This is a genomic window from Nocardioides palaemonis, from assembly GCF_018275325.1.
GTDB classification, from domain to species: domain Bacteria; phylum Actinomycetota; class Actinomycetes; order Propionibacteriales; family Nocardioidaceae; genus Nocardioides; species Nocardioides palaemonis.
Genome location: NZ_JAGVQR010000001.1, coordinates 447253 through 562595 on the forward strand (window position 1 = coordinate 447253; position 115343 = coordinate 562595).

Consider the following 115343-nt stretch of genomic DNA (forward strand, 5'->3'; position numbering starts at 1 on the left):
CGAGGCGAAGGAGCAGACGGTCGTGGCGACCCGCCGCTTCGCCCGGCGCCAGGACTCCTGGTTCCGCAAGGACCCCCGGGTCGTGTGGGTCGCCCACGACGACCCCGACCGGGTCGACGTCGCGCTGGCGGCGGTCGCGGCCCTGGATGCGGAGAGCGATCAAGCCGACTGTCGGTGAGCGGTGCTTGGGTGGGGCGATGGCGACGATCTACTACACCGGCTGCTCCCTCGACGGCTTCATCGCGACCGAGGACCACTCCCTCGACTGGCTGACCTCGCGCGACATCGACCAGGACGGGCCGATGGCCTATCCCGCGTTCAGCGAGCGCGTGGGCGCGTGCGCGATGGGTGCCAACACCTGGCAGTGGATCCTCGACCACGACGAGGACCCGTGGGGTCCCAAGCCCACGTGGGTCATCACCCACCGCACGTTCGAGCCGGTCCAGCAGGTCCGCTACACCGCCGCCGACGTGCGCGAGGTGCACGCGGAGATGACGGAGGTCGCGGACGGCAAGGACGTCTGGATCGTGGGTGGCGGCGAGCTGGTCGGTCAGTTCCACGACGCGGGGCTGCTCGACGAGGTGTGGGTCCAGTACGCCCCGTGCACGCTCGGCGGCGGCGCGCCCGTCCTCCCGCGGGCGATGGAGCTGCGCCTGGAGGAGGTCGCCCGCAACCGCGACTTCGCCTGCGTACGTCACTCGGTCGTGCGCTGACGCCCACCCCGCGGGTCGTGGACACCGACCCGCGGCAGGGGCAGGGTGGAGGTCCACCACTCGGGAGGACCCCCATGCGCATCCCCACGTCCCTCGCCGCGGCGACCTCGGCGGGCCTGCTCGCCGCCCTCGCCGTCACCACCCCCACCTCCGCGGCCCCCGGCGCGGGCGCGTCGTCCGACCGCCCGGACCAGGCCCGGCCGACGGCCAAGAAGGCGACCGCGATCGGTCGCGGCGGTGCCGTGGCGACCGTCGACCCCGAGGCGACGGCCGCCGGGCTGAAGGTGCTGAAGGCGGGCGGCAACGCGGTCGACGCAGCCGTGGCGGCGGCCGCCACGCTCGGCGTCACCGAGCCCTACAGCGCCGGCATCGGCGGTGGCGGCTACTTCGTCCACTACGACGCGAGCTCGGGCCGGGTCCGCACCCTCGACGGCCGCGAGACCGCGCCGCGCAAGATGCCGCAGGACGCCTTCATCGACCCGGCGACGGGCAAGCCGTACCCGTTCACCCCCGACCTGGTCACCAGCGGCGTCAGCGTCGGCACCCCCGGCACCCTCGCCACCTGGGACGCCGCGCTCGCGAAGTGGGGGACGCTGTCCCTGGCCGACGCGCTCGCCCCGGCGACCAAGGTCGCGCGGCGCGGCTTCCGGGTCGACGAGACGTTCCGCCAGCAGACCCTCGACAACGAGGTGCGCTTCCGCGCCTTCAAGGACACCAAGAAGCTGTTCCTGCCGAACGGCGACGCACCGCGGGTCGGCTCGATCTTCCGCAACCCCGACCTGGCCGACACCTACGACCTGATCGCCGAGCGGGGCACCGCCGCGTTCTACCGCGGCCCGCTCGCGCGACTGATGTCCGACGTCGTGCGCAAGCCCCGCACGACGAGGAACACCACGCTCCCGACGCCGAAGGGCTACCTCCGCCCGCGCGACCTGCGCGACTACGACGTCCGCGCGCAGAGGGCGACCCGGACGACCTACCGCGGTCACGACGTCTACGGGATGGCGCCGAGCTCGTCGGGCGGCACGACGGTCGGGGAGGCGCTCAACATCCTCGAGCGCTACGACCTCTCGGCGATGACCACCGAGCAGGCGCTCCACCACTACCTCGAGGCCAGCGCGCTCGCGTTCGCCGACCGCGGGAAGTACGTCGGCGACCCGGCCTTCGTCGACGTGCCGGTCGGTCGGCTGCTCGACGACCGGTTCGCGGCCGAGCGGGCCTGCGGCATCGACCCGGCCAAGGCCGCCACCAAGCCGGTCGCGGCCGGCGACGTGACGTCGTACGACGGCGTGTGCACGCCCGCGTCGACCCAGGGCTCGGTCGACGCCGACACCGAGAACATCTCGACCACCAACCTCACGATCGTCGACAGGTGGGGCGACGTCGTGGAGTACACCCTGACCATCGAGCAGACCGGCGGCTCCGGGATCACGGTCCCCGGCCACGGCTTCCTGCTCAACAACGAGCTCACCGACTTCTCCACCGTCTACGACGCCGCCGACCCCAACCGGATCCAGCCCGGCAAGCGGCCGCGCAGCTCGATGTCGCCGACGATCATCCTCGAGGACGGCGAGCCGGTCCTGGCGCTCGGCTCCCCGGGCGGCTCGACGATCATCACGACCGTCCTGCAGATGATCGTGAACCGGATCGACCTCGGCATGACCATCCAGGAGGCGATCGCCGCCCCGCGTGCGGCGCAGCGCAACACCGCCACGGTGACCGCCGAACCCGACTTCATCACCGCCTACGGCCCGGCGCTCACCGCGCTCGGCCACACCCTCGCGCCCGCCGGCGACGCCTTCACCAGCGCCGCCGAGATCGGCGCCGCCACGGCGATCGAGATCGGCCCCCGCAAACGGCTGACCGCGGTCGCCGAGCCCGTACGCCGCGGGCGCGGGTCCGCGGCCGTGGTCAGGCCCCGCTGACCGGCGAGGGTCCACTCGCTGCGCTCGCACGTCGACCACCGGTGGACGGGGGCTGCCACACTGGAGACGTGAGCTACCCCTTCCTCAAGGGCCACGGCACCGAGAACGACTTCGTGGTCCTGCCCGACCCCGACGAGTCGGTGCACGGCGACCTCGACCCCGACCGGGTCCGGGCGCTGTGCGACCGGCGCTCCGGGATCGGCGCCGACGGGGTGCTGCGGGCCGTACGCCGCGACGACGGCTGGTTCATGGACTACCGCAACGCCGACGGCTCGATCAGCGAGATGTGCGGCAACGGCATCCGGGTCTTCGCCCGCTACCTGCACGAGCGCCAGGGTGAAGACTTCCCGATGCGGATCCAGACCCGCGACGGCGTCAAGGTCCTGACCAACGACGGCGACCAGCTCACCGCCGACATGGGCGCGCCGGTCGTGCTCGGGGCGACCGAGGTGTCGGTCGGCCACCTGTCGTGGGCGGCGCGGCACGTCTCGATGGGCAACCCGCACGCGGTCGCGTTCGTCGACGACCTCGCGGACGCCGGCTCGCTGCTCGAGGCGCCCGGGCACGACCCGGCGGTCTACCCCGAGGGCGTCAACGTCGAGTTCGTCGTGCGGCGCGGCACCCACCACGTCGCGATGCGGGTCCACGAGCGCGGCGCGGGGGAGACCCGGTCCTGCGGCACCGGCGCCTGCGCCGTCGCCGTCGCGACCGCGCTGGCCGACGACGCGCCGCGCGGGACGACGTACCGCGTCGACGTGCCGGGCGGCACGCTCCACGTGGTGTGGACCGACGACGACCGGGTGCTGATGACCGGTCCCGCCGAGCTCGTCGCCGAGGGCACCACCGACCTCTGACGCGGTGCTGGGACTGGTCTCGTCACAACCGTGCGCGGCTTCGTCCCTCAGCCGCTCGGCCGCTCGACCTGGCCGGCCCCACTCGCCGACCTCGTTCCTCGGTCGTCGTTGGCCGTCTCATAGCATCCCGGGCATGGACATCACCGGATCCACCGCCATCGTCACCGGCGGCGCGAGCGGCATCGGCGCCGCCGTCGCCCGAGCCCTCGCCGCGCGGGGCGCGACCGTCCTGGTCGCCGACCTCAACGCGGAGAAGGGCGAGGCGCTCGCGGCCGAGATCGGCGGCGTGTTCGCCTCGGTCGACGTGACGCGGACCGAGCAGGTCGCCGCCGCCGTCGAGGCGGCCGCGGAGATCGCGCCGCTGCGCGCGTGCGTCAACTCCGCCGGCATCGGCTGGGCGCAGCGCACCATCGGCCGCGACGGTCTGCTCGAGCAGGCCCACGACCTCGACGCCTTCCGCAAGGTGGTCGAGATCAACCTGATCGGCACCTTCGACATGACCCGCCAGGCCGCGACGGTGATGAGCCGCAACGAGCCCGACGCCGACGGCCAGCGCGGTGCGATCGTCAACCTCGCCTCGGTCGCCGCGTTCGACGGCCAGATCGGCCAGGCGTCCTACTCCGCGTCGAAGGGCGGCGTCGTCGGGATGACCCTCCCGGTCGCGCGCGACCTGTCGGCGGCGGGCATCCGGCTCAACACGGTCGCGCCCGGCCTGATCGACACCCCGATCTACGACGCGTTCCCGAACCCCGACGAGTTCAAGGCCAACCTCGGCCAGAACGTGCTGTTCCCCAAGCGCCTCGGCCGCGCCGACGAGCTGGCGAGCATGGTCGTGGAGTGCCTCACCAACTCCTACATGAACGGCGAGACGATCCGCGTCGACGGCGGCATCCGGATGCCTCCCAAGTGAGCCCCACGTGAGCCCGGCTCACAGCCACGCGTCGGCCCCGAGGTCGTAGCGGTCGCTGTCGCCCTCCTCCCGCAGCCAGGTCGGTACGCCGACCTCCCGGCCGCCTGCGGCGTCCCAGACCTCGGCCACCCAGTCACCGATCGCGTCCCTGACGTCCCCGTCGGAGCGGAACCGCTCCGGCAGGAAGTCGGGGTGGTCGGCGCCGATCCGGTCCGCCCACCCCGGCAGCAGGACGACGCCCTCACCCACCTCGTCGCCCACCACCGGCCGCACCAGGACGGCGTGGTCGAGCCCGTGCAGGTGCGCGAGCTCGAACGCCGTCGCGCCCGGGTGGTCGGCGTACGTCCGGCGCAGCGCCTCGACCGCCGGCGCGCGGTGGCGCTCGAGCTCGGGGCGGACGCGCGCGACGAGGTCCAGGCGCTCGGTGGCCTGCTGACGTTCCACGGCGCGCACACTAGTCGTCGCGCCAGGGACTGGTCTGGACCGAACGTCCTCAATTCGGATACAACGCCGCGTGCCGCACGCCCGGGCGGGAGGGTTCCGAGTACGGGACGCACGGGGCCGAGCACGAGGTGGGGTGGACGCAGTGACGCAGGTGACCAACGCGGTGGCCGCGATGACGCGTCCGGATCAGGGACCGGACACGGACGGATCTCTCGGGGACGGTGACCTGGCGACGCTCGTACGTCGCTGGATGGCCGCCGGCACGCGCGTCCAGGAGCGCGTGCGCCGCGAAAGCTCCTTGCGCGTCGCGCCCACACCCGTCGAGACCGAGGAGCCGGCGGACGAGCCGGCGGTCGCGGTCGACGACGTGCTCGACGTGGCCCAGGGGGACGAGCGGGACGGGGACCCGGCAGGGGAACAGGGTGGGGGGGACGTCGCCCCGGCACAGCCGGTGGCGGCGACCCACCCCCGCCTCCCGCAGCGCCCGACCGGCGACGAGGCCGACCAGCCGCGTCGCGTGGCAGTGCTGATCGACGCGCGGCGGGTCTCCGCCGACGTGGCGAGCGGGCTGCTCGGCCGGCTGGCGCAGCGCGGCTCGGTCAACGTGTGCCGTGCCTACGCCGACTGGAGCCGCGCCGAGCTCGGCGACTGGGCCGGCCGGATGCGGCGCGAGGGCCTGCACTCCTTCCACCACTTCACCGACGAGGACGACCAGGCGCTCGTGGCGATGGCGATCGACGCCGTCGACATCGCCCGCGACGCCTCCGTCGACGAGGTCGTCCTCGCCGGCGACCTCACGTCGGCGCTGCCGCTGGTGCACCGCCTGCACGCCGCCGGGGTGCGCGTGGTGGTGGTCGGCGCGGGGCACACGCCCCACGACGTACGCGCGGCGTGCGACGAGTTCATCGACCACGCGAGCGTCGACGGCACCTGGGTCGCGCCGGTCGGTCGCCACCGGGCCTGAGCGGCGCCCGTCGTCCCACGCGTCACTCTGGTCAAAGTCGTTCGCGCAGGTCAGGCGCGGCGACCTAGGCTGGTCGGCATATGACGAACGCACCTGACTTCAACCTCCGCGACGCCCTGGACGCCACCCGGGGCTGGGACGCCGACTCGATCGAGCTCGACGACGACCTCCTCGAGGACGACGACGACTTCGAGTCGGGCTACGCCGAGGACACCGACTACGACGACGCCGACCCCGAGGAGCTCACGGTCGGCGCGCAGGAGCTGGCCGAGCGGCACGCCCTGCGCCGTGTGGCGAGCCTGCGCACCGAGCTCGAGGACATCACCGAGGTCGAGTACCGCCAGCTGCGCCTGGAGAAGGTCGTGCTCGTCGGCGTGTGGACCGACGGGTCGGTGACCGACGCGGAGAACTCGATGGCCGAGCTCGCCGCGCTCGCCGAGACCGCCGGCTCCGAGGTCCTCGAGGCGGTCTTCCAGCGCCGGCAGAAGCCCGACCCCGCCACCTACATCGGCCGCGGCAAGGTCGAGGCGATCCGCGAGATCGTCCAGGCCACCGGCGCCGACACCGTCATCTGCGACGGCGAGCTCGCGCCCAGCCAGCTGCGCAACCTCGAGGACAAGATCAAGGTGAAGGTCGTCGACCGCACCGCGCTGATCCTCGACATCTTCGCCCAGCACGCGAAGTCCAAGGAGGGCCAGGCGCAGGTCGAGCTGGCGCAGCTGCAGTACATGAAGCAGCGCCTGCGCGGCTGGGGCGGCAACCTGTCGCGCCAGGCCGGTGGTCGCGCGGCCGGCGGTGACGGCATCGGTGGCCGCGGCCCCGGTGAGACCAAGATCGAGACCGACCGGCGCCGGATCAACACCAAGATCGCCAAGCTGCGCCGCGAGCTCAAGGAGATGCGCGGCACCCGCGAGGTCAAGCGCCAGTCGCGCCGCCGCAACCACATCCCCAGCGTCGCCATCGCCGGCTACACCAACGCCGGCAAGTCGTCGCTGCTCAACCGGCTGACCGACGCCGGCGTGCTGGTCGAGGACGCGCTGTTCGCGACCCTCGACCCCACCACGCGGCGTACGACGACCTCCGACGGCCGCGTCTACACGATGTCCGACACTGTCGGCTTCGTGCGCCACCTGCCGCACGGGCTGATCGAGGCGTTCCGCTCGACGCTGGAGGAGGTCGCCGACTCCGACCTGCTGCTCCACGTCGTCGACGGCTCCCACCCCGACCCCGAGGGCCAGATCGCCGCGGTGCGCGGCGTGCTCGCCGAGATCGGCGCCGACAAGGTGCCCGAGATCGTCGTGGTCAACAAGGTCGACGCCGCCGACCCGCTGGTCATCAGCCGGCTCCGGGCCCGCGAGCCGCACCTCGTCGTGGTCAGCGCGAAGACCGGCGAGGGCATCGACGAAGCCCTGAAGGTGGTCGAGTCCGAGCTGCCGCGCCCGCAGGTCGAGTTCGACGTGCTGCTGCCCTACGAGCGCGGCGACCTGGTCAACCGGATCCACCAGGAGGCCGAGATCGGCTCGATGGAGCACACCGGCGACGGCACCCTCGTCGTCGGCCGCGCCAACGCCGACCTCGCCGGCGAGCTGGCGGCGTACGCCCGCTGAGGGCTGATCCAGCCTATTTCAGCGATCCCCGGCTGACCGGGGATCACTGAACATGTCAGGCGTTGCACGGGCCGACAAGTTCAGCGATCCCCGGCTGACCGGGGATCGCTGAACATGTCAGGCTCTCGCTGAAATGCCGCCGCCGGGCGGAATCAGCGCTTGTAGCTCGCCCGCCTGCAGAGGTCACCGACGCCCGTGACCTGGCCGCGGTCGACGACCACCTCGCGGGTGCCGAAGACCTTGCCGCGGTTGTTGGTGCACGAGACCAGCCAGGCCTCCTTCACGCCGGTGTCGATCGGCGGGTCGGGGCTCTCGAAGGTCACCTGGCCCGACCAGTCGTGCGCCGCGTCGCCGCCGGCGTAGTTGTCGGCGACGAGGGTGTACGTCCCGGGCGCGGGGTCGGGCACCCGGATCACCTCCGGGTTCGACAGGGTCGCGCCCGAGCCGACCGGCGAGCCGTCGGGACCGAGCAGCGTGAAGTCCCAGTCGTAGGCCTCCGCGTCGTCCGAGGGCCACGACACCGACACGTCGAGGGACCCGTTGTCGGCCTCGGGCAGCCCCGACACCTCGAAGGTCGTCGACTCGCTCGACCCGACGGCCGGGACGCCCTCCGGGTTGGTCAGCGTGACCGCGGCCTGCGGCGGCGCCTCCGGGTAGCGGCCGTACCGGCCGGCGACCAGCGGCCGCGTCGACGGGTTGACGTCGAGGGTGAAGCGGCCGCCGCGGTCGGTGGCGTAGGTGTTGACGAGCGTGTCCTCGTAGAGGATCGGGTCACCCACGGTGCCGTCGGCCTGGATCACCGGCGACGTCGGCGACACGGTGCGCCGCGACACGGTGATCGTGCGCCCGGCGGGAGCCGTACCGCGGATCCGCGCGTGCTGCGTGTCGTCGGCCGCCGTCTCCGCGGCGATCCAGTACGCCTCGCGGTTGCCGCCGAGCCCGGCGCTGTTCGCCGGCGCCTCGCCGAGGTACTCACCGACAACGGCCTCCTCGTAGGCCGGGTGGAAGCCCTCGTCGCCGATCTCGATGGTGTAGCCGTAGCCGCCGGTGATCCAGTAGCTCCAGTCCTCGGTGGAGCCCGAGGTGTCGTAGAGCTGGTAGGACGCCTGGCTGGTGTAGGCGTTCTGCGCCGCCATCGCGTCGCCGAGCGCCTTGAGCTGCGGCTCGTCGGGCGCCTTGCCGGTGGCCGCGATGGCCGGCGGGCGCAGCACCAGGTTGGCGTAGGTGTGGTTGGAAATCATCACGGTCACCGCGCGCTGGGAGATGAGCTTGCGGACCGCGTCCGACTCCGGCTCGCTGCCGGGCCCGTCGCCGCGGTAGGTGTCGCTCGACCAGGTCGGGCTGGCGCCGCCGCCGCCCCAGAAGCCGGGGTAGTTGCGGTTGAGGTCGGTGCCGCGCAGCCGGCCGGCCGGGTTGTCGTCGCAGGTGCCGCCGAGGTACGCCGCCGGGGTCGCGGCCGAGATCGAGCAGTTCTTGCGCTTCATCTCGTAGTCGAAGGTGCTGAAGTCGCCCAGCGGCGCGGCCTCGCGCGAGATCCGGAAGCCGTCGACGTTGACCACCGGCACCACGATCACGCGCGACGTCGACAGCACCCGCCGTGCCCGCTGCCGCTCGGCGCGGTCGCCGGAGTAGTAGGACTGGAGCAGGTCGAAGGCGAACTCCATGGTGTGCTCGGCGCTCGGCCACTCGCGGGCGTGGTGGGCACCCATCAGCAGGAAGACCGGCTTGCCGTCGCGCACGTCGCGGGCGTCGACGCTGATCTCGAGGCCGCGGATCGGCTCGCCGAGGACGGTCCGGTTCTCCAGCGTGAGCGGCTTGGTGAGCGTGGGGTAGAGCCGCGCCAGCCGGTTCATGTCGCGGAGGTAGTCGTCGTAGGTGCGGTAGGACGTACGGCCGCTGGGCAGCGCCGAACGGGTCGTCGAGGCGGCGTACGCCCGGTCCTTGCGCCGGTTGGCCTCGGTCAGCGCCTCGAGGTCGGGGACCGTCACCTTCCAGGTGAAGCCGGCGTCGCGGAGCGTCTGGGCGTCCTGCGCGTCGTGCAGGACCACCTCGATGCCGCGCTGGTCGGCGTGCTCGGTGACATCGAGGCCGAGGTCGATGACCTCGTTGCGGTCGGCGACCTCCGGCGCCTTCACCATCACCACCTGGGTGGGGTCGTCGGACGAGGCCCGCGCGACCTCGCGCGCGCCGTCGTCGGGCGCGGCGCTGCCCGTGCTGCCCACCGCCACCCCCGCGCCGGCGGTGAGCCCGGCGGCGACCAGCGCCGTGACGGCGGCCAGCCGGGTCGATCTGGACGTGCTCCTGCGTGTGCTCATGTGCCCTCCCGAGAGCGCGACCGCGGGTCGGCCGCAGATCCGTCCACACAACACCCGCCCGCGCGCGATGTCGAGGGTCCGGAACCAACTGGCCCGGTCGGCCGTTGAACGCTTCCGTGCCCTGATTCGGGGCAACGGAGTCTCGTGGTGGAGGATGTCGCGCATGTCACGTGGTGTGTGGATCCGCTTCGTCCTCGTGCTCGGCCTGCTGGCCGGGTGCGTGGCGCTGGCGATCAACGTCAAGCCCAATCTCGGTCTCGACCTGAAGGGCGGCGCGCAGTTCGTCTTCCAGGCGGAGGGCACCGACCAGACCCCGGCGACCTCGGAGAACGTCGACAAGACGCTCAGCGTGCTCCGCGGCCGCGTCGACGCGCTCGGCGTCGCGGAGTCGACGCTGGTGCGCCAGGGCGAGAACCGGATCCTCGTCGAGCTGCCCGGTGTCACCTCCGACAAGGAGGCGCAGGACGCCGAGGACAAGATCGGCCAGACCGCCAAGCTGACCATCCACGAGGTCCTCAAGACCACCGAGCCGGACGCCAAGCCCGACAAGAAGGGCGACCAGGTCCTGCCGTCCGACCAGGGCGACACCCTCGAGATCGGTCCCACGGTCATCCCCGGCGACGAGATCACCTCCGCCGCGGCCGAGCAGCCGCAGCAGAGCGTCGAGTGGGTCGTCTCCATCGACTTCAACGGCAAGGGCGGCAACACCTGGGCCGACATCACCGGCAAGGCCGCCTGCAACCCGTCCGGCGACCCGAAGCGCCGCATCGCGATCGTGCTCGACGGTGAGATCATCTCCTCGCCCGAGGTGCAGACCTCCGTCGGCTGCGACGTTGGCATCCGCGGCGGCGGCACCCAGATCACCGGCAACTACACGGTGAGCCAGGCCAAGGACCTCGCCGCGCTGATCGAGGGCGGATCGCTGCCGCTGGAGCTCAAGGCGATCTCCGACCGCCTCGTCGGCCCGTCGCTCGGCGCCGCGGCGATCGACGCCTCGGTCGAGGCCGGCATCATCGGCATCATCCTGACCGGCCTGTTCATCATCGTCGTCTACCGGCTCGTGGGCTTCGCCGCGACCATCGCGCTCGCGTCCTACGCCCTGCTCGCCTACGCGATGCTCGTCGGGCTCGGGTCCACGCTGACCCTGCCCGGCCTCGCCGGCTTCGTGCTCGCGATCGGCATGGCGATCGACGCCAACGTGCTGGTCTTCGAGAGAGCGAGGGAGGAGTACGCCGCGTACCCCTCCGCCGGTCTGCGGCGGGCGCTCGCGGTCGGCTTCAACAAGGCGTGGAGCGCGATCATCGACTCCAACGTCACCACCCTGCTGGCCGCGGGCCTGCTCTTCTTCCTCGGCTCCGGCCCGATCAAGGGCTTCGGCGTCACGCTGACCATCGGTGTCGTCGCCTCGATGGTCTCGGCGCTGATCATCGCCCGGGTGCTCTGCGACCTCGCCGTCGCCAACCGCCCGGTGTCGCGCCGCCCGGCCGTCAGCGGTCTCGGCAACATCGGCCGCGTCCGGACCTGGCTCGACCGCAAGAACCCCGACCTGATGAAGCGGCGCAGGACCTGGGTCAGCATCTCGGCAGCGGCGCTCGTCCTGTCGGTCGTCGGCATCGCGACCCAGGGCCTGCAGCTCGGTGTCGAGTTCACCGGTGGCCGCCAGCTCGACTACTCGCTGAGCAAGGACGTCACCATCGACCAGGCCCGCGCCGCCGTCTCCGACGCAGGGTTCCCCGAGGCGGTCGTGCAGACCGCCGACACCGGCGACACCGCCTTCACTGTGCGGACGGGCAGCATCACCAACGACGAGGAGCAGCAGATCGAGGCGGAGCTCGCCAAGGTCGGCGGCGACGTCACCAAGGTCGACGACCAGACGATCGGGTCCTCGCTCGGCAAGGAGCTGCGCAACAACGCGCTCATCGCCTTCGGGCTCGCGTTCCTCGCCCAGCTGCTCTACCTCGCGATCCGGTTCAAGTGGACCTTCGGCGTCTCGGCGGTGGTCTCGATGGCCCACGACGTGATCCTCGTCGTCGGCCTCTTCGCCTGGCTCCACAAGCCGATCGACGGCATCTTCCTCGCCGCGGCGATGACCATCGTCGGCCTCTCGGTCAACGACACCGTCGTCGTCTTCGACCGCATCCGCGAGCGCTGGTGGGGCTCCAAGCCCGAGGAGAAGTTCGACGACATCGCCAACAAGGCCTGCGTCGAGACCGTGCCCCGCACGGTCAACACCGGCCTCGGCGCGATGTTCATCCTCGCCGCGCTCGCCGTCCTCGGCGGCGACTCGCTGCAGGACTTCGCGATCGCGCTGCTCGTCGGCCTGATCGTCGGCACGTACTCGTCGGTCTTCCTCGCCACCCCGCTGCTCACCTACTTCCACGAGAGGTTCCCGATGAGCCGGGTCAAGAAGGAGAAGGTCGTCCGCGCACCGGAGGACTCCGGCGCGGTCGTCTGACCTCGCCCCGCCCCACCCGACGAAGCCCCCGCCCCGGCGGGCGCCTCGTCGCGTCCAGACCCCGCTCTTGCCGTGACGGCGTACGCTCGCCGCATGCTGTGGTTCCTCGTCATCGTCGTCCTGGGCGTCGTCGCGTGGCGCTACCGGGTCAAGCTCCTCGCCCGGATCCTCGGCCAGCCCGAGCGCCGCATCGAGCGCCAGATCGGCCGCAAGAAGCCCTGACCCGCACCCGTCCGCGGCGCGTTGTGGATGGCGTACGCCGCGGTGTCGGGGGCGCCCCGTAGGGTTCTCTGGTGCCCGAGACCGCCACCGCCGCCAGCCCCGTCACCGAGGTCCTGGCGAAGGCGGTCACCGCGCTCGGCGGGCAGCAGCGCGACGGCCAGGTGCAGATGGCCAGCGAGGTCGCCGAGGCGATGGAGGAGGGTCGCCACCTCCTCGTCCAGGCCGGCACCGGCACCGGCAAGTCGCTGGGCTACCTCGTGCCGGCGATGCTCCACGACAAGCGCGTCGTCGTCGCCACCGCGACCCTCGCCCTCCAGCACCAGCTCGTCGAGCGCGACCTCCCGCGCCTGGTCGAGGCGGTCAAGGACGTGCCCGGGATCGACACGTCGTACGCCGTGCTCAAGGGCCGCTCCAACTACGCCTGCCTCCACCGCATCCGCGCCGGCGTGCCCGACGACCAGGGCACCCTCGTCGACGTGCCGCTCGGCGCGATGGCCGAGAAGGTCCTCGAGCTGCGGTCGTGGGCGGAGGAGGAGGCCGAGGGCGGCGGCAGCGGCGAGCGCGACAACGCCCCGCGCCACACCGACCGCGAGTGGCGCCAGGTCTCGGTCAACCACCGCGAGTGCCTCGGCGCGACCAAGTGCCCGTTCGGCCAGGAGTGCTTCGCCGAGCTGGCCAAGGAGAAGGCCCAGCGCAGCCACCTCGTCGTCACCAACCACTCCCTCCTCGCGATCGACGCGATCGAGGACGTCCCGATGATCCCCGACTACGACACGGTGGTCATCGACGAGGCCCACGAGCTCGTCGCGCGCGTCACCCAGGCCGCCACCGACGAGCTCGGCGCGGGCGACGTCGAGCGCGCGGCCCGCCGCGCCAGCCGCTGGGCCGACGACGCCGGCGGCGACCCGGCCGGCGACCTCGAGGACGCGGGCGCCCAGCTCGCCGAGGCGTTCGCCGCGCTGCCCGCCGGGCGGATCGACACGGTCCCGCCCCAGCTCTCCGACGCGCTGGTCGCGGTGCGCGACGCCGCCCGCGCGACGCTGTCGGCGTTCCCGCGCGAGTCCGGCGGTGAGGGGGAGGGTGACGCCGGCCGCACCCAGGCCAAGGGCATGGTGCAGGAGGTGTTCGTCAACGCCGAGCGGATGGCGGCCGGCTCCGACCGCGACGTGCTGTGGCTCGGCGAGGCGCGCGACCGGTTCCCGGCCCGCCTCCACGTCGCGCCCCTCCAGGTGTGGGGCCCGATGCGCGACAAGCTGCTCACCGACAAGACCGTCGTCTTCGCCAGCGCCACCCTCATGCTCGGCGGCGAGTTCGGCGCGGTCGCGACGTCGCTCGGCCTCAAGCCCACCGAGCGGGTCGGCCACCAGATCGCCACGACCGACGCCGACGACGCGCTGCCGTGGAAGGGCATCGACGTCGGCTCGCCGTTCGACTACGGCCAGCAGTCCATCCTCTACGTCGCCCGCCACCTGCCCCAGCCCGGCCGCGACGGCCTCGGGCCGGCCCAGCTCGACGAGATCTGCGACCTCGTCGACGCGCTCGACGGGCGCACCCTCGGACTGTTCTCGTCGCGCCGCGCCGCGGAGGCGGCCGCCGAGGTGGTCCGCCAGCGGCTCCCGCACCTCACCACGCTCGCGCAGGGCGACGCCCAGCTCCCCGAGCTCGCCAAGCAGTTCGTCGAGGACCCGCACACCTGTCTGTTCGGCACCCTCTCGCTGTGGCAGGGGCTCGACGTCCCGGGCGACACCTGCCAGCTGGTGATCATCGACCGGATCCCGTTCCCGCGGCCCGACGACCCGCTGATGTCGGCGCGCGCGAAGGCCGCCGACGACCGCGGCGGCAACGGCTTCATGGAGGTCTCGGCCACCCACGCCGCGCTGCTGATGGCGCAGGGCGCCGGTCGGCTGATCCGCACCACCACCGACCGCGGCATCGTCGCGGTCCTCGACCCGCGCCTCGAGACCGCCCGCTACGGCCGCTTCCTCAAGGCGTCGCTGCCGCCGATGTGGTCGACCACCGACCCGGCGCTCGTGCGCCAGGCGCTCAAGCGGCTCGGTCAGCCGAAGAGCGAGTAGGCCGCCAGCGCGAGCACGACCAGCACGGCCAGCACCAGGAGAGTCCTGCCGGAGCTGCCCGACCGGACCTCGGTGATCGCGGTCGAGGTCGTCGGGGCGTACGCCGGCTGCGGCGCGGCCGGCTGCTCCGCCGGGCCGGGCGCTCCTCCTGCGCCGCGCGCCCGGAGCTCGGCGACGACCTCGTCGAGCCAGTCGTCGACGGCCGCCATGTCGTAGCCGCCGCGCCCCGGGGTGAAGCGCATCGCGGTGATGTCGCCGGCGTCGATGCGGGGGCGGGGGAGCGCGAGGTTCTCGAGGATGTGGTCGACGGCGAGGTCGACCTGCTCGACGTCGTAGGCCTGGCGCAGCCGCGCCACCGGGAACGTCGGCCGGGAGACGCCCATCAGGCCGGCACCTCGTAGCCGAACACCTGGTAGTCGCGGCGGTACATCTGGCTCACCAGCTCCCTGAGCTCGTCGGACGCCCGGCGGTCCTGCCCGCCGGGCGCGGTCTGGTTCTGCGGCGCGCTCGGCACCGCCGGCGCCCCGATCCGCTCGCACACCTCGGCGAAGTCGCGGTCGAAGGTCTCGAGGCGCCCGACGAAGTCGACCCGGTTGAGGTCGATCATCCGGCTCTGCAGGGTGAGGTGCTGGTCGGTGCCGGGCACGGCGGAGAGGTCGTGGGTGGCGGTCCACCGGGCGAACTCCTCGATCGCCTGCATCCGCGCGTGGGTCTGCTCGTCGAAGCGGTAGTAGTTGTTGGCCACGACCTTGTCGCGCCACGCGGAGACGAACCGGTCGAGCGGGTCGCGGACGAACGCGAAGGCGAAGTAGTCGGCGAACGACGCCAGCGGGTAGCGCACCCGCATCGCGTGGTCGACGTCCATCGTCACGCCGTGGCTCTCGCAGTGGTGGCGGATGGTGCGCGTCGCGACCTTCGCCACCCGGAACCACACGAACCGGTGGCTGTGGCTCACCGTGAGGTTGTACGCCAGCGGGCTGAGCCAGGCAGATGTCTCGCCAGCCGCCGCGAGCCGCTCGACCTCCGCCTCGGCCGCCTGCGTCAGGCGGCGCCGGTTGCCCGCTCGGGTGTGGAAGACCTCGGGGGACGGCGCGGCGCCGGGGTGCTCGGACATCGCCGCGAGGCTACACGTGCCCGGACTGCCGTCCGTGGTTTCGAGGCTCGCTCCGCTCGCACCTCAACCACCGAAGCCTCGTTGGTTGAGGTGCGAGGAGCGCCAGCGACGAGCCTCGAAACCTGCGTCACCCGTCACCCGTCCGTGGTCTCGAGGCTCGCTCCGCTCGCACCTCAACCACCGAGACCTCGCTGGTCGAGGAACGACGAAGTCGTGTCACGAGACCCCGTCGCGTGACCGGGTCTCGTGACAGGCGCCAGGGCGCCTTCCTCGACCAGCGACGAGCGGCGCCTCAGCCGAAGGAGATCCGTCCCCGCAGGCTCTCCGGGTCTTCCAGCGGCGCGTCCTTGGTCTCCGCGATCACCTCGCGGGCCTTGTCGGTGCTGTCCCAGACGTTCCAGAGCAGCACGCCGCGCACGGAGCCGGACTTGAGGTAGTAGACGACGCCGGTGCCGAGCTCGCCGTCCTTCCAGTCCTCGACCATGTCGAGGTCCGACTTCGTCTCGCCGACGGCCTCGTAGCCGGCGTCGAAGAGGTCGGACCAGAAGATCGGCGTGTAGTCGTAGGCCTCGTCGGCGCCGGCCATCACCTTGCCGGCGTGCGCGCCGGACTTCTCGGCCTGGTCGACGTGCTCGACGCGGCGGCGGCCGAGCAGGGCGTCGGGGTAGGACGCGACGTCGCCCGCGGCGTACACGTCCTCGACGCTGGTGCGCAGGCGGTCGTCGACCACGACGCCGTTGTCGACCTCGAGGCCGGCGGCCTCGGCGAGCCCGGTGCGCGGCTGGACGCCGACCCCGATCACGGCCGCGTCGGCGACCACGTCGGTGCCGTCGTCGAGGCGGATCCGGACGCCGTCGCCGGTCTCCTCGCCGGTGCTGACCGACCCGTGGACGATCGTCACGCCGTGCTCGGCGAAGTCCTTGGTGAGGCTCGCGGCGAGCGCGCGGGGGAACATCTGCTCCTGCACGTCCTCGAGGTCGAGCACCAGCGTGACCGCGACGTCGTTCTGCACGAGGGCAGCGGCGATCTCGGAGCCGATGTAGCCGCCGCCGACGACCACGACGTGGCTGCCGGAGGTGGCGAGCGCGCGGAGCCGCTCGTAGTCGGCGGACGTGCGGTAGTAGACGACCCGCGGACCGGCCCCGAGCCCGAGGGTGCGGGGCTCGGCACCCGTGGCCAGCAGCAGCTTTCCGTAGCCGACCGACGTGCCGTCGGCGAGGCGTACGGCGTGGCCGGCCGGGTCGATCTCGGTGACGGTGGTGTCGAGGACGAGGTCGACGCCGTCGTCGTCGTTGAGGTCACCGGCGAGCGACTGGCCCTCGAGCGACTCGTCGTCCTTGAGCCAGAGGTCCTTCGACAGCGCCGGGCGGTAGACCGGGTCGTGGGGTTCGGAGCCGAGCACCGCGACCGTGCCCGAGGAGTCCTGCGAGCGGATCCCCTTCACGGCGCTGGCGGCGGCGACGCCTCCGCCGACGATGACGTAGTCGTAGGACTCCTGGACGTTGCTCATGCGCGCTCCCGACGGTTGGCTGTCCCGCCATCGTGTCCCGTCGGTGGTGGACATTCAACGGCCCTCCGCCCCGTGGGGTGGAGGGCCGTCGGAGGCCGTGCGCAGGGGAGGGTCAGACCCGGCGGAGCACCGCGGTGACGACGCCGAGGATGGTGGCGTTGTCGCCCGGGATCGGGTCGTACGCCGTGTTGTGGGGGAGCAGCCACACGTGGCCGTCCTTGCGCTGGAACGTCTTGACGGTCGCCTCGCCCTCGATCATCGCGGCGACGATCTGGCCGTTGCTGGCGGTCTGCTCCTGGCGGATCACGACGTAGTCGCCGTTGCAGATGGCCGCGTCGACCATCGAGTCGCCGGAGACCTCGAGCAGGAAGAGGGTGCCGTCGCCGACGAGCTGCTTGGGCAGCGGGAAGACGTCGGTGACCTGCTCCTCGGCGAGGATCGGGCCACCGGCGGCGATCCGGCCGACGACGGGGATGTTGACCGCGGACGGCGAGACGTCGCCGATGCCGGTCTCGTCGACGCCCGAGTCGTCGGCGCTGGAGATCGAGCGGCGCGCCGCCATCACCTCGGGCAGGAACACCTCGAGGGCGCGGGGCCGGTTGGGGTCGCGCTTGAGGAAGCCCTTGCCCTCGAGCACGCGCAGCTGGTGGGCGACGCTGGAGGACGAGGTGAGGCCGACCGCCTGGCCGATCTCGCGCATCGAGGGCGGGTATCCCTTGGTCTCGATCGAGTCCTTGATGGTGGCGAGCACGCGCTGCTGGCGCGGGGTCAGGCCGGTGGCGTCCGGCGGGCCGTCGGGCATCTCGATGACGTTCTTGTCGTCCTGCTTGGCCATCTGGCTCAGTCCTCCCGCATGGTGCCCCGCTCCGTCCGCCCGGACCGGGTGAGGCCACCGTAGACCTCCCGGCACCCGTGGATCAAACACCTGTTCGAAGCAGCGTGTCGCTAGCGTCGCGTCCATGACGGGTGCTGGGGCGACGAGCTGTGTGGTGACGGGTGGGGCGCGTGGGATCGGGCGCGGCATCGCGGAGCTGCTGGTCGCGCGTGGTCACCGGGTGGTCGTGAGCGATGTCGACGCCGAGGCGGTCGCCGCGACCGCCGCGGAGATCGGCGCGGTCGCCGGCCTCGCCCACGACGTACGCGACCCGGACGCGCACCGCGCGGTCGCGGCCGAGGCGGTGCGCCACGCGCCGCTCGCGGCGTGGTTCAACAACGCCGGCGTCGGCGACGACGGGACCCTCGCGGCGCTGACGGACGAGCAGGTGCGCCGGCTGGTCGAGGTCAACCTGCTCGGCACGATGTGGGGGACCCGTGCGGCGCTGGACGCGTTCGGGCCGCGCGGCGGCGACGTGGTCAACGTCGCGTCGCTCGCCGGCCTCACGCCCACGCCGGGCTACGCCGTCTACGGCGCCACCAAGGCGGGAGTGGTGGCGCTCAGCGGGTCGGTCAACGCCGAGTCGCCGCGGGGCGTACGCGTCCACGCGCTGTGCCCGGACGGCGCCGACACCGCGATGCTCGCCGCGCAGGACCCGGCCGGGATGGGTGCCCAGCTGGTGCACTCCGGTGGCGCGATCCTGAGCGTGTCGCAGGTCGCCGAGGCGGCGGTCGCGCTGCTCGGCTCGCGGCGGGTGGTGCGTACGGTGCCGGGCTGGCGCGGGGGAGTCGCGCGCAGCGCCGCGCTCGCCCCGGGCGTCTCGCAGCACCTCGTCGGGCTGTTCGCCGCGCAGGGTCGCCGCGCGATGAGGCGGCGCTGACTCTTCGCCGGGCAACCTACGGACGGCCCCCGGCTCCTCTGGGCCGGACGGCCGTCCCCTCGGTGCCCGGTGCGCGACCGGGCGTGGTCGCTCGGGTCAGGGCAGGCGCACCTGCCCGTGCTGCATCTTCCAGAGGAAGTACTTCTCGAAGCCGAGCTTCATCAGGTGTGCCTGCGGGCCCGGGATCAGCACCCCGTGCTTGCGCGGCGGCAGCATCTTGTCGGCCAGGATCACGACGCCGTTGTTGCCGGCGTCCATGACGCAGACGGCCGGGATGTCGCCGAACGCCTTGTGCTCCTTCGGCTCCTCGCCGCGGACCTGGGCGGCGATGTTGAGCGCCGCGACGTGGGCCTGCTGCTCGGTCGGGAAGCCGGTCTTCGGGATGCCGACCGGGGTCGGGGTCTGCCACGGGACGTCGACCGCGGCGGCGACGCCGACCGCGTACACGTCGTCGAACGCCTCGCTCTGGTAGGTGTCCCGGACCGTCACGAACCCGTTGGCGTCGCTCAGCTCACCGGCCTTCTGGACGACGTCCTGGCCGGAGAACGGCGGCACGATCATCGCGTAGCCGAAGTCGATCGTCCGTCCGTCGGCGAGCACGAGGCGGCCGTCGTCGACGTGGTCCATCGCGGTGTTGAGGACCGGTTCGATGCCCTCCTTCTTGAGGAACATCCCGAGCAGCGACTCGCCGTGGGGGAGCCCGCCGATGCCGAAGTGGCCGAGGAACGGCTCGGCGCTGACGTAGGTGAGCTTGACCTTGTCCTTCAGGCCGGCCTTCTTCAGCTGGTAGGAGGTGTTGAAGAGGAACTCGTAGGCCGCGCCGAAGCAGCCGGCGCCCTGGGTGGCGCCGATGACGACGTCGCCGGGGTTGTCCTTGAACCGGGTCCAGCCCTCACCGGCGTGGATCGCGTCCTCCATCGTGGTGATGGTGTGGGCGTTGCCGTCGGGGCCGAGGCCGGGGATCACCTCGAAGCGGTTGCGGTAGCCGGTGGCGATGACGAGGTAGTCGTAGTCCTGCGGGCCGGCGGTGGTCTGCACCCGCTTGGCGACCGGGTCGATCTCGGTGGCCTCGGCGTGCACGAAGTCGACGCCGTGCTCCTCGAACGTGGGGCCGACCTTGAAGGTGATGTCGGCGCGCGAGCGCTTGCCGAACGGCACCCAGATCAGGGAGGGCGTGAAGAGGAACTCGTCGGACGACGACACGACGGTGACGTCGACGTCTCCCTCGAGCTCGTGCTTGACCGTGAGCGCGGCGCTGAGACCTCCGAAGTTGCCTCCGAGGACCAGGACCTTCTTGCGGGACATGGGCGTGTCTCCTTCTCGTGTCGTCCTGCCTCGATGCTTCTCTCCCTCGTCCCTCCCCGGCAGGTGCGTTGGTCCCTCGATGTCGGGACGAATGGCGTCGAACATCTGTTCGTCCAGGTGCTTGACGCGTTCGAACAGGTGCTCTACCGTCGTACACGTGTTCGATCGAACGTCTGCTCGACACCGATCCACTGTCGGTGGTCATCACTAGACATTCCCTCGTCCGCACCGACCCGGCTGATCTTCCCCAGGAGGCCACCATGAGCACCCTCAGCCTTTCCCCCGCCTTCACCCCGGCTCCCGCCCGCGCCCGCTCCACGGTGCGCCTCACGCGGCGCGGCCGGCTCGTGGTCTTCCTGACCGCGCTCCTCGTGACCCTCGTCGTCGCGATCGCCCTCGCCGGTGGTGCCGTCGGCACCGACTCGGCGGGCGAGCAGGTCCCGACCGAGACCGTCACCGTCGCCCCCGGCGACACCCTCTGGGACATCGCCTCCGGCATCGCCGTCGACGGCGACGTGCGCGCCGCGATGACCCAGATCGAGCGGCTCAACGCCCTCGAGTCCGCCAGCCTCGCCGCTGGCCAGAAGCTCCGCGTCCCGGTCGTCTCCGACTGACGCGTGAGGCCTCCACCAGTCGCTTCGACCCCGGCTGGTGGAACCAAGGGGAAGACCGAGGGGCGGGCCTGGCGGCCCGCCCCTCGGCGCATTTCTGGCTCTGTTGGTCGAGGAAGGACGAAGTCCTGTCACGAGACCTCGACGCGACCGCCATATCCGACGCCGTCGGATACCCGAGCGGCGTGGGCCCGGGAAGAGTCAGTGGGGAACATCGCTCGGCATATGTCACGAAGACCTTCCCCGCTACCGCGAATCGCGGCGGCGGCGAGTTATCCACAGATTGCAGCTCGAGGCTGGTTCAAGCCGCAGCGAGATGGGTAACTTCACCGTGCTGACGTTGTCTCGGGAAGGCATTCCATGCACGTACGCCGCGCGCTCGCGCTGACTGTCATCGCCCCGCTGGTCCTGGCCGGGTGCTCCGACGGCGACCCTGAGGCCGAGCCGACGCCGAAGATGCCGGAGACGAGCAGCTCGTCGCCGACTCCGACCGAGTCCGAGACGGTGGAGGCGGAGAGTGCAGAGGACTTCATTCGGCGTTGGGCCGCGACTGAAGCGAAGATGGAGAACACGGGCGAGACGGCCGAGTATCGGCAGTTGTCCGCCGATTGTGAGGCATGCGTAGACCTCGCCGACCTGGTGGAGAAGTGGTACGCCGCCGGCGGCTTCATCGAGTGGGATGGGTGGCGGGTTCTCGAAATCAAGGAGAGCTCGAGCCGGAGTTCTGACTTTATGGTGCGCGTGCGATCCAGTCCCACTAGGTACAAAGAATCTGCTCGGGGGCCGGTCAAGACGTTCGATGGCGGGCCGGGGGCGCACAGGCTGGTCCTGAGGCGTGAGGGCGCCTCGTGGGTCGTCACCCACAAGTCCGAGGTCTCACAGTGAGCCGCGCGCTCCGTGTTCTCTTGCTTGCAGTGGTCGCTGGCTTCTTGGTCACGATTTCCTCGGCGGCGCTCGCTGACTGCGGCGTGCAGGCCGAAGTCGGCGAAGTCACCGAAACTTGCGACTTCTCATCCGGCGACATTGAGGGGCAGAAACTGGACTACCCGATGGCGCAATGGTCGGTGGTGCAGATCTGCAAGGACGGAGGACGTCGTCCAGACGGACTGTGCTACAACCCAGATGACTGCACGACTGCCGCCGGTGTGCCTGGAACCCGCTACACGCTGTTTCGTGATGGCGAGAATGTTGGGACGGCCTGTCTAGCTGCTGGCGAGGTCGAGAAGGTTGACGACCCGCCCCCGGTCAGGGATCTCGTGATTGAGGCGTTCCAGGCCCTCGACTGGAAGCCGTCGGAACTAACTGTCCAGCCCAAGAACGGCAAGACACTGGTCAATCTGAAGACGAACTTCTTTACCACCAACACGGACGTCTCCAGCATTCCCGTCCAACTAATCCGCGCGCGCGTGGTCGTCAGCGCCCGTCCGATCGCATATCGCTGGAACTTCGGCGACGGGTCGTCCATCACGACCTCGAGTCCCGGCGCGCCGTACCCGAGCCTCGACGTCTCCCATGCCTACGACCGAACGGATGAGGTCGTCGTCAGCGTGGACACGCAGTACGGCGACGCCAGCTTCACTGTCAATGGGGGACCGCCGGAGGCCATCCCATCGACCATATGGGTCGATGGCGCCACCCAGGACCTCGCCATCGTCGAGGCACTGCCGCAGCTCGTCATTCGCTGATCGACAACTCTCACTCACTCTCGGGGGACACATGCTGGGTTCTGCACGCCTTCATCACGTCACCGCAGCACTCGCCATCGCCGTGGTGCTGCTCGCGTCCGGCTGCACATCAGGGGCTGGCAAGACCGAGAAGGACAACGTCGGAGCCGGAGCAGTAGCGAAGCCCTCCGCCGCCCAGGCCGACCCGGCTGCCATCGCCTGGACGACCAAGGTCAAGGCGATCGGCCAGCCCGTCGAAGCAGGACCAGCGCTGCTGGTCCTGTCGAAGACCGGGGGAGGGGGTGTCGAGCTCGTCAGCCTCGACAAAGAGACGGGGCGTACTAACTTCCGGGTGCCGTTCCACCCCGGTGGCTCACCGACGGGCGTGACGATGCAGCCGCGGGCCACGGAGACGGACGCCGGCCGGCACCTCGCCGTCCTGCGGCGCTACGACCTCGACGCCGAAGGTCCGGCGCTCGTTGCAGTCGACGTGCGTACCGGCAAGGTCGTCTCCAGCGCGGCGTTTGCGATTGACGACTACGAGGCGTGCTCGGACGGGCACGACGTGTGCTGGTCCGGCTATGACAGCCGGCCCGGCGGGATCGTGGACAGCCCGTTCGGCCCGATGCGCGACATCATTCCCGGCAGTGCGCCGAGGCGCTGGGATCTCGAGTCCGGGCGCGTGACCGAGCAGACCCTCCAGGAGGGCGCGTTGCGGGTCGGTGAGCCCGACCTCTTCGCGCGTGGTGAGGGCCGGATGGCGACGCTCGCCCGCCTGCCGGGCACGCGGAAGACCGGCTGGTCCCAGTCCGTCTCGCTCGCGGTCGACTACGGCGTGGCGTCCAAGCACGGGTGGAGCTTCGCCCACGACGAGGAGTCGAACGTATACGTCGGATCGATGGGCAAGCCGGTACCGCGCACGCTCGTCCGACGCTACGAGCGGGGCAAGAAGGTGAGCCTGAAGTACAAGTCCCGCTTCAGCGCCTCTGGCATCGACGGGCGGACGGGCGAGCAGCTCTGGCGGCGCAAGGGCGCCGACCCGTGGTGCTCCCTCGTCCGGTCGTACAACGAGACGAACGCCCGGACGCTGTGCGTGGTCGGTGGATCTCGCATCGACGTCAAGGGCAAGAAGATGACCACCGAGGACCTCGTCGTCGAGCTCCAGGGAGTGGCGCCTCGAACCGGTGAGGTCACGTGGTCCCACACGCTCGACGGCGAGGACGCCGAGCGGGCGTACGTCGACCACCGCGCCCCGCTTGCGCCCTATGGCGTGGTGCTGCCGTCCGACGACGGCCCGGTCGCGCTCGACCAGCGCGACGGGGCGCTGGAGCAGGTGGCGGACGACACGGTGCTGCTCTGCTCCAGCGGCCCCGACCAGGTCACGGCGTACGGCATCAAGCGTGCGGCCGGGACGCTCTACGAGACCTGTGACCCGGACGGCAGGCGGTCGTCAGGCGAGCTGTCGGTGTTCGGCGCCTCAGCTGTGGAAGGCGAGGGGCACGTGCGCTACGTCGCCATGCCCGGCCGGGTCGTTGCGTACGAGGTTGGCTGAGCTGAAGATCATGGAGCCCTGGAGCCACCCGGCGACTCAGTAGCTCCACGATCCGCGCTGAGCCGAGGAGTGCGGCTCCTGCGGTCCACCAGACGAACCGCCCAGGCCGCACAAGCACAGATCAGCGCGCCGCGCGCTTCCCGCCCACCGGCCGCGGGGGAGCGTCGGGGGCAGGGGGCTCGCGGGTGATCCCTAGCGTCCGCGACAGCCGCGCGACCAGCATCAGGCCCACGAAGAGGCAGGCGATCGCGCCGAGGCAGGCGAGGGCCATGAACATCCAGGCCGACGAGCCGGAGCCCCCACGCCCGGCCGTACCGAAGTCGATGGCGGCGTAGACCAGGTATCCCCAGGCCACGACGCAGACGGTGATGCCGACGCAAATCGCCAGCGTCGCCGGCGAGAGGCCACGGGACGCGGGGGCTGCACGCCTCGACCCTGCCCGCTTCCCCGTCACGGAGGACATTGTGCCCGGTCGACGAAGAGACGAGCGGTCGAATAGCCCGTTCGGGCCATGTCGAGATGGCCCGAAGGGCCGCGACACGCCGGGGCGAAAACCGGCGCAGAGGCACTGACCTGCGGTTTTGCCGACGAGACGCCCAAGCCCCGATTTGGTCCCCTCGAGCGGCTTGCCAACCGTTGTGGCGGCGACGTACGGTAACCACTACATCTAGTACTTACACCGCTGTAGTTATCCACATCTGGTGCACATGCCACGGGCAGCTACGCACAGGGAAAGCCTAGATGTCCACAGGAAGATCCACAGGCGCAGACCCGTTATACGGGTGTATGAAGCGCGCCCAGACGCCCGGGAGGAGGGCCGCCATGCACTGTCCCTACTGCAAGAACGAGGACACCAAGGTCCTCGACTCCCGCGTCGCCGATGACGGCGGCTCGATCCGCCGCCGCCGCAGCTGCTCGGCGTGCGACCGCCGGTTCTCCACGGTCGAGAAGATGCAGCTCACGGTGCTCAAGCGCTCCGGCGCCACCGAGCCGTTCAACCGCGACAAGGCCATCGCCGGCGTCCGCAAGGCCTGCAAGGGCCGCCCGGTCACCGACGCCCAGCTCGCCTGCCTGGGCCAGGACGTCGAGGACGCCCTGCGCCTGAGCGGGCAGGCCGAGTTCGACGCCAACGACGTCGGCCTCGCGATCCTCGCCCCGCTGCGAGCGCTTGACGAGGTCGCCTACCTCCGTTTCGCCTCCGTCTACCGCGCCTTCGACTCCGTCGAGGCCTTCGAGGACGAGATCGCCATGCTGCGTCTCGAGCGCGCGACCGACGGCACGAGCGAGACCCCAGCCCAGTCGGGCTGACCCCAGACGGCCCGGCAGGTGGTGGGGAAGCTGCCTGCCGGGCTCACCAATTGATGCGAGACGACTCGCAGACGCTCACCACCACACAGGAGATGGCATGACCGAGACGGTTTCCACCGGCGCCAAGGGATCGGCGAAGGGCAAGGGCCTCAAGCTGGAGCGCGTCTTCAGCACCAAGGGCACCCACCCCTACGACGCCATCACCTGGGAGCGTCGCGACGTCGTCCAGACCAACTGGAAGACCGGCGAGACCGTCTTCGAGCAGCGCGGCGTGGAGTACCCCGACTTCTGGTCGGTCAACGCCTCCACCATCGTGACCACGAAGTACTTCCGCGGCGCGGTCGGCACCGACGCCCGCGAGTGGAGCCTCAAGCAGCTCATCGACCGGATCGTGAAGACGTACACCAAGGCCGGCCTCGACCACGGCTACTTCGCCTCCGACGCCGACGCCGAGATCTTCGAGCACGAGCTGACCTGGCTGCTGGTCAACCAGTACTTCTCCTTCAACTCGCCGGTGTGGTTCAACGTCGGCACCGCGTCGCCGCAGCAGGTCTCCGCCTGCTTCATCCTCTCCGTCGACGACTCGATGGACTCGATCCTCAACTGGTACAAGGAGGAGGGCTTCATCTTCAAGGGCGGCTCCGGCGCCGGCCTCAACCTCTCCCGCATCCGCTCCTCCAAGGAGCTCCTCTCCTCCGGCGGTACGGCCTCGGGCCCCGTCTCCTTCATGCGCGGCGCCGACGCGTCCGCCGGCACCATCAAGTCGGGCGGCGCCACGCGTCGCGCGGCCAAGATGGTCGTCCTCGACGTCGACCACCCCGACATCGAGGAGTTCGTGATGACGAAGGCGAAGGAGGAGGACAAGATCCGCGCCCTCCGCGACGCCGGGTTCGACATGGACCTCGGCGGCGCCGACATCACGTCCGTGCAGTACCAGAACGCCAACAACTCGGTCCGCGTCAACGACGAGTTCATGCGCGCCGTCGAGGACGGCACCGAGTTCGGCCTGCGCTCGCGCGGCACCGGCGAGGTCATCGAGACCGTCGACGCCCGCAGCCTGTTCCGCAAGATCAGCGAGGCCGCCTGGGCCTGCGCCGACCCGGGCCTGCAGTACGACGACACGATCAACGACTGGCACACCAACCCCGAGACCGGCCGCATCACCGCGTCCAACCCGTGCTCGGAGTACATGTCGCTCGACAACTCGTCCTGCAACCTGGCGTCGCTGAACCTGCTGAAGTTCCTCAAGGACGACGACACCTTCGACGCCGCGCTGTTCGCCAAGGCCGTCGAGTTCATCATCACCGCGATGGACATCTCGATCTGCTTCGCCGACTTCCCGACCGAGCCGATCGGCCAGACCACCCGCGACTACCGCCAGCTCGGCATCGGCTACGCCAACCTCGGCGCGCTGCTGATGGCGATGGGCCTCGGGTACGACTCCGAGGGCGGCCGCTCGATGGCTGCCGCGATCACCAGCCTCATGACCGGTACGTCGTACAAGCGCTCGGCCGAGCTCGCCGGCATCGTCGGCCCGTACGCCGGCTACGCCCGCAACGCCGACGCCCACAAGCGCGTGATGCGCAAGCACCAGGCGGCCAACGACGTCGTCCGCGTGCTGCACACCGAGGACGGCCGCGTGCACAAGCTGGCCACCAAGGCGTGGGCCGACGTGATCAAGATCGGCGAGAAGAACGGCTTCCGCAACGCGCAGGCCTCCGTGCTCGCGCCGACCGGCACCATCGGCTTCATGATGGACTGCGACACCACCGGCATCGAGCCCGACTTCTCCCTGGTGAAGTTCAAGAAGCTCGTCGGCGGCGGCTCGATGCAGATCGTCAACCAGACGATCCCGCGGGCGCTGAAGAAGCTCGGCTACCAGCCCGAGCAGATCGAGGCGATCGTCGCCTACATCGGCGAGCACGGCCACGTCATCGACGCCCCCGGCCTGAAGACCGAGCACTACGAGGTCTTCGACACCGCCATGGGCGCCCGCTCGCTCAAGCCGATGGGCCACGTCCGGATGATGGCCGCGGCGCAGCCGTTCCTCTCCGGCGCGATCTCCAAGACGGTCAACCTGCCCGAGACGGCCACGGTCGAGGAGATCGAGGACGTCTACATGCAGTCCTGGAAGCTCGGCCTCAAGGCCACCGCGGTCTACCGCGACAACTGCAAGGTCGGCCAGCCGCTCGCCGACGCCAAGGCGAAGAAGGCCGACGCCGGCGCCTCCTCGTCGGTTGAGCCTGTCGAAACCACCAAGGTCGTCGAGAAGGTCGTCTACGCCCCGACCCGCAAGCGCCTGCCGAAGTCGCGCGTCTCGCGCACCACGTCGTTCACCGTCGGCGGTGCCGAGGGCTACATGACCTCCGGCGCCCACGAGGACGGCCAGCTCGGCGAGGTCTTCCTCAAGCTCGGCAAGCAGGGCTCGACCCTGGCCGGCGTGATGGACGCCTTCTCGATCGCGGTGTCGATCGGCCTGCAGTACGGCGTCCCGCTGGAGACCTACGTCTCGAAGTTCACCAACCTGCGCTTCGAGCCCGCCGGCCTCACCGACGACCCCGACGTGCGGATGTCGCAGTCGATCATGGACTACATCTTCCGCCGCCTGGCTCTCGACTACCTCACCTTCGAGGAGCGGTCGATGCTCGGCATCTACTCCGCGGAGGAGCGCCAGCGCCACCTCGAGACCGGCTCCTACGAGCCGCTCGTGGAGGAGACCGGCAACGCGTCCGAGCTCGTCGAGGCCGTCTCGGTGGTTGAGGCGCGGAGCGAAGCGAGCCTCGAAACCACTCCCGTGGAGGCCGACGTGAAGGAGGCCCCGCAGGGCGTCCACACCTCCGCCGAGCTCCTGGAGAAGATCACCGGCACCGCCGTCGACTCCCCGCTCTGCATGACCTGCGGCACGAAGATGCGCCCGGCCGGCTCGTGCTACGTCTGCGAGGGCTGCGGGAGCACCAGCGGCTGCAGCTGATCTGTTGATACCACGAAGGGCCGGGGCGAAAGCCTCGGCCTTTCGTGGTTTCGGTGAAAGAAGCTGCCGCAGTCGAGAGAACATATATGTTCTCGTGGTGAAGGTGTGGCTCAATAAGGGTTGAGCTGTGCCCAACGCCAAGACCGGTACTCACCGGCCACTTCCTGAGCCCGCTGCCAGATCACTAGCCACCGCCCTGCGCTCTCGACGCGAAGCAGCTGGTCTTACTCAAGAAGACCTGGCGAGCACTGCCCAGATATCAGTCCAGGCAGTTCGTCGGATCGAAGCTGCAACCGCCAACCCAACGCTTGGCACGCTCTACGCCGTCGCCACTGCACTGGACGTCTCTTGGACCGAGCTCATCCTTGAGGTCGGTGACTGATGGCTACGCAGTACCACTTCGGCGAACTGCCGGGGGAGCCTGTCGGCTCGAAGTACGTCAACCGGGCGGCGGCCGCGGCGGCAGGCGTTCACCAAGTGCGCATGCAGGGTATCGCCGGGAACCGCAAGGTCGGCTGCGCCTCAATCGTCATGTCTGGCGGGTATGACACGGACGAGGACCACGGTCACGAGATCTTCTACACGGGTCGTGGTGGTCAGAATCCGGTGAATCCGCGCGGCCCGCATATCGCTGACCAAGACCTCAGCCTTAACGACAACGCCGCACTAGTGACGAGCGAGTCGACCGGCAAGCCGCTTCGCATCGTCAGGGGAGCGGGGCACAAGAGTCCGTTCGCGCCGGCAGACGGGTACCGATACGATGGTCTGTACCGGGTCGCTGCGCACTATCCAATCAAGCATGCGCAAGACGGATTCGTGCGATGGATGTTTCATCTCGTGCAGCTGACTGCTGAGGAGGCGTCTCCGTTTACACCAGCGGAGAATCGGGCGTCGAACGCCGAGGCCTTCGTGATGCAGGGCCTGGGTTCGGGCACGTTGGGAGACGGTGAGGCCACAGCGAACGGTGATCCTTTCTTCAGTGCGCCGACGCTGCTCGTCATGCCCGATGGCGCGGCAAGTCCCGGCACCAAGACGGTCGTCACACAGCGAGTCATTCGCGACACAAAGGTCACCGCAGCCGTGAAGGCGATGTACGACAACGCCTGCCAGTTCTGCGGTACCCGCCTGGCCACACGTGACGGACACTATTCCGAGGGCGCCCATGTGCGACCCTTAGGCAAGCCGCATCACGGGCCCGATGTGATGGGGAACATTCTGTGTCTGTGCCCCAACCATCACGCTGCGTTCGATAAAGGCGGAATCTATGTCGATGACGACCTGAACGTGCGACACCAGGACGGCACGAAGATCGGGTCTCTCGAGCTACACGACCAGCATGAACTCGACACCAACAGTTTCAGCTATCACCGCGCTCACCACGGACTCGAGGTCACTGCGGTTCCACCGCTATGAGCCGTCAGCCGTTTGGAGTTACCGTCGCGGATCACCAGCAAGGCGGTTGATTACGATCTCAACCGCTGGGAGATCAGCGGGTGCCCAGGCCAAGCTTGCAAGCTGATCAGGTCCTGCCCAGAGCCCATCTACGTGCTCGGTAAGGACGGGTTCGTCGTCGACCAGATCGCAAAAAAACGTCGTGAGGCGGACAATCCCGAAGTCGTACTCGTGGACTGTAGCTGTAACCATTTCGCCTACGGCTACTCCGCACTGCAGCTCTTCGTCGATCTCTCGCGCAAGAGCGGTCGCTGCATCTTCTCCAGCTTCGACCTTGCCGCCGGGGAACTCCCACAGTCCAGCAAGGCGTCCGCACGGGCCACGCTTCGCGCAGAGGGCCAAGCCATTGCGAACGATCACCGCGCCGACGACCTCGATGTATCGAGCCATACCGACATTTATACGGGCAGAATGGGTCTGCTGCATGATCAGGCGAGAGTGCCGTGGGGCACGTCAAGACGTCACCTATCCGTCCAGGAGGCCCAGGCGCGCAACACCGGGAGTGCCTGACGCCGTATGGACGGTAGTTGTTTGCTCGGATCTGCGTGCTGAGACCTAGTCCGCGCGGCGGAACAGGTACGTACCGTGCCGTACGGATGTGTAGATCTCCCTCGTCGTGCCATCCGTGTCTGTCGTGGTCGTAATCAAATGATCGCTGCGGTAGTCGACGTCGTCGAGCATCCACCCGACTGCCTTGATCGCGCTCAGGACGCGAGAGGTGTCGTCGTCGACCTGCAAGTCGATCTGGAAGAAGGCGTCTCCTCGTGAATAGGCAGACTCAGCCTTTCCGACCGGCGTTGAGGCATGGAGCGCGTCGAGAAGGAACCCGCTTACTCCCACTGTGACCCTCTTGGCGACCTTCGCTGCAGTCACAGTGCTCTCGCGTAGGTGAAGCCGTCTCCTAAACCGCCTCACCACGACTGCTCCAGAGCGTCGGGTGTCGCGCTTGGGTTGCGCGTCAGCGAGTCTGAGCTCCGCTGTAGCTCGTCGACTGCGTCCAACATCTGGTGCGCCTCGGAGGCGGTCGGCGACAATTCGTATGCGTGGTGATGGCACGCTTCAGACAGCCTCGCCCAAACGTACTGGGCGCGAGCAGTCAGGTTGCGGTCGTCCTCGTAGGCCACTTCGAGGCACGTGAGCTTCGCCCTCGCGCTCGCACTGGGCCCCGCGTCAACCCCTCGGGCAAGCAGGAGTGCGCCGATCGCCTCCTCCAAAGCGGAACGAGCCATCCAGCACGCCCGGCGATTCGCGCCAGAGTCTCCTGCGTCGAGCTGAATCCGAGCCAGCTCGAGAAGCGCATTCACACGAGGCTCCGCAGGTCAGCGACCAGCTTCTCGACAGCACGGACGGCGTCCCTCGCATTGAGCTCGGGCTTCAAGCCTGAGTGCATCGAGCTACCGACGCTGCGAAGGGCGAACCTCCGGTAGGGCGCAGCTGCCCATGCGTCGAGGTCGTGGTTGGGGCGCTGCTCGCCGAACACTGCGATACCGACCCTGGCTCGGGTGGTACGGGCGGAGGTCCACCCATCTTCGACCTCGGCGAGCGGGACGCCGCTCCTCAGCCGCACAGCAAAGTAGGCGTCGCGCGCCGCCGACTCAGCGGCGAAGCGCAGGAGACCAGGGAGCGTTCGCCGCATCACCGGCTCCGGCAGTCGCTCCTCCTCGGCCTCGCGGATCAGGGCGAATGCATCGCCGAGGTAACGCGACGCCGGGTCTGTAACCACGGCGACACTGACGCGCGAGTGTGTGCCGCGCGAGACCTCCAGCACCGTGGCGCCTACGTCCGCGCGCCGAACGGCAGCAGGTAGGCGATCGTCGTGGCTGAGCACGATCACCTGTCGGGTCTGGGCTAGTTCAGACAGCAGTTCGACGAGCCCATCGACCTTGGCAGGATCCATGGCCTGCACCGGGTCGTCGAGCACGAGGAACCTGAATGGTGACTCTGCCATCGTCGCACGCGGCAGGAATAGCGCCAGAGCAAGCGCGTGAAGCTCACCTTGGCTGAGGACGGTGAAGCCTGGTACGTCCGTGCCGTCGACTGAAGCGTCGATCATCACCCGACGTTGATTGCCTGTCCCGCTGAGGGAGAGGTTGCCGATGTCGACGTTGCTCTCCTGACGAAGCTTGGCCCACGCCTTCTTCGCGCGCTCCTCAATGGGTTCCAGGCGCTGATTCTTGAGCAGCTTGTCATTGTCCTTCAACCAGGCGGATGCATCCGCGAGCTGGTCTGCTCGTGGTTTGTCGGCGAGCCAGGTGCGCCACGCGTCGCACCAGGTCGCGAGCTGTGTTGCGAAGGGTTGCCATGTGTCGTCGAGCTGGGTGAGCTGCCCCTGGGCAGCGAGTCGAAGCTCGTCAAGCGTCCTGGTCAGTGTGGTGGTGTTGCCGAGGTGATCAGCGAGGGCGAGCGCGGCAGCGGCATCGTCCCCCGCAGGCGCGTCAGACCACGTTTCCCATAGCTTCCTAGTGACCGTCACGAGCTCGCCGAGCTCGGCAACCGGAGGGGACGAGAGCGAGCTCGGCGGCGGGGAGACGAGGCGACGCGCCGCACGCAGGGCGACCGAGAGGTCCTGCCTCGCGCGGCGCACACCCTCGTGCTCGGCGCGACGCTGGGCGACCAGATCGACGCTCAACGAGCGCCAGTTCTCATCGAGCTCGCCTTGCCTGCACACAGGGCAAGGCATGTCACCGTGTTGTTCGTGAGTGCTGAGTGCCGCTTCGAGCAGTTCGAGACGAGCCATAGAGCGCGTCGACACGTCGCCCTTTGCATCGGCCAACGCCGCCACGGCAGCTCGCAGCACGCCTGCGGCACGCTCAGCCTCATCAACGGGCGCGACTCCGGGCAGCGCGATGAGCGCGCGCAGCCCGGAGACCGGACCGGAGTCGGGCGCGGCGGTGCCTGTGGACAGGGCGCGCAGTCGATCTACGTCGGGCGCGGTCTTTCCGAGCAACTTCTTGGCCTCCACTGCGCGCTCGTCATCGATCGCCGCTGCCTCGACGGCCAGTTTCCGCCGTTGAGCCCCAAGGTCGGTCCCGGGCCTCTTGCGCTCCTGGAGCTGGCGGTTGATGTGCCGAAGCGCGTCAGTGAGCTGCTCCACCCCCAGGATGCTGGCCATCGCGTCGTAGAGCTGGGCACGACCACCCTCGAGCAGTCCGCCAAGCTCGTCGTAGGACAAGATGGGCCGGTACTGCTCCAACGCTGTCGCCCAGCCAAGGTCGTTCGTCCCGTCACCCTGTTTCTGACCGGCGCGCTGCGACTTGACGGTCGCCATGTCGACATCGGTCTCGGTGTCGCCCCATGTCGCCGTGACCGTTACAGGCCCGGACTCTTCCTCAACTAAGCCGACGGAAACGCTCGCTTGGCCGTGGTGAAGGTTTCGCCACGCTTTGCGCCACTCGACCGACGACTTGTTCCACCGGTAGGTGTCACCGGTCAGAACAAACTCGAGAGCCTCCGACAGGCTCGACTTACCCGAGCCGTTGCGGCCGGCGATGATGGTGAGCCCGGGACGGGCGTCGAGCGAGACGTCGACCATCTCCCCGATCCCTCGGAAGCCTTGGACGCGTAGCGAGCTCAGGAACGTGCCGCCCGGCTCCTTGACCTCCTCCGCGGTCTGAGGCTCCGGTCGATCTGGCACGTCGCCGTCGTCCAGGTACGACAGGAGCTCTGCCTCACCGTCCAACGCGGCCAGCACTAGAAGCTGCGCCTCCTCGGTCAGCGTCGACTGCTCCAGCCGGTCGTTTACCCAGCTCACAAGATCCCCCGTCATGGGACGGAAGGTACGCGACGCGACCGACACCCGGGCCAGATTCAGAAAGGGGGGACTCCCACGGCAATGTCGCCGCGGTTTCGGGTGAACGTGCACGTAGGGAATCGGGTGCACCCGACAAAGACGCCGTGCCGGCCCGTGCGCTCACGCAGCAACCCCTGCCCGCATTTGGGGCACGGAGTTGGAGGAAGCCCGGAACCAGCCTCGCCCGAGGCAATCTCCCCGACCAGGGTCACCAGGCCGCCGGCCATCAGCTCGACAACGAACGGCGACTCCCTGCCCACCACCGTCAGGATCGCAACCTCTCGGCGGGCACGGGTGAGTGCGACATAGAACAGTCGGCGCTCCTCACCGAACGGGAACGGGTCGGGATTGGGCATCACGAGGTCGAGCAGGGGGTCGCTGTCGATCAGGCTCGGGAAGCCCACGGTCCCGCCGACGAGCCGGGGGATCAACACGTAGTCGGCTTCCAGGCCTTTGGCTGCGTGGACAGTCCTGAACTGAACGTCGATTCCAGGCGGCGGACGCCGAGGTAGGAGGTCCGACTCGAAGCCGTAGCGACCGAGGACGTCGATAGTGAGTCCGCCGTTGGGACCGGGCGCGATCTGTCCTGCAGCCAGCCTGGTGGACACACTGGTGAGGTATGTAGCGACAGCCTCGGCGAGCTCTGGCTCAGGCCGATTCAGGTCGCTTGCGGCAATTCTCGCGAGGCGTACTGGTGTGCCGCTGGGGCCTTGGGCGGCTGTGACGGACTTGGGTATCTGCCGCGGGTTCTTGCTCACAAAAGCACTGGCTACGTCGGTGATCTCCTGGGACGAGCGGAAAGTGGTCTCGAGCTTCAGCGTCTCGCCCTTCCCGAACCAACGCTCGAAGTCAGTCATCACCCCCATGTCGGATCCGGCGAACCGGTAGATCGACTGCCAGTCGTCGCCAACTGTCATCAGGTACTTGTGCTCTCCATGGACGAGGCTCCCCACGAGTCGCGCACGAGCGGAGCTCGAGTCCTGGAATTCGTCCACCAGCACCATGTCGTAAGTCGAGATTGCCGCACCTCGATCAAGCGCTCGTGATGCCTCGATGAGCATGTCCTCGAAGTCCACGTAGCCGTGTGCCGCCAGCTCGCCCTGCCATCGGTCGTGCACCTGCCAGTAGAGGTCGGCGAACATCTGGGCTCGATATCGGGCCGGTCCCATGGGTAAAGAAGCAATCGCAGACCTGAGCTTCGTCCGGTCGAGTGAGTTCGACTTCACGTGGCTCATGAAGGTGCGGATGAGCATAGAGAGGTCGGCGTTCTTGACGGGTTGCGCCCCTGGCATGTGGCGGTCGGGGTCGTCGATGACGGTGTCAAGACTGAGGCCATGTCTGCGGAGCTGTGCGGCGAAGTCCTCGAGCCCGTGCTCATCGAGGATCTCGCCCCAGGTCGTCTCGAGTAATGCCGTGCCGAACGTCTGGTGGATCTCCCGCTTCCACTCCATACCGGCCTCATAGCCGACGAACTCTGCTGGCACTCGTCCGTCGGCACCGACGGCCCAGTGCTCGTGCCAGAGGTCGACGTCCGGGTAGTAGAAGTCTGGGCGGTACTGGGAGTGGTCGGGACTCGCTACGTCATGGGCGTACGGGCGCTCGTACTCGTAGTTGACGTTGCACAGGAAGAGGAAGTCGGCGATCGCCTTCTCGCCGGCGCTCCTGACCGTTTCGCCCCTGAAGGTCCGGTGCCCGACGACTTTGGTGGCTGGGTCCCACCAGTCAGCGTCCCGTTCGCCGACCTTGGCGAACAGCAATCGGAAGAGATCCCACTTGAGGCGGAAGGCGGGGGCCTCGTCGCGGAGCTGGTCGACGATGCGTTCGACCTTCTCCAAGTCCCGGCCGCTCTCCAGCCACGGGGCAAGGCGCGGTTTCCGACCCGTCGCCTGACCGATGACCGAGAGCCCGAAAGCGTGGAAGGTGGACGCGTGTAGTCCTGTGCTGTCGATGCCTGCCGCTTTGAAGCGAGCCGCGATCCGTTCCTGCAGCTCCTTCGCTGCGCTGGCGTTGAAAGCGAGGACAAGGATCCGCTCCGCTGGCACGAACCCGCGCATCACCGCGTAGGCAGCACGCGCCACCATGACGGACGTCTTCCCCGATCCAGCGGCAGCAACGACCTGAACGCGGTTGTCGAGCCGGATGACTGCTCGTGCTTGTTCTGTCGTCAGCGGGCTTTTCTCGATCCGGTCGAGGAAGTCCTTGCGCGCAGCAAGCTCGTTTGCCTCGATGAGCTTGTTGACACGGGCTCGCCGAGTCCAGATCGGTGCTCGCACGGATCTGAGCGCCTCGACCTCAGTCTCGCTAAGTGCATCCTCAAGATCGGCTGAGGGGTGATGCAGCAGGGTGGACAAGTCGGGCCGCTCGCTTAGGAGCTCCTTCAGCTGGTCTCTAGCGATCCATCGCGACGTGCTCTGAGCCTTCAAAAAGAAGTCCTCGACCCTGTCCCGCCAGGTCAGCAGCTCTTCAAGCTCCCGAGACAGACCGTCGCGCAGCATCTCGAGCGCCATCTGCCGTGCACGCCGTGCTGATTCTTCCTCATGCACGTCGACGAGGCGGGCAAGCTCTCGTGCAAGCTCGCGGGCTTCGGGCTTGGAGAGCCCCTTGTATCGCGACGTGCGATCGACGGCGAGCTGCCATCGTAGCCATCGCCGCTCGACCTTCAGTCGGGAGAGCCCGGGTCCGCTGAAGTCCTGGAGCGCCTTGCCGCGAAGCAGCACACGATTGTTCTGGATCTCCAACGTCCAGCGGCGAGCGACCCAGGTCCGGCGATAGGGCTCATGCACGGGTGTCCCACACCCCGCGACTGAACGCCCGCAGGATCCGCTGGTGCGTCTGGCGAGGCAACGACCTGGTCCCCGGCTCGCCGAACGGCGTGCCGGGCCGCGCAGGGGCGCCATCGAGCAGGTCGTCGAGACCGGCTCTGGCCACCATCAGGAGGCCGTGTGTCGCGCGGGTGCAGGTGACAGCCAGCCGCCCGAATGCCGAGTTGAACTCGTCGAGCTCGGCCGCCCCAGAGAGGGGGTGGAGCGCGACGGTGATCCGGTTTGTCTGGCCTTGCCACTTGTCGACGGTCGACACGTGGAGGAGCCCTTCCGGCAGGTCGAGCTCCTCGGTCAGCCGCTCGACCATCTCCGTAGCGTCGTCCACCGCCTGGTTGCGGGTCGCCAGGATCACGACCAGGGGATCGCCGTCAGGTGCGTCGGACGACACTGAGACGACGGGCCCGGGGGCGCCGACGTCGTCGTACTTCCGCTCCGTGCACGAGAAGCCGCCGGCCAGCAGCTCGCGCAGCAGCTCTTCGACCACGGCGAGCAGGGGCTGGTCGATGTCGGCCGCCTCCGCGGGCGGGAGGCCGCTGACCTCGAGCAGCGAGGGGACGCCGGTGGCGACCGATTGCCAGACGGACATCGCCGGCTCGGACATCGAGGGGAGGGAGATGGACCGGTCGCCCGGAGCCGCGACGCAGTCGAGCCGGTCCCACGAGCCGTAGAACGCGCGCCAGAGGAGGAGCTGCTCGCCGGTCGGGCGCCAGACGGCCGGTAGGTCGACCGAGAAGGTGGTCGATGCGCGCTCGTAGGCGGTGGGCCACGCCCGGTAGGGGTTGTAGCCGGCGTCGCCCCGCCACGGGTTCTGGCTCGCGTCGATAGGAGGAAGCTGGCCGACGTCACCCACGCCGACGGTAATCGGCGCCAGCCGCTGCACCTTGTCGTAGAGGTGGAGTGCCATCTCCCAGGCCTCGTCAACGAAGAGGACGTCGAACACCGTCTTGCCGTTGGCTCCGGCACCCAGGTGGTCGCTGAGTCGGCGGGGTTCGCTCGGCGCCCCGAGCTTGTGGGAGACGCCGAGGACGATGGAGACGTTCTCCGGGATGGCGCTCGTGGTCGTCGCGACGGTGACAGCAGAGGCGACAGCGTCCGGCACCTCAGCGAGGCGCTTCGCCGAGACGAAGAGGCACACCTTGTCCTTGCCGACCTCCTCACCGAGCCGAGCAGCGAGCGGGTAGATCTGCCTGTTCTTGAAAGCGGTCACTGCGATTCGGGCGCAGTTCGGGTTGGCCAGCGCCTCCTTGACCATCGTCACCAGGGCGTACGACTTGCCCGCGCCGGCAGCCGCGCGTAGCAACACCTTGTCGTGGTCCGACACTCCGTTGAGCGCGTCCATCAGTGCGCGGGTGGCCTCGCTCGCAGCGGTGATGTTGCCCGCGGCCGCCTCCGAGTGGTGGGCGGCGTCACCGATCTCCGAGAGGGACGGCGAGAAGTGCACGGTCATGCGTCACCCAGGTCATCTGTGGTCAGGCCATCCGGGATGGGCACGTCCTCGACCCCGGCCAGTGGATCGTCGTCGAGCGGGATGTCGAAGCGCTCCTGGTCGACCACGGGAGGCCACACCTGGGGGTTGAGCTCACCGCGCTCCCGGCGAGCGGCAAGCTCGTCCGACCACTCGGCCTCTGCGTCCTCGTGGGAGCGGCAGCACCACTTGTGCGTCTCGGGATCCTGGGCGTACGACGACGGCGTGCACGACGCCTTGGGTGCGGCGAGACCGTCCAGAGAGGGACGCTTCACGGCGAGCTCGTGCCCGGACCTGAAGCCGCCACCGAACCACTCCATGTCCGCCAGCACGACCGCGTCGCCCACGCTCAGGTTGGGGTCGACGAGCGGCGCCCAGACGAGCCCGTCCCCGTCGTCCGTGGAGAGAGGCCCGATCGACGCGTTGCCGAGCTTGAAGCTCCCGGCCTGCACCTTGAGCGTGGTGCTCGAGCCCTCGACGTACGGCGAGGCGTTGCGGTGGAGCATCGCGACCAGGCTGCCGTCAGCGATGCTTCGCGACGCCACGTCGAGGCGGACCGGCGCCACGGCGACGACGCGGGCGACGGCAAGGTGGCGCGTGCCTGCGTCGCGCGCTCGGTCGGTGGCGTACTCGTGGTCGGCCAGGACGGCGAGCTGCTCCCGGCACTTCTCGTCGGCGTCGAGCACGTCGACGAGGGCATTGCGCCAGTAGCGGTAGGTCCGCGAGAACCGGACCAGGTCGGAGGCCTCGAGCGACAGGCGGCGGCCCCACACCTGCTGGGCGTCGCCCTCCAGGACGCGGTGGACGTCGCGCAGCCGCGAGTCGGGCACCTCGTCGAGGAGTCGGAGTGCCCGGCAGAGGACGTCGATGCGGTAGTCCAGCGCGGCAGCGACGAGGTCTTCGTAGACCTTCGGGTTGCCCTTGCCCGGTCGACCCGCGCGGTGGATCTCGTCCGACGACAGGTTCCCGAGTCGGGCGCCCGGGGTGTGACGGCGCCCAGCGATGTCGTCCGACACCGCGCGGTGGTCGACCGGCGACGACGCCTCACCCCACTCGACCAGGTAGTCGAGACGACCGGAGTCGACCGAGGGTCCACCGGCGACCATGTGGGAGGCAAGCACGTCGCGCAGGACGACGATGGGCTGTCGCAGCGTGAACGCGCGCGCGCGGTCTTCCTCGAGCAGGAAGCTGACTGCGAGACGAGCGTCGTCCGACAGGGGCTCCGGGACCGTCGCCTCCTCGCCGTCGAAGGTGAGTGCGGGTCGTCCCTCGGCGAGGTCGCGCTCCCACCGGATCCGGCTCAGCTCGACGCCGGCCAGCGAGTCGGCCATGGTCGCCAGCAGGTCGGCGGACGGCTTGTCCGGGACGACGAGGTGGACCGGATGCTGACCCGCCGCATGCACGTCCCGGATGCTGCGGCCCAGCATCTCCATGACCTCGTGCCGTGTCTCGGTGGCGTTGGTGCGCTCGAAGTGACGCCACGTCCACTCCTCGTCACCGGTGCCGTCGACTCGCTGGACCGCGATGCCGTGGATGCCGAGTGCGGCGGAGTCCGACTTGGCGAGGACGACGTTGATCGAGCCGAGCACGCCGGCCATGTCGACGCGGCGACGTCCCGTCCAGTGCGGCAGTCCGCTCAGCGTGGCGGTCACGTTCGCGACGACGCTCGTCGGCGCGATGCCGACCTCGCCGGTGCCGTCGACCAGTCCGAGGACACTCGTCCGGGTCGGCTCGGCGATCCCGAGCTCGAGCAGGAGGGCCGCGGGGTCCGACGAGGACCTGAGCTCGTCGCGGCAGTAGGCGAAGAGGCTGCACGACGCACAGCTGCGAGGGTCGTACGTCGCCACTAGGTGCTCGAGGTGGGACTCGAGCTGGTCGGCGGCGATGGTCTCGCCCTCGAGCTCTCGCAAGAGCTCGAGGCGTTCCTCGGCCCGCCCTCGGACCTCGCGGCGGTGGTCCGACAGGTCCTCCACGATCGCCTCGGGGCGCAGGTAGACGTTGCGGGGCACGGCGAGAGCGCCGAACTGGTGCACCTCCATCCCGGACGGCAACCTGCTCCAGGTGGCGGCAGACTCGGCGCCGAGCGCGACCTGCAGGAAGCCCTTGAGGATGCGCTGGTCGTCGATCCGTGAGCGGACGCGCTCGTAGTCCTTGGCGTCGCCCATGATCAGCCACGAGCCGACCGCGCGGCCATTGGTGGTGCGCGGCGCGACGATCGCGAAGTCTGGCTTGATGGCCGTCGCGCTGTCCTCCCGCTCCAGGCTGAGGAAGGGCACGGCCAGGCGGTGTAGCATGGTGGCCTCGCCCGCGTACTCCGCGGCGAGGTGGGCCTGTGCCAGCTCCTTGGCAGTTGCGTCAGGGCTGTCCGAGCACGACCGGACCCGGACGGCGCTCGGGCGGTCCAGCTCGAGCAGCCCCACCGCGCGGGTGAGCAGCTCGGACACGAACGACACGTTGTTGACCGCGGCCTCGAACGCCATCGCCCTGACCCAGCGCGCCTCCGGGATCTTGCCCGCGGAGTCGGGCTTGCCGACGTGGCGCGCCAGTGCCCTCCGGGTCATCCCGGTCATCAGCGGGTCGGTGTGCCGGAAGCGCTCGCACGCCGCGTGGGACGACGCCGCAACGGCGCCGCTCCCGCCACCAGCGATCAACGGCATGATTTCCCCCTGTCCTGCGGCGACGAGGGTACGTGTGACAAGACTCGCCTGACAGATGAATCGCCAAAGCAGTGTCTACTTCACCCGCTCTTGATAGGAACAGCCCCATGGGGTCGACGATCTACGAAGTCCTGGACGAGCTGCGCGCGTCCGCCATCTCGGAGTCCGACAAGGGCAGCAAGTTCGAGCGGCTGGTGAAGGCGTACCTGCGGGTCGACCCCGTCTTCGCGGACCAGTTCTCCGACGTCTGGCTCTGGAGCGAGTACCCCGGACGCGCCGGCAAGCCGGACACCGGCATCGACCTCGTCGCCCAGGACCGCATCACCGGTGACAAGGTCGCCATCCAGTGCAAGTTCTTCGCCCCGACGACGGTCGTCTCGAAGCAGATGATCGACTCGTTCCTCTCGGCGTCCGGCAAGCAGAGCCCCGGGACGGCGCAGCCGGAGTTCAAGGAGCGCATCGTCGTCTCCACCACGGAGAAGTGGGGCAGCAACGCCGAGGACGCGATCCGCAACCAGCTCGTCCCGGTGCGCCGTATCGGGATGAGCGAGCTCGAGTCGTCACGCGTCGACTGGTCGTTGTTCTCGCTCGAGACCCCCGAGGTCCTCCCGCTCCAGGGCAAGAAGACCCCGCGGCCCCACCAGCGCACCGCGATCGACAAGGTCGTCGCCGGCTTCGGCGAGACCGATCGCGGCAAGCTCATCATGGCCTGCGGAACGGGCAAGACCTTCACGTCGCTGCGCCTGGCGGAGGAGAACGTCGGCGCGGGCGGTCGCGTGCTGTTCCTCGTGCCGTCGATCAGCCTGTTGTCGCAGACCGTGCGCGAGTGGGTCGGGGAGGCCGACCTGCCGATCCGGCCGCTCGCGGTCTGCTCCGACGCGAAGTCGACGAAGCGCTCGGCCAACGCCGACGAGGACATCTCGACCACCGACCTCGCCCTGCCAGCGACCACGGACGTCGCTGTCCTCCGAAAGCGTCTGGCGGATGCAAAGGCGGACACGTCCGCGTTGACCGTCGTCTTCGCGACCTATCAGTCGATCGACGTCGTCGCCCAGGCGATCGACGGCGAGAGGTTCGACCTGATCGTCTCCGACGAGGCCCATCGCACCACCGGCGCGACGCTCGCCGGCGAGTCCGAGTCGGCCTTCGTCCGGGTCCACGACGATGACTACCTCCGAGCGAAGAAGCGGCTCTACATGACCGCCACGCCTCGGATCTACGACGACACCTCGCGCGCCAAGGCGGGCCAGTCGAACGTCGTCCTGGCGTCCATGGACGACGAGGAGACCTACGGTCCCGAGTTCCATCGGCTCGGGTTCGGCGAGGCGGTCGAGGCCGACCTGCTCACCGACTACAAGGTCCTTGTCCTCACAGTGGATGAGGAGTCCGTCGCCCGCACCTTCCAGTCCCAGCTCTCCGACGGCGACCACGAGCTCGACCTCGACGACGCTGCGAAGATCGTCGGCTGCTGGAACGGGCTGGCCAAGCGCGGCAAGGCCGAGCACGACTTCGCCGACGACCCCGAGCCGATGCGGCGAGCCGTCGCGTTCGCCGGCAACATTCAGGCGTCGAAGCGGATCGAGGAGCTCTTCACCGACGTCACCCGCTACTACGTCGACCAGGTCAACCTCGAGGACGAGTCGGGCGCGTCGCCGCTGACCTGCCAGGTCCGCCACGTCGACGGCACCTTCAACGCCTTGGAGCGCAACACGCGGATCGACTGGCTGCAGGCGGAGTCCAAGCCCAACCACGCCAGGATCCTCACCAATGCTCGCTGCCTCTCCGAGGGCGTCGACGTGCCCGCGCTCGACGCGGTGATGTTCCTGTCGCCGCGCAAGTCCGTCGTCGACATCATCCAGTCGGTCGGTCGCGTGATGCGCAAGGCGCCGGGCAAGAAGTTCGGCTACATCATCCTGCCTGTCGGCGTCCCGTCCGGGATGTCGCCGGAGGAGGCGCTGCGCGACAACAAGCGGTATGCAGCCGTGTGGGAGGTCCTGCAGGCGCTTCGGGCCCACGACGAGCGCTTCGACGCAATGGTCAACCGCATCGACCTGACGTCCGACCGAGACCGCAAGATCAACGTGATCGGCGTCGGCGGTGATGACCGCAAGGACGGCGGTCAGGGTGAGCTGCAGCTCGCCTTCGGCGACCTGGACGCCTGGCGCGACGCGATCTACTCCAGGATCGTCGACAAGGTCGGCACCCGACGCTACTGGCAGGACTGGGCGAAGTCGGTTGCCGACATCGCCACCCGCCAGACGACCCGGATCAACGCACTGCTGGCCGACGAGACCTCGGACGTCTCGAAGGAGTTCGACGTCTTCCTCAGCGGCCTGCGCGGCAACCTGAATGAGGGGATCAGCCGCAGCGACGCGATCGACATGCTCGCTCAGCACCTGATCACACGCCCGGTGTTCAACGCGCTCTTCGAGGGCTCGCAGTTCCTCGACCACAACCCCGTGGCCAAGGCGATGGAGCGGATGCTCGCCGCGCTCGACGAGCACAACGTCGACGACGAGAACCACACGCTCGAGAAGTTCTACGAGTCGGTCCGGATGCGCGTCCAGGGCATCAACACCGCCGAGGGTCGCCAGAAGATCATCATCGAGCTCTACGACACCTTCTTCGCCACGGCCTTCAAGAAGACCGTGGACAAGCTCGGCATCGTCTACACCCCGGTCGAGATCGTCGACTTCATCCTCAAGTCGGCAGACGACGTGCTCAAGCAGGAGTTCGGCCAGAGCCTCAGCGACGAGGGCGTGCACATCCTCGACGGCTTCACCGGCACCGGTACCTTCATGGTCCGCCTTCTCCAATCAGGGCTGATCAAGCCGGAGGACCTCGCCCGCAAGTACGCCAACGAGCTGCACGCCAACGAGATCCTGCTGTTGGCCTACTACATCGCCGCGGTCAACATTGAGACGACGTACTACGACGTGATGACGCAGGTCGCTGCGCCGGGCCGTGGCAAGCATGCCGCCGATCCGGGCCACGAGTACGTCGAGTTCCCCGGCCTGATCCTGACCGACACCTTCCAGTCCTGGGAGGACGACGACCGCCAGGACCTCGACGTCTTCCCGGAGAACAACGAGCGCCTCGAGCGGCTCAAGCAGCTACCGATCACGGTGATCGTCGGCAATCCGCCCTACTCCTCACGGCAGGAATCTGCGAACGACGACAACGCCAACCGATCGTATGCCGGGCTCGACCGTGCCATCCGAGAGTCATTTGCTGACCGGTCGCGCGCTACCAACAAAAACTCTCTCTATGACTCATATATACGCGCGATCAAGTGGGCGTCCCTCAGAATCCGTGGAAATGGATTGGTGGCATTCGTAACAAATAGCGGATTTATCAACTCAAATACGGCGGATGGCATGCGCCTTGCTCTTGCGGAAGAATTTTCGACACTTTACATTCTGAATCTTCGGGGAAGTGCGCTCGGCGCTGGTGACGCTCGCCAGAAGGAAGGTGGCGGAGTTTTTGGTGCCGGTAGCCGAGCAGGTGTCGCAGTGACCCTCTTGATCAAGCGCAGTGACAACCTCCGCGGTCCCGCGGAGATTCGCTACTCGGAGGTGGGCGACCGGCTCACGAGAGAACAGAAGTTGACATGGGTTTCATCCCTACCACCCATTACGCAACTCGACGCTCGTGTGATCGCCCCGAACGCTGACGGTGACTGGCTCGATCAACGGGACCACAGATTTGGATCTTTCTTGCCAATCGGTGATCGATCTGGAGCATCTATATTCGTTGACTACGCCATGGGCGTTGCCACTAATCGCGACACGTGGGTGTACAACTATGGCGAGAAGCGGCTAGGTGCAGCCATGGCGCTCGCTAATCAAACCTACGCAGCCGCGCTCGATGGACGGCGAACCAACGATTCGAAGAAGATCAAGTGGTCCTCCTCTCTGGAAGGGTCTTTGGAGCGTGGTCGCGTGCTTGAGCTTTCGACGGATCCCCCTTTTAGAGCGGTTTATAGGCCCTTCCAAGCGTCGCTACTCTACGCCGACTTCGCGTGGATTCATCGTCCTAGGACCGTGCGCGACTACTTCCCCGTCACCGGCGCAGATAATCTGGGCTTCTATGTCACGGCCCCGGGTGCCACTAAACCGTTTTCGTGCCTTATGACAGACGCCGTTCCCGACCTCAATTTCTGGGGTTCAGAGGGGGGGCAATTCTTCGGTCGGTGGCGCTACGAGGAACAACAAGATGACATGCTCTCGCTTTCCGAAGGTGACGACCTGTCGGCGAACGGCGATCGTAGGATCGACAACATCTCGGAAGTTGTCGAGGGTCAATTTCGAGCAGCATATGGCGAGTTCTCAAAGGACGAGATCTTCTTCTACGTCTACGGCCTCCTGCACTCACCGGAGTATCGCGAGACCTACGCCGCCGACCTCAAGAAGATGCTGCCCCGCATCCCCCTGGTAGAGGAACCGTGGCCATTCGTCGAGGCGGGCCAGAAGCTGTCGGAGCTTCACTTGGGCTACGAGACCGTGACGCCGTACCCGCTCCAGGGCCTCGACGGTGAGCCGGTTTCGACAAGCTCAACCAGCGATGCGAGGTACGACTTCTTCCGGGTCCAGAAGATGGCTTTCGCCAAGGTCCGTGACCCCGAGACCAAGAAGCTCGTCGCCGACAAGACCAGGGTCGTCTACAACTCCCACATCGAGCTCGGCGGGATCCCTGAGGCGGCGTACCGCTACATGCTCGGCTCCCGCTCGGCCGTGGAGTGGATCATCGATCGCTACCAAGTGAAGACCGACAAGGCGTCGGGAATTGTCAACGACCCCAACGACTGGTCGAGGGAAGTGTCGGACCCTCGCTACATCATCGACCTGCTCGCCCGCATCGTCACGGTGAGCCTCGAGACGATGAAGATCGTCGACAACCTGCCCGCACTCGCCATTCGCGAGGACCAGGGCAACTAACACCACATCACGACGGGGGACAACATGGCCGATGTGGCCTATCAGCCGCGCGGGCGCGACGGCTTTGAGTGCACGGTTGAAAAAGGTGGGCTCTCAATCACCGTCTCGGGGACCCTCGAGGACGTCACGCCAGCCGTGCACGGTGATTCGGAGCTGACGAGCAACGCTGCGCTGGTGACCAACGCGTGGGCGTATGCGAAGCACGAGGCGTTCCGCCGGCGCCTTCGGTCGGAGGAGAGGCGCAAAAGCCACCAGGAGCAGGCCGGAGCGCACCAGTGGGCAGCTGCGGTCATCGCGGACATGGTGACTGAGCTCGGCGGCGAGACCCGCCTGGGCTGGTGCTCGGCGTGCTTCACGCAGGCAGAGCACCGCGCGGTGAAGGCCTTCCGCGGGCCGGCGAGGACCTACCTGTGCGGATCATGCGGTGCGCCCACGATCGCGTGCGCTACGCCGTCCTGCAAGCACATGTCCAACCGCGGGACATCGGCGCTCACCAAGCCCCGCTACTGCGCTGAACACCGTCACGAGGTGGCTGGTTTCGACAAGATGGCATCTGCCGTCGGGTCCGTCGACGACTGGGCTGACTGGCTGACGTACGAGTCCATGAACCTCTCGCGCACCTCGAAGGTGGTAGGGGCGATGGTGGTCTCTGCGGCTGTCGTCGGACCTGCTGCTTGGCTGGCCGCACCGGCGATCGGAGGCGCACTGGGTGGCATGACGGGCCTTTACGGCGCCGCTGCGACAAGTCATGGGCTGGCCATGCTGGGTGGCGGCTCGGTGGCCGCCGGTGGACTTGGAATGGCGGGCGGAACAGCCGTGGTCTCAGCCGTAGGCGCCGGGCTGGGAGGCACGATCGGTGCGACGGCGACGTCCGCCTACGTTGGCGCTGACTCGTCCTTCCGAGTGGAGAAGCTGCGTGACGGCGTCGGAGCGCCAGTCTTGCTGGCGAGCGGATTTCTGACCGACAAGGACGACGGGTGGGGTACGTGGAGACGGTTGATCGACGACCGGTACCCCGACCGTCCTGTGTACCGCATCCACTGGGGCGCGAAGGAGCTCAAGGTCTTCGGTTCGCTCGCCGCGGCCGGTGCCGGCAAGGCGGCGGGGATGGCCTTTGCCAAGAAAGCGGCCAGCGTTGCCACGAAGAAGGCTGCAGGCCGTGCCTCCTGGTTCGGATGGCTCCTCCTCGCCAAGGACGTTGCGGCCAACCCATGGTCGGTGGCGAAAGCGCGCGCGGGCATGACAGGAGCCGTCCTGGCTGACCTCATCTCGCGGACGGACGAGCCGGCTTTCGTGCTGGTCGGCCATAGCCTGGGGGCGCGCGTGATGACGACGGCAGCCCAATTGTTGGGCACCCGATCTGGCACCCCAAAGCTCGAGGACGTCCATCTCCTCGGGGCTGCTGTCGGTGCGAAGGGTGACTGGCGCACGCTCAACGACTCCGTGAGCGGCACGGTCTGGAACTACTGGTCGGCCAACGACATGGTCCTGAAGTACCTCTACGCCGCAGGTTCCGCGGGCGAGCAAGCTGCGGGACAGGCCGGTTTCCAGACCAAGTTCCCCAGGATCAAGAACCGAAGCGTGACCCGCAGCGTGCCGGGCCATTCGGCGTACTTCACTAAGACTCAACTCGGTGCGTGAGGGACGACAGATGAGCGACCAGAGCCACCTGCCCGCACTTACGGCGCAGGCGACCACCAGCACCGATGAGCCATACGACCGCCACCGCGCCGTCGAGCAGCTTCTCCTCCAGGACGAGTCCCTCACGGGGCGGATCTACCAGTACGAGCTCGACGGCAAGACGCCCGCGGAGATCGCCGAGGCCGAGGGCAACAAGGGCGCGGCCTTCGTCTACAACTATCGGCTCCAGATTGAGGCCCTGCTCAAGTGGGAGGTACCGACCAGTCCATGGGCCGCGCGGAGTCTTGCTGCCAAGATGCGGCGCTGGCTCAAGACATTGGACCTGGACGCCCGCTTTCGCGACGACCTCTTGGCGTTCGAGGCCACAGTCCAGAGTCGTGCCGAGGACTCCGAGGCGCAGGCCGTCGAGGTGGACCAGGCGGTAGCGAAGTCGAAGCAGGCCGAAGACGATGGCACGCCTGGCGTCTACGTCTACACGCTCCCGCACTACCTCAAGCACCGAGTGGACGAAGAGACCGGGAAGACGCTGCTCAAGGTGGGACATTCTGCGAAGGACGTGTATTACCGAACTGGCTCGGCGGGACGCCTGACAGCGCTCCCGGAGGAACCGATCCTTCTTCGGGTCTACCCGTCGGTGGAGTCGGCGGCGACGGAGAAGCAGTTCCATGCGTGGTTGAGTGCAGCTGACCACGCAGGCACTCGCACGAGGCGAGCGGGGGCCGAGTGGTTCGTCACGTCCACCAAGTTCCTGGACCGCATTGCTGAATCGCTTGAGCTCGAGGTCCGCGTGATCAACGAGTTCGATTCGGGCGACGCGTGAGCAACAAGGAGGTCTGGGCGGATACCGCCTTCGACATCCTTATGGAGGTCGCGGGTCGGTACCACGCGGTGATCGAGTACAGCGAGCTCGGCGAGGAGATCCAGCAGCGAAGGCACAGGGATGGTGGGCGAGGGGTACAACGCCGTGCTGGCAGTCGAAGGGATCCCGCTGCTCGAGGACGTCATGCAGCGCGAGAACCACGCCGCGCGGGCCCGACTGGAGTGCTACCGGTGGGCCAGCGCCTCTGGCCTTCCGGAGGATGGTGGGTCCGCCGCGCTCGCACCCACCCTCGCGGCAGCGGTCGACCGACGCCGCAGAGTTGCGACGCCGCCAAGGCCTGCGGCCGTGTGTCCGACGTGCAACATGGCGGTCCCAGCCACCGGGCTGTGCGACAACTGCGACTGACGCGGGTCAGCTGCGCGGCGCGGGGCTCAGGTCGATGAACAGGTCCGACAGCTTCTCGGCGTCGTCGCCGAGGTAGCGAAGCAGGTCCTCCTGGCGGGGTTGTCCGATGACCAACCTGTAGGCACCCACCGTCCGCATCAGTCGCTTGTAGGCGTGCATCTCCCGGCTGAGCGGGAGCGCGGGCACGTAGCGTTCGATGTGGTGGCCATCTGGGAGTGGGAACACCCAGTAGGGGTGCACCATCGTCTCGCCTTCAGGCCGATCGGCCGCGGCGAGGTCGAACGCCGTGGCCCACGGGTCGTCCGCCTTGGTCACCTCCGGACGATCGCCGTAGACCTTCGCGATGTTGCGACGGACGGCGTGGCCTTTGTAGCGGTGCACACGGCCTTCGCGCTGCTCGAGGTCGACGGGGTTCGACGGGAGGTTCCAGTGGACGATCGCGTGGCTGTACTGGTGGAAGTCGAGACCCTCCTGCCCGACTGAGGTGGAGGACAGCACGAACGGCCAGAACGGCGAGTTGAACGCTTGTCGGACCTGCCCCTCGCGGGTCAGCGCCTGGTCCTCGGCCACGCCGCGTCCGAAGCGGACAGCAAAGTGGTTGCGGAGCCGGAACGTCTCGAGCTTGAGCCGCCCTCCTCGCGTGGAGAGGTCGGTGGCCGTGTTGACGCTGGCGCGCACACCGAGCGCCTCGCTCATCTCGCGAGCGATGGCGTCCGCCTTCTCGGTGGCTGGTCGCTGGGCGACTCCGAGGCTCTCGTTGAGGATGTGGGCGTACTCGTCGAGGACAGCCGTGAGGCCGCCGTCGACGCAGTGGGCGAGGACGTCCTTCCAGTACGCCGTCTCGTCGGACTCGGCGCGGATGAGGCTGATCATTTCTGGCTGGTTGAAGAGGTTGCGCAGGGCCCACGAGATGGAGGATGCCTGATTGCGCACCCCCGGGTCGGTGACGTTGTCCAGCCCTCCGGTCACCCGACTCAGCGCCCGCAGGGCACTCGCGCCGAGACCACCCATCGCCATCAGGGTGAGGACGTCCACCAAGTCTCCGGGGCGACGACCAAGCATCGTCGCATCGACCGCTGCCGCCCGTTGGAGGTGCTCGTCGAAGCGGGTGCTCGAGTCGTGCTCACCCCACTCGGTGCCGTAGTCGAACTGCGTCGCCTGACGTGTCGGGAGGTCCAGGGCCATCTGGTCGAACAGCACCGGCGCCGCCCAGTACCACGCATCGTCAGCGGCACCAGACTCATCACCCGGGGGCAGGGTCGCGAGCAGCATCTCGACCTGCTTGCGGACCTCGTTGGTCATCGTCGCTCGGCTCAGAGGAAGTGGTTCGTCGACGACACGAGCGACGTAGAGGGGATCGCCCGCCATGGCCAGCGCAGCTGAGGGGTAGAGCAGTGCGAGCACGGGCATTCCGGTCAACCGGTCGCCATTGCGGGCGAAGTTGAGCAGACCGGTTTGGCGAGTCGCGTCGTACCGGCGCTCGGTGCCGCTCGCATCGAGCAGCCTTCGCTCGGCCTCATAGCTGAGGACGGTCGAGATCGCCTTGGGAACGACGTTCCAGGCCGAGAACACGAGCCGTTTGGTGAAGTGTCGCAGCTGCTCCTCGGCATAGGCACCGGACAGCTCGTAGTAGGGGAGCGACGGGGGGATCCACGCCAATCGATGCGCACCGCGATCGAGGACGTCGGCGGCGAGGCCACGCATCTTGGGGTTTCCGGGGTCGAGCTGTTGGTAGGCGTTGACGTGCTCGCGGCGCAGCAGTCGTGGGGCCGCAACGATCGCGGAAGTGACCTCGGCGCTGTCGGCTCCGACTCGCTCGAGCTCCTTCTTGACGACGTAGCCGTCCATGAGCTCGAGCACGTAGGGGGAGCTTCTCCAGTACTCGAGCATGTCCTGCTGATCGAGCGCCCTGGCGACTCGATCGAGGAAGGCGAAGTCGGCGACGTCGCCCGGCTCCAGAGCCAGACCTGGTAGCGCGCCGGCCGCCACCATCCCGTCCCGGTCAGGGGTGGACGCGAGGCGTTCGGTGCGTACCATCACACGGCGCAGCTCGGACTGCACGGCATCGCGTGCGGTGGTCGCCAGGGCGCGATCGCCAGTCATCAGGCCTTGCCGGAGCTTGACCAGGTTGTGGCGCACGATCTCGGTGCGTTCCGGTCCCTCTGGCCAGGTGAGGAAGTCGACGGTCTGGAGGAAGTTGTCGTAGTGGTCCTCACCCTCCGTCTCGTCCGGCAGCGTGTACATCTTGAACGGTGTGGCGGAGAGGAGCAGCAGCTTCGCGTCCCCGTGGTCGAACAGCGCGCGCGCCAGCTCGGCGCCCGGGTTGTCCTCGTGAAGCAACGAGGTGAACCGCTGGAACTCGTCCAGGACGATGATGTCGGGCTCCAGCGCGGCAACCGCGGCGCGGGCCAGCTGCTGCCGCATCCTGCCGATGAGTCGGTAACGCCAGCTGCTGAGTCGACTGTCGGGCTTCCAGCCTTCACGCTTGTACTTGAACTGTTCGGAGCACGCGCGCACCTCGTCGAGCAGGGACGCGTGGTCGCCGTCCCCGGCGAGCGAGGCAAGCTCAGCGGTGAGCTCTTCGCACATTCGCGCCGAGAGCGTCGAGCGATCGAACCAGTCCATCCTGTTGCGGAAGCTCTCGAGACCTGCGCCGCCCTGGAAGAACTTGTGCCAGTGGTTGCCGGTCAGCTCTGGCAGCTGTGTGCGGAGCATCCAGTAGAGCAAGACCCGTTCGTCCGCTGTTCCCCCACTTCCCGAGACGTTGAACGACGTGCCGGGGCTGAACGAGACGAAGTTGAGCTTGCGATCCTGCAACCCGTCGATCTTCTTCGCGAGCAGGGTGAGGCGGTCGGCGAAGTTGTCCTCCTCGTCCACGCCGACGCGGAGGCGAGCGAGGTTCTGCCGAGCGATCTGGGCGTTGGAGCAGATGTAGACGACATCGATACGGTCCACGTCCTCCCACATGCGGTCGATCGCCTTTGCGATCACACCGCGCGCGACGAGCGTCTTCCCCAGCCCGACCTCGTCCGCCACGAGGAACCGCCGTGTCGGGTCGGCGCCGAACAGCCGTTCGTCGACCTGGTCGACGGTCGCACGCTGAAAGTCCTTGAGCCCTGCCAGCTCCTTCTCGACATCGGGCCGAGGGGTCGCAGTCATCGTGCCTCCTTGGCCAGCGCGAGCACGTTCCACAGGGCGTCGAACTCCTCGCCGAGCTCAGGCAATCGGCCCTCTTCGTCGCGAAGGTCGTCGAGGAGACGTTCGACCCGGTCCAGCGAGTCGTCGCCTCGCGCGTACGCCCGAACCAGCGGCTCGAGCAGCACGAGGTCGTCGAACGTGGTCCATGTCGTCGCCGCCCCAGCGGAGGCATCATCGTTGCTCGCGTCGAGCAGCTGACCTGCGAGGTCGTCCATGCTCGGGTCCTGGAGAAGCAACGCGAGGTAGCGGAGGATGTCCTCGACACGTGTGAGCAGCTCGCGCAGCACACGTCGCGCGCGATCCGCCGGGGCTCCGAGCAGGTCGGCACGGATCACGCTTGCCCGTTCCACCGTGGTGCCGTCACGCTCAAGTTGCGTGCGTACGGCAACGAACGGGGTGAGGTCGTTGTGGCCGAGTCCGACCCATGCGACCTCGTCAGACAGAGGCCGGTCGGCGAGGTCGCGCAGGGTGATCGGGCGCACCCACGACTCGCCGACGAGCTCTACGTGGTCCAACCAGCCGAGTCTGACCTCGAAGCCCGAGCCTTCCTCAGAGACACGCAGTTGTGGCCGCGCGCCGGCGAGCGCTACGTGCAGCTCCTCGATAGCCCTCTCCAGGTCGTACTCCCGATCAGCCTGGGCTTGCGCCGGGGGCGCGTAGGGCTGAACGATGCGAAGCAACCCCGTCTCCTTCTCGGAGTCCTTGAGGAGCGCGGCAGCGCCCATCGCGTGCGGGCGGCCTTCGAGGAGCACCCCGAACTCGACGTTGCCCCCGAAGGCTGCGGAGGTCGCGTTGGCCGATCCGGTCAGCAGGTGTCCGATGCCTTCTCTGTCCCACGCGAGCACCTTCGCGTGCAGACCGGTCTTGATCTCCAACGAGAGGCCCGGCGGCCCGGATGTGGTCTCCCCGTCCGACACCCCGTCGACGTCTTCGGGCGCCGCATCCGCGTGCGGTTGGAGGACGAAGAGCTGGTGTCCGTCCAGCGTCTCGCCTCCGATCCTGTCGAACGCGTCGCTCCGAGAGATGATCGTCGTTCCCTTCGGCAGGCGACGGATCGTGCCGACATCGAGGAACGGTGAGATCACGACTGCCTTGTCTGCCTCCCGCGCCATGGGCCAGCCGTCCTCGTCGCCCACACCGAGGGGCAGGAGACGGCCGCTCGTGAATCCATTGGGCAGGGCAAAGGACCTGTCTCGGACCGTGAAGGACATGTCCTCCACCAGCGCCCGACGCGTCGAGCTCATCGGCCTGGTGTTCATCGACGTGAGCGCGTCGATGAAGCGCGACAGCGGGCGGGCAGACAGGTGCGCCTCATGGATCGGGGCCTCGTCGGTGGCGAAGACGGTGTCCCACGAGCGGTCGCCGGTGAGATTTCGGCTGAGCACCATGAGGCGATGAGTCAGCTCGCCAGCCGGGTTGGCGAAGCGGAGGAGCCAGACCTTGGGATGGAACACGCGTCCCGGTGGAGGTGTCACCTCCACCACTGAGTCCTCGGCGAACACCGTGAGCGAGCGATAACGCCCGGGCACGTGGATGCCGCCTGCTTGACAGAAGACCGTGGTGCGTTCGGCGTAGCGTCGGATTGCTTCAAGAAGCTCGTGCTGGGCCGCTCCTTCGATGCCGTCGCCCTGGTCGTACGCGGCCATCGACAGCGGCGCGAGCAACAGCGAGGCAAGGTCGAGGGTGTAGGTCGTGGCGAGGGCTGCGTCGATGCGCCAGCCCGGTGGGGGGCGGAGGGCGTCGGTCAACAGGTGTCGCGTGTCCGGGTTCAGCACGTCAGGCCTCCAGGCCGGCTGCGATGTCGTTGAGGTGGCCCCGAGCGATGCTCCAACGGAAGTCGAGCGCTCCCGTGCCCGCTCCGACACCCCACGTGGACCGGGCCTCGGGGTAGGTGAGCCGCGCGCGCCCGCGCTTCAGGTTGAGCTCCCTGACGGTGACCAAGGACCTCGCTTCCTCCGAGGCGTGCTGGCCCTTCCCCGCTAGCCTCCACCACTCCTCGAGGAAGCGCTGGGTGCTTGGACGGATGCGGGGGTTGTGCTGTCGGATGACCTGCCAGAAACGCGAGCGGTCCCAATCGCGCAGCACGGCCTCGTCGTCAAGCCGCTGCGCCCACTGGTCGAGGAGTTCTGCGTAGGTCTCGCGGTGCTCGTCGTGCCCGATCAGCTCGGCCATCATGACGTTGTAGAGGATCGCAGGGCCGGTAGCCGTGAGGTGCACGCGACGGGCGTGGTCGACAAGGTCGCGAAGCTGGGCTGGGAAGTCCCCCAGGGCCTCGTGCTCCCAGAGCCAGGTTGCCTCGGACTGTGGGTGGTTGACCGCGAGCCATGCAAGGGCCGTGCCTCGGGTCGATTCGGCGATGCGGATCCTGAGGTATTCCGCCTCTGTCCGGTCAAGGTCGAAGGACGTCGCATCCAAGAGGGCCGCCGGCGCAGGCGGGAGCGCCGTCATGCCGAGCGAGTCAGGGCCTTCCAAGTCGGCGTCAGGGTCGTCCGTGATCCGCCGGTGCTGGACGGCATTGCGGAAATAGCCACCCATGGACGTACGCCAGTGCCGGACGCCGAGATGCTCCAGGCTCGCCCAGTACAGGCCGCTGGGCATGGTCTTCAGCGTCCCCTTGGCGTCGCGCCCGATGACGCCCTGGTCCTCACCGCCGGCCAAGAGAGCGTGGATGAGCTTGGTCTCTCGTGAACGCAGCTCGGCCTGCGCGCGCTCGGTCGGCCACCGGTGCCGGGCGACGTCGTTGACCAGCCACGCGACGAACAGGAGGTACCTCGCGCGGGTGTGCAGCGTCGAGGTACCTGGGAAGAAGGCGTTGGAGAACGTGTCACGAACGCTGCCGATGCCGAGCTCGTCGACCGTCGAGCTGTCCTCGAACAGCTTGATCACCTCGAGCATGGCATCGCGCTGCGAGTCGTCCCCGTCGAGCCATCCGAAGTAGGCCACGACGTGATGAAAGGTGACGAAGCAGGTCGGCGTCAAGGCTCACATGACGTTCCCGGACCGATCGGGACCATGTCGTCATAGGGCTCGTCTAGTGTGCCGACGTGGACAGTTCGGGGGACGGGCTCTTGTCGCAGCAGCCCTTCAGGATCAGGTTTCCAGGTTTGGTGGATGCTGCGCACCTCTCGGTCGACTCGCTCGCACTGGCAGCTGCGCGCGATTCCAGCGGTGGTGACTTGCTCGTCCAGTGGTTCAGCAACAACGCGGGCCCGACGATTGCTGATCTCCTCGACGTCACCGAGGAGGACGTCCTGGGTTGGCGCAACATCGGGGTAGGCAAGCGAGACCAGATCCTCGACTTCCTCGCGGCGGTCGACTACGCACGCGAGGACTTCGTCGGATCCGGGCCGCTAGCCACGGTGCACCACGCCGTTCAATCCATGCAGGCGGACCCGGACCTGCTCCTGGTCATCGAGTGGACCCGCTTCGCGGGGCCGCTGCGCACTTGGGCCGACGTGGAGGGCTCGGTCGTCGGCCATGCCCTGCCAGCTGATGTCGCCGCCGCCGTCGACCGTCTGCGCGCACGTAGGCTCAACGAGCCCGCACCTGTGGCAGATGCCGAAACCGTTCTCGCAGGCTGGTTCGACGAGATGAAGCCCCGGGATCGCGACATCCTTCAGCATCGTCTCGTAGAAGCTCCGCTTCGGACGCTCGACGACATCGGAACTCAGCACGGAGTGACGCGCGAGCGCATCCGTCAGGTACAGCGGAGACTGTCTGACAGGGTGCCGGACCTCATGGCCAGCGACGCGTGGCGAGTGGTGCGGTGGGAGGTCTTTGCGCAGGAGCTCCGCCTCGGCGCGTGTGCACCATTGACCCCCGGCGAGGCCGCCTTCCTCGCGTCCACCGAGGGATTTCCGCGCGCCTTGATCCTCTGGCTCGCAGGCTACGAACGAGTCGAGCAGACTGTCCGTCGCCGTGACTTCACCATCCCTACGGCCAGCACCGTCCCGCTCCTGCCGGAGAGCCCGATCGTCGACCGCGTCGCCCTCTGTGACGTTCTGGAAGCGGGCGGGGTCCATGCCGAGCTCGTGGATTGGCTCATCGACAGCATTCCTGGCATCGCACGGGTGGACGACGAGGTCGTGCTCTGGCCGGGCAACATCGTCGAGAAGTCCTATGCCGTCCTCTCGGTGCGGGGTGTGCCGATGACGCCAGATGCACTGGCGGAGGCGATCGGTGGCGGTGTAAGTGTCCGCGGCCTTCGTGCGCGACTCTACGAGGATGACCGCATTGCCCGAGTGAGTGCACGCGAAGTCGGGCTGGCGGCCTGGGGCGGCGAGGAGTACACCTCGGTTCCCGGACTCATGACGACTTACCTGGAGGAGTACGGCGCCTCTTCGATCACCGACCTGCAGGACAACCTCGAGGAGCGTTTCGGTGCGAGCCGCGCTTCTGTGTCGATGGTGCGAGCCGCTCCGGTCTTCGCCAACGAGGGCCCGCAGATCTGGCTGCGTGGCCCGGACGAGCCGTTCGTACCCCGCAACACACCGCACGTCATCCCAGGGCATTACCGCAGCGCCGACCAGCTGTTCTGGAGGTTGAAAGCAGACCGCGAGCTCATGCGGGGGAGTGGTCGATCGGCGCCGCCCGAGATCGCGACGTTCGTCGGCCTGCAGCCTGGCGCGCACACGAAGCTTCGCGCCGATCCGCGGGATGTCCACTTCGCCTGGCTCATGACGAGCCATGTGGGACCACAACTGGGTTCCCTCAAGCAGCTGGCCGACTCGCTTGGCGTGATCGAAGGCGACGAGGTCTTCCTCGTGCTCGATCGTTCGACTCACTCGGCCTCTTTGCGACCAGTCTTCTCATCCCCGCTCAGCAACGATGCGTCAGAGGCTGTCGCTCAGCTGACGGGCCTCCCGGCGCACGCCTGTTCGACGCGGGACGCTTTGGCGGCCTCGGTGGGTGTCGCGATCGACGAGCTGGTGGCGACCCTGCGCGCTCGCGGAGATGAAACCGTCGCCGATCTGGTCGCTCGGTTGCCCGACTGAGGCGGAGGTTCAGAAGGCGAGGTAGCGCTCGCGGAATGCGGCGCGCCAGGCCTCATGACCGGACACCGAGTCGAGCAGGTCCTCTAGCGCGCAGAAGCGCAGCTCGGTGGGATCTATGAGCTGCGCAGCGACCTCGGCCGTGACGGTGCGGGCCGGCTCATCCGCAGCGGCCGCGACCACGACGCCGTACCCCTCGGCGTACTGACCGGTGGCGCAGACGCGCTGTGTGAGCAGCTGGTTGTACCAGAACTGCCGGAGCCTCGGCTTGTCGAGCGCGGGCGCAGCTCTCTGCAGCCAGGCTCCCGTGACGGTGGCGTCGTGGAACTTCGGTGCAGCCGGTTTGGGTTGCGCCTTCGAAAGGTCTTCCGCGTACTTGCACTCCACCCCGACGAAGCCTGCTGCGCCTCCGGGTAGCGAATAAGTGACGAAGGCATCGAAGGCCGATCTGGAGAATGAGTCGGCGGGCGCCCATTCGAGGCGCACCTCTCGCACATCCGTGGCCCGCGCCGAGATGGACTGGACCCATTGCAGGAGCGCGTCTGGAGTGGCTGACAAGTGGCCGAGGAGGTTGAAGCACAGCGGCTGTGATGACAGGAGGTTGCGTTTGAGCCGGTCGAGCTGAATCAGACCGGGGCGCTTCTCTGACTCAAGGGACGTGATCGCCGTGGTGGCCGCGGCCACAGCCTCAGGCGTCATCAGGTTGGGCTCGAAGCCAACGTCGACCGGGAGCATCGATGCGACCAGGCGTCCGTCCGGCCGAATCGGGCCTGCGCCGAGCCCAAGACGTTCATGCCGCCACCACGCCTGGTGACGTCTGAGCCGCGCCTGCCAGCTGCCGTCGCTCTTCTCGGCCCACGCAGGGTCGTCCCAAGCCAGGTTCGGGTCTTCGACGCCCATCTGATCTCCTGTCAATCGACTCCTGACAGTCAAGCACGATCGCGGCGTACTCCGACTGCACGACGGGGACGAGGGGCGCCTGTTCGTGATGCAGGGCGGATCGAGTCCGTGACTCACGGCGCGGCTCTGATCCCGATGAGCACGAGCATCTTCACCACGAGTGTGGGAGCCGATGGCAGGTATCAAGTCCGCCCATCGCCTCACTGGTGGAAGGGCGCGGCTGGGGCATGTGACCGGCCCTACGTCGGATCTGGGCATTCAGACTCAAAGGTGCCCGAGACGGCCGGACGTGATCGTTGCCCCCCTTGGTCAGGGATGGATCGCATCCATCACGATCGACGACTGGTGGCACGACAGATATACGGGACATCAACGAGCGAAGCCTACCGGCTCGACCGCCCGCACATCCCATGGCGGCGGACACTCGTCCTCCGTTTCGGTGAGCCGCTGTCGGTGGGCTTCTCTAGCGTGTCTTTCGTGGGGATCGCGGGGGCGATCCAGACGGGGGTCGAGAGATGACTGATGAGCTCGAGCGTCGGTGGGACGACGCGGTGGAGAAGGCGTGGCGGGAGTTCCGCCAGCGGCTAGCGGACCATGTGGCGGGGATGGGCCCGGACGACTCGATCGTCGTCGAGATGCCGCAGCAGCACGAGGGCGGGGCCTCGCCCTACTGCCAGGTCGCCGGCGGCGACGACATGGTGCGCGTCGAGGCGGTGAGCAACGTCTACCTCGCCGACGAGTGCCTGCTCGACGACGACCAGGAGGCGGCGCTAGGGGACATGGGGTTCCAGCAGCCGAACGCCTGGAGCTGGGAGGACGGCGACACCAACTTCTGGCTCGACGTCGACCGGCGTGAGGCGGACCGGGTCGCCGTGATGGTGGTTCGCGCGCTGCGCGAGGTCTACGGCGTGCTGCACCCGATCTACCTCGACGCCGAGGGTCTCGAGCCTGCTCGCGAGGGCGGCAAGCCGCTTCCGCCGAAGCCGGTCCGCGTCGAGCCCGACGTGCACGAGGTCGTCCGCCCTACCTCGGTGGAGGAGGTGCGCGCGGTCGTTGACCTCGCCGTCGCCGGCCTCTACGACGACGCCCCGGAGTGGGACGTCGACGGTGACCTACTGCTGCCGACGGAGGACCAGCAGGTGTGGATCTTGGTCCACAAGACCATCCCGCGTGCGCTGATCTCGTGCATCCTCGCCGAGGGCGTCACCGACACCGAGACGGCGCTGGCGGAGGTCAACCGTCTCAACCGCGCCGAGTTTGGGCTGACCTTCTTCCTCGCCGACGGCCGGATCAGCGTGACCCGCGAGGTGGGTCTGGATGTGGCGACCGCCTGGACGATCCACATCGAGGTGCAGCGCCTGCTCACCCACGTCGACGGCTGGGCGCGTGACCTCGCCGAGCGGCTGGCCGCCTCGGTCCAGCAGGCGACGCCGAAGCAGCGCGACGGACGCTTCGACGCGGCGTACGCCGTGATGGCCGAGCTCGAGCGCGACCAGCGCGGCTCGGTTGGCCCCGCGACGATGGCGAGGGTCTACGGCAACGACACCGGCCTGCTGCTCAAGGCGATCCGGGTCACCGAGCAGCGTCGTCGCGAGATGCGTGGCAAGGTCCGCGAGGCGCGCAACCTGAAGCAGCACAGCAGGGAGAAGGTCGCCCAGGCGCGGCACGACTACCTGCGCGACCTCGCCGCGCGGATGCGCGCCGCGCTGCGGCTGATCGTGGACGCGCCGGTGCGCAAGGTGCAGCTCGACCAGCTCGCCCTCTTCGACGAGGACGAGGCAGGGACCGGCCGGTGAGCGCGTTCGCAGGACGCGGCGCCGTGTCAGGTGATGGGGTGTGCGGATGCCTCGCCTGATCCCGGAGCAGCCGACCTTCACCACCGAGTCCGAGCAGGCGGTGTGGGAACGGCTGCGCGACGGCCTCGGTGACGACGACGTGCTCATCACCAACCTGCGCCTCACCGACGAGTCCAAGGACCACGAGGTCGACATCGTCGTGCTCATGCCCGACATCGGCATCGTCGCGCTCGAGGTCAAGGGCGGCAGTGTCTGGTGGGACGAGGGCTGGCGCATCAAGCGCCGCGGCCGCGAGGCGGTCATCCACCCGGTCGACCAGGCGCGCGACGGCAAGTACGCCCTACGTGCCTACGTCGAGCGCGACGAGCGCTGGGGGAGCCGCACCCGCGTCGCGTGGGCGCACGCAGTCGTCACGCCGTACTCGGAGTTCGATGCCGACTTCGCGCTGACCGACCTGCCGCGCTGGTCGCTGCACGACACCAAGGACCAGGAGCACCTCGTCGGACGGCTGCGGCAGAACGCGCAGAAGATGACCCACGGACAGCGGGTCGCGACCGCCGACGACGTCGACGCGATCGCCGACATCCTCACCGGTCGACTGCCCACGTCGTACGACATCCGCGCGGAGGCCGACGAGCGCGCCAGCGTCGCCGACCGGCTCACGCTCGAGCAGGCCACGATCCTGCAGGTCACCCGGCTGCTCCACCGCGTCGAGGTGCGCGGCGGTGCGGGCAGCGGCAAGACGGTGCTCGCGCTGCAGCAGGCCAAGGAGCTCACCCGCGGCGGGCAGGACCGCAAGTCGCAGCGGGTCGCGCTGCTCTGCTACTCGATCGGGCTCGCCGAGCACCTCAAGCGTGAGGTCGCGACCTGGCGACACGGACACAAGCCGGCGTTCGTCGGCACCTTCCACGACTTCGGTCGTCAGTGGGGTGCGTCCGACGGTGACCGGCAGGACAGCGAGTTCTGGGAGGAGCGGCTGCCCGCCGAGATGGCCGCGCTCGCCGCCGACCTGCCGGACGGCAAGAAGTTCGACGCCGTGATCGTCGACGAGGCGCAGGACTTCGCCGACTCGTGGTGGACGCCGGTGCTGCGGGCGCTGCGCGACGAGGAGGAAGGCGGGCTCTACGTCTACTCCGACGAGAACCAGCGGATCTTCGCGCGCTTCGGCCGGCCGCCGGTCGCGCTGGTCCCGCTGGTGCTCGACCACAACCTGCGCAACACGAAGCAGATCCACGAGTCCTTCGGCCCGCTCGCGCCGAGCCGGATGTACAGCCGCGGCGGTGAGGGGCCGTCGGTCCGCTTCGTCGACGTCGCCGAGGAGGATCCGCTCGACGTCGCGGACGACCAGGTCGACCAGCTGCTCGACGCCGGGTGGGACCCCCAGCACGTCGCGCTCCTGACCACCGGCCACCGGCACCCGATCCAGGTGGAGCGCACCGACTTCCACGACCAGGACGGCTACTGGCGCACCTACTGGGACGACGACGTCTTCTACGGCCACGTCCTCGGGTGCAAGGGCCTCGAGCGGCGCGCGGTCGTGCTGTGCCTCAACGAGGACGGCTCGCGCGACCGGGCCCGGGAGCGGCTCTACGTCGGGATGTCGCGGGCCACCGACGAGCTGGTGGTGGTGGGCGACCCGGCGACCGTACGCCGGGTGGCGGGCGACGACGTGGCGCGCCGGCTCGGGATCTGAGCCGCAGCAGCTAGTGCGGTGGAGCTGGCCCCGCAGAGGTGCGTCTCCTCCTAGGCTGACCCCGGCCGTCCGGCCGATCACGATGGGGGATCGATGAGTGCGCTGAACCGTGTGGGCGTGTGGCTGGGAGTGGTGCTGATTCCGGTCTCGTTGCTGTTGGGATACATCGGCTACCGGGATCTCGCAGACGCCTCGATGTCCCGACCGGATGCAGCGTTCGGTGCGATCCAGCTGTTCTTCATGGAGACGCAGACCGACCTCGACCAGCCGCCGCTCGCCCTGAACATCGCCCGGTTCAGCGCGCCGCTGTCGTTGGCCATCGCCACCTTCGCTGCGATCGTCGCGCTCGCGGGAGAGCGCATCCGTCGTCTGCTCTTGCGTCAGTTCGGCCGCGACCACGTCGTGATCGCCGGACTCAGCGAGACGGGCAGGGAGCTCGCCCGCTCGCTGCGCAGCCAGGGCCGCAGGGTCGTGGTCCTCGACTCCGACGCCTCCCACCCGGCAGCAGCGGATGTCCAGGCACTCGGTGCGCTCGTGATCGTGGGCGACGCGCGGCAGCCCGAGCAGCTCATGCGGTGTCGGGTCGACACCGCTCGTCACGTGGTCGTGAACACCGGTCACGACTCGATCAACGTCGAGGTCTGTGAGGTGCTGACGGCCGTCGCAGGGCATGCGACGACTGTTCACGCTGCGATCGACGACGAAGCGCTCTGGTCGGTGCTGGGTCGCGTGCAGCTCGAGGAGTCGGACAGCGCTGCGACCTTCGATTTCTTCCACCCGGACGACCGCAAGGCAGCGTCGTTCATCGACGCGGTCGATCAGGGGTCTGGCCCCGACGTGTCGGAGGTGTACCTCCTAGGACGGGGCTCACTCGCGCGACGTGTGCTCGTCCGCTGGTGCCAGCGTCGCCTGGCGGAAGGGGAGCCCTTCACCGTTCACGTCGACGCAGCGACGCACCGAGCTCTGGTCGGTCCCTCGCTGGCCGCGCTCCCGTGGATCCGGGACGTCGTCGCGGAGGTGGATGTCGTCCCCGCGAGTTGCAGGATCGGACTGGTGTGCAGCGACGTGTCGGACGGTGCCTCGCTGAGCGCCGCGCTGTCCATCGCGTCCGAGCGACAGGTCGATCGGGTCTTCCTGTGCTCGACGCTGCCCAGCGGCCGGGCGGTGCTCGACCTCAAGGGAGTGAGCGAGAAGGTGTGCGTCATCCCGGCGGGGTCGACCTTCCGGGAGCCGGAGGCGTTTTTCGCCCACTCCTGGGTCGACATCATGGCCGCCGCGCGGCATGACTTCTACTGCGCGAGCGAGCGTTCGAGAGGTAGGACGGCGGCTGACAACCCGTCACTCATTGCTTGGGGTGAGCTCCCGGAAAGCCTGAAGGACTCGAACCGCCGGTTCGCGGCTGCGGTCGGCGCGGTGCTCGGCGATCTGGGTGCGGCGCTGGTCCCGCTGGGGCCGCGAACTGCCTCGGAGACGCCTCCGGTCGAGAGCGAGCTCATGGAATCCTTGGCGCGGCAGGAGCACGACCGGTGGATGGCCGACCTGCTTCGCGACGGCTGGCGGTACGACCCGGGCGCCAAGGACCCGGTGCGGAAGACGCACCCGCTGCTGGTCGACTGGGCAGAGCTGGACGAGATCGAGCGGGACAAGGACCGTGACTCGATCCGCGCGATCCCGCAGATGCTCGCCCGCGTCGGTTGGGCACTCGACGTCCCGGCACGAGCTCCCGTGTCCTAGACGAAGACGGCGACGTCCCGCAGGCGGTTGGCGCTCGGCTCCGGCAGGTCGACGTAGACCAGGACCTCGTCCACGCTGACGAAGCGTCCCAGCTGCCCGCGCATCTCGACGATCCGCGCGGCCTCGTCGTGCTCGACGCCAGCGTGGTGAGCCAGGACGGAGGGCGGGACGCTGTTGAGGTCCACGAGACCGCCGTCGTCGTAGTCACGAGGCACGTCCGGCCGTCCGACGTGCATCGACCTGGCGAGAGGGCGGTCCTGCTCGACCAACCTGCGGTACCGGTCGCGGCTCTCTCGCCGGGCGAGGACGGACTGCGTGCCGGCGAGCGGGGTGGTCGGGCGACGGAAGGCGACGATCACGACGATGCCGACGACCATCGATATCAGGATGATCGATCCGCCGAAGTCCGCCAGCGGTCCGGTGGCGTTGCCCTCGGCGTCCTCCGGTGCACTGCCCGCGAGAATGGTGGCGAGAACGATGGCTGCCCCCATCCCGGCAGCGAGCAGGTGCATCCGGCGGCGGAACGCCTTGTCGTGCGGGCGACGGTTGGCCGCCCAGATGGGCGCGGCCCAGGACGCGAAGCCGAGCGTCAGGACGCACCACAGGATCATCGCCTTGGTCGATCGACCCTTCTTCTGGGCCGGGACCGGCGCCGGGGGCTGCGGCGGCGCTGCGAAGTGGGACGGGACCGTCGGCGCCTGGGCCTGCGGCGTCGGGTAGGCCGGGCGAGCCGGCGGAGCGGCGTAGCTGGAGGGCCGCTGCTGCTTGGTCCACACGGCCCCCCGGTCTCCACGAGCCGTGCCGGGCTCGCCGAGACCGAACGAGCTCCGGTGCTGCATCAGGTAGCGGCCGACCATCGTGTGGTAGTTCCCGAGCTGCGACACCTCGGTGTGGGTGGCCAGGACGGCGGGGTGCTCCGACACGTCCTTGGTGGCGAACGAGTGGGGCAGCGACGAGATCGCGTAGCGGAGTGCGTCCTCGTCGACGTCGGCGAACGACATCGTGCGGGCCGGAGCTGCGTGCCCGGCAGACCCGAGCAACTGGCCGAGCTGCTCGGTGAGACGGGCGAGGTCGCTGCTCCAGCGTGAGTCGGACAGCTCGAAGGCGTTCAGGCGGGCCAGACGCTGGATGCTCTGCGGAAGCTCCTCGGGAGTGGGCATGCGAGCGCCCTCCACCAGCACGGGGATGACGCGGAGGTTTGCCTGCAGCGCCGACTCGACCTCGAGGCGGACGAAGTCGTTGGACTCGTCGATCCGTCGGACGTCGGTCCCGGGGCGGGGGTCGAGCCAGTTGTCACCGATGAGGATCAGCGCGACCTGGCACTGCTCGATCTCGCTGCGGATGTGCTCCTCGAAGTCGGCACCGATCGGGATCGAGTCGATGTCCATGAAGACACGTGCGTTCTGCATCCGGTGGCGCAGTCCGTCGTTGAGCCCGTTGGCCTGCGACTGGCAGTCACTGCGTCGGTACGAGATGAAGATGCGCTGTTCGGTTGTCGCGGTCATGAGGTCCCCGTCTGCGTTCATGAGTGCTTGCGGCACATCATGGACGCCACCGCCGACACTTGGCACCCCCATCAGCAAATTCACCCAGATCAAGGGCGGCGCTCCACCTCCAGCACCGAAGGTGTCAGTCGAGGCTGCTGAGGTCCGGCGGTACGTCGACGGCGTGCGCCTGCAGCACCTCGAGGGGTACGACGTCGAGCGCCCGCTCAGAGGTGGCAGCCAGCACGACTGGCGCGGCCACACCGTGTGCGTACGCCTGCATCCAGCGCGCGGCGACGACGCACCAGCGGTCACCCGGCACGAGCCCGGGGAAGTGCCACTCCGGGCGCGGCGTGGAGAGGTCGTTGCCGACGGCCTTCTGGTGGGCGAGGAACTCGTCGGTCATCACCGCGCAGATCGCGTGCAGCCCGGCGTCCTGCGGGCCGACCGTGCACCTGCCGTCGCGGTGGAACCCGGTGAGCGGGTCGGTGCCGCAGGGGTCGAGCTCGCCGCCGAGGACGTTGCGTTCGGTCATGCGCCCATCGTCGCTGGTTTCGAGGCTCGCTGCGCTCGCACCTCAACCACCGAGAGGCAGCGCTCCCACCTCAACCACCAAGCGGGCCCGCGGTCACCGCATGTCGAAGACCAGTCGCGCCGGCACCTCGCCGGCGAGCACCTCCTCGAAGCACGCGTTGACGTCGTCGAGCGCGCGGGTCTCGGTGACGACGCGGGTCAGGCCGCGGGCGTGAAGGTCGAAGACGGTGGCGAGGTCGTTGCGGGTGCCGACCAACGAGCCGATCACCTTGACGCCCTTGAGCACGGTCTCGAACACGGGGATCTCGAGGCGGTTGTCGGCGGGCAGGCCGACCAGGACGAGGCGGCCGTTCGGGTTGAGCGCGGCGTGTGCGGCCCGCATCGCGGCGGGCGACGGGACGGTGACGAGCGCGATGTCGACGCCGCCGATCTCGGCGAGCTGCGCGGCCTGGTCGCCGCGGGCGTCGACCACGTAGTCCGCGCCGAGGTCCTTGGCGAGCTGGAGCTTGTCGTCGTGGACGTCGACGGCGACGGTGCGGGTGCCGAAGATGCGGGCGTACTGCAGGCCGAGGTGCCCCAGGCCGCCGATGCCGACGACCATGCAGGTCTCGTCGGGCTTCGGGTCCGCGACCTTGAGCGCCTTGTAGGTCGTCACGCCCGCGCAGGTCAGCGGCGAGGCGTCGACCGGGTCGACGCCGCCGGGGACCGGTACGACGTGGCTGGCGAACGCGACCGCGTACTCGGCGTAGCCGCCGTCCATCGTGTAGCCCATGTAGGCCGGGGCGGTGCAGTAGGTCTCCCAGCCGTCGACGCAGTAGCGGCACTGGCCGCACGCGTGGCCGAGCCACGGCAGCGCGACCCGCTGGCCGACCGCGACGGGTACGTCGGGCGAGCCGACGGCCTCGACGATGCCGACGCCCTCGTGGCCGGGGATCAGCTGGTCCTTGGGCTTGACCGGCCACTCGCCGCGCGCGGCGTGGATGTCGGTGTGGCAGAGCCCGCAGGTCTCGATCCGCACCAGCACCTGGCCGGGGCCGGGCTCGGGGATCGGGACGTCGCGGACCTCGAGCGGTGCGCCGAGCGTGGGGACGACGGCAGCCTTCATGACGTGCTCCTCGGGGTTGGGTGGGCGGTTCTCGCTCCACCTCGACCCTTCTCCTCGGCGTCGTCCGCGGGCAGGGCGTACGGTCCCGCAGTCGGCGGGGCGAAGGTCCCGGCGAGCCGTCTGAAGCTACTGCTGCTGCCGAACCGGCACCGAGCCGGGCTCAGCTTGTTCGCTTGCAAGAGGACAGCACAGCACCTGTACTACCGCTCGCCGATGAGCGAATGAAGGTTCTTTCCAGTCGCCACGACCTTCCAGAACTTCCTTCCGTTGGTGTTTGGCGACTCCCGGACATCGCCGGAGAAGTGGTCTACCACCGCGACTGCTGCAGCTGTAGGTGACGAGAAAACTTGGTTGTGCCAAGGCTCTGTCGTCAGCCGAACCTCGTGGGTGTGCGGGTTGAACATGGCGCTCAGGTCGTGTCCCTTGTAGGTCTTTGCAATTGGGATCCAGTCGACCTTGGGGTCGATGTGCTCCCGGGCAGGAGGTTTGTAGGCGCTGGACGAAGAGGTCGATGCGCGGACTTGCTGGGCTGCGGCTTCTGATGGGCTGGATGGCGGGCCAGCAGCGACTGGGGTATCCGACGCAAGCACGTCCACGAGGCGACTCACAACCTCGCCGACGGTTCGGTCCATGAGACGAGCAGCGACCACAAGGCGGTCGTACGTCCCGTCGTCGATCTGAATTGTCTTCACTGCTTCTCCTGGTCATCTGAGGTGCTCAAGCACGCTGTCGACTCAAGAGTAAGACTCTAGAACTTTTAAGTCAATCAAGGATACTTAAGACTTACTCGAGCCTCCGCGGACGGCGCTGGCTCTGCTTCAAGTCGGGCTCTGTAGACGGCAGGTCTCACGATCGACTGCTTCACGTCTCGAAAGCGTCGGCCGTCAGGACCAGTGCCGCCGCATCACCGTGGTCGCGGTGAACGGGTCCTCGCCCGACACCGCTGCGACGATCCCGGCCCCCTCGGGCTTCGCGGCAGCGAGAAGACGGCCCTCGCCGACCCAGGCGTTCCAGGCGCGCAGGTACTGCCCGGCGTTGCTGGCGTTGCGTCCGAGGACGGTCGGTACTGGGTGCCACGCCTCGCACGTCGGGCGGGCGGCACGCAGGGCGGCGCGGGCACCGCGGCGCGTACGGACCGGCCGCTCGGGGGAGGTGGCGTCGGTGTAGCGCGAGACGACGTAGCGCGGGGCGCCGACCGGGCCGATGGCCTCGTCGAAGGCGACCGCGAAGACCTCGGCGTCGGCCTCGGAGCCGACGAGGCGGAACCGGTACTCGCCGCCCGGGTGCACGTCGACGGCGAGCGCGGCGGCTCCGACCTCGGTGAGTCCCGACGCAACGAGCGCGTCGGCCACCGCCGCGGCGACCGCCTCCAGCGGCGGGACGCCCGAGGTCAGGGCGACCTGCGCGCGCACCCACTCGGTGAGGACCGAGGCGTGGTCGCGGCGAGTGGTGAGGGCCTGTCCGAGCGTCGCCAGCCCACCTGCCGCGCCCGCGGCCGCCACCGCCCACGGCCCCCCGACGGTGGCCGCGCCCGAGACGCCGACCGCAGCCGCGCCCAGCGCGAGCGGCGTACGCCAGCTCGTGTCCGGCAGCGGCGCTTCGGTCGTCAGTCCCTCCGGCCCCAGCCGCCACGCCGGCGCGTCCGGCGCCACCGTGACGACCTCGTCGACCGGCACGACCGCGGGCACGGACGGCCGCACCCGCAGCGACGCGAGGGTCACGTCGTCGTACGGCTCGCCGACCCGCCACGCCTCGCGGATCGCGTCGCGGTCGTCGGCGGCCACGAGCATCCGCGCGTTGAGCGCGTCGAACGACGCCACCGGCGGTGGCGCGTAGGGCGAGAAGGACGCGTCGATGTGGGCGACGCCGTCGACGATGTCGCCGTCGGCGTCGATGCCGTGGAAACCCTGGTGCTTGCGCACCAGCCGCGACCAGTCGTTGTCGCCCTTCGGGTGCGCCTCCGAGACGCAGACGACCGTCCAGTTGGTGGCGACCTTGTCGGGCCAGGTCGGGTCGGTGCGCAGCGCGCGGCCGCGGGTCTGCACGACCGCGGTCAGCGTCGTCGCGGTCGTCAGGTCGATCAGCGTCGAGACGCCGCGGGCGTTCCAGCCCTCGCCGAGCAGGCCGCGGGTGCCGACCAGGACCTGGGTGCGCCCGGCCTCGAGGTACGCCGTGACGTGGGCGACCCACGTCCGCGAGGTCCAGCCCGACGAGCAGGTCGCGACCGGTGAGCCGTCGGTCTCGACCCGCAGCCGGGACGCCAGCTCGGCGTCCCGCGAGGCGACGAACGCGACAAGGTCCTCCAGCGTCGACGAGGACCCCGCGACCACCGACCCGGTGACCAGCATCGGGTGCAGCACGGCCGTCGCGGGGTCGGTCAGCAGCACCTCGAGCGCCGCGAGCGCGGACCCGGCCTCGGCGTCGAGCACCCCGTCGAGCGCGACCGGCACGGTCGCGGACGCGCGTTCGTGGTCGCACAGCACCAGCACCCGCGCGCGGTCGCCGATGGCGGCGTGCTCCGCGGCGATGATCTGCGCCGCCGCGCCGGGCTTGGCGTACGACCGGGCGAGCACGCGGTCGACGGTCGAGCGCCCACGGCGTACGCCCCGACGCGTCCACTGGTAGCCCACCGACGGCAGCGCGGCCCGCACCACGGCGAGCACCTCGGCGTCGGCGGGGTCGTCGGACTCGGCGACGTGGTGCAGCAGCCAGTCACCCAGCAGCCGGACCCAGTCCTCGGCGGTCGGCGCGTGCCGGTGCTCCTCGCGCAGGCGGGCACCGTGCGGGAGCGAGAGGAGCCCGGCGTGGTGCATCCGGAGCGCCGCGTCGCAGAGGTCGGGCTCGCGCTCCGCGAGCGCCGCCCAGGTGGTGGTCGCGGGGACGGGCTCGACGAACCGCGCGGTCAGCCACGCGTAGAACCCGATCGTCCCGAAGCCGGGCGTGGTGAGCAGCGTGGTCAGCTCGGTGAAGCGCACGGCCTCGCTGGCGAGCCAGTCCTCCTCGGTCGGGGTCGGCGTGGTCAGCCAGACCAGCTCGTCGAACGGCGCGAGGTGGCCCTCCTTGACCACCGCCGGGACCGAGACGCGGTAGCGGATGGCGCCGAAGAGCCGGTCGACGAGCGCGCGCTGCTCGCCGGCGAGGCTCTCCGGCGGGGTGGCGGTGAGCGCCAGGACGTGGGCGCGGTCGACCGCCTCAAGCAGCTCGGCCAGCAGCCGGCCCCACACCTCGAGCAGGTGGTGGCACTCGTCGAGCACCAGCACCAGCCGGGGTTGCGCGCGGATCCGCTCGAAGAGCGCGACGCCGTTGGGGTGGAGCCGGTCGACGACGGCGGCGGACCCGTCGACGGACTCCGCGGCCTCGGAGTCGAAGACCGCGAGCGACTGGTAGGTCAGGCAGGTCAGCGGGCTGACGAGCTCCTTGTCGTCGCTCGCGCCGATCCCCAGCGCGGTCGCCTCGGCGATCCACTGCGCCTGGATGGCGGTGTTGGGCGCGAGCACGACGGCGCGGGTGTCGGCGTGGGCGCGGAGCTCCGCGGCGACCGCCTCGAGGCCGACCCGCGTCTTGCCGGCTCCCGGCGGCAGCACCACCCAGGCCCGCGGGTGCTCCGCGCCGTCCCACGCGCCGGCGAGCGCGGCGAGCGCCTCGCGCTGGTGGACGCGCAGCGGGGGCGGGTCGACGACCGTCACCGGCACGACCTCCTCCTGGCGCTGGTGCGGGGGAATGGTCGCACGTCTGGTCAGTCTTACCTGACCGACGTACTCTTTACTCATGCAGGTAAATCGCTCGGTCGCGTCGGAGGCACGTCGCGCCCAGATCCTCGACGCGACGATCGCCGTCGTCGCCGAGGAGGGGTTTGCCCGGGCGAGCTTCGCGCGGATCGCCGAGCGCGGCGGGCTCTCCAGCACCCGGCTGATCAGCTACCACTTCGCCGGCAAGGACGACCTCGTCGCCGCGCTCGTCGCGCACGTCGTGGACGGCATCGGCGAGCACGTCGGCGCGCGGGTGATGGCAGCCGACACCGCTCGCGGCCGGCTCGCGGCCTACGTCGAGGGCGTCATCTCCTACGCGGACACCCACCGCGCGCCGATGTCCGCGCTGCTCCAGGTCGCGATGGCCGGCGCGGGCGGCGGCGCGATGGACGCCCCGAGCGACCTCTCCCACCTCGAGCGGATCCTGCGCGCCGGCCAGGAGGCGGGGGAGATGCGCTCCTTCGAGGTCGCCGTCATGGCGTCGACGATCCAGCGGTCGGTGGAGACGGTGCCGTTCGCGCTGCAGGCCGACCCCGACCTCGACTGCGCGGCGTACGCCCGCGAGCTGGTCGAGCTCTTCGACCGCGCGACCCGGGCCGACGAGATGGCCGACCCGTGACCGTCCTCCGCCCCGTCGTCGGCATCGCCGGCTCGACCGCGCTCTACTACCTCCTGCGCCACCTCGGCGTCAGCGTCTACGCCGCGCTCGTCGTCGGCGCGGTCGTCTCGCTCGCGCCCGCCTGCGTCTCGCTGCTGCGCGGCCGCCGGCCGAGTGGGCTCGAGGCGTTCTTCACGGTCCTGCTCTTCGCGAGCTTCGCGGTCGCGCTGCTTCCCGGCGACGAGCGGTTCCTGCTCGCCAAGGACGCGCTCGTCACCAGCGGCGTCGGCTGCTGGTTCCTCGCCAGCCTGCGCTGGGCCGACCGCCCGCTGGCCTACCAGTTCGCCAAGCCGATGATCGAGGGCCGCGGCGGTTGGGTCGGTGACTGGGAGCGGCGCTGGCGCGAGGACGAGTGGTTCCGCCGGATGTGGCGCACCTCGAGCGCCTGGTGGGCGGCTGGCACGCTCGCCGACGCGGTCGCGCGCGTCGTGATGGCGTACACGCTCCCCGCCGACGTCGTGCCCGGCCTCAACCTCGCGATGTACGTCGTCACGCTCGTGGTGCTCAACGTGGTGACGACCGTCGTCTACGTCCGGGCCGGCGCGATCAGGGGTCGGCGCCCGATGGCCGATCACCCCTGAGGCGGTGCCGGTGCGGGGACATCGGCCGTTCCTCGGACGGGGCGGCCGGTCAGGACGCATGCTGCTCCTTGCGAGTCCAAGGGGGAACCACATGCGCAAGAAGCTCGCGGGCGCCGTCGCCTGCCTCACCATCGGTGCACCGCTCCTGGTGCTCGTCACTCCTGCCGAGGCCGCCGTCCCGGCGCAGTGGCAGAACTGCACCGTCGTCAACAACCGTCTGCCGCACGGGGTCGGCCGGGCGAACGCCCGTGACCGGACGTCGGGCACGCCGGTCACGAACTTCCGCCGTGACACCGCGCTCTACAACACCGCGATGCGGGCCAACCGAGGCCTCGACCGCGACGGCGACGGAATCGCCTGCGAGAAGGCCTGAGCCGGGCTCACCCGACCCGAACCACCAGGTCAGCCGACTCCCGCGTCGAGGCGACCAGCCGCGCATTGGCCTCGTCGCTGCGCTCCACCCACTGCCGGGCGGCGGCGGACGACTTGCCGAACTCCTCGTGCCGCGCGACCAGCCGCGAGCGGCGGAGGTCGTCGTCGACCTCGACGAACCACACCTCGGCGAGGTGGGGGCGTACGCGCTCCCACCCGCCGGAGGGCAGCAGCAGGTAGTTGCCCTCGGTGACGACGAGCCGCGCGGACGGCGGGATCGCGATCGCCGCGGCGACCGGCTGCTCGAGGTCGCGCTCGAAACCGGGCACGTAGAGCACGGCTTCTGGCGCGGAGTGGAGACGGGCGAGCGCGGACACGTATCCGTCGACGTCGAAGGTCTCCGGTGCACCCTTGCGGTCGCGCAGGCCGAGCCGGTCGAGCTGGACGTCGGCGAGGTGGAAGCCGTCCATCGGCAGGTGGCCGACGTCAGGCGCGAGCGCGGCGAGGAGGGCGGCGGTCAGCGTCGACTTCCCGGCGCCCGGTGGGCCGGTGATGCCGAGGACGGCGCGGCCGGGGCCGTCCAGGAGGCGACGCGCGCGGTCGACCAGCTCGTCGGTCGTCACCGCACACCGGTCCCGTTGAACCGCACGCCGCCCGATCCCGTACGACCCCGGAGTGGCGCGGTCGCTCGGCCGCGCACCCCCGCCGGAACCGGAGGAACGCCATGCACGCGAAGTCTCGAACGGGCGCGGTGGCTGCGGCCACCCTGCTCACGCTGTCCGTCACCGCCGCACCCGCCCTCGCCTCGTCGAAGCACGACGTCATCCGCGCCGACCTGGTCCCGAGCCAGCCGACCTCCGGCACGGTCAACGGCCTCCCACCGGGGTCGGCGCCGTGGGTGCTCGACCGCGGGGAGGTCCGGGTCCGCGACGACGGGCGGATGGACGTACGTCTCGAGGGGTTCCAGATCCGGCGACCCGACGGCACGCAGGACAACCCGATCGTCTCGATCACGGCGGTCCTCTGCTGCGCCGGCACGGCTGTCGCCGACAGCGGCCCGCAGGCGCTCTCGGTGCCTGGCGGCGACGCGCGGTTCCGCGTCGAGGACCTCATGGTCCCGGACGAGTGCGACTCGCCGTCGGTCCTGATCAGCCCGACCGTCGCCGTCGGCCGCGCCTACATCGCCTTCACGCCGGCCTCCTGAACCGGTCGCGGCAGCGCCGGCTCGACGGGCGTCGGGATCGCTCACGTGGCGAGCCTAACGACGCGTCGAGTCGGCGAATGCCCACCGAGGGCGGATGATGGAGGCAAATGACTGATACCCCCGAAGTGCCCCGCAACCGCCGCAGCTCCAGTCCCTTCAAGAAGGCGGCCGATCCGGTCATCGAGACCTTCGCGAAGGACGACCGGGTCACCCACGACCTCTACGGCCTCGGCCGCGTGGTCAACGTCGAGGCGCACGCCGTGAGCGTCGACTTCGGTGAGCGCACGCTGCGCATCACCAGCCCGTACGCCAAGCTCCACCACCTGTAGGTCGTCACCGGCCCCTCCCCGTGCCGGCGCTCGCGGCGTATCGTCCTGCTGGACGAGGGGAGCACGCCATGGGCCGAGCACGCGACTGCCTGGCGTCGGTGCTCGTCGGTGTCCTCGCGCTCACCCTGGCGGACCCGGTCGGGTCGTCCGGGGCCAGCGCGGCGGCCGTCCAGCCCGTCCTGGTCGGGTCCGAGCCGCTGGGCTTCGTCGCCGGCGTCGACGCGGGAGGGTCCGTCCAGGTCGTCGTCGCCGCGTCCGGGAGGACGACGGCTGTCTGGGTCGAGGAGGCGAGCCGACAGGTGGTGTCCCGCACCCGCGACGCCGGTGGAGCCTGGGAGGCGGCGGTCGCGGTGTCCCGGCCGTTCGCGTCGGCCGCCCAGGTCGATGTCGGGATCGACCTCGCCGGTCGGGTGACCGCCGTGTGGACCGACTCCCCGGTCTCTCGGTCGTCGGTCTGGACGGCGTCGTCGGCCGACGGCTCCACCTGGACCGAGCCCACGTTCCTCGGCGTCGGCAGCGGCGGGGTCTCGCTGGCGGTGGCCCACGACGGCACGGCGATCGCCGTGTGGGCGGACACCGACATCGAGGCAGGCGTCGAGGTCGTGGAGGCGGCCGTGCGGCGTGGCTCCCGCGCGTGGTCCGAGGCTGAGAGCCTGGGAGAGGCGGCCGAGGTGGGACGTCCGGCTGTCGCGGTCAACCCGCTCACGGGCGAGGGGACCACGGTCTGGAGCGACGGCGCCCTCCGGGCCTCGCGGTGGGCTGGTGCCACGGGCTGGTCGCCGATGGCGCCTGCCCCACTGACGCCGAGCGGACCCCCGGGAGGCGCCGTCGCCGAGCTGGACGTCGCCGTCGACGGCACCGGTCGGACGACGGCCGTGCGCACCGAGGCAGGGGACGCCTTCGTCTTCGAGGCGTTGGCAGGTGCGCCGTGGGGCGCCGGCCAACGACTCACCGCGACCACCGGATTCGAGTTCGGCTTCCGACGTCCACGCATCGCGACCAACGTCGCCGGCGACGCGGTCGTCGCGTGGGACTGGACGCTGCTGGACGCCCAGGTCGTCTTCGTCGCGAGTCGCACGGCCGACGGCGCCTGGCCGGCCGCGACCCGGCTGCGTCCGGGGTTCGACGGCTACGGGCGGCAGATCGCCGCGACGGTCGACGATGCGGGGCTGGCCACGGTGGCATGGACGAACGACTACTCCGGCCACGTCCAGGCGCAGGTCGGTGAGCCCTGGCCCGAGCCCGTGCTGATCGGACCCGAGCGCTTCGCGCAGCTCGGTGGGCCCAAGCCCCTCGCGCTCGCCGCTCCCGTCGCGGCAGGGGAGGGAGAGACGGTCCTGGTCCGCACCCGTCCGGATCCGGTGAGGCTGACGGGGCTCGGGACGCAGGCGCTCGCCCTGGCGTTCGACTCGCACGGCCCCCGCGTCACCTCCTTCTCCGTCCCGTCGTCGGGTCGTGTGGGCGAGGCGGTGGTGGTGGAGGCGCGAGCGGTCGACAGCTGGTCGGCCGTCACGTCCTACGCGTGGGACTTCGGAGACGGCAGCACCGCGTCTGGGACGTCTACGGCCCATGCCTACGCCGAGCCGGGGACCTACCCGGTCACGCTCGTCGTCACCGACGCGGTCGGCAACAACACTCGACGCACGTCGACGACGACGATCAGTCGAGCTGCGGTGAGCACCGCGGCGGCACCTCGCCTCACCACGTTCCGCCTCGCCCGGCGCCGGATCGCCGCGACGGGCACCGGCACCACCGGGCCGCTGGCGAGGCGGACCAGCCTCCTCGTCGGGCTCACGGCGCCGGCGACGTTGCGCCTCGTCGTCACGAGCCGGAGCCGGCACCGCGTCGACGGCCGGTGGCGCCCGATCCGGGTGATGCTGCGCAGGCAGCTCCCGGCGGGGGTCTCGCGGATCACGCTGCGTGCACGCCTCGACGGGACCGTCCTGCGTCCCGACGACTACCGGGTCGTCGGACGGGCCCGCAGCGAGGCCGGTGCGAGCCAGCGGCGGACGGTGCGCCTCGTCGTCGTGAGGTCGCGCAGGTGACCGGTCTCGAGGCGGCGCTGCGTCCCTTCGCCGACTCCGGTGACGTCCCCGGCGTCGTCGCGGCCGTCGCGCGGGGGAGTGACGTCGAGGTGGTGGCCCTCGGCGTACGCGGGCCGGACGGCGCTCCGATGCGCCGAGACTCCATCGTGCGCGGTGCCTCGATCACGAAGCCGGTCATGGCCGTCCTCGCGATGGTGCTGGTCGAGGACGGCCTGGTCGGCCTCGACGACCCGGTGGCCGGGCTGCTGCCCGAGCTCGCCGAGCCACGGGTGCTGCGTACGCCGACGAGCGGGCTCGACGACACCGTCCCCGCTGACCGGCCGGTCACGCTGCGCCACCTGCTGACCTCGACCTGGGGCAGCGGCTTCACGACCATCGACTCCCCGGTCGTGCCACGGCTCGTCGAGGACCTCGGGCAGGCGTCGATGGACGTCGCCGCCGTGCCGCCGCCCGACGAGTGGGCGCGGCGGCTGGCGGCGATCCCCCTCATCCACCAGCCGGGGGAGGGCTGGACCTACAACCTCTCCTACGACGTGCTCGGCGTGCTGCTCGCCCGCGCCGCCGGCCGGCCGCTGGGTGACCTGCTCGCCGAGCGCGTGCTCGACCGGCTGGGCATGGCCGACACCGGCTTCCACGTCCCCGCGGAGAGCCTCGACCGGTTCACCGCGCTGCACGGGCTCGTCGACGGGTACCTGCAGGTCACCGACCCGGTCGACGGTGCGTTCGTCGCGCCGCCGGCGTTCCCGTCCGTGGCCGGCGGGCTGGTGACCACGGTCGACGACCAGCTCGCCTTCGGGCGGATGCTGCTCGCGGGCGGCGACGACCTGCTGACCGACGAGTCGGTGCGACTGGTCATGACCGACCACACCACGCCGCAGCAGCGCGAGATGGGCGGGTTCTTCCTCGACGGCCAGGGCTGGGGCTTCGGCGGCGGCGTCGACACCACGGTTCGCGAGTCGTGGAACGTCGTCGGTCGCTACGGCTGGGTCGGCGGCACCGGCACCGCGACGTACGTCGACCCGGTGCACGACGTCGTCTCGGTCGCCCTCGCCCAGGTCGAGCTCGGTGCGCCGGGGATCGAGGACCTGCTGAAGGCCTTCTGGACCGCGGTTTCACCCTGATGGGCGGTTGTGTCGCACCGACGGGTCACGGACGGTGGAACGCATGAGCGACGAGGAGCAGCAGGCAGCGATCGAGGCAGCGCAGCGGGTCGTCGACGAGGTGAGCTCGTACCAGTACAGCGCCGAAGACGCGACCATCGCGATCCAGCTCGACCAGGGGCTGCGTGCCGCGGAGGTGTCCCTCCCGGACGAGGAGCGCGAGCGGATCCTGGCCGAGATCGACGGCATGAAGGACGAGTCGTCGACGGCGCCGCAGGTCCGCACGGCGACCCCCGCGGGGTGACGGCATGGACGTCCGCGGACTCCTGACCGAGGGCTTCGGTCGGATCACCGAGCTCTACGCCAGCACGGCGGACGGGCTCGACGACGAGCAGCTGCACCACCGTCCGGGCGGCACCGGCAACCCGGTGGGCTGGCTGCTGTGGCACCTCGCCCGGGTGCAGGACGACCACGTCGCCCACCTCGCCGACACCCCTCAGGTCTGGGAACGGTTCCAGGAGCGCTTCGGCCTGCCCAACGGCACCGACGACATCGGCTACGGCCACACCAGCGAGCAGGTCGACGCGATCCGCATCGAGGACGCCGCGCTGCTCGTCGACTACCACCACGAGGTCACCCTCGCGACCGCGCGCTACCTCCAGGCCGTCGACGAGGCCGAGCTCGAGCGTGAGGTCGACCAGCGCTGGGACCCGCCGGTGACCGCAGGCCAGCGGCTGGTCAGCATCCAGGGCGACTGCCTGCAGCACCTCGGGCAGGCGGCGTACGTCCTGGGACTGCTCGACTCGTGACGTTTGCCCCTCCGGGTGCCGGGTAGGTCGGGACCGACCCCGTCCCGACCCCATCGACGGTGACCTCCCATGTCGTTCCGAGCTGTAGCGGTGGTCGTAGGCGTCCTCCTCGCGACCTCGGCGTGCGCAGGCGAACCAGAGGAGCGTCTCGTGCAGGGCCGGCTCGGCGACGTCGACGGCTCCGCGTACCGCCGTCGAGGTGCCGAGCGGCACCCTCACCGTCACCATCGGCGAGGGCCATGACACGGTTACCGCGTCCGAGGCGGCCGACGCCCAGACGCGCGGGGCCCCCCGGCTCTGCCGCGTCACCTGCTGCCGCGCGCCGCGGAGGCAGCGTCCACGTCGCGGTCGAAACGTCGGCCGCGCCCGTCGTCGAGGTCACCTTCGACGGCGTCACGTCCAGCCTCGACACGGCGACCGGTGAGGTGTCGGGCGACGGAGCGGACGCCATGGCCGGGCTCGCGGCGCCCGCGTCCGCCGACTGCCCGCCGCTGACCGCCCGGGGTGTGACGGCCGACGTCGCCTGCACCTGGACGGTCGCCACCGTGCCCTACCTCAGCGGTGAGGGCTGGTCGTCCGACGACGGCTGGACGGTCGTCCAGGTCGAGACACGGTGGACTCGTTCACGCGCGGCGACACGACGTACGACGTGCAGTCCGCGACCGACGCCTCCTCGCTCGACGGCGGACCGGCCGCGTCCACCGTGGTCGACGAGCGCCTCACCAGCCTCGTCACCCGCAGCGTCGTCGACGGCGACGCGACCCGCCTCGACCTCGTGCGGACGTTGACCGGCCTGCGCGACGAGGGCCCCGGGCCCGAGGACGCGACGATCACCGTGACCGGTGAGGTCGACCTGCCCTGAGGCGGATGCCACGATGAGCTCATGACCGACTCGCTGGTCGTGGTCTCCGCCGGGTTCTCACCGGTGAAGGGCATGCGCCACCTGCCCCGGCCCGGTCTCGCGCTCGACGAGCTCGGTGCCGTGGGTGACCGGCAGTGGTGCCTGCTCGACGTCGACGCCGCGCGCGTGCTGCGGACCGTCCAGCACCCGTCTTTGATCGGCGTGGTCGCCGAGCAGGACGGCGACGGCCTGGCGGTGCTGCTGCCGGACGGCACGGGCGCGTCGTTCGAGCCGGAGCCGACGGGGGAGACGCTCCCGTGCGACTACTGGGGCCGCACCGTCGAGCTCGCGCTGACCGACGGGCCGCACTCCGAGCTGCTGTCGGACTACCTCGGGCGCCCCGTCCAACTCGCTGCCGCGCCCCGCGGCGCGGTCGTCTTCGACGCGCCGGTCACGCTCCTCGGCACGGCCACGCTCGCCGACCTCGCCGCGCGGCTCGACCGCCCGTCACTGGTGTCGGAGGACGCCCGCTTCCGGTCGACGCTGGTGGTGGAGACGTCAGAGCCGTACGTCGAGGACACCTGGCTCGGGCGGACGGTGACCGTGGGGTCGGCGGTCCTGCGCATCGGCGGTCCCGTCCCGCGCTGCGCAGTGATCGACCACCACCCCGAGACCGGCGCGCGCGACCTGCGGCTGCTCAAGGCGCTCGTCTCGCACCGTCCGGTCAACGCGGCGAACGAGCCGGTGCTCGGGGTGTACGCCTCGGTGGTGCGGCCGGGGGTCGTGGGCTGAGCGCTGCGCCGCCGGCCCCGGCGGAGACGCGCAGGCAATGGTCGGTGGCGTGCGCGCGGCTCGCGCTCAGCGCCGGTCTGCAGGCGGAGCAATGCCTGCGTGTCTACGTCTCGCGCGCCGCGCGATGACCGCGGCCCGTCAGATCGGGGACTCCCGAGGCCATCTTGTGACACCAGGGCTCCACGGTCTCGACATGGACGGGCGATCAGCCCTCGTGATGCGTCAGCGCAGAGTGAGCACGGCGAATGGCCGCGCGGAGCTCGTCGCCGCCGGTGTCGCCGGGGTCGCGGAGTGCTGGATCGGACACGTACGACTCGACGGCCCAGAAGAGCTCGTCGAGCACTGCGGCGACGTCATCCGGCAGGTCCGCAGGCACGCGTGCGTGCAGCGCGAGGAACCGCTCTTCGAACTGGGCCAACGAGGCGTCGTCCGACTGGTGGTACTCGACGAGCCGCTTCAGCGAGTCGGTCGTGCTCTGCCTGTCATCCGCCACCGAGGTGTCCTTTGCTCAGGAGCTGGCTCAGCTGAGTGGGCGACAGTCGCCAGCCAGAGATGAAGTTGCCGTCTGCGTCGCACACGACGCAGCGGCGACTGTGCTGGTCAACGTACGCCACCACCTTGCCCGGCTGTCCGCGCATCGTGCACTCGAGTTCCTTGGTCGATGCGTCGCCCATGAACGATCTGAGTGCCTGCTTGAAGCGCTCGGCCGCGGCCGGGTTGTACGGCCCGTCGATGCCGAAGTCGCTCGCGTGCTTGAACTTCTTCTGCAGCTGCGGCGACGAGAACTTGCTTCGCGCCGCGCGACCCCAGCCTCCGACGCTCGCCGCCCCCCGCTCGTCCCGGACCCCGACCCGGACGTACCGCTCGAGCCGCACTCGCAGCTCGGAGAGCGTCGTACGCCCGGTGCGCAGGCGGGCGGCGGTGGAGGCGACGGAGACGCGGAGGGTGGAGATGAGCGCGTGGAAGCGCGGGGCGACGGCGCGGATGCGGGCGAGCAGGGCGCCCATGCCGAGGCTGCCGCCGAGCGGGCCGCTGACGGCGGTGATCAGTGCGGAGATCGCCACGCCCTCGATCGCCATCGAGGCGACCTCCTCGAGCAGGGCACGGGTCCGCTCGTGCACGGCCTCGATCGCGGCGGCGTGCTCGTCGCAGGCCACGCCGAGGGCGGCGAGCTCGGCGGCGACGTCGACCACGAGCGAGCGGACGTCGGCCAGGCAGGTGAGGACGACGGGCACCTCGGGCGAGACCTGCGCCTCGACGAAGGCGCGGGCGGAGGCGAGGTGGTCGACGAAGCCGGCCACGGACTCCGACGCGCGCCGCCAGGTGGTGGCGGCGTCGCGGAGCAGGTCGACGTCGCCGCTCGGCCACACGAAGCCCTCGACGTGGTCGAGGATCCAGCGGTCGACGGCGCCGAACGACGGCTCCTGCGCGCCGAGGCTCGACGGCGGGACGGTCGGCACCACCACGACGTAGGCGTCGGAGGTCAGGCCCGCGGACACCGAGCCGAGGACCTGCCCGGCCACGGCCGACTCGGCCTGCGCGTGATGGGTGCCGGTGGCGGCCAGCAGACGACCCAGGCCGATGAACGCGTGGGCGAGGTCGGCGAGCGCGGCGACCGCCTCGCGCGCGCCGTCGTCGTAGGCGGCGGCGAACTCCGTGCTCGCGCTGTCGTTGCCGGCCATCCCGGCGAGGCCGGCCAGCTTGGCGGTGAGGGTGTCGGTGGCGAGCGCGGTGACCTGGTTGGCGGTGCGTGCGGCGTCGGAGGCGTCGTCGAAGCCCCCGCAGGCGACGCTGATCCTCACGGCGCGACCTGGCGCCAGAGCTCGAGGTTGGACGTGACGGCAGCCGCGTAGTGCTCATCGGCCGCGGCCGCCACCGCACGGAGCGCCGCCAGGGCGGTCACCATGTCGGCGCAGTCCGCGCGCCACGCGGCGTGCGCCGACGACTGCGCGTCGGCGGTGAGCCCGGCCCAGCCGCCCTGCAGCCTGACCTGCAGCGCGTCGACGTCCGCGGCCAGCGCGAGGAGGTCGCGCTGGCAACCGGCCAGGGAGGAGACCGCGGCGCGCAGCTCGTCGACGTCGACGTCGTAGGCGGTCACCCGAGCCGCCCCGCGAGCGCCGCGGCGGCCCCACCGCGGAGCGCGTCGACCTCGAGCATCTCGACGCGGGCGAGGTCGATCGCGGCGAGGGAGGCGCCGAGCGCGTCGAGGACTGCGGCCGCGTGGTCGTCCCACTGGGTCCACTGCTCACCGAAGCCCGTGGCGGCGGCGCCGTGCCAGCTGTCCAGAAGCCGCGCGACGGTCGTCGCCGCGGCCCGGCGACGCTCGTCGAGGTCGACCAGGCGGGTGTGCAGGTCGCGGCTGGTGGTGGCCTGGCCGTCGCCGTCGAGGGCGATCGTTCCCGAGATGATCATGGGACGACCCTCGCCCGCGGGGGTGCCGCTGCGACACCCCCGCGACGCGATCTGTGGAGAACTCCCGCCGGTCCGGGCTGTCACCCCTGCCGCTTAAGGTGTCCCGAACCCATCTCGGAGGTACCTCGTGGATCCCATGACCCCCGTCCACGGCTCGGGCACCCTGCTGCTCATCGCCGCGGTCGCCGTCGCCGCACTGCTCGTGCTGATCATCGCGCTGCGCATGCACGCCTTCGTGGCGCTGGTGCTGATCAGCTTCGCGACCGCCGTGGTCGCGGGCGTGCCGGTGGCAGACGTCCCCACCGTCGCGATATCCGCGTTCGGCTCGACCCTCGGCTCGGTGGCCCTGCTGGTCGGCCTCGGCGTGATGATCGGGCGGATCCTCGAGGTGACCGGCGGCGCCCAGGTGCTGGCCGACACCCTGGTCAGCCGCTTCGGCGAGAAGCGCGCGCCGCTGGCGCTCGGCGTCGCCGCGCTGCTCTTCGGCCTGCCGATCTTCTTCGACGCCGGCCTCGTCGTGTTCCTGCCGATCATCTTCTCGGTCGCCAAGCGGTTCGGCGGCTCGGTGCTGATGTACGCCCTGCCCGCCGCCGGCGCGTTCGCCGCGATGCACGCGATCGTCCCGCCGCACCCCGGCCCGGTCACCGCCGCGACCGAGATCGGCGCCAGCATCGGCCTGACCCTGCTCGTCGGCGTGGTCGCCGCAGTCGTCGCGTGGTTCGTCGGCGTCTACGCCGTCACGGTCGGCGCGCTCGGCAAGGTGCACGTCCCGATCGACGACTCGGTCCTCACCGGCGGCCGCGAGGCCGACACCGAGCACCGTCCGTCCTTCGGCCACGTGCTGGCGATCCTGCTGCTGCCGCTCGTGCTGATCGGCGCCAACACCGTCCTGACCACGCTGCGCACCAACGGCTCGATCGACGCCGAGGGCGGGCTGGTCGACGCCCTGGTGTTCGTCGGCCAGACGCCGGTCGCGCTGCTGATCGCGCTGCTCGTCGCGACCTACACCCTCGCCGTGCGCCACCACTCGCGCGCCGAGGTCGAGACGCTGCTCAACGACGCGCTCGGCCCGATCTGCGCGATCATCCTGATCACCGGCGCAGGCGGGATGTTCGGCGGCGTGCTGCGCTACAGCGGCATCGGCGCCGCGCTGTCCGACTCGCTCGCCGACCTCGGCCTGCCCCTGGTCGTCTCCGCGTTCGTCATCGCCACCATCCTCCGCGTCGCGCAGGGCTCGGCGACCGTCGCGCTCACGACGACCGCGGGCCTGATCTCCGCCGGCGTCGCCGACGCCGACCCCTCCTCGCTCCAGCTGGTCGCGCTGGTGCTGGCGATCGCGGCCGGCGCGACGGTGCTGTCCCACGTCAACGACTCGGGCTTCTGGCTGGTCAGCCGGTTCTTCGGGATGGACGTCAAGACCACCCTCAAGACCTGGACCGTGCTCGAGACGACCCTGGGCGTGAGCATCTTCGTGCTGGCGCTCGGCGTGTGGGCCGTTGGCTAGCGCGCTGCACCTCGTCTTCATGGGCGTCTCCGGGTCGGGGAAGTCCACGGTCGCCCGCGCCGTCGAGGAGCTGCTGGGCTGGGACTTCGCCGAGGGCGACGACTTCCACCCGCCGGCCAACGTCGCCAAGATGGCCGACGGCACGCCGCTCACCGACGCCGACCGGTGGGAGTGGCTGGAGTCGCTGGCCGACTGGACCGCCGAGCGCGACGCCCGCGGCGAGCCGACGATCATCACCTGCAGCGCGCTGCGGGTGGCCTACCGCGACGTGCTGCGGCGCGGGGGAGAGAACACCTTCTTCGTGCACTGCACCGGCGACAAGCACCTCGTCCTGCAGCGGATGAACGCCCGCGAGCACTTCATGCCGCCGAGCCTGCTGGAGTCGCAGCTCGACACCCTCGAGCCGCTGCGGCCCGACGAGGCCGGGATGGACGTCGACCCGGCGCTCCCGGTCGACCGGATCGCCGCGCTGGTGCTGGCCCGCCTCGACCTCAGTTGAGGACGACGATCCCGGCGTTGAGCGCGGTCGCGAAGCAGACCCAGGCGAGGTACGGCACGAGCAGCCAGGCCGCGACCCGCGAGCGCCGCCACGACCAGGCGATCAGCAGCGCCACCGACGCGGCGAGGAACAGGATCTCCACGAGCGCCACGGTGTAGAGGTCGGCTGCGAAGAACAGCGGCGTCCACGCCAGGTTGAGCAGCAGCTGTGCGGTCCACAGCCACATCACGCGGTCCCAGCCGCCGGCGCGCCAGAGCAGCCAGCCGGCCACGCCGATCATCACGTAGAGCACCGACCAGACCGGGCCGAAGAGCGACGACGGCGGGGCGTACGGCGGCAGCTCGAGCGCGCGGTAGGTGGCCTGCGACCCTGCCGCCGCGAGCCCGCCGATCCCCGCCACGGCCGTGACCGCGACGAGGAACGGCACGACCGTCCACCAGGTGCGGGCAGGGGGAAGGGTGACGTCCCGGGTGCTCATGTCCTCCAGTCTGCCGGGGTCGTCGGCGCCACCGTTCACCCCTTGCGGCGGGCTCGCAGCGTGGCGTCGGCGATCTCGATCTCCTCTCCGGTCTCGGGGTGCGCCTGCGTCCGCGGCCGCGACTCGCACACCTCGACCACCCAGTCGTCGTCGAGCGCCGGCAGCAGCTGGTCGGCGGTGTGCATGAACGAGACGTGCCCGTGCCGCACGCCCGAGTGCAGGTCGCTCGGCGCGTGGCCGACGACCAGCAGGGTGCCGCCGGGCGCGACCGCGGAGGCCAGACGGCGTACGACGTCGACCATGCCGCCGTCGGGCAGGTGCACGAAGTGCGCGGTGACGAGGTCCCACGTCTCGCCGCCCGGCTCGAAGGTGCGGACGTCGAGCAGGCGGGTCTCCACCCGGTCGGCCACGCCGGCCTCCTCGGCGTGCGCGGCCACTCGGGACAGGGCCGCCTCCGCGAAGTCGGACGCGGTCACCTGCCAGCCGCGCCCGGCCAGCCAGAGCGCGTCGCCACCCTCCCCGCAGCCGACGTCGAGCGCCCGGCCGGGGGAGAGGTCGGCTGCCTCGGCCGCGAGCTGCACGTTGACCTTGCCGCTCCACACGCGGTCGCCGGAGTAGCGCTCCTCCCACGCCGGCCGCTCGAACATCGACGCCCGGCGCTCCGCGACCGCCGCGGCGGCGTCCTCGGCCGCGAGCTCGGCGTTGATGAACGCGCCGACGCGCGTGCCGTGGGCGGCGGAGGCGACGAGGATCATCGAGACGTCGGTGACGTTGCCGGCGGCGAAGATGCCGGGCACCGACGTCGCGCCCGTCGGCTCAACGGCCAGCACCGACCCGAACGCGACGCCGTTCATCTCGAACGGCACCGGCTCGATGCCGAGCGGGCCGAGGAAGTCGGCGCGGGCGTGCACCTTCGACGCCACCACGATCGCGTCGCGCTCGAGGACCGACCCGTCGGCGAGCAGCAGCCCGACCAGGTCGTCGCCGTCGGTCACCACCTCGCGCGGCGTGCCGTGCACCACCTGCACGCCGATCGCCCCCATCTTCTCCAGCTCCTCGTCGGGCAGCTCGACGCCGTCGTGGACCACCATCACCACGTCGTCGGAGAGCTGGCGGAAGAGCAGTCCCTGGTGGCCGGCCATCGGGGTCGTGGCGAGCACGGCGATGCGCTGGTCGCGGACCTCCCAGCCGTGGCAGTAGGGGCAGTGCAGGACGTCGCGTCCCCACCGCTCCGCGAGGCCGGGCACGTCGGGCAGCTCGTCGACGACCCCGCCCGCGACGAGGATCCGGCGCGCGCGCACCCGCCGCCCACCCTCGGTGGTGACGAGGAAGTCGCCGGCCTCGCCGGACAGGCCGACCACGCGGTCGGCCAGCACCTCGACGCCGTACGCCGCGACCTCGGCGCGGCCGATCTCGAGCAGCTCGAGGGGGTCGACGCCCTCGCGGCCGAGGTAGTTGTGGGCGTGGCCGGCGGGGGCGTTGCGCGGTTCGCCGGCGTCGACGACCAGCACCGAGCGGCGCGACCGCCCCAGCGCCATCGCACCGCTCAGGCCGGCGGCACCGCCGCCGACCACCACCACGTCGTAGGTCGGGTTCTCAGTCATGGTCACCACTGTGCGCGCTGCGTGCGGTATTGACAAACAATCTTGCTGAAATGACAAACTGGGGGACATGGACGACGAGTCGGTGCTGCGAGGGGTGGGTCCGCGGCTGCGCCAGCTGCGGCTGGAGCGCGAGGCCACGCTGACGGACCTCGCCGAGGAGACCGGCATCTCGGTGAGCACGCTGTCGCGCCTGGAGTCGGGGCAGCGCAAGCCGACCCTCGAGCTGCTGCTCCCGCTCGCCCGCGCCCACCGGGTCGCGCTCGACGAGCTGGTCGACGCCCCCGAGACCGGCGACCCGCGGGTGCGCTCGAAGCCGATGGTCCGCCACGGGCGCACCTTCATCTCCCTCACCCGCCGCCCCGGCGGGCTGCAGTCGTTCAAGATGGTGATGCCGGTCGACGACGACCCCGCGCCCACGCTGCGCACCCACGAGGGCTACGAGTGGCTCTACGTCCTCAGCGGGCGGGTGCGGCTCCTCCTCGGCTCCCGCGACCTGGTGCTCGAGCCCGGCGAGGTCGTCGAGTTCGACACCCGCACCCCCCACTGGGTCGGCAACCCGGGGCCGACGCCGGCGGAGGTGCTGGCGATCTTCGGCCCGCAGGGGGAGCGGATGCACGTCCGGTCCTGAGGGGTGGTCCCGGTGACGGAGGCGGCTGGCACCGTGGACGCATGGCGATCCGCACCGGCACGAGCGTGAAGTGGAAGTGGGGCTCCTCGTGGGCCGAGGGCACCGTGAAGGAGGTCCACCACGACGAGGTGTCCCGCACCACCAAGGGCGAGAAGGTCACCCGCAAGGGCAGCGACGACGACCCGGCCTACGTCATCGAGCAGGAGGACGGCACCACCGTCCTCAAGCTGCAGAGCGAGGTCGAGCGCGCCTGAGCGCGCTCGCAGGCTCGCGACCATGACCACCCGCTGGCTCTTCGGTGACCAGCTCGGGCCGCACTTCACCGACGACCACCGCGGTCCGCTGCTGATGGTGGAGTCGCGCGCGGTCTTCCGGCGCCGGCGCTTCCACCGGGCCAAGGCCCACCTCGTGCTCAGCGCGATGCGCCACCGCGCGGCCGAGTTCGGCGACCGGATGACCTACGCCCGCGCCGACACGTACGGCGAGGTGGTGCGTGAGGTCGACGGTGACGTCGAGGTCGTGCACCCGACGTCGTACGCCGCGCTCGGGCTGGTCGAGCGGCTCGGCGCGACCGTCCTGCCGCCGCGCGGCTTCGCGACGGCGCGCGAGGACTTCGAGCGCTGGGCCGAGGGCCGCGGCGCGAAGCGGCTCTTGATGGAGGACTTCTACCGCCGCGCCCGCCTCGCCCACGGCGTGCTCCTCGACGGCGGCGAGCCGGCCGGCGGGAGGTGGAACTTCGACCACGACAACCGCGAGCCACCACCGAGGGGCGCGGCGTCGCTGGGCGTCGCCGACCCGTGGTGGCCCACCGAGGACGACGTCGACGCCGAGGTGCGCGACGACCTCGACCGCTGGGAGCGCGAGGAGGGGATCGAGACGATCGGCCGCGACGGTCCGCGCCGGTTCCCGGTGACCCGCCGCGAGGCGCTGGCCGCGCTCGACCACTTCGTCGAGCACCGGCTGCCGCACTTCGGCGCCCACGAGGACGCGATCCTCGAGGGCGACCCGTGGATGGCGCACAGCCTGGTCAGCGCCCCGCTCAACCTCGGCCTGCTCGATCCGCTGGAGGTCGTCGAGCGCGCGGAGGAGGCCTACCGCTCGGGCGGCGCGCCGATCTCGAGCGTCGAGGGGTTCGTGCGCCAGGTGATCGGCTGGCGCGACTACGTCTGGCACACCTACTGGCACCAGGGCGACGCGTACCGCCGGGAGAACGCGCTGCGCGCCACCGAGCGGATGCCGCGGTGGTTCACCGACCTCGACGCCGCAGCGACCGACGCACGCTGCCTGTCGCACACGCTCGACCAGGTCGCCGAGCACGGCTGGGTCCACCACATCCCGCGGCTGATGGTGCTGGGCTCGTACGCCCTGCAGCGCGGGTGGGCGCCGACCCAGGTCACCGACTGGTTCCACCGTGCGTTCGTCGACGGCTACGACTGGGTGATGGTGCCCAACATCGTCGGCATGTCGCAGCACGCCGACGGCGGCGTGATGATGACGAAGCCCTACACCTCGGGCGGCGCCTACATCAACAAGATGTCCGACCACTGCGGCTCGTGCCGCTTCGACCCGAAGGTGCGGGTGGGGGACGACGCCTGCCCCTTCACTGCGGGCTACTGGTGGTTCCTCGACCGCCATCGCGAGCGCTTCGCCGGCAACCACCGGATGTCGCGCGCGGTCAACGGCCTCGACCGCCTCTCCGACCTCGCTGAGCTGGTCGAGCAGGAGGACGCGCGCGGCAACCGGGCGCCCTGAGGCTCACTAGGCTCGTCCGCACCGACGGCCAGCGGGGCCGTCGACGACGAGGGGACACCATGCGCAGCGAGCTGTTCGACCAGGCCAACCAGGAGAGCACCACCACCGAGCGGTTCAGCCTCCACCACGCAAGACGCTGCGCGCCGTGCTCGGCGAGCCGGTGCTCGCCGCCAAGGGCGCGATGGTCGCCTACCAGGGCCAGGTCACCTTCGAGCACAAGTCGGCCGGCTCCCTCGGCAAGATGATGCGGCGCCTCGTGACGTCCGAGGACACCCCGCTGATGACCGTGTCGGGCCAGGGCGAGGTGTTCTTCGCCGACACGGCCAAGGACGTCTTCCTGGTGGCGCTCGAGGGGGACGGGCTGTCGGTCAACGGCACCGCGCTGCTCGCGATGGACGCGACGCTCGACTACGACGTGCACCGGGTCAAGGGCGCCGGGATGATGAGCGGCGGCATGTTCAACACGCTGATCCAGGGCCACGGCACGGTCGCGCTCACCAGCGACGGCCAGCCGCTGATCCTCGACTGCTCGCAGACCCCGACCTACGTCGACATCAACGCCGCGGTCTGCTGGTCGGCCAACCTGGTCCCGCAGGTCGTCAGCTCGATGAACATGCGCTCGATGCTGCGCGGCGGGACCGGCGAGGCGTTCCAGTACGCCTTCTCCGGACCCGGGTTCGTCGTGGTGCAGCCGTCCGAGGGTCCGGTCGTCCCGCCCCACAGCCACGGCTCGGGCAGCTGACGCGGCATGGGGCGGGCGCTCGCCCGACCGCCCGCCCGCCCGCCCGCCCCACGGCGTACTCCGCACCCGGGGTTCGTGCTTCGCACCCGAGATCGCGGGTGCGAAGCACGAAGGTCCCCGGATATCCGGGGACTTCGGGTCGAGCCCGCGATCAGTTCCAGATCGCCGCAGCCCACTCCGGGTGGTCGATGAACGGGTTCCGGTTGCCCTGCCACTGCGAGTAGATGCGGTCATTGCGGCGCATCTCGAAGGCGTCGACGGGGTCGGCGGCGTTCCACTGCAGCAGCACGTCGACGTCGCCGATGCGCGGGACGGCGCTGCCGGAGACGGTGCTCAGCTCGAGGTCCTGGAAGCCGTCGTCGCCGTTGTAGCGCACCGCCATGTAGAACAGCATCCTCGCCACGTCGCCCTTGACCGCGTCGCGCGGCTCGAAGGAGTCGGAGTCGGTCCAGCAGTCGGTGCAGCCGGAGACCGCGGAGCCGCCGTTGTCGAAGTCCTTGTTGCCGCGGGTGCCGTTGACGGTGACGTCCTCGGGGCGCAGGTGGTGCAGGTCGGTGCCCGGTCCGGCGCTGGTGGTGAAGCCGCCGCGCGACTGGGCGAAGACGTGCTCACGGTTCCACTGCCCCGTGCCGCCGCCGTTGTTCGTCTTGGCGATCGAGCGGCCGGTGTAGAGCTCGATGACGTTGTTGGTGTTGTCGGGGTCCTGGTCGGTGTCCTTCAGCGCGGTCCACACGGTGTCGTAGGAGACGGCCGTGTTGCCGTCGATGATGTCGTGGAGCGAGCTCTTGAGCGCCGCGCCGGTCTTGCCGATCGCGGGTGCGTAGTAGGTGCTGTCGTACGGCCCGCTGCCGCCGGTGGGCGGCGGGTCGGTGGGCGTGGTGCCGCCGGCCAGCGCGAAGGCCGAGGTGCTGGTCATCCCGGGGTGGGAGAAGTACGCCGAGAGCGTCCCCGTCACGTCGACCTGCTTGCCCATCAGCGACGGGTTCGACTGCAGGCCCCACTGGGAGCGGAACGCGCTGGGGATCTGGACGTAGAGCATGGAGGACGTGCTCGTCTGCGAGGCGGAGTCGGCGATCGCGAGCGCGAAGTCGTTGGGGAAGCCGGAGCGGACGACCGTGCTGGTGGCCGTCGGCTGCCCCACGACGTAGCCGCGGACGGTCTGGGACGCGCCGGTCTGCTGGCCGATGGCCTGGCTGACGGTGAGGGGGGTGGCTGCCCGGGCCGGCGAGGACACCGACGGGAGGACGAGCAGGACGAGGGTGGTCACGAGGGCGGCCGCGAGCGACCGACCCTTCCCGAGATGAAGAGTCATGGCGGGGAGCCTGCCGCAACCTCTCCCGGGAGGGAAGGGGGACGCGCTCGCGGTCACCCACGCGTCGACTCGTCGTCGCCGGGGCGTCACCCCCGCACGTTGACGATCCACATACACCTTCGAGACACAGTTCTGGGAAAACGCCACGGAATGTCGCGCAGATCCCTAAGTTGAGTTTGCTCCGGTCCAGACCGAAGCGCTCGTTTCGTCGTCGAATCGCTCACGTATCGCGAGGCACACATGACTCAGGATGCAGCCACCACCCGCCAGGGTGCGGCCAGCACGGTCGCCGGCTGGCCGCTGCGCCGCAAGATCGCGCTCGCCCTGGCGATCCCGCTGCTGCTCGCCGCCCTCCTCGGTGGCCTGCGGGTCCAGAACGACCTCGCGGACTCGCGCAGCGCGTCGAGCAGCGCCAACCAGGTGACGATCATCCAGCCCGCCGTCGACTACCTGACCGCCGCGGAGACCGCCATGGTCGCCGCGCAGTCCGACAGCGCGGCCAGCCAGGGCGACCTGATCGACGCCATCGACGACATCACCACCGACGCCGACGCCCTCGAGCAGGCCCGCGACAGCGCCGACCTCACCGACCTCCAGGCCGCCCACGTCAACGCGCTGCTCGACCTCAGCCAGGCCATCCGCGGCGAGGGCGCCGAGGACCTCGGCCCCGCGACCTGGATCGCCCTGGTGCGCCAGCTCGAGTCGAGCGTGTCGCAGCTGATCACCAGCGTCAACGCCGCCCAGGACACGCCGGAGCCCCGGCTCGAGCAGATCTCGCAGGCGATGAGCGGCCGGCTCTCCCTCGCCATGCAGCAGGGACTGCTCGCCACCACGCTCTCGCAGTCGAGCTCGCAGGAGCTGTTCTCGGAGGTCGGCGTGGAGGCGGCGGCCATCGACCGTCTCGCCGGCTCGGTCACCGGCGCCGAGGCGCAGACCGCCGAGCTCCGCACGCAGAACACCCGCCACGCCGGGCAGATCCGCGACAACTCCGCCACGAACCTCGACGGCCGCGACGCCTACGCGCCCTACGACCAGATCACCGCCAAGCTGCTCAAGGGCGTGACCGCGTCGCTCAACGAGGCCGCCTCCGACGCCCGCCGCAACGCCATCCTCGGTGCCGCGCTGGTCCTGCTGGCCCTCGCCGTCGCGGTCGCCATCGCGCTCTACATCGCGCGCAGCCTCCTCGAGCCGATCGGCCGCGTCCGCGAGGGCGCCCTGGCCGTGGCCCGCCACCGCCTGCCCGACGCGGTCGCCCGGATCCGCGCGGGCCAGGAGCCCGAGCCGATCAAGACGATCGACGTCACCACCAACGAGGAGATCGGCCAGGTCGCCCGAGCGGTCGACGACCTCCACCGCCAGGCCATCCACCTCGCGTCGGGCGAGGCCCAGCTCCGCCAGACCGTCAACGCGATGTTCGTGACGCTCTCGCGCCGGTCCAACTCGCTGGTCAACCAGCAGCTGGCCCAGATCGAGCGCCTCGAGCACGACGAGGAGGACCCCAAGCGCCTCGAGTCGCTGTTCCGCCTCGACCACCTCGCCTCGCGCATGCGTCGTACGGCCGACTCGCTGCTGATCCTCGCCGACGCCCCGAACCGCGCTGCCGGGTCGTTCAGCCTCACCATCGGCGAGGCCCTGCAGGCCGCGACGTCGGGCGTGCAGGACTACCAGCGGGTGCAGATCCTGTCGCACCTCGCCACCCGCGTCGGCGAGGACGCCGCCGCCGACCTGGTGCACCTGCTCACCGAGCTGGTCGACAACGCGCTCACCTACTCCCCGCCGACCGAGCCGGTCCGGCTCGCCGCCAAGCTCCAGGGCGACGGCGTGGCGATCACCATCACCGACTCCGGCCTCGGGGTGCCGCCGGCCGAGCTCGAGCAGCTCAACCGCGACCTCGAGCACGGCGCGGAGGCGACGCCCGACACCGCCCGCCGGATGGGCCTGTTCGTGGTCTCGCGCCTCGCCGAGCGCCACGGCATCGTCGTGACCCTCGACCGCAACCCGGGTGGTGGCATGACGGCGACCGTCGCGCTGCCGGCCCCGGTGCTGCCGGACCTGCCGCAGACCTCGGTCGCGCCGGCCCAGGGTGCAGAGTCCCTCGAGTCGCCCGTGCGCCTGCCGGAGCCGGAGGCCGTCGAGGCGCCGACCGTGCCGACCGAGCCCAAGCGCAGCAGCCGGACCCTGAGCCGCGCCGAGCGGGCCGAGGCCAAGGCCGCGTCGAAGGCAGCCGCCAAGGCGGAGAAGGCGGAGAAGGCGGAGAAGGCCGAGGCCGAGAAGGCCCAGAAGGCCGCGAAGCCCGAGCAGCCCGTGACGGTCGAGGAGCCGGCGACCGCCCCGGTCGCCGAGGCCGCCCCTGCCGCGTCCGAGCCCACGCCGGACCGTCCGCCGCTGGAGAGCCTGCTGCCGCGCCGCGAGCCCGGCGCCAACATGCCCCGCACCGGAGCCGACGCGTTCCTGCCGCCGGAGACCTCCGGCGCGACCGGTCCGCTCTTCGGCAAGCGCTCCACGCCGAGCACGCCGACCTCCGAGTCGTCGTCCGACGCCGCCGACGCTGCCGCGGAGCCGGCCGCCTCGACCGCGCCCGACGCGGCCGAGAAGGTCGCCCCGGTGGTCCCGATCACCGCGCTCGCCTCGCGGCAGCGTGCCCAGGCCGAGGAGGCGCGCTCCGCCACGCCCGAGGTCGAGGCGGAGCCCGAGGTCGCAGAGCCCGAGGTCGCGGTCGACCGGACGCCGGACCCGCTCACCGACCCGCTCCCCGAGGAGCCGGCCGCCGAGGCCGAGCCCCAGGTCGAGGAGCCGGTCGTCGAGGAGCCGGTCGTCGAGGAGCCTGTCGTCGAGGAGCCTGTCGTCGAGGAGCCTGTCGTCGAGGAGCCTGTCGTCGAGGAGCCTGTCGTCCAGGAGCCCGTCGCCGAGGAGCCCCCGGTCGAGCAGGTGGCGGCGCACGCGGACGAGGACGACCTCGAGGTGGACGCGGCCGACCCGCTCGGTCTCGACACGCCCCGTGAGCCCGTCGCCGTCGAGCCGGAGCCCGTCGAGCCGGAGCCCGAGCCCGTCGCCGTCGAGCCGGAGCCCGAGCCCGTCGCCGTCGAGCCGGAGCCCGAGCCGGAGCCCGTCGCCGTCGAGCCGGAGCCGGAGCCGGAGCCCGAGCCGGAGCCGCAGCTCGAGCCGGCCGTCGCGCTCAACGGTGCCGCCAACGGTGCCGCCAACGGTGCGCTGCCGACGCGTACGCCCGGCGCCGCCGCCGAGATCAACCGCGACATGCCCGGCCTGCCGAGCTCCTCGGAGCCGGTCCGGGTGGGCGGCGACTCGCCGATCTTCAAGTCGATGCGGTCGGGCTGGCTGACCGGCGACGCGACCCAGATCCACGAGACCGAGGTCGACCGCGGCTGGGAGATCGCCGAGCACGTGGCCGAGGAGGTCCCGGTGCCGGCGGCCACGCCGAGCGGACTTCCGCGACGTGCCCCCGGAGAGCGCCTGGTGCCGGGTAGCGTGACCCCGCCCACAGCCGCCAAGACGCGTGACCCCGAAGCCATCAGGCGTCGGCTCCAGGCCCACTCCGCGGGAGTGTCCCGCGGACGACGAGCAGCCCAAAGTTCCCCCCAGCACACGGAAGCAGGCCCCGCATGAGCTACGAATCCTCCGCCGCCGTTCCCAGCGCCACCGCTGCGGACGACCGCGACCTCGACTGGGTGATGTCGCGGTTCGTCGAGGAAGTCCCCGACGCCGCGCACGCGATCCTGGTCTCCGCCGACGGCCTGCTGATGGCCTCGAGCACGAGCATCCCCGGTGAGCGCGCCGAGCAGGTGGCCGCCGTCTCCTCCGGTCTGGCGAGCCTCGCGGTCGGTGCCGCGCGCCTGTTCGAGGGCGGCTCGGTCATGCAGACCATCGTCGAGATGGAGATGGGCTTCCTGATGCTCATGAGCGTCGGTGACGGGTCGAACCTGACCGTGCTCACCACCGAGGAGGCCGACATCGGCCAGGTGGGCTACGAGATGGCCCTCCTCGTGGACCGTGTGGGACGTACCGTCGAGGCCCAGGCCCGCGTCGGTACGGGCGGCTGACCGGAGCTCCGGGCATGACGCCGCCAGTCGAGCCGGAGGACGAGGGCTACCGCCCTCGGCTGATCCGGTCGTACACCATCACCGCTGGGCGGACGGCGACCACCGTCGACCTGCCCATGGAGGCCACGCTGCGCCTCCAGGCCGGTGCGGAGGCGCCCGTCCTCACCCCCTCTGCCGCGCAGGTCCTCGAGGTCTGCGACCGGCGATCCGTAGCCGAGGTGTCGGCGCTGACCAAGATGCCGATCGGCGTCACCCGGGTGCTGCTGGGTGACCTGATCGAGCAGGGCCTGGTCCGGATCCAGGCCACCATCACCGAGAAGACGTCGACAGATGAGCGTCTCGAGCTCATCGAAAGGACCCTCCGTGGACTTCGAAACTACTAAGGCACAGCGAGCGGCTGCGTCGACGAAGATCGTCATCGCAGGCGGCTTCGGCGTCGGCAAGTCGACGCTCGTCGGCGCCGTCTCGGAGATCGACCCGCTGCGCACCGAGGCACTCGTGACCAACGAGTCCGAGGGCGTCGACGACCTCGCCGCCGTGCCGACCAAGGCGACCACCACGGTCGCCATGGACTTCGGCCGCCTGACCCTGGCCGAGGACCTGGTCCTCTACCTGTTCGGCACGCCCGGACAGCGCCGCTTCTGGTTCATGTGGGACGACCTGTGCCGCGGCGCCATCGGCGCCATCGTGCTGGTCGACGTCGCCCGCCTCGACGAGTCGTTCTCGCCGCTGGACTACTTCGAGTCCAAGGGCATCCCGTTCATCGTCGCGGTCAACGAGTTCGACGGCGTCCCGCGCTACCCCGCCTCGGAGATCGCGGCTGCGCTCGCGCTGCCGCCCGAGGTGCCGATCATCAGCCTGGACGCCCGCGACCGCGAGCAGGCCAAGGGCGCGCTCGTGAAGATCACCGAATACGCCCTCATGCGACTGCGCGAGTCGCTCACCGTGAATGCGAACTGACCCATGACCCGCATCCCCGCCCGTCCCGGGCCCCTTCGAGTCGCTGCCGCCGCCCTCTCGGCGATGGCCCTGATGACCACGCTGAGCGCCTGCGGCGGCAGCGCCAACGGTGAGTCGGCCGACGCGCTCAGCACCGTCGACCTGGTGTTCGACGGCGTGCTGACCGTCTGCACCGACAGCCCGTACCAGCCCTTCGTCTACGAGGAGAAGGGCAAGCTGGTCGGCTTCGACGTCGACCTGGGCAAGGCCGTCGCCGACGCGCTGAAGGTCGACATCGACGTAGTCGACGTGTCCTTCGACGACATCACGTCGGGCGACGCGCTCAACAAGGACGTGTGTGACGTCGCGATCTCGGCGATGACCATCACCGGCGACCGGGCGCGCGTCCTGGACTTCTCCAGTCCGTACTTCGACGCCAAGCAGGCGCTCATCACGCCGCGCGGGTCGGGGCTCGACCAGCTCGAGGAGCTGGGCGGCAAGCGGGTCGGCGTCCAGAAGGACACCACCGGCGAGACCTACATCAGCGACTTCGCGCCGGAGTCCACCCAGGTCACGGCCTACGACGACGCTGCCGGGCTGCAGGCGGCGCTGGCCGCCGGGGAGCTGGACGCGGCGGTGCTCGACAACACCGTCTCGGGCCAGTTCGTCAAGGAGAACCCGAGCCTCAAGCTCGCCAAGGAGTTCGAGACCGGCGAGCAGTACGGCATGGCGGTGAAGAAGGACGGCAACATCCCGCTCCTGCGCACCATCAACAGCACGCTCGCCGACCTCCGCGAGAACGGCACCTACGACGAGATCTACGCCTCGTACTTCGGCTGATCGCCTGACCACCCGAGCGGTGGTCCACCCACGCTCCCGGCTCCGGGACGGTGGGTGGGCCACCGCTCGCGTGCGTCAGGGGGCGATGGTGAGGAACAGGAACGACGCCAGCAGGACGAGGTGCACGCCGCCCTGCAGCGTCTTGGCCCGCCCCGGCACCACGGTGAGGATCGCGACGGCGGCGGTGAGCAGCAGCAGGACGGTCTGCAGCTGGTTGAGGCCGAGCTCGAGCGGGCCCTCGAGCCAGATGCTCGCGATGGCGATCGCCGGGATGGTGAGGCCGATCGAGGCCATCGCGGAGCCGAGGGCGAGGTTGAGGCTCACCTGGACGCGGTTGCGCAGCGCGGCGCGCACCGCCGCGATCGTCTCGGGGGCGAGCACCAGGAGGGCGATCACGACGCCGACGACGGCGTTGGGGAAGCCCAGTGCGGCCACACCGGACTCGATGGCCGGCGACTCGATCTTGGCGAGGCCGACGACCGCGACGAGCGACAGCACGAGCAGCCCGAGGCTGGCGAGCGCCGCACGGTTGGTCGGCGGGTCGGCGTGGCCGTCCTCGTCGAGGTCGACCGGCTCGTGCTCGAAGGAGTCGGACGGCGCGGCGGACGGTGCGTCCGCGCCCCGGGTCGCCACCATCGGGACGTACTGCTGGGGCGCCACCGGCAGGAAGAAGTCGCGGTGGCGGATGGTCTGGGTGAACACGAACATGCCGTAGAGCGCGAGGGACGCGATCGCGGCGAAGGCGAGCTGGGCGCCGGTGAACTCGGGACCGGGCTCGGAGGTGGTCACCGACGGGATGACCAGGCACAGGACGGCCAGCGAGATCACCGTGGCGAGCGCGGCGCCGGTGCCCTCGGGGTTGAAGACCGCGAGGTGGTGCTTGAGGGCGCCCACCAGCAGCGAGATCCCGACGATGCCGTTGACCGTGATCATCACGGCCGCGAAGACGGTGTCGCGGGCCAGCCCGGAGGCGTCCTTGTCGGCGGTCACCATCAGCGTGACGATCAGCCCGACCTCGATGATCGTGACCGCGACGGCGAGCACGAGGGAGCCGTACGGCTCACCCACCCGGTGGGCGACCACCTCGGCGTGGTGGACGGCCGCCAGGACCGCGCCGACCAGCAGGAGCGCGAGGACGCCGAGCACGAGGCTGCTCTCGGGATGGGCGAACCAGGCCGGCACGAGGGCCACGATGGCCAGGACGGGGGCGAGGGTGGTCCACGACGGCCGGGTCATGCCGCAACCCTAGGGGGCCTGCCTGAGCGCGGCTCTCAGGTCTCGGGGGTGGAGAGCCGCTCGAGCCGCGCCCGGAGCTTGGGGATCCGGTGGCTGTTGCCTTCGAGGGAGACGTACTGCTCGCCGAAGATCGCGAGCAGCGCGTCGTCGAGGCGCCGCACGGCACCGGCGGGGTAGCGGTAGCCCATCCGCCGGATGACCGCGTCGGCGTCGACGGACGTGAGCAGGTCGGCGAGGTCGTCGACGGTGCCGATGCCGAGCTGGGCGAGCAGGTCGGCGATCCAGTCGTAGTGGTCGGTGTGGGACCAGCCGGCGTCGCTGTAGTGGCCGGCCAGGAACGTCGCGAGCTCCTGGCCGACGATGTGGTCGGCCTCCGGCTCGGCCTGCCGTCCCGGGGCCGCTGCCTGGATCCGCTCGCGGATGGTGGCGAACTCCTGGTCGGCGAGCTCGATGAGGCCGGCGGCGAGGGTGAAGCGCCGGTCGAGGTCGGCGGCCGCCTCCTCTGGCACGTTGCCCTTGTAGCGGATGTCGTGCTCGAACTCGGCCCACGCGTGCTGGAGCACGGTGCGGACCTGGACGCTGCCGCGGTGCCCGACGAGGTCGCGGTGCGCCTCGTCGTCCTCGCGCACCCGCACCAGCAGGTGGCGGCTGGCGTAGCCGAAACGACCCGACCGGGCCGTCTCCGCGCCGAGGTCGCGGTCGTCGAGCAGGTCGAGCTCGTCGGCGAGCAGGTCCGCCACGGCTGCCACGTCGCTGTGCACGTAGGTGATGACCCGGACGCCGATCTGGTCGGTGATCTGGGTGAGCGGCTCGGGGTAGAGGAGGCGCCCGTCGGCGCTCCGGTTGGCCTTCGCGGCGAACGACGCGACGCTCTTGGTGCGACCGGTGACGCTGAGGTAGTCGATGCCGGCGTCGTCGAGCAGGGTGCGGACGAGCGTGACGTAGCCGGCCGTCGCGGCGGTCAGCTGCGGCTGGAGCGCGGCGTACTCGCGCACCGCCTCGCGGACGGGCTCGGTCGCGCGGTCGGCCTCGGGCTCGGTGTCCGGCATGCGCCCAGCCTGCCAGTGGCGCCTGCGTCGCGTCGACGCGCCTGCCGGGGGAGCCGACGGCGGGCCGCTACCGTCTGATCACCATGACGACCTCACTGCGCCGCTCGGGCGCCCGCACCCGGACCCTCGCCGCCCTCGTCTCGGGCGTCGCCCTCACCGCGGCCCTCGCCGGCTGCGGCTCCGACGACGGTGGCGACGACACGGCCACGGACCCGGCCGCCTCCTCGAGCCCGTCGCCCAGCGAGAGCCCCAGCGAGACGCCGAGCGAGACGCCGAGCGAGACGCCGAGCGAGTCGACGTCCGCGCCCGCCACGCCTGCCCCCGAGCCGATCGAGGTACGCGGGTCGGCCGGCGTCACCGAGGCCGTGCTGGTCACCGGCACCGATGCGGGCGGCCAGGCCTCCGACATGGCGTTCGCGCTCGACACCGACCAGGCGCGGACCGACTTCGTCTCGGGGCTCTCCCCGGAGTTCGGTGCCGTGGTCAGCCAGACCGCCGCCGAGCAGCAGGACGCCGCCAGCGGTGCGACGACCTACGGCGCGATCGCCGGCGTGGGCTGCGAGCGTCCGCGGCAGGTGGCGATCGAGCCGGGTGAGGCCGGTTTCCAGGTCGTCGCCAAGCTGCCCAAGGGCAACATCGAGTGCTTCGCCGCGATGACCTTCGTCGTCGTCTTCACCGTGCCCGACGCCTGAGGCGCCGGGCACGTCTCCGGGGTCAGGCCGGGGGCGGCGTCGTCGGCGTGACGGTCGGGGTCGGCGTGATCGGCACGACCGGCGGCAGCTCAGCGTTGTAGAAGACCCCGAACGCGTTGGCGACGAGTCGCTCGTTGCCGTCGGACGGCTCGTTGATGAGGCCCATCGCGCCGGTGGCGCCGCGGGTGTACATCGCCGACGAGCCGCCGCCGTCGAAGTTGATCGCGTTCTCCGCGCCCAGCGCGGTCATCATGTCGGCGAGCTCGACCATGGTGTAGCCGCGGCTGACCGTCGAGCGGCCGTCCACGACGAGGATCAGCAGCTTGCGGCCGTCGGCGTCGATGCCCACCGCGGTGCGCGGGTGCGCGATCGTGTCGTTGATGACCGAGCGGACGCCGTTGACGAGCAGCGGGCGGTCGCCGCTGACGGCGAGCGTCGGCGTGCCGCCGCCGATGCGCTGCCTCAGCGTGAGCTTCTTGCCCTTCTTGAGGGTCTTCAGCTTGGCGGCCATCGGGCCGGTGCCGATCAGCACCCGCTCCACCTTGTGGATCTTCTTCCCGCTCGACAGCTTCGGGCGGTTGGACACGACCCGGTTCTTGCGCAGCCACACCTCACGCGCGCGCTTCTTGCCGGCGGTCACCTCGTAGCCTGCGGTGCGGTGCCAGTCGGAGTCGTAGACGCCGATCTCGCCGGGCGTCACCGACGGGTGGTTGATGCCGGAGATCGCCCACTTCTGGCGCTGGCGCAGGACGTACTGGAGGCTCAGCGGGCTGATGTGCGGGCCGTCGGCGTCGAACCAGAGCGTGGAGTTGACTCCCGGGATCCAGCCGTCGCGGGAGCCGCCGAGCGTGCCGCGGTCCTGGTCGACGGTGATGCCGAGCGGCGCGTCGGTGCGGCCGATGTCGAAGAAGTCGCCGTTGACCGCGGCGAGCGCCCCGTTCCAGGCGCCGAACTCGCTGACCTTCTTGCGGCTGGTGACGTAGGTCGGCGACAGCGAGCCGAAGCTGACGTTGGGGGCGTCGAGGCTGACGCTGACGAGGTTCATCCGGACCTGGCCGACCGGCTGGCGCCCGTCGACCTGGTCCCACTCGCGGACCGTGATGCCGGGGGCGATCTCATAGCTGACGTCGTTGGCCGTCGTCGCCTTGCCGCGCAGGTTGACCGGCGGGCCGACGACGGTGCCGGGCTTGCCGTCGGAGGTCTGGTTGCGCCCGCGGTAGCCGCTGGTCGACCCCTTCGCGAGGCCGGCGCGGGCCTGCGTGGTCGGGGCGCCGTCGCGGTCGTCAGCCATCGACGGGGCGACGCCGAGACCGGCCACCAGGACACCGGCGGTGGCGACGGTGAGCAGGCGGCCGCGCGTCAGCGGGGCACGGGAAGGGCGGCGGGTGAAGGCAGGCACGCGCTCCAGAGTAAAGGACGCTGTGGTACTGGTGGGAAAATTGGGACGAGCAGGTCGGTGCACGCCCCTGCGGTACGCGTCGCGAGCGCCTAGGCTGCCCGTCGTGCCAGACGAGCCGGTCCCGCCCGCCCCGGTCCGCCCGGGGGAGGCGTGGAACACCCTCCTCGTCGGCGACAACCTCGACGTGCTGCCGCGGCTGGCCCCAGGGTCGGTCGACCTCGTCTGCACCGACCCGCCCTACAACACGGGCAACGACTTCGCCTATGCCGACCGCTTCCGCGACGCGGCGCGCGACGCCCCGCACGCCGACGCCCACGCCCGTCGCCACTCCGCGTGGACGGCGATGATGCGCCCGCGCCTCGAGGCGGTGCGCACCGTGCTCGCGCCCCACGGCGCGGTCTTCGTGAGCATCGACGACAACGAGGCGGCCCACCTGCGCCTGCTGATGGACGAGGTGTTCGGGGAGGCCAACTTCCTCGCGCAGGTGGTGGTCAACCTCAACCCCAAGGGCCGCCAGCTCGGCCGCGGGTTCGCGACCAGCCACGAGTACGTCCTGGCGTACGCCCGCGACGTGTCCCGGTGCGTCGTCGACGGGAGCTCGAGCGGGGCGGTCGACGAGGCCGACTTCCCGCAGACGTCGGCCGACGGGCGGCGCTTCCGCTACCTCCCGCTGCGCAACACCAACACCAAGTTCAACCCGCTGACGGCGCCGACCCTGCACTACCCGCTGTGGGGCGACCCGGTCAGCGGACGCGTGGCGACCGCGGCGTTCGCCGGGGCGCGGGAGCTGACGCCGGTCTTCGGCGACGGTCGTCCGGCGGTGTGGCGGTGGTCGCGACCGCGGGTCGACGAGCGCCTCGACGACCTCGAGTGCCGGGTGATCCGCGGGCGCGGCGGCGAGCGCGCGGACATCTTCCAGCGCGACTGGCTGCACCGTGAGGGCGGTCGGCGCAAGAAGCTCCGCACGATCTGGCTGGCCGAGGAGATCGGCTCGACCGACACCGCGGTCGCCGAGCTCAAGGCGCTCGTCGGCAAGGTGTTCGAGTCGCCCAAGCCGACCGGGCTGGTGCGGCGGATCCTCGAGACCGTGCCCGACGACGTCCTGGTGCTCGACCCGTTCGCCGGCAGCGGCACGACCGGTCACGCCGTCGCGCTCGCCAACCTCGCCGACGGCGGCTCGCGCCGCTGCATCAGCATCAACTCCGCCGAGCCGACGCGCGAGGGGTCCGATGCCCGGCTCGCCGGCCTGGCGACGGTCGCCGACATCACCCGAGCGCGCCTGGCCGCCGTCGCCGACCAGCTCGGCGGCGGGCTCGACGTCCTCCCCTGACGCTCCTCGGTGGTTGAGGTGCGAGCGGAGCCCCTCGGTGGTTGAGGTGCGAGCGGAGCGAGCCTCGAAACCACGCTTCCTTCGGTGGTTGAGGTGCGAGCGGAGCGAGCCTCGAAACCACGCTTCCTTCGGTGGTTGAGGTGCGAGCGGAGCGAGCCTCGAAACCACGTCGGACTGCTCTCGCAGGTTTCGAGGCTCGTCGCTAGCGCTCCTCGCACCTCAACCAGCGAGGGGCTGGCGCTCCTCGCACCTCAACCAGCGAGGGATCCGCTCGTCCACAGATCGCCGCCACCCCCTCGCGAGGACGCTCGCCGATGGCGACCATCGATCCCATGCCCTTCGTCTACATGCTCCGCTGCGCCGACGGGTCCTACTACGTCGGCAGCACCCGCAGCCTCGAGCTGCGGATGTTCCAGCACAACTCCGACCGGGACGGCTGCGCGTACACCCGATCGCGGCGCCCGGTGACGCTCGTGTGGCACGAAGAGGTGGAGCACGTCGGTCTGGCCTTCGCCCTCGAGAAGCAGATCCAGGGCTGGAGCCGGCGCAAGCGCGAGGCCCTCATCCGCGGGGACTTCGACGCGCTCCCCGAGCTGGCCTCCCGGCGTGGGGGCAAGCCGCGCCCCACCGAGCCGCCCCTCGGTGGTTGAGGTGCGAGCGGAGCGAGCCTCGAAACCACGCGGAGGTGGGTGCTCGCAGGTTTCGAGGCTCGTCGCTGGCGCTCCTCGCACCTCAACCAGCGAGGGGCCGGTGCGTGCTCGCAGGTTTCGAGGCTCGTCGCTGGCGCTCCTCGCACCTCAACCAGCGAGGGGCTGGCTCCTCGCACCTCAACCAGCGAGGCCGGCGGCGCGCTCGAGGGCCTTCAGCTCGTCGTCGAGGTGGCCGAGCATCAGCTGCAGGCGCGGGACGGTGCGGCGGCAGCCGGTGAGGCCGAAGCACATCTTGCCGTCGTAGGAGGTGCAGGTGATGTTGAGCGCCATCCCGTTGATCGGGATCGAGAGCGGGTAGGTGCCGACGAGGCGGGCGCCGTTCCAGTAGTGGGTGGTGCGCGGGCCGGGGACGTTGCTGACGATCAGGTTGTAGGGCGGGCGGACGATGCCGCTCATCCGCAGCGCCGGACCGAGGATCGCCGGGGCCTGGCCCAGCGCGCTCATCGCGAGGATCTGGGTCGGGGTCATCGACGACAGCCCCTGCTTGCCGTCGGCCATCGAGCGGTGGATCGCGGCGAGCCGGTCGGCGGGGTCGGGGAGGTGGGTGCCGAGCTGCACCATGACCGAGCCGACCGCGTTGCCGCCGTCGGAGGACGCGAGGTGCGACTCCTTCGCCTTCAGCCCGACCGGGACCATCGAGACGAGGGTGGTGTCGGGGAGCGCGTCGAGCTCGAGGAGGTAGGCCCGGATCGCGCCGCTGACCATCGCGAGCACGACGTCGTTGATCGTCGTGCCGCTGGCCTTCCCGACCGCGCGGAGGCGCTCGATCGGCCAGTCCTGGGCGGCGAAGCGGCGCGAGCCGGTGATGTTCTGGTTGAGGATCGTGCGCGGGGCGTAGAGCGAGAGCGCCGACGTCTCGTTGCGGACGCTGCGGTTGAGGGTGCGCACCAGCGCCCCGGGCATCCCGGCGGCCTCCGACGCGATCGCCAGCGCGGCCCGCACGGTCTGCGCCGACACGTCGGCCAGGGAGACGTCGGAGGTCGCACCGTCCTCGGCCGGCCGCGGCGCGCCCGGCCGCATCGCCCACGGGGCGGGCATGCCGCGCTCGTCGGGGTCGGTGGAGAGCACGCTCGCCAGCAGCCGCATCGCGGACACGCCGTCGACCAGCGCGTGGTGGGTCTTGGTGTACATCGCGACCCGCCCGTCGCGCAGGCCCTCGATGATCGTCGCCTCCCACAGCGGGCGCTCCCACGCCAGCCGGGTGCTGTGCAGCCGCGAGCACAGCTCGAGCAGCTCGCGGACGCGGCCGGGCTTCGGCAGGGCGCTGTGCCGGACGTGGTGCTCGACGTCGAACTGCTCGTCGGGGCGCCAGACGAGCTGGCCGGCGGTGCGCGCCGAGCGATAGGGGTGCTTGAGGAAGAGCGGGGCGATCTCGTCGACGTCACGCATCTGCTCGTACATCTCGCGGACATAGCCGCGGCCCGCGCCCTCGGGCTTCTCGAACAGCTGGAGGCCACCGACGTGCATCGGCATGTTGCGGTTCTCGGCGAGCAGGAAGCCGGTGGCGGTCGGGTCGATCGGGTTGACCACTGCGTCTCCTCCGTGTCCGCCGCGGTCCCCGGCGGCGCGTGCGTCCGCGCATCCTCTCGCCCCGGGGACGGCGCCACAACCCCGCGCCGGGGTGGGGCGCCGTCAGCGCCCGAGCGTCGTACGCAGCTCGGTGACGACGGAGTCGACGACCGAGACCAGGTCGCCGCGGTGCGCGGCCGCGACCCGTCGCTGGCGGTCGGCCGACGAGCCGCGGACGGGGATGTCGGCGACCGTGCGCAGCTCGTCCTCGCAGCCGAGCCGGCGCGCGACCGGGGTGAGCCGCTCGAGCAGGTCGGCGAGGTCGTCGGTCACGAGCCGCTCGCGGTTGCGGTCGTCGAGGATCACGATCGCGTCGAGGCCGTAGCGCGCGGCGCGCCACTTGTTCTCCTGGACCTGCCAGGGCGGCAGGGTGGGCAGCCGCTCGCCGGCGACGAGCCGCTCGTCGAGGTCGACCACGAGGCAGTGGACGAGCGCGACCAGCGCGGCCAGCTCGCGTACGTCGGACACGCCGTCGCAGACCCGGTGCTCGAGGGTGCCGAGGTGGGGTGCGGGGCGTACGTCCCAGCGCACGTCGGCCATCGAGTCGATGATGCCGGTGGTGGTCTGGTCGTCGATGCAGCGCTCGAAGTCGGCCCAGGACTCGAAGGTGAACGGCAGCCCGGCGGTCGGCAGCTGCTGGAACATCAGCGCGCGGTTGGACGCGTAGCCGGTGTCCTGGCCGGCCCAGAACGGCGAGCTGGCCGACAGCGCCAGCAGGTGGGGGTACGTCGTGAGCAGCGACGACAGCACCGGCATCACCCGGTCGCGCTCGGGCATCCCGACGTGGACGTGGACGCCCCAGATCAGCATCTGCCGGCCCCACCACTGGGTGCGGTTGATCAGCTCCTCGTAGCGGTGGCCGTCGGTGAGCTGCTGGTGCGACCAGTCGGCGAAGGGGTGCGCCCCGGCGCCCATCAGGTCGACGCCGAGCTCGTCGGCGGCGTCCATCACCACGCCGAGCGTCCCGGTGAGGTCCTCGACCGCCTCCCCGACGGTGCGGCAGATCCCGCTCACCACCTCGACGGTGTTGCGCAGCAGCTCCTGGTGCAGCCGCTCCGGGTGCTCGAGCCGCGGGGCGGCCCGGTCGGCGAGGTCGGCGGCCGCGCTGACCAGGTCGCGGGTCTCGCGGTCGACCAGCGCGAGCTCCCACTCGACGCCCAGCGTGGGCTGCGGCGAGGCGTGGAAGTCGATGCGCATGCGACAACTCTAGGGAGGCCGGGAGACGTGCCGGACCACCTTCCGCGGTGGGGTCGCCCGGGTGCCACCATGTGCGCGTGGACCAGATCGAGCAGCCGGAGGCAGCGACGGAGTGGACCCGCGGGGCAGCCCGCGAGCTCGCCGAGGAGCTCGCCCGGGAGGAGGCCGAGGAGCGGGCCCGCGAGGAGGCCGAGCGGGCCCGCGAGATCCACCTGACCATGGACCTGTGCCTGCGCATCGGCGAGATGCTGCTGTCGTCGGGTGCCGGCGCGGCCGACGTGACCGCGACGATGCGGTCGGTGGCCGACCACCTCGGGCTGCGCGGCGCCGAGATCGACGTGACCTTCACCGCGCTGTCGATGAGCTTCCAGCGTGGGCCGGAGGAGGTGCCGATGCTGCTGGTACGCCACGTGCAGCAGCGCGACATCGACTACGAGGACCTGACGTCGGTCGACCACCTCGTCCGCGACCTGCTGACCGACCAGGTCGACCTCTACACCGCGCGCACCCGGATGGCGACGATCGTCTCGCTGGGTCACGCCTTCCCGCGCTGGGCGGTCACGGTCGCGTGGGCAGTCATGGCCGCAGCCATCGGCGTCTTCCTCGGCGGCGGGCCGGTCGTGTCCGCCGTGGCTGCGGTCGCCGCGGTGCTCATCGACCGGGTCCAGCTGCTGATGGCGCGGCGACGGCTGCCGTTCTTCTACCTCCAGGTCGCCGGCGGCGCGATCGCGACGGTGCTCGCGGCCGGGGTCGCCGCGACCCCGATCGACGTCGATCCGTCGCTCGTGGTCACGGCCAACATCATCCTGCTGCTGGCCGGCATCGGGTTGATGGGAGCGGTCCAGGACGCCCTCACCGGCTTCTACCTCACCTCCGGCGCCCGCCTCATCGAGGCGATGATGGCCACGGCGGGGATCATCGCCGGCGTCGGCTTCGGCATCTCGATCGCCGACGGGCTGGGCATGCCGCTCGGCCGGCTGGTGCCCGGCAAGCTCGGCGAGATCTCCGACCTGCCGCCGGTGCTGCTCGGCGCCGCGGTCTCCGCCGCGGCGTTCTGCGTCGCCAGCTATGCCCCACGGCGTGCGGTGCTGCCGGTCGCGTCCATCACGGCGTTCGCCGCGCTGGTCTCCCAGGTCGTCACCGTCGCCGGTTTCGGACGGGCGGCCGCCGCCGGCGCCGCGGCGTTCTTCATCGGCCTCGTGGCCTACGCCGTGGCGGGACGCGTCAGGGTGCCCCCGCTGGTCGTGGCGGTGCCGGCGATCATGCCGTTCCTGCCCGGTCTGTCGATCTACCGCGGCCTGACGTTCCTCGCCGAGGGCGGCTCGTTCGTCTCGCAGGGCATCCTGGCGCTGATGACCGCGATCTCGGTCGCGATCGCGCTGGCGTCGGGCGTGATCCTCGGGGAGTACGTCGCCCAGCCGGTCAAGCGCGAGGCGCGCAAGCTGGAGAACCGGCTCGCCGGTCCGCGACTGGTCGGACCGTTCCGCGCGATGACCCGCGCGGAACGACGCGCGTTCAGGAAGTCCGAGCAGCAGCCCGACGACTGAGCTCGTCGAGCCAGCGCTGGTGGCTGCCGTCGTACGGCGCCGCGCCCGCGCGCACCGCGGCCAGCACCTCGTCGCAGCTCGCTCGCGCCCCCGTCACGACGTCGGCGGGGTAGCCGAACGCCACTTGGTGCTCGGCGAACTCGTCCTCGTCGTCGACGAAGGTCTCGCCGGGGCCGGCGGGCGGGTCCTCCCACGGGGCGGGGCTGGCGGGGATCGGGTCGGGCAGGCGGATCACGTCGAGGTCGAGGTCGACGGCCCGCAGGACGCGGCCGTCCCAGACCGGCGGCGTGGTCATGTCGACGTAGAGGTCGCACCAGATCCCGGGCGCCTGGAACGTCGGCAGGTGCCAGCGGTCGGGGTGGACGACCGTCACCGTGTCGACGGCGGAGTGGAACTCGTGGCCGGGGCGGCGGTGGTGGGTGCCGGCCGGGACGCCGATCCACTCGCCGTGCTCGTCCTCGCCGAGGTAGAACCCGGTGAAGGCCCAGTGCGGCCGATCGCCCCACTTGGTCATCTCGCACCTGATCGGCGTCCCCGGCTCCATGGTCCCGACCCTAGGTGACCGGTCGGTCAGGCGCGGGGGAGGCGGACGGTGATCGTCGTGTCGCCGGGCGCGCTCGCCAGCGTGACCGACCCGCGGTGGGCGCCGACGATGGCCTCGACCAGCGACAGGCCGAGCCCGGCGCCGCCGGCGCGGGTGCGGGCGGCGTCGCCGCGGGTGAAGCGCTCGAACGCCCGCGGCGCGAGGTCGGGGGCGAAGCCCGGGCCGTCGTCGTGGACGGTGAAGCCGTCGGGGTCGGCCGTGACGGTGACGGTGCTGCCGGCGGGGGTGTACTTGCGCGCGTTGGTCAGCAGGTTGGTCACCACCTGGTGCAGCCTTGCCTCGTCACCGGCCACGACGATGGGGTCCTCGGGCAGCGAGAGCCGCCACGAGCGCTCGCGATCGATCACGCGTGCGTCGTCGACCGCCTCGAGCAGCAGGCGGGACAGGTCGACGTCGGCCCGGTCGAGCGGGCGGCCGGCGTCGAGACGGGCGAGCAGCAGCAGGTCCTCGACGAGCGCCGTCATCCGACCCGACTCGGTCTCGACCTTGTCGAGGGCCGTCCCGGTGGTCTCCGGGCGCTTGCGGGCCAGCTCCGTGTAGCCGGCGATGGTGGCGAGCGGGGTGCGCAGCTCGTGGGACGCGTCGGCCACGAACTGCCGTACCTGCTGCTCGCTGCGGTGCCGCTCGGCGAGCGACTGCTCGACGTGGTCGAGCATCCGGTTGAGCGCCGCGCCGACCTGGCCGACCTCGGTGCGCTCGTCGGTCAGCCGGTCGGGCACCCGCTCGGTCATCTCGATGTCGCCCGAGGCGAGCGGCAGCTCGGCGACCAGGTGGGCGGTGCCGGCGACCTCGCGCAGTGGCGCGAGCTGGCGGCGTACGACCCAGGTGCCGGCGCCGGCGGCGGCGAGCACGCCGAGGAGGCTGGCCAGCACCTCGAGCTGGACGAGCCGCTCGACGGTCTCGTGCAGGTCGGCGCGGGACAGGCCGGCGACGACGGTCACGGCGTCGCCGGACGTGGTGGGGTAGTCGGTCACCAGCACCCGGTAGCTGCCGAGGCCGGGGAGGTCGACCGTCTGCGGGTTGCGCGCTGCCGGGAGGGCGTCGAGCGCGGCGAGCTGAGCGTCGTCGAGCGGTGTCGAGGCCGACCAGCTCTGCCCGTCCTGCTCGGTCGGCGCGGTGCCGGAGCCCTTGCCGGTGGACGGGAAGTAGGCCTTGAGGGTGCCGAAGCGGTCGCCCGGACCGTCGCCGTCACCGTCCGGGCCGGGGCGGCCGGGCCCCATGGCGAAGCGGGCGGCGTCGCGCACGTCGCCGTCGAGCCGGCGCTCGAGGTTGCTCTGCATCGCCAGCGTGGTGGCCGTGCCGATCAGGAACGCCGCAAGGGCGACGAGCACGACGACGACCGCCACCACCCGTGAGGTGAGGGTGAGGGGACGCAGGTGCGGTCGCGCCATCAGGGCGCCGGCTTCAGGACGTAGCCCGCGCCCCGCATCGTGTGGATCATCGGCTCGCGGCCGGCGTCGACCTTCTTGCGGAGGTAGGAGATGTAGAGCTCGACGACGTTGGCCTGGCCGCCGAAGTCGTACTGCCACACCCGGTCGAGGATCTGCGCCTTGCTCAGCACCCGGCGCGGGTTGCGCATGAGGAAGCGCAGCAGCTCGAACTCGGTGGCGGTGAGGGTGATCTCCTCGCCGGCGCGCTGCACCTCGTGGCTGTCCTCGTCGAGGGTCAGGTCGCCGACGACCAGCACGTTGCCCACGTCGGCCTGGGCTGCCGTGCCGCCGCGGCGGATCAGCCCGCGCAGCCGCGCCACCACCTCCTCGAGGGAGAACGGCTTGGTGACGTAGTCGTCGCCACCCGCGGTGAGCCCGGCGATCCGGTCCTCGACGGCGTCCTTCGCAGTGAGGAACAGCACCGGTACGTCGCTGCCGTCCGCGCGCATGCGGCGCAGCACCTCGAGCCCGTCGAAGTCCGGCAGCATGATGTCGAGCACGACCGCGTCGGGCCGGAAGTCGCGGGCGGTCGCGACGGCGTCGGTGCCGGTGTGGGCCATCTGCAGCTCCCACCCCTCGTAGCGCAGCGCCATCGCGAGGAGCTCGGCGATGTTGACCTCGTCGTCGACGACGAGGACGCGCACGGGGGAGCCGTCGGCGCGGGTGAGCTGGGGCACGGTCATGGGCCCATCCTGCCGCGAGTTGCTGTGTGCCTGCTGTGAGCGCGCTGTCCGCCGTGCGTGTGTCAGCCAGAGCCGTTGAGGCGCGCCGCCTGCCGGATCAGGTGCACGCGCTCGGCCCGGCTGGAGGCCAGGTCCGCGGCCTCGGCGTAGAGCCGGGCGGCGACGGCGCGGTCGCCCGCCTTCTCGTGGAGGTGGGCCGCCGCCGCCCGGTGCCGCGGCAGGGCGGGGTCGACCTCGGCGAGGGCGGCGAGCCCGGCCCGGGCGCCGTCGGCCTCACCGACCGCGACCGCGCGGTTGAGCCGGACGACCGGGCTGCCGGTGAGCGCGAGCAGCTCGTCGTACCACTCCACGACCTGCACCCAGTCGGTCTCCGCCGCGCTCGGGGCGTCGGCGTGCAGTGCCGCGATCGCGGCCTGCAGCTGGTACTCCCCGCGACGGTCCTCGGCCAGGGCGGCCTGGAGGAGGCGTGCGCCCTCGGCGATGGCCGCGGTGTCCCAGCGGGAGCGGTCCTGCTCGGCGAGCGGGACCAGCGTGCCGTCGGCCCGGGTCCGGGCGGCGCGTCGGGCGTGGTGGAGCAGCATCAGCGCCAGCAGCCCGTCGGTCTCGGGGTCGCGCGCCAGCGCGGCGAGCTCGCGGGTCAGCCGGATCGCCTCGGAGGCGAGGTCGACGTCGCCGCCGTAGCCCTCGTTGAACACGAGGTAGAGCACCCGCCGCACCGTCGCCGGGTCGCCGGGCCGGTCGAACGGCTCGGCGGCGATCGTGCGCTTGGCGCGGCTGATCCGCTGGGCCATGGTGGCCTCGGGGACGAGGAACGCCTCGGCGACCTGCCGGGTGGTCAGCCCGCCGACCGCCCGGAGCGTGAGCGCCACCGCGGAGGTGGGCGTGAGCGCGGGGTGGGCGCAGAGGAAGAACACCCGCAAGGTGTCGTCGACCTGCGCGGCCGCGCCGGGGGCGGGCTCGAGGTCGACCGCGGCCTCGCGCCGCTGCCGGGCCGCGTCGGAGCGGGCGGCGTCGAGGAAGCGCCGCCACGCCACGGTGACCAGCCAGCCCTTCGGGTCGCGCGGCGGGTCGTCGGGCCACGACCGCAGCGCCTCGACGAGGGCGTCCTGCACCGCGTCCTCGGCCGCCGCGAAGTCGGCTCCGCGACGGACGAGGACCGCGATGACCTGGGGCACGACGCCCCGCAGGACGGCCTCGTCGAAGGCGGCGGTCACGGCCGGCTCAGTCCTGGTGGGACGGCGCGCCGTAGAACGGCCGGACCTCGAGCCACTCGTGGATCGGCCTGCCGCCCTTGCCCGGCGCCAGGGACAGCTGGCCGGCGAGCTCGACGGCCCGGTCCCAGCCGTCGACGTCGACGACGTACCACCCGGCGATGAGGTCCTTGGTCTCCGCGAACGGTCCGTCCGTCATCGGGCCGGTGCCGGCGTCGTTCGCCCGGACGAACGCGCCCTCCGGCGAGAGCGCCTGGGCGTCGACGAACTCGCCGTCGGCCTCCAGCTGCTTGCCGAAGGCGTCCATGAACGCCATGTGGGCGTCGACCTCGTCGGGCGTCCACTCCTCCATCGGGTGGTCGTTGACGGTGCCGGCGGGCACGCCGCGGTAGTGCTTGAGGATCAGGTACTTCGGCATCTGCTCTCCTTGTCAGGTGCAGCCCATCATGGCTGCGTCCACACCGGGGACGGAGCCGGGAGGCGGTCCTCGACACGGCCGCGAGACCTTTTTTCACGGGACGCGCTGGGCGGACGCACAGGTGGCGCACAGCAAGGCGGCGGAGGCTCGGCCCATGAGCGAGAAGGACCAGCCGCACGACGAGACCCAGCCGGTGCGCCCCCAGGGCACCCCGGCCGACCAGCCCGACGCCGCGTCCCCCGGTGTCGCCGCGTCGTCGGCGGATGCGCCTGACGCTCGACCCGCGGACCCGGGGGCCGCCCCCCTGCCCCCGGCCGCGGGTCACCCGTACCCTGCGGGTGCGTACGTCCCGCCGGCCGCCCCGCCCGGTGCGGGCTGGGGTCGCGCCCGCCGCTGGCGCGACCAGGCGCGCGGCGACCGGGCGTACGGCCTCGGCGCGCTCGTCGCCTCGGCGCTGGCCGGTGTGATCATCGGCGGCGTCGGCACCGCGGTCTTCCACGCGGTCACCGACGACCACGGGCCCGGCGACCGGTTCGGCCAGTTCGGGCCGATGGGCGACCGCGACGGCGACCGCGACCGCGGCCCGATGTTCGGCGGCCCCGGCGTGCCCGGCCAGCTCCAGCCCACCACGCCGCCCGAGGACGACGACGACTCGGGCTCCAGCTCCTGAACGCTCCGAGTCGGCGCGAATGTCCTGCTGGGGCGCGCTGAGTCGGCGCGAATGTCCTGCCGGAGCGCGGTGAGTCGGCGCGAATGCGCCGCGCACCGGGACACATGCGCCGACTCGATGGCCCTGCGCGGGACACATGCGCCGACTCGATGGCCCTGCGCGGGACACATGCGCCGACTCGATGGCCCTGCGCGGGACACATGCGCCGACTCGACGTGGGCTGGCGCGAAACCCGGTTGCCGCGGTGGGCGAGAATGGCGCCCGTTGTGAAGATCACCTACCCGCCCGAGCTCCCGGTCTCCGCGCGCCGCGACGACATCGCCGCGGCGATCCGCGACCACCAGGTCGTCATCGTCGCCGGCGAGACCGGCTCCGGTAAGACGACCCAGCTGCCCAAGATCTGCCTCGAGCTCGGCCGCGGGCAGGACAAGATGATCGGCCACACCCAGCCGCGCCGGATCGCCGCGCGGTCGGTCGCGGAGCGGATCGCCGAGGAGCTCGGCACCGAGCTCGGCGACGTCGTCGGCTACCAGGTGCGCTTCACCGACCGCACCAGCCGCGCGAGCCGGGTCAAGCTGATGACCGACGGCATCCTGCTCGCCGAGCTGCAGCGCGACCGCGACCTGCGCAGGTACGACACGATCATCATCGACGAGGCCCACGAGCGCAGCCTCAACATCGACTTCCTCCTCGGCTACCTCAAGCGGCTGCTGCCGCGCCGCCCCGACCTCAAGGTCGTCATCACTAGCGCGACCATCGACGTCGACCGCTTCGCCGCGCACTTCGACGCACCCGTCGTCGAGGTGTCGGGTCGGACCTACCCCGTGGAGGTCCGCTACCGCCCGCTGCTGGAGCTGCCGGAGGACGACGAGGACGGCGAGCCGGTCCAGCGCGACCAGACCGAGGCGATCCTCGACGCGGTGAAGGAGCTGTCCGCTGAGGGGCCGGGCGACGTGCTGGTCTTCCTGCCCGGCGAGCGCGAGATCCGCGACACCGCCGACGCGTTCGACGCGCTGCGCTCCGACCGGCTGGAGGTCGTGCCGCTCTACTCCCGCCTCAGCGCCGCCGACCAGCACAAGGTGTTCTCCAGCCACTCCTCGCTCGTGCGCCGCGTCGTGCTGGCCACCAACGTCGCCGAGACGTCGCTCACCGTCCCCGGCATCCGGTACGTCGTCGACACCGGTGTCGCGCGGATCAGCCGCTACTCGGTGCGGACCAAGGTGCAGCGGCTGCCGATCGAGCCGATCAGCCAGGCCTCCGCCAACCAGCGGTCCGGGCGGTGCGGCCGCGTGTCGGAGGGCATCGCGATCCGGCTCTACTCGGAGGAGGACTTCGAGGCGCGCCCGGAGTTCACCGACCCCGAGATCCTGCGCACCAACCTCGCCAGCGTCATCCTCCAGATGGCCGCGCTGCGCCTCGGCGACATCGCGCGCTTCCCGTTCGTCGAGCCGCCCGACCGCCGCAACATCAAGGCCGGCACCGACCTGCTCGAGGAGCTGGGGGCGCTGACCGCCGCCTCGTCCGTCGGGGGACGTGGTTTCGAGGCTCGGCCGCGGGCGGCCTCGCACCTCAACCACCGAGGAGAGGGTGCCTCGCACCTCAACCACCGAGGAGAGGGTGGCTCGCACCTCAACCAGCGCGGGAGCGGGCGCCGGGGAGCCCAGCGGGCGCCGGGCCCGCGGCTCACCGAGGTCGGCCGGCGCCTTGCCCGGCTGCCGATCGACCCGCGCCTGGGCCGGATGATCCTCGAGGCCGAGCGCCTCGGCTGCCTGCGCGACGTGCTCGTCATCGCCGCCGCGCTGTCGGTCCAGGACCCGCGCGAGCGGCCGGAGGAGCAGCGCGCCCAGGCCGACCAGCTGCACGCGCGCTTCACCCACGAGTCCAGCGACTTCCTCACCTGGCTCAACCTCTGGCGCCACCTCAAGCAGCAGCAGAAGGAGCTCTCGTCGAGCGCCTTCCGGCGCACGTGCAGGCGCGAGCACCTCAACTACCTCCGCATCCGCGAGTGGCAGGACTACGAGTCCCAGCTGCGCCAGGTCTGCAAGGAGATGAAGCTCGACCTCGGCCGCCAGGTGGGCAGCGAGGGCGGCGCCGCCCACGACGAGGACGGCATCCACCAGGCGCTGCTGTCCGGCCTGCTCAGCCACGTCGGTGCGCTCGATGAGCGGGAGAAGGGCAAGCCGGGGGAGCGGCGGCCGATGCGGGAGTACCTCGGCGCCCGCGGTGCCCGCTTCGCGGTGTTCCCCGGCAGCGTGCTCAAGGGCCGCAACCCCGCGTTCCTGATGAGCGCCGAGCTGGTCGAGACGTCGCGGCTGTGGGCCCGTCAGAACGCTGCGATCCAGCCCGAGTGGGCCGAGCGCCTCGGCGCCCACCTCGTCAAGCGGACGTACTCCGAGCCGCACTGGTCGCGCAAGCGCGCCGCGGTGATGGCCCGCGAGCGGGTCACCCTCTACGGCGTCCCGCTCGTCGCCGACCGGCTCGTGCAGTACGGCCGGATCGACCCGGCCCTGGCGCGCGAGCTGTTCATCCGGCACGCGCTGGTCGAGCGCGACTGGGACTCCCGTCACCGCTTCCTCGCCGACAACGCGCGGCTGCTCGAGGAGGCCGAGGAGCTCGAGCACCGCGCCCGTCGTCGCGACATCGTCGTCGACGAGCAGACGCTCTTCGACTTCTACGACGCCCGCGTGGGCGCCGACGTGGTCAGCGGCCAGCACTTCGACCAGTGGTGGAAGCGGGCGCGGCAGAAGAAGCCTGACCTGCTCACCTTCGACCCCGACATGCTCACCAACGAGTCGGCCGGCGAGGTGCGCGAGCGCGACTTCCCGACCCAGTGGCACGACAGCGACGAGGCGGGCCTGACCTTCCCGATCAGCTATCACTTCGAGCCCGGTGCAGCCGACGACGGCCTCACCATCGACGTGCCGGTCGCCACGCTCAACCGGATCGACGCCGACGACTTCTCGTGGCTGGTCCCGGGCCTGCGTGAGGAGCTGGTGACCGAGCTGATCCGCTCGCTGCCGAAGAACCTGCGCGTCTCGATGGTGCCCGCGCCCAACACCGCCCGCGAGTTCCTCGCGTCCACCCCGCCCGGCGCGGAGCCGCTGCTCGACGCCCTCGAGCGCTTCGCCCGCAGCACCCGCAGCCTGGTCATCGACCGCGACGCGTGGGACTGGTCGAAGGTCCCGGCGCACCTGCGGCCGACCTACCGCGTGGTGGCCGAGGACGGTGGCGAGGCCGGCCGCGGCAAGGACCTCGACGCCCTCAAGGAGCCGCTCCGGCCGACCTTCGAGCGGGCGATGGCCGACGTCGCCGCCGACTCCGGCGTCACCGCGACGGGGCAGACCGGCTGGACCTTCGGCACCGTCGAGGAGTCGTTCGTGCAGCGCCGTGCGGGGCACGAGGTGCGCGGCTTCCCCGCGCTCGTCGACGAGGGCGCCACGGTCGGCCTCCAGGTCCTGGCCACCGCCGACGAGGCCGCGGCCCACCACCGACTCGGCGTACGCCGGCTGGTGCTGCTCGCGCTCGGCCCGGCACGCCCGGTCGACGACGTGCTCGCCGACGCGGGCCTCGACCAACGCGCCAAGCTGGCCCTCGTGGGCTCGCCCTACCCGTCGGTCGGTGACCTGCTCGACGACGTGCGCGCGGGGATCGTCGGCGAGGTGGTCGACGCGCGCCCCTCCGTGCGCGACGCTGCCGCGTTCGACGCGACGGTCGGGGCCGCGCGCACGGCCGTCGCGACCGGCACCGGCGCGGCCGTGCACGACGTGATGCGGGTGCTGGAGTCGTGGCGCGCGTGCGACAAGGCGATCTCGGGCCGCACCGACCTGGTGACGCTTCCCGCCCTCACCGACATGCGCGCGCAGGTCGGCCGCCTGATGACCGCCGGCATCGTGGGGGAGGCGGGCCCGTCGCGGCTGCGCGACCTGAGCCGCTACCTCGCGGCGGTGACCGTGCGCCGCGAGCGCCTCGACGACCAGGTCGCCCGCGACCGCCAGCTGATGGACCAGCTGTCCGGCCTGCAGGACGCGTGGCTGCACGCCGTGGCGGCGCTGCCCGAGGGCCAGCCGATGCCGCAGCACCTGCGCGACGCGCGCTGGCTGCTCGAGGAGTACCGCGTCTCCCTGTTCGCCCAGCAGCTCGGCACCCGGGAGAAGGTCAGCGACCAGCGGATCCGCAAGGTGCTGGGACGCTCGGCGGGCACGCACTAGCCTGACCGGATGAGTGACGAGGCCCGACTGGTCGAGCGGGTCGAGGCGCGGGTCGCGCACGACTTCGCCGGCGTCGTGCGGCTCGACGTGGCGGGGAGGACCGTGCTGCGTCGGGGGTTCGGGACCGGAGACCGCGGCCACGGGCGGGCGATGGACCCGACGACCCGCCTGGCGATCGCCAGCGGGTCGAAGACCTTCACCGCGCTCACCGTCCTCTCGCTCGTCGACGAGGGGCTGCTCCGGCTCGACGGACCCGCTCGGGAGTGGCTCGGCGACGACCTGCCGCTCGTCGACGACCGGGTCACCGTCGAGCACCTCCTCTGCCACCGCTCCGGGATCGGGGACTACCTCGACGAGGACATCGAGGTCGACAGCGACGCGTACGTGCTCCCCGTGTCGGCCCACCTGCTCGGCGACACCGAGGACTACCTCCCGCTCCTGGCCG

96 protein-coding genes (2 of these 96 only partly in view) are annotated in these 115343 nt (G+C 70.5%); 55 read left to right on the forward strand and 41 right to left on the reverse strand.

What is annotated here, in order from left to right; genetic code table 11:
* The 5 genes from miaA to KDN32_RS02205 all read left to right on the forward strand — a co-directional run.
* Positions 1–178 carry the final stretch of a tRNA (adenosine(37)-N6)-dimethylallyltransferase MiaA gene (gene miaA, locus KDN32_RS02185; protein ID WP_211730480.1) on the forward strand. 773 nt of this gene lie to the left of the window's left edge, so only the last 178 of its 951 coding nucleotides appear in the window; its start codon lies off the left edge, out of view; its stop codon occupies positions 176–178.
* 19 nt (positions 179–197) lie between these two features.
* Positions 198–713: a dihydrofolate reductase family protein gene (locus KDN32_RS02190; protein ID WP_211730481.1), complete on the forward strand. Its 516-nt coding sequence runs from the start codon at positions 198–200 to the stop codon at positions 711–713.
* Between the two features lie 74 nt (positions 714–787).
* Positions 788–2638: a gamma-glutamyltransferase gene (gene ggt, locus KDN32_RS02195; RefSeq protein ID WP_211730482.1), complete on the forward strand. Its 1851-nt coding sequence runs from the start codon at positions 788–790 to the stop codon at positions 2636–2638.
* A 68-nt stretch (positions 2639–2706) separates the two neighbouring features.
* Positions 2707–3492 (forward strand): diaminopimelate epimerase, encoded by a 786-nt coding sequence (gene dapF, locus KDN32_RS02200; RefSeq protein WP_211730483.1) that lies wholly within the window; start codon positions 2707–2709, stop codon positions 3490–3492.
* 133 nt (positions 3493–3625) lie between these two features.
* Positions 3626–4402: an SDR family oxidoreductase gene (locus KDN32_RS02205; protein WP_211730484.1), complete on the forward strand. Its 777-nt coding sequence runs from the start codon at positions 3626–3628 to the stop codon at positions 4400–4402.
* 18 nt (positions 4403–4420) lie between these two features.
* On the opposite strand, the gene KDN32_RS02210 is transcribed toward KDN32_RS02205, so the two are convergent.
* Complete coding sequence (locus tag KDN32_RS02210) at positions 4421–4846, reverse strand: hypothetical protein (RefSeq protein WP_211730485.1); 426 nt, start codon at positions 4844–4846, stop codon at positions 4421–4423.
* A 133-nt stretch (positions 4847–4979) separates the two neighbouring features.
* Here KDN32_RS02210 and KDN32_RS02215 point away from each other — a divergent pair, with 133 nt between their 5' ends.
* On the forward strand, positions 4980–5810 hold the full coding sequence (locus KDN32_RS02215) for an NYN domain-containing protein (RefSeq protein WP_211730486.1): 831 nt from the start codon (positions 4980–4982) through the stop codon (positions 5808–5810).
* 80 nt (positions 5811–5890) lie between these two features.
* On the forward strand, positions 5891–7417 hold the full coding sequence (gene hflX / locus KDN32_RS02220; RefSeq protein ID WP_211730487.1) for a GTPase HflX: 1527 nt from the start codon (positions 5891–5893) through the stop codon (positions 7415–7417).
* A 152-nt stretch (positions 7418–7569) separates the two neighbouring features.
* Here the strand turns inward: hflX and KDN32_RS02225 are convergent, their stop codons facing one another.
* Positions 7570–9732, reverse strand: coding sequence for a M14 family zinc carboxypeptidase (locus KDN32_RS02225; RefSeq protein ID WP_211730488.1), 2163 nt, complete (start codon positions 9730–9732; stop codon positions 7570–7572).
* 163 nt (positions 9733–9895) lie between these two features.
* Here KDN32_RS02225 and secD point away from each other — a divergent pair, with 163 nt between their 5' ends.
* The 3 genes from secD (at position 9896) to KDN32_RS02235 (ending at position 14484) form a co-directional block, all read left to right on the forward strand.
* Positions 9896–12187: a protein translocase subunit SecD gene (secD, locus tag KDN32_RS02230; RefSeq protein ID WP_211730489.1), complete on the forward strand. Its 2292-nt coding sequence runs from the start codon at positions 9896–9898 to the stop codon at positions 12185–12187.
* Positions 12188–12280: 93 nt separating this feature from the next.
* A complete protein-coding gene (locus KDN32_RS22775; RefSeq protein ID WP_283093355.1) occupies positions 12281–12409 on the forward strand; it encodes a hypothetical protein in 129 nt (42 codons plus the stop codon).
* 68 nt (positions 12410–12477) lie between these two features.
* Complete coding sequence (locus tag KDN32_RS02235; protein ID WP_372446516.1) at positions 12478–14484, forward strand: ATP-dependent DNA helicase; 2007 nt, start codon at positions 12478–12480, stop codon at positions 14482–14484.
* Here KDN32_RS02235 and KDN32_RS02240 read toward each other — a convergent pair.
* The 4 genes from KDN32_RS02240 to lexA all read right to left on the reverse strand — a co-directional run bounded on the left by KDN32_RS02240 (position 14466) and on the right by lexA (position 17943).
* The gene (locus KDN32_RS02240) at positions 14466–14867 is read right to left on the reverse strand and encodes a DivIVA domain-containing protein (protein WP_211730490.1); all 402 of its coding nucleotides are present in this window, start codon (positions 14865–14867) and stop codon (positions 14466–14468) included. The genes KDN32_RS02235 and KDN32_RS02240 overlap by 19 nt on opposite strands.
* Complete coding sequence (locus KDN32_RS02245) at positions 14867–15598, reverse strand: sulfotransferase family protein (protein ID WP_211730491.1); 732 nt, start codon at positions 15596–15598, stop codon at positions 14867–14869. Before KDN32_RS02245 ends, KDN32_RS02240 begins: the two co-directional genes overlap by 1 nt.
* 292 nt (positions 15599–15890) lie before the next feature.
* Positions 15891–17108 (reverse strand): NAD(P)/FAD-dependent oxidoreductase, encoded by a 1218-nt coding sequence (locus KDN32_RS02250; protein WP_211730492.1) that lies wholly within the window; start codon positions 17106–17108, stop codon positions 15891–15893.
* A 112-nt stretch (positions 17109–17220) separates the two neighbouring features.
* On the reverse strand, positions 17221–17943 hold the full coding sequence (lexA, locus tag KDN32_RS02255) for a transcriptional repressor LexA (protein ID WP_211730493.1): 723 nt from the start codon (positions 17941–17943) through the stop codon (positions 17221–17223).
* A 124-nt stretch (positions 17944–18067) separates the two neighbouring features.
* Here lexA and KDN32_RS02260 point away from each other — a divergent pair, with 124 nt between their 5' ends.
* Positions 18068–18862: an SDR family NAD(P)-dependent oxidoreductase gene (locus KDN32_RS02260; RefSeq protein ID WP_211730494.1), complete on the forward strand. Its 795-nt coding sequence runs from the start codon at positions 18068–18070 to the stop codon at positions 18860–18862.
* 96 nt (positions 18863–18958) lie between these two features.
* Here KDN32_RS02260 and KDN32_RS02265 read toward each other — a convergent pair whose 3' ends face one another.
* Complete coding sequence (locus KDN32_RS02265) at positions 18959–20167, reverse strand: NAD(P)/FAD-dependent oxidoreductase (RefSeq protein WP_211730495.1); 1209 nt, start codon at positions 20165–20167, stop codon at positions 18959–18961.
* Positions 20168–20427: 260 nt separating this feature from the next.
* On the opposite strand from KDN32_RS02265, the gene KDN32_RS02270 reads away from it, so the two are divergent.
* The 4 genes from KDN32_RS02270 to KDN32_RS02285 all read left to right on the forward strand — a co-directional run bounded on the left by KDN32_RS02270 (position 20428) and on the right by KDN32_RS02285 (position 23994).
* On the forward strand, positions 20428–20781 hold the full coding sequence (locus KDN32_RS02270; protein WP_211730496.1) for a LysM peptidoglycan-binding domain-containing protein: 354 nt from the start codon (positions 20428–20430) through the stop codon (positions 20779–20781).
* Positions 20782–21138: 357 nt separating this feature from the next.
* The gene (locus KDN32_RS02275) at positions 21139–21663 is read left to right on the forward strand and encodes a hypothetical protein (protein WP_211730497.1); all 525 of its coding nucleotides are present in this window, start codon (positions 21139–21141) and stop codon (positions 21661–21663) included.
* Positions 21660–22463 (forward strand): hypothetical protein, encoded by an 804-nt coding sequence (locus KDN32_RS02280; protein ID WP_211730498.1) that lies wholly within the window; start codon positions 21660–21662, stop codon positions 22461–22463. Before KDN32_RS02275 ends, KDN32_RS02280 begins: the two co-directional genes overlap by 4 nt.
* A gap of 31 nt (positions 22464–22494) precedes the next feature.
* Positions 22495–23994: a hypothetical protein gene (locus KDN32_RS02285; RefSeq protein ID WP_211730499.1), complete on the forward strand. Its 1500-nt coding sequence runs from the start codon at positions 22495–22497 to the stop codon at positions 23992–23994.
* 121 nt (positions 23995–24115) lie between these two features.
* On the opposite strand, the gene KDN32_RS02290 is transcribed toward KDN32_RS02285, so the two are convergent.
* Entirely contained in the window at positions 24116–24349 is a 234-nt protein-coding gene (locus tag KDN32_RS02290; RefSeq protein WP_211730500.1) for a hypothetical protein, read from the reverse strand.
* Between the two features lie 467 nt (positions 24350–24816).
* Here KDN32_RS02290 and nrdR point away from each other — a divergent pair, with 467 nt between their 5' ends.
* From nrdR to KDN32_RS02310, 4 genes are all read left to right on the forward strand, one after another.
* Positions 24817–25302, forward strand: a complete 486-nt coding sequence (gene nrdR, locus KDN32_RS02295; protein ID WP_211730501.1) for a transcriptional regulator NrdR — start codon at positions 24817–24819, stop codon at positions 25300–25302.
* 97 nt (positions 25303–25399) lie between these two features.
* Positions 25400–28273 (forward strand): vitamin B12-dependent ribonucleotide reductase, encoded by a 2874-nt coding sequence (locus tag KDN32_RS02300; protein ID WP_211730502.1) that lies wholly within the window; start codon positions 25400–25402, stop codon positions 28271–28273.
* 127 nt (positions 28274–28400) lie between these two features.
* On the forward strand, positions 28401–28655 hold the full coding sequence (locus KDN32_RS23475; protein WP_211730503.1) for a helix-turn-helix transcriptional regulator: 255 nt from the start codon (positions 28401–28403) through the stop codon (positions 28653–28655).
* Complete coding sequence (locus KDN32_RS02310; RefSeq protein WP_211730504.1) at positions 28655–29686, forward strand: YDG/SRA domain-containing protein; 1032 nt, start codon at positions 28655–28657, stop codon at positions 29684–29686. Before KDN32_RS23475 ends, KDN32_RS02310 begins: the two co-directional genes overlap by 1 nt.
* Positions 29687–29704: 18 nt before the next feature.
* Here the strand turns inward: KDN32_RS02310 and KDN32_RS02315 are convergent, their stop codons facing one another.
* From KDN32_RS02315 to KDN32_RS02340, 6 genes are all read right to left on the reverse strand, one after another.
* Entirely contained in the window at positions 29705–30151 is a 447-nt protein-coding gene (locus tag KDN32_RS02315) for a (deoxy)nucleoside triphosphate pyrophosphohydrolase (protein WP_307853630.1), read from the reverse strand.
* Positions 30152–30280: 129 nt separating this feature from the next.
* Complete coding sequence (locus KDN32_RS02320) at positions 30281–30598, reverse strand: hypothetical protein (RefSeq protein ID WP_211730505.1); 318 nt, start codon at positions 30596–30598, stop codon at positions 30281–30283.
* A 427-nt stretch (positions 30599–31025) separates the two neighbouring features.
* A complete protein-coding gene (locus KDN32_RS02325) occupies positions 31026–33491 on the reverse strand; it encodes an ATP-binding protein (RefSeq protein WP_211730506.1) in 2466 nt (821 codons plus the stop codon).
* A gap of 41 nt (positions 33492–33532) precedes the next feature.
* On the reverse strand, positions 33533–36253 hold the full coding sequence (locus KDN32_RS02330; RefSeq protein WP_211730507.1) for a UvrD-helicase domain-containing protein: 2721 nt from the start codon (positions 36251–36253) through the stop codon (positions 33533–33535).
* A 37-nt stretch (positions 36254–36290) separates the two neighbouring features.
* Positions 36291–37784, reverse strand: coding sequence for an AAA family ATPase (locus KDN32_RS02335; protein ID WP_211730508.1), 1494 nt, complete (start codon positions 37782–37784; stop codon positions 36291–36293).
* Positions 37781–40459, reverse strand: coding sequence for a hypothetical protein (locus KDN32_RS02340; RefSeq protein ID WP_211730509.1), 2679 nt, complete (start codon positions 40457–40459; stop codon positions 37781–37783). The genes KDN32_RS02335 and KDN32_RS02340 overlap by 4 nt, the downstream gene beginning before the upstream one ends.
* A 107-nt stretch (positions 40460–40566) precedes the next feature.
* On the opposite strand from KDN32_RS02340, the gene KDN32_RS02345 reads away from it, so the two are divergent.
* Genes KDN32_RS02345 through KDN32_RS02355 form a run of 3 tightly spaced genes read left to right on the forward strand, consistent with a single transcriptional unit; the run spans position 40567 to position 47857 of the window.
* Positions 40567–45396, forward strand: a complete 4830-nt coding sequence (locus tag KDN32_RS02345) for a DEAD/DEAH box helicase (protein WP_211730510.1) — start codon at positions 40567–40569, stop codon at positions 45394–45396.
* Between the two features lie 24 nt (positions 45397–45420).
* Positions 45421–47037 (forward strand): DUF726 domain-containing protein, encoded by a 1617-nt coding sequence (locus tag KDN32_RS02350; RefSeq protein WP_249216334.1) that lies wholly within the window; start codon positions 45421–45423, stop codon positions 47035–47037.
* A 10-nt stretch (positions 47038–47047) separates the two neighbouring features.
* Entirely contained in the window at positions 47048–47857 is an 810-nt protein-coding gene (locus KDN32_RS02355; RefSeq protein WP_211730511.1) for a hypothetical protein, read from the forward strand.
* 411 nt (positions 47858–48268) lie between these two features.
* Here the strand turns inward: KDN32_RS02355 and KDN32_RS02360 are convergent, their stop codons facing one another.
* Genes KDN32_RS02360 through KDN32_RS02370 form a run of 3 tightly spaced genes read right to left on the reverse strand, consistent with a single transcriptional unit; the run spans position 48269 to position 54403 of the window.
* Positions 48269–51421, reverse strand: a complete 3153-nt coding sequence (locus tag KDN32_RS02360) for a DEAD/DEAH box helicase (protein ID WP_211730512.1) — start codon at positions 51419–51421, stop codon at positions 48269–48271.
* Positions 51418–53235 (reverse strand): phospholipase D family protein, encoded by a 1818-nt coding sequence (locus tag KDN32_RS02365; RefSeq protein WP_211730513.1) that lies wholly within the window; start codon positions 53233–53235, stop codon positions 51418–51420. Before KDN32_RS02365 ends, KDN32_RS02360 begins: the two co-directional genes overlap by 4 nt.
* A 1-nt stretch (position 53236) precedes the next feature.
* Complete coding sequence (locus KDN32_RS02370; RefSeq protein ID WP_211730514.1) at positions 53237–54403, reverse strand: DUF6361 family protein; 1167 nt, start codon at positions 54401–54403, stop codon at positions 53237–53239.
* Positions 54404–54504: 101 nt separating this feature from the next.
* Here KDN32_RS02370 and KDN32_RS02375 point away from each other — a divergent pair, with 101 nt between their 5' ends.
* On the forward strand, positions 54505–56454 hold the full coding sequence (locus KDN32_RS02375) for a sigma factor-like helix-turn-helix DNA-binding protein (protein WP_211730515.1): 1950 nt from the start codon (positions 54505–54507) through the stop codon (positions 56452–56454).
* Positions 56455–56463: 9 nt separating this feature from the next.
* On the opposite strand, the gene KDN32_RS02380 is transcribed toward KDN32_RS02375, so the two are convergent.
* Entirely contained in the window at positions 56464–57351 is an 888-nt protein-coding gene (locus KDN32_RS02380) for a PGN_0703 family putative restriction endonuclease (protein ID WP_211730516.1), read from the reverse strand.
* 515 nt (positions 57352–57866) lie between these two features.
* On the opposite strand from KDN32_RS02380, the gene KDN32_RS02385 reads away from it, so the two are divergent.
* From KDN32_RS02385 to KDN32_RS02395, 3 genes are all read left to right on the forward strand, one after another.
* On the forward strand, positions 57867–59147 hold the full coding sequence (locus KDN32_RS02385) for a TY-Chap domain-containing protein (RefSeq protein ID WP_211730517.1): 1281 nt from the start codon (positions 57867–57869) through the stop codon (positions 59145–59147).
* Between the two features lie 46 nt (positions 59148–59193).
* On the forward strand, positions 59194–60840 hold the full coding sequence (locus KDN32_RS02390; RefSeq protein ID WP_211730518.1) for a nuclease-related domain-containing DEAD/DEAH box helicase: 1647 nt from the start codon (positions 59194–59196) through the stop codon (positions 60838–60840).
* 93 nt (positions 60841–60933) lie between these two features.
* Complete coding sequence (locus tag KDN32_RS02395) at positions 60934–62574, forward strand: NAD-binding protein (RefSeq protein ID WP_211730519.1); 1641 nt, start codon at positions 60934–60936, stop codon at positions 62572–62574.
* Here the strand turns inward: KDN32_RS02395 and KDN32_RS02400 are convergent.
* The 5 genes from KDN32_RS02400 to KDN32_RS02420 all read right to left on the reverse strand — a co-directional run bounded on the left by KDN32_RS02400 (position 62571) and on the right by KDN32_RS02420 (position 69389).
* Positions 62571–64079, reverse strand: coding sequence for a TIR domain-containing protein (locus KDN32_RS02400; RefSeq protein WP_211730520.1), 1509 nt, complete (start codon positions 64077–64079; stop codon positions 62571–62573). The genes KDN32_RS02395 and KDN32_RS02400 overlap by 4 nt on opposite strands.
* Before the next feature lie 124 nt (positions 64080–64203).
* Positions 64204–64593 (reverse strand): DUF2237 family protein, encoded by a 390-nt coding sequence (locus tag KDN32_RS02405; RefSeq protein ID WP_211730521.1) that lies wholly within the window; start codon positions 64591–64593, stop codon positions 64204–64206.
* A gap of 93 nt (positions 64594–64686) precedes the next feature.
* Positions 64687–65697, reverse strand: a complete 1011-nt coding sequence (locus KDN32_RS02410) for an alcohol dehydrogenase catalytic domain-containing protein (protein ID WP_211730522.1) — start codon at positions 65695–65697, stop codon at positions 64687–64689.
* A gap of 200 nt (positions 65698–65897) precedes the next feature.
* Positions 65898–66389 (reverse strand): hypothetical protein, encoded by a 492-nt coding sequence (locus KDN32_RS02415; protein ID WP_211730523.1) that lies wholly within the window; start codon positions 66387–66389, stop codon positions 65898–65900.
* 192 nt (positions 66390–66581) lie between these two features.
* The gene (locus tag KDN32_RS02420; RefSeq protein WP_307853633.1) at positions 66582–69389 is read right to left on the reverse strand and encodes a DEAD/DEAH box helicase family protein; all 2808 of its coding nucleotides are present in this window, start codon (positions 69387–69389) and stop codon (positions 66582–66584) included.
* A gap of 76 nt (positions 69390–69465) precedes the next feature.
* On the opposite strand from KDN32_RS02420, the gene KDN32_RS02425 reads away from it, so the two are divergent.
* The 3 genes from KDN32_RS02425 to KDN32_RS02435 all read left to right on the forward strand — a co-directional run bounded on the left by KDN32_RS02425 (position 69466) and on the right by KDN32_RS02435 (position 71058).
* Positions 69466–70065, forward strand: coding sequence for a TetR/AcrR family transcriptional regulator (locus tag KDN32_RS02425; RefSeq protein ID WP_211730525.1), 600 nt, complete (start codon positions 69466–69468; stop codon positions 70063–70065).
* Entirely contained in the window at positions 70062–70685 is a 624-nt protein-coding gene (locus KDN32_RS02430) for a VC0807 family protein (protein WP_211730526.1), read from the forward strand. The genes KDN32_RS02425 and KDN32_RS02430 overlap by 4 nt, the downstream gene beginning before the upstream one ends.
* 91 nt (positions 70686–70776) lie before the next feature.
* The gene (locus KDN32_RS02435; protein ID WP_211730527.1) at positions 70777–71058 is read left to right on the forward strand and encodes an excalibur calcium-binding domain-containing protein; all 282 of its coding nucleotides are present in this window, start codon (positions 70777–70779) and stop codon (positions 71056–71058) included.
* 7 nt (positions 71059–71065) lie between these two features.
* On the opposite strand, the gene KDN32_RS02440 is transcribed toward KDN32_RS02435, so the two are convergent.
* Positions 71066–71680 (reverse strand): nucleoside/nucleotide kinase family protein, encoded by a 615-nt coding sequence (locus KDN32_RS02440; protein ID WP_211730528.1) that lies wholly within the window; start codon positions 71678–71680, stop codon positions 71066–71068.
* A 128-nt stretch (positions 71681–71808) separates the two neighbouring features.
* Between KDN32_RS02440 and KDN32_RS02445 the strand changes: the two genes are divergently transcribed.
* The 8 genes from KDN32_RS02445 to KDN32_RS02480 all read left to right on the forward strand — a co-directional run bounded on the left by KDN32_RS02445 (position 71809) and on the right by KDN32_RS02480 (position 78177).
* Positions 71809–72261: a hypothetical protein gene (locus KDN32_RS02445; RefSeq protein WP_211730529.1), complete on the forward strand. Its 453-nt coding sequence runs from the start codon at positions 71809–71811 to the stop codon at positions 72259–72261.
* 107 nt (positions 72262–72368) lie between these two features.
* Positions 72369–72590 (forward strand): hypothetical protein, encoded by a 222-nt coding sequence (locus KDN32_RS02450; RefSeq protein ID WP_211730530.1) that lies wholly within the window; start codon positions 72369–72371, stop codon positions 72588–72590.
* A gap of 68 nt (positions 72591–72658) precedes the next feature.
* Positions 72659–74635: a PKD domain-containing protein gene (locus KDN32_RS02455; protein WP_211730531.1), complete on the forward strand. Its 1977-nt coding sequence runs from the start codon at positions 72659–72661 to the stop codon at positions 74633–74635.
* Positions 74632–75756 (forward strand): serine hydrolase domain-containing protein, encoded by a 1125-nt coding sequence (locus KDN32_RS02460; protein ID WP_211730532.1) that lies wholly within the window; start codon positions 74632–74634, stop codon positions 75754–75756. Before KDN32_RS02455 ends, KDN32_RS02460 begins: the two co-directional genes overlap by 4 nt.
* Before the next feature lie 43 nt (positions 75757–75799).
* On the forward strand, positions 75800–76039 hold the full coding sequence (locus KDN32_RS02465) for a hypothetical protein (RefSeq protein WP_211730533.1): 240 nt from the start codon (positions 75800–75802) through the stop codon (positions 76037–76039).
* Between the two features lie 4 nt (positions 76040–76043).
* On the forward strand, positions 76044–76544 hold the full coding sequence (locus tag KDN32_RS02470; RefSeq protein ID WP_211730534.1) for a mycothiol transferase: 501 nt from the start codon (positions 76044–76046) through the stop codon (positions 76542–76544).
* Positions 76545–77157: 613 nt separating this feature from the next.
* Positions 77158–77406 (forward strand): hypothetical protein, encoded by a 249-nt coding sequence (locus KDN32_RS02475; RefSeq protein ID WP_211730535.1) that lies wholly within the window; start codon positions 77158–77160, stop codon positions 77404–77406.
* Between the two features lie 21 nt (positions 77407–77427).
* Positions 77428–78177, forward strand: coding sequence for an MOSC domain-containing protein (locus tag KDN32_RS02480; RefSeq protein WP_211730536.1), 750 nt, complete (start codon positions 77428–77430; stop codon positions 78175–78177).
* Between the two features lie 205 nt (positions 78178–78382).
* Here the strand turns inward: KDN32_RS02480 and KDN32_RS02485 are convergent, their stop codons facing one another.
* The 4 genes from KDN32_RS02485 to KDN32_RS02500 are packed head-to-tail and all read right to left on the reverse strand — an operon-like array spanning position 78383 to position 80589.
* Positions 78383–78670 (reverse strand): colicin immunity domain-containing protein, encoded by a 288-nt coding sequence (locus KDN32_RS02485; RefSeq protein WP_211730537.1) that lies wholly within the window; start codon positions 78668–78670, stop codon positions 78383–78385.
* A complete protein-coding gene (locus tag KDN32_RS23155) occupies positions 78660–79979 on the reverse strand; it encodes a colicin D domain-containing protein (RefSeq protein WP_211730538.1) in 1320 nt (439 codons plus the stop codon). Before KDN32_RS23155 ends, KDN32_RS02485 begins: the two co-directional genes overlap by 11 nt.
* Positions 79976–80275: a WXG100 family type VII secretion target gene (locus KDN32_RS02495; RefSeq protein ID WP_211730539.1), complete on the reverse strand. Its 300-nt coding sequence runs from the start codon at positions 80273–80275 to the stop codon at positions 79976–79978. The genes KDN32_RS23155 and KDN32_RS02495 overlap by 4 nt, the downstream gene beginning before the upstream one ends.
* Positions 80272–80589 (reverse strand): WXG100 family type VII secretion target, encoded by a 318-nt coding sequence (locus KDN32_RS02500; RefSeq protein ID WP_211730540.1) that lies wholly within the window; start codon positions 80587–80589, stop codon positions 80272–80274. Before KDN32_RS02500 ends, KDN32_RS02495 begins: the two co-directional genes overlap by 4 nt.
* A 136-nt stretch (positions 80590–80725) precedes the next feature.
* Here KDN32_RS02500 and KDN32_RS02505 point away from each other — a divergent pair, with 136 nt between their 5' ends.
* Together KDN32_RS02505 and KDN32_RS02510 are read left to right on the forward strand one after the other, a co-directional pair.
* Positions 80726–82093, forward strand: coding sequence for a GntP family permease (locus KDN32_RS02505; RefSeq protein WP_249216537.1), 1368 nt, complete (start codon positions 80726–80728; stop codon positions 82091–82093).
* The gene (locus KDN32_RS02510; protein ID WP_249216335.1) at positions 82086–82592 is read left to right on the forward strand and encodes a gluconokinase; all 507 of its coding nucleotides are present in this window, start codon (positions 82086–82088) and stop codon (positions 82590–82592) included. Before KDN32_RS02505 ends, KDN32_RS02510 begins: the two co-directional genes overlap by 8 nt.
* Here the strand turns inward: KDN32_RS02510 and KDN32_RS02515 are convergent.
* Complete coding sequence (locus KDN32_RS02515) at positions 82585–83070, reverse strand: TspO/MBR family protein (protein ID WP_211730542.1); 486 nt, start codon at positions 83068–83070, stop codon at positions 82585–82587. The genes KDN32_RS02510 and KDN32_RS02515 overlap by 8 nt on opposite strands.
* 35 nt (positions 83071–83105) lie before the next feature.
* Positions 83106–84674, reverse strand: coding sequence for a bifunctional NAD(P)/FAD-dependent oxidoreductase/class I SAM-dependent methyltransferase (locus KDN32_RS22120; RefSeq protein WP_249216336.1), 1569 nt, complete (start codon positions 84672–84674; stop codon positions 83106–83108).
* Positions 84675–84741: 67 nt separating this feature from the next.
* Here KDN32_RS22120 and KDN32_RS02530 point away from each other — a divergent pair, with 67 nt between their 5' ends.
* The 4 genes from KDN32_RS02530 to KDN32_RS02545 all read left to right on the forward strand — a co-directional run bounded on the left by KDN32_RS02530 (position 84742) and on the right by KDN32_RS02545 (position 87796).
* On the forward strand, positions 84742–85302 hold the full coding sequence (locus tag KDN32_RS02530; protein ID WP_211730543.1) for a helix-turn-helix domain-containing protein: 561 nt from the start codon (positions 84742–84744) through the stop codon (positions 85300–85302).
* Between the two features lie 41 nt (positions 85303–85343).
* Positions 85344–85556, forward strand: a complete 213-nt coding sequence (locus KDN32_RS02535) for a hypervirulence associated TUDOR domain-containing protein (protein ID WP_211730544.1) — start codon at positions 85344–85346, stop codon at positions 85554–85556.
* 22 nt (positions 85557–85578) lie between these two features.
* A complete protein-coding gene (locus tag KDN32_RS02540; protein WP_211730545.1) occupies positions 85579–87054 on the forward strand; it encodes a cryptochrome/photolyase family protein in 1476 nt (491 codons plus the stop codon).
* 145 nt (positions 87055–87199) lie between these two features.
* Positions 87200–87796, forward strand: coding sequence for an AIM24 family protein (locus tag KDN32_RS02545; protein WP_211730546.1), 597 nt, complete (start codon positions 87200–87202; stop codon positions 87794–87796).
* A gap of 151 nt (positions 87797–87947) precedes the next feature.
* On the opposite strand, the gene KDN32_RS02550 is transcribed toward KDN32_RS02545, so the two are convergent.
* The gene (locus tag KDN32_RS02550) at positions 87948–89108 is read right to left on the reverse strand and encodes an endonuclease (RefSeq protein WP_211730547.1); all 1161 of its coding nucleotides are present in this window, start codon (positions 89106–89108) and stop codon (positions 87948–87950) included.
* Between the two features lie 240 nt (positions 89109–89348).
* Between KDN32_RS02550 and KDN32_RS02555 the strand changes: the two genes are divergently transcribed.
* From KDN32_RS02555 to KDN32_RS02575, 5 genes are read left to right on the forward strand one after another with little or no spacing between them, the layout of a single operon-like run.
* Positions 89349–92732 carry a sensor histidine kinase gene (locus KDN32_RS02555; protein WP_211730548.1) on the forward strand — a complete coding sequence of 1128 codons (3384 nt, stop codon included), beginning with the start codon at positions 89349–89351 and terminating at the stop codon, positions 92730–92732.
* Positions 92729–93166: a roadblock/LC7 domain-containing protein gene (locus tag KDN32_RS02560; protein WP_211730549.1), complete on the forward strand. Its 438-nt coding sequence runs from the start codon at positions 92729–92731 to the stop codon at positions 93164–93166. Before KDN32_RS02555 ends, KDN32_RS02560 begins: the two co-directional genes overlap by 4 nt.
* A 14-nt stretch (positions 93167–93180) precedes the next feature.
* A complete protein-coding gene (locus KDN32_RS02565) occupies positions 93181–93549 on the forward strand; it encodes a DUF742 domain-containing protein (protein WP_211730550.1) in 369 nt (122 codons plus the stop codon).
* On the forward strand, positions 93530–94126 hold the full coding sequence (locus tag KDN32_RS02570; RefSeq protein ID WP_230444388.1) for a GTP-binding protein: 597 nt from the start codon (positions 93530–93532) through the stop codon (positions 94124–94126). Before KDN32_RS02565 ends, KDN32_RS02570 begins: the two co-directional genes overlap by 20 nt.
* A gap of 3 nt (positions 94127–94129) precedes the next feature.
* On the forward strand, positions 94130–94945 hold the full coding sequence (locus tag KDN32_RS02575) for an ABC transporter substrate-binding protein (protein WP_211730552.1): 816 nt from the start codon (positions 94130–94132) through the stop codon (positions 94943–94945).
* A 75-nt stretch (positions 94946–95020) separates the two neighbouring features.
* Here the strand turns inward: KDN32_RS02575 and KDN32_RS02580 are convergent, their stop codons facing one another.
* Complete coding sequence (locus KDN32_RS02580) at positions 95021–96181, reverse strand: calcium:cation antiporter (protein ID WP_211730553.1); 1161 nt, start codon at positions 96179–96181, stop codon at positions 95021–95023.
* Positions 96182–96216: 35 nt separating this feature from the next.
* The gene (locus KDN32_RS02585) at positions 96217–97230 is read right to left on the reverse strand and encodes a GTP pyrophosphokinase (protein ID WP_211730554.1); all 1014 of its coding nucleotides are present in this window, start codon (positions 97228–97230) and stop codon (positions 96217–96219) included.
* A gap of 83 nt (positions 97231–97313) precedes the next feature.
* On the opposite strand from KDN32_RS02585, the gene KDN32_RS02590 reads away from it, so the two are divergent.
* Positions 97314–97922, forward strand: coding sequence for a hypothetical protein (locus KDN32_RS02590; protein WP_211730555.1), 609 nt, complete (start codon positions 97314–97316; stop codon positions 97920–97922).
* Positions 97923–97944: 22 nt separating this feature from the next.
* On the opposite strand, the gene KDN32_RS23160 is transcribed toward KDN32_RS02590, so the two are convergent.
* Positions 97945–99321: a phosphodiester glycosidase family protein gene (locus KDN32_RS23160; RefSeq protein WP_211730556.1), complete on the reverse strand. Its 1377-nt coding sequence runs from the start codon at positions 99319–99321 to the stop codon at positions 97945–97947.
* 103 nt (positions 99322–99424) lie between these two features.
* Between KDN32_RS23160 and KDN32_RS02600 the strand changes: the two genes are divergently transcribed.
* Positions 99425–100651, forward strand: a complete 1227-nt coding sequence (locus KDN32_RS02600; protein WP_211730557.1) for a site-specific DNA-methyltransferase — start codon at positions 99425–99427, stop codon at positions 100649–100651.
* A gap of 332 nt (positions 100652–100983) precedes the next feature.
* The gene (locus tag KDN32_RS02605) at positions 100984–101301 is read left to right on the forward strand and encodes a GIY-YIG nuclease family protein (protein ID WP_211730558.1); all 318 of its coding nucleotides are present in this window, start codon (positions 100984–100986) and stop codon (positions 101299–101301) included.
* A 177-nt stretch (positions 101302–101478) separates the two neighbouring features.
* Here the strand turns inward: KDN32_RS02605 and KDN32_RS02610 are convergent, their stop codons facing one another.
* Both KDN32_RS02610 and KDN32_RS02615 read right to left on the reverse strand, forming a co-directional pair.
* Positions 101479–102891, reverse strand: a complete 1413-nt coding sequence (locus KDN32_RS02610; RefSeq protein ID WP_211730559.1) for a WS/DGAT/MGAT family O-acyltransferase — start codon at positions 102889–102891, stop codon at positions 101479–101481.
* Positions 102892–102993: 102 nt separating this feature from the next.
* On the reverse strand, positions 102994–104127 hold the full coding sequence (locus KDN32_RS02615; RefSeq protein ID WP_211730560.1) for a glutamate--cysteine ligase: 1134 nt from the start codon (positions 104125–104127) through the stop codon (positions 102994–102996).
* A 77-nt stretch (positions 104128–104204) separates the two neighbouring features.
* Between KDN32_RS02615 and KDN32_RS02620 the strand changes: the two genes are divergently transcribed.
* Positions 104205–105674, forward strand: a complete 1470-nt coding sequence (locus tag KDN32_RS02620; protein WP_307853639.1) for a threonine/serine exporter family protein — start codon at positions 104205–104207, stop codon at positions 105672–105674.
* Here the strand turns inward: KDN32_RS02620 and KDN32_RS02625 are convergent.
* From KDN32_RS02625 to KDN32_RS02645, 5 genes are all read right to left on the reverse strand, one after another.
* Positions 105643–106218 (reverse strand): ribonuclease FAU-1 family protein, encoded by a 576-nt coding sequence (locus KDN32_RS02625; protein ID WP_211730561.1) that lies wholly within the window; start codon positions 106216–106218, stop codon positions 105643–105645. The two genes, KDN32_RS02620 and KDN32_RS02625, sit on opposite strands and share 32 nt — an antisense overlap.
* Positions 106219–106244: 26 nt before the next feature.
* Positions 106245–107669: a sensor histidine kinase gene (locus KDN32_RS02630; protein WP_211730562.1), complete on the reverse strand. Its 1425-nt coding sequence runs from the start codon at positions 107667–107669 to the stop codon at positions 106245–106247.
* Positions 107669–108391 (reverse strand): response regulator transcription factor, encoded by a 723-nt coding sequence (locus tag KDN32_RS02635; RefSeq protein ID WP_211730563.1) that lies wholly within the window; start codon positions 108389–108391, stop codon positions 107669–107671. The genes KDN32_RS02630 and KDN32_RS02635 overlap by 1 nt, the downstream gene beginning before the upstream one ends.
* Before the next feature lie 62 nt (positions 108392–108453).
* Entirely contained in the window at positions 108454–109605 is a 1152-nt protein-coding gene (locus tag KDN32_RS02640) for an RNA polymerase sigma factor (RefSeq protein WP_211730564.1), read from the reverse strand.
* Between the two features lie 7 nt (positions 109606–109612).
* Complete coding sequence (locus tag KDN32_RS02645; protein ID WP_211730565.1) at positions 109613–110020, reverse strand: YciI family protein; 408 nt, start codon at positions 110018–110020, stop codon at positions 109613–109615.
* A gap of 154 nt (positions 110021–110174) precedes the next feature.
* Here KDN32_RS02645 and KDN32_RS02650 point away from each other — a divergent pair, with 154 nt between their 5' ends.
* From KDN32_RS02650 to KDN32_RS02660, 3 genes are all read left to right on the forward strand, one after another.
* Complete coding sequence (locus tag KDN32_RS02650; protein WP_211730566.1) at positions 110175–110690, forward strand: hypothetical protein; 516 nt, start codon at positions 110175–110177, stop codon at positions 110688–110690.
* A gap of 254 nt (positions 110691–110944) precedes the next feature.
* Positions 110945–114898, forward strand: a complete 3954-nt coding sequence (hrpA, locus tag KDN32_RS02655; RefSeq protein WP_211730567.1) for an ATP-dependent RNA helicase HrpA — start codon at positions 110945–110947, stop codon at positions 114896–114898.
* 9 nt (positions 114899–114907) lie between these two features.
* Positions 114908–115343, forward strand: partial view of a serine hydrolase domain-containing protein gene (locus KDN32_RS02660; protein ID WP_211730568.1) — the start only. The gene runs 605 nt beyond the window's last position; the window shows 436 of its 1041 coding nt (coding positions 1–436); it begins with the start codon at positions 114908–114910; its stop codon lies beyond the right edge, outside the window.

Coding starts and splice junctions, on each gene's coding strand:
- KDN32_RS02190 (WP_211730481.1), top strand. CDS start 198: ATGGCGACGATCTACTACACCGGCTGCTCCCTCGACGGCTTCATCGCG.
- ggt (WP_211730482.1), top strand. CDS start 788: ATGCGCATCCCCACGTCCCTCGCCGCGGCGACCTCGGCGGGCCTGCTC.
- KDN32_RS02205 (WP_211730484.1), top strand. CDS start 3,626: ATGGACATCACCGGATCCACCGCCATCGTCACCGGCGGCGCGAGCGGC.
- hflX (WP_211730487.1), top strand. CDS start 5,891: ATGACGAACGCACCTGACTTCAACCTCCGCGACGCCCTGGACGCCACC.
- KDN32_RS02225 (WP_211730488.1), bottom strand. CDS start 9,732: ATGAGCACACGCAGGAGCACGTCCAGATCGACCCGGCTGGCCGCCGTC.
- secD (WP_211730489.1), top strand. CDS start 9,896: ATGTCACGTGGTGTGTGGATCCGCTTCGTCCTCGTGCTCGGCCTGCTG.
- KDN32_RS22775 (WP_283093355.1), top strand. CDS start 12,281: ATGCTGTGGTTCCTCGTCATCGTCGTCCTGGGCGTCGTCGCGTGGCGC.
- KDN32_RS02240 (WP_211730490.1), bottom strand. CDS start 14,867: ATGGGCGTCTCCCGGCCGACGTTCCCGGTGGCGCGGCTGCGCCAGGCC.
- KDN32_RS02245 (WP_211730491.1), bottom strand. CDS start 15,598: ATGTCCGAGCACCCCGGCGCCGCGCCGTCCCCCGAGGTCTTCCACACC.
- KDN32_RS02250 (WP_211730492.1), bottom strand. CDS start 17,108: ATGAGCAACGTCCAGGAGTCCTACGACTACGTCATCGTCGGCGGAGGC.
- lexA (WP_211730493.1), bottom strand. CDS start 17,943: ATGGCCAAGCAGGACGACAAGAACGTCATCGAGATGCCCGACGGCCCG.
- KDN32_RS02260 (WP_211730494.1), top strand. CDS start 18,068: ATGACGGGTGCTGGGGCGACGAGCTGTGTGGTGACGGGTGGGGCGCGT.
- KDN32_RS02265 (WP_211730495.1), bottom strand. CDS start 20,167: ATGTCCCGCAAGAAGGTCCTGGTCCTCGGAGGCAACTTCGGAGGTCTC.
- KDN32_RS02270 (WP_211730496.1), top strand. CDS start 20,428: ATGAGCACCCTCAGCCTTTCCCCCGCCTTCACCCCGGCTCCCGCCCGC.
- KDN32_RS02275 (WP_211730497.1), top strand. CDS start 21,139: ATGCACGTACGCCGCGCGCTCGCGCTGACTGTCATCGCCCCGCTGGTC.
- KDN32_RS02285 (WP_211730499.1), top strand. CDS start 22,495: ATGCTGGGTTCTGCACGCCTTCATCACGTCACCGCAGCACTCGCCATC.
- nrdR (WP_211730501.1), top strand. CDS start 24,817: ATGCACTGTCCCTACTGCAAGAACGAGGACACCAAGGTCCTCGACTCC.
- KDN32_RS02300 (WP_211730502.1), top strand. CDS start 25,400: ATGACCGAGACGGTTTCCACCGGCGCCAAGGGATCGGCGAAGGGCAAG.
- KDN32_RS02310 (WP_211730504.1), top strand. CDS start 28,655: ATGGCTACGCAGTACCACTTCGGCGAACTGCCGGGGGAGCCTGTCGGC.
- KDN32_RS02315 (WP_307853630.1), bottom strand. CDS start 30,151: ATGCAGCAGACCCATTCTGCCCGTATAAATGTCGGTATGGCTCGATAC.
- KDN32_RS02325 (WP_211730506.1), bottom strand. CDS start 33,491: ATGACGGGGGATCTTGTGAGCTGGGTAAACGACCGGCTGGAGCAGTCG.
- KDN32_RS02335 (WP_211730508.1), bottom strand. CDS start 37,784: ATGACCGTGCACTTCTCGCCGTCCCTCTCGGAGATCGGTGACGCCGCC.
- KDN32_RS02340 (WP_211730509.1), bottom strand. CDS start 40,459: ATGCCGTTGATCGCTGGTGGCGGGAGCGGCGCCGTTGCGGCGTCGTCC.
- KDN32_RS02345 (WP_211730510.1), top strand. CDS start 40,567: ATGGGGTCGACGATCTACGAAGTCCTGGACGAGCTGCGCGCGTCCGCC.
- KDN32_RS02350 (WP_249216334.1), top strand. CDS start 45,421: ATGGCCGATGTGGCCTATCAGCCGCGCGGGCGCGACGGCTTTGAGTGC.
- KDN32_RS02355 (WP_211730511.1), top strand. CDS start 47,048: ATGAGCGACCAGAGCCACCTGCCCGCACTTACGGCGCAGGCGACCACC.
- KDN32_RS02360 (WP_211730512.1), bottom strand. CDS start 51,421: ATGACTGCGACCCCTCGGCCCGATGTCGAGAAGGAGCTGGCAGGGCTC.
- KDN32_RS02380 (WP_211730516.1), bottom strand. CDS start 57,351: ATGGGCGTCGAAGACCCGAACCTGGCTTGGGACGACCCTGCGTGGGCC.
- KDN32_RS02385 (WP_211730517.1), top strand. CDS start 57,867: ATGACTGATGAGCTCGAGCGTCGGTGGGACGACGCGGTGGAGAAGGCG.
- KDN32_RS02390 (WP_211730518.1), top strand. CDS start 59,194: ATGCCTCGCCTGATCCCGGAGCAGCCGACCTTCACCACCGAGTCCGAG.
- KDN32_RS02395 (WP_211730519.1), top strand. CDS start 60,934: ATGAGTGCGCTGAACCGTGTGGGCGTGTGGCTGGGAGTGGTGCTGATT.
- KDN32_RS02400 (WP_211730520.1), bottom strand. CDS start 64,079: ATGACCGCGACAACCGAACAGCGCATCTTCATCTCGTACCGACGCAGT.
- KDN32_RS02405 (WP_211730521.1), bottom strand. CDS start 64,593: ATGACCGAACGCAACGTCCTCGGCGGCGAGCTCGACCCCTGCGGCACC.
- KDN32_RS02410 (WP_211730522.1), bottom strand. CDS start 65,697: ATGAAGGCTGCCGTCGTCCCCACGCTCGGCGCACCGCTCGAGGTCCGC.
- KDN32_RS02425 (WP_211730525.1), top strand. CDS start 69,466: ATGCAGGTAAATCGCTCGGTCGCGTCGGAGGCACGTCGCGCCCAGATC.
- KDN32_RS02435 (WP_211730527.1), top strand. CDS start 70,777: ATGCGCAAGAAGCTCGCGGGCGCCGTCGCCTGCCTCACCATCGGTGCA.
- KDN32_RS02450 (WP_211730530.1), top strand. CDS start 72,369: ATGACTGATACCCCCGAAGTGCCCCGCAACCGCCGCAGCTCCAGTCCC.
- KDN32_RS02455 (WP_211730531.1), top strand. CDS start 72,659: ATGGGCCGAGCACGCGACTGCCTGGCGTCGGTGCTCGTCGGTGTCCTC.
- KDN32_RS02465 (WP_211730533.1), top strand. CDS start 75,800: ATGAGCGACGAGGAGCAGCAGGCAGCGATCGAGGCAGCGCAGCGGGTC.
- KDN32_RS02470 (WP_211730534.1), top strand. CDS start 76,044: ATGGACGTCCGCGGACTCCTGACCGAGGGCTTCGGTCGGATCACCGAG.
- KDN32_RS02480 (WP_211730536.1), top strand. CDS start 77,428: ATGACCGACTCGCTGGTCGTGGTCTCCGCCGGGTTCTCACCGGTGAAG.
- KDN32_RS02500 (WP_211730540.1), bottom strand. CDS start 80,589: ATGATCATCTCGGGAACGATCGCCCTCGACGGCGACGGCCAGGCCACC.
- KDN32_RS02505 (WP_249216537.1), top strand. CDS start 80,726: ATGACCCCCGTCCACGGCTCGGGCACCCTGCTGCTCATCGCCGCGGTC.
- KDN32_RS02515 (WP_211730542.1), bottom strand. CDS start 83,070: ATGAGCACCCGGGACGTCACCCTTCCCCCTGCCCGCACCTGGTGGACG.
- KDN32_RS22120 (WP_249216336.1), bottom strand. CDS start 84,674: ATGACTGAGAACCCGACCTACGACGTGGTGGTGGTCGGCGGCGGTGCC.
- KDN32_RS02530 (WP_211730543.1), top strand. CDS start 84,742: ATGGACGACGAGTCGGTGCTGCGAGGGGTGGGTCCGCGGCTGCGCCAG.
- KDN32_RS02535 (WP_211730544.1), top strand. CDS start 85,344: ATGGCGATCCGCACCGGCACGAGCGTGAAGTGGAAGTGGGGCTCCTCG.
- KDN32_RS02540 (WP_211730545.1), top strand. CDS start 85,579: ATGACCACCCGCTGGCTCTTCGGTGACCAGCTCGGGCCGCACTTCACC.
- KDN32_RS02550 (WP_211730547.1), bottom strand. CDS start 89,108: ATGACTCTTCATCTCGGGAAGGGTCGGTCGCTCGCGGCCGCCCTCGTG.
- KDN32_RS02555 (WP_211730548.1), top strand. CDS start 89,349: ATGACTCAGGATGCAGCCACCACCCGCCAGGGTGCGGCCAGCACGGTC.
- KDN32_RS02560 (WP_211730549.1), top strand. CDS start 92,729: ATGAGCTACGAATCCTCCGCCGCCGTTCCCAGCGCCACCGCTGCGGAC.
- KDN32_RS02565 (WP_211730550.1), top strand. CDS start 93,181: ATGACGCCGCCAGTCGAGCCGGAGGACGAGGGCTACCGCCCTCGGCTG.
- KDN32_RS02575 (WP_211730552.1), top strand. CDS start 94,130: ATGACCCGCATCCCCGCCCGTCCCGGGCCCCTTCGAGTCGCTGCCGCC.
- KDN32_RS02580 (WP_211730553.1), bottom strand. CDS start 96,181: ATGACCCGGCCGTCGTGGACCACCCTCGCCCCCGTCCTGGCCATCGTG.
- KDN32_RS02585 (WP_211730554.1), bottom strand. CDS start 97,230: ATGCCGGACACCGAGCCCGAGGCCGACCGCGCGACCGAGCCCGTCCGC.
- KDN32_RS02590 (WP_211730555.1), top strand. CDS start 97,314: ATGACGACCTCACTGCGCCGCTCGGGCGCCCGCACCCGGACCCTCGCC.
- KDN32_RS02605 (WP_211730558.1), top strand. CDS start 100,984: ATGCCCTTCGTCTACATGCTCCGCTGCGCCGACGGGTCCTACTACGTC.
- KDN32_RS02615 (WP_211730560.1), bottom strand. CDS start 104,127: ATGCGCATCGACTTCCACGCCTCGCCGCAGCCCACGCTGGGCGTCGAG.
- KDN32_RS02625 (WP_211730561.1), bottom strand. CDS start 106,218: ATGGAGCCGGGGACGCCGATCAGGTGCGAGATGACCAAGTGGGGCGAT.
- KDN32_RS02630 (WP_211730562.1), bottom strand. CDS start 107,669: ATGGCGCGACCGCACCTGCGTCCCCTCACCCTCACCTCACGGGTGGTG.
- KDN32_RS02635 (WP_211730563.1), bottom strand. CDS start 108,391: ATGACCGTGCCCCAGCTCACCCGCGCCGACGGCTCCCCCGTGCGCGTC.
- KDN32_RS02645 (WP_211730565.1), bottom strand. CDS start 110,020: ATGCCGAAGTACCTGATCCTCAAGCACTACCGCGGCGTGCCCGCCGGC.
- KDN32_RS02650 (WP_211730566.1), top strand. CDS start 110,175: ATGAGCGAGAAGGACCAGCCGCACGACGAGACCCAGCCGGTGCGCCCC.
- hrpA (WP_211730567.1), top strand. CDS start 110,945: ATGGCGCCCGTTGTGAAGATCACCTACCCGCCCGAGCTCCCGGTCTCC.